At 45.6% G+C, this 97,303-nt stretch carries 94 protein-coding genes, 2 tRNA genes and 2 pseudogenes; 83 read left to right on the top strand and 15 right to left on the bottom strand.

What is annotated here, in order from left to right:
- The 9 genes and pseudogenes from FYJ59_RS13940 to FYJ59_RS09310 all read left to right on the top strand — a co-directional run.
- The coding region (locus tag FYJ59_RS13940; protein WP_205839512.1) for a hypothetical protein at positions 1–211 on the top strand (211 nt) is incomplete at its 5' end.
- A gap of 171 nt (positions 212–382) precedes the next feature.
- Positions 383–541: an SHOCT domain-containing protein gene (locus tag FYJ59_RS14125; RefSeq protein ID WP_456300784.1), complete on the top strand. Its 159-nt coding sequence runs from the start codon at positions 383–385 to the stop codon at positions 539–541.
- Positions 542–605: 64 nt separating this feature from the next.
- On the top strand, positions 606–2,402 hold the full coding sequence (locus FYJ59_RS09345; protein ID WP_154496596.1) for a recombinase family protein: 1,797 nt from the start codon (positions 606–608) through the stop codon (positions 2,400–2,402).
- A 116-nt stretch (positions 2,403–2,518) separates the two neighbouring features.
- Entirely contained in the window at positions 2,519–2,710 is a 192-nt protein-coding gene (locus FYJ59_RS14120) for an RNA methyltransferase (RefSeq protein ID WP_328597223.1), read from the top strand.
- Positions 2,711–2,930: 220 nt separating this feature from the next.
- A pseudogene (locus FYJ59_RS09335) lies at positions 2,931–3,236 on the top strand (helix-turn-helix transcriptional regulator); the annotation flags it as partial.
- A 5-nt stretch (positions 3,237–3,241) separates the two neighbouring features.
- On the top strand, positions 3,242–3,607 hold the full coding sequence (locus FYJ59_RS09330) for a helix-turn-helix domain-containing protein (protein ID WP_117658848.1): 366 nt from the start codon (positions 3,242–3,244) through the stop codon (positions 3,605–3,607).
- Between the two features lie 9 nt (positions 3,608–3,616).
- Complete coding sequence (locus tag FYJ59_RS09325; RefSeq protein ID WP_328597225.1) at positions 3,617–4,468, top strand: KilA-N domain-containing protein; 852 nt, start codon at positions 3,617–3,619, stop codon at positions 4,466–4,468.
- Position 4,469: 1 nt separating this feature from the next.
- A pseudogene (locus tag FYJ59_RS14445) lies at positions 4,470–4,613 on the top strand (recombinase family protein); the annotation flags it as partial.
- 193 nt (positions 4,614–4,806) lie between these two features.
- Positions 4,807–5,007, top strand: a complete 201-nt coding sequence (locus tag FYJ59_RS09310) for a hypothetical protein (RefSeq protein WP_154496595.1) — start codon at positions 4,807–4,809, stop codon at positions 5,005–5,007.
- Between the two features lie 257 nt (positions 5,008–5,264).
- Here FYJ59_RS09310 and FYJ59_RS09300 read toward each other — a convergent pair whose 3' ends face one another.
- The 3 genes from FYJ59_RS09300 to FYJ59_RS09290 form a co-directional block, all read right to left on the bottom strand.
- Complete coding sequence (locus tag FYJ59_RS09300; RefSeq protein WP_154496594.1) at positions 5,265–5,786, bottom strand: hypothetical protein; 522 nt, start codon at positions 5,784–5,786, stop codon at positions 5,265–5,267.
- A 79-nt stretch (positions 5,787–5,865) separates the two neighbouring features.
- Entirely contained in the window at positions 5,866–7,245 is a 1,380-nt protein-coding gene (locus FYJ59_RS09295; RefSeq protein ID WP_154496593.1) for a bifunctional folylpolyglutamate synthase/dihydrofolate synthase, read from the bottom strand.
- A gap of 97 nt (positions 7,246–7,342) precedes the next feature.
- A complete protein-coding gene (locus FYJ59_RS09290) occupies positions 7,343–8,194 on the bottom strand; it encodes an ATP-grasp domain-containing protein (RefSeq protein WP_154496592.1) in 852 nt (283 codons plus the stop codon).
- 176 nt (positions 8,195–8,370) lie between these two features.
- Between FYJ59_RS09290 and FYJ59_RS09285 the strand changes: the two genes are divergently transcribed.
- The 11 genes from FYJ59_RS09285 (at position 8,371) to FYJ59_RS09235 (ending at position 23,128) form a co-directional block, all read left to right on the top strand.
- Complete coding sequence (locus tag FYJ59_RS09285) at positions 8,371–8,949, top strand: xanthine phosphoribosyltransferase (protein ID WP_022153634.1); 579 nt, start codon at positions 8,371–8,373, stop codon at positions 8,947–8,949.
- A 171-nt stretch (positions 8,950–9,120) separates the two neighbouring features.
- Positions 9,121–10,392, top strand: coding sequence for a BMP family ABC transporter substrate-binding protein (locus FYJ59_RS09280; RefSeq protein WP_154496591.1), 1,272 nt, complete (start codon positions 9,121–9,123; stop codon positions 10,390–10,392).
- Between the two features lie 181 nt (positions 10,393–10,573).
- Positions 10,574–12,118 carry an ABC transporter ATP-binding protein gene (locus FYJ59_RS09275; RefSeq protein WP_154496590.1) on the top strand — a complete coding sequence of 515 codons (1,545 nt, stop codon included), beginning with the start codon at positions 10,574–10,576 and terminating at the stop codon, positions 12,116–12,118.
- Positions 12,102–13,205, top strand: coding sequence for an ABC transporter permease (locus tag FYJ59_RS09270; RefSeq protein ID WP_154496589.1), 1,104 nt, complete (start codon positions 12,102–12,104; stop codon positions 13,203–13,205). Before FYJ59_RS09275 ends, FYJ59_RS09270 begins: the two co-directional genes overlap by 17 nt.
- Before the next feature lie 2 nt (positions 13,206–13,207).
- Positions 13,208–14,209, top strand: a complete 1,002-nt coding sequence (locus FYJ59_RS09265) for an ABC transporter permease (RefSeq protein WP_154496588.1) — start codon at positions 13,208–13,210, stop codon at positions 14,207–14,209.
- Positions 14,210–14,288: 79 nt separating this feature from the next.
- Positions 14,289–14,774, top strand: coding sequence for a cytidylate kinase-like family protein (locus FYJ59_RS09260; protein WP_154496587.1), 486 nt, complete (start codon positions 14,289–14,291; stop codon positions 14,772–14,774).
- 450 nt (positions 14,775–15,224) lie between these two features.
- Positions 15,225–17,231, top strand: coding sequence for a 2-isopropylmalate synthase (locus FYJ59_RS09255; RefSeq protein WP_154496586.1), 2,007 nt, complete (start codon positions 15,225–15,227; stop codon positions 17,229–17,231).
- Positions 17,232–17,664: 433 nt separating this feature from the next.
- Positions 17,665–18,828 (top strand): galactokinase, encoded by a 1,164-nt coding sequence (locus FYJ59_RS09250; protein ID WP_118550730.1) that lies wholly within the window; start codon positions 17,665–17,667, stop codon positions 18,826–18,828.
- An 80-nt stretch (positions 18,829–18,908) separates the two neighbouring features.
- Complete coding sequence (gene galT, locus FYJ59_RS09245) at positions 18,909–20,411, top strand: UDP-glucose--hexose-1-phosphate uridylyltransferase (protein WP_154496585.1); 1,503 nt, start codon at positions 18,909–18,911, stop codon at positions 20,409–20,411.
- 88 nt (positions 20,412–20,499) lie between these two features.
- Positions 20,500–22,299: a B12-binding domain-containing radical SAM protein gene (locus FYJ59_RS09240; RefSeq protein WP_154496584.1), complete on the top strand. Its 1,800-nt coding sequence runs from the start codon at positions 20,500–20,502 to the stop codon at positions 22,297–22,299.
- Between the two features lie 82 nt (positions 22,300–22,381).
- Complete coding sequence (locus FYJ59_RS09235; protein WP_154496583.1) at positions 22,382–23,128, top strand: 3'-5' exonuclease; 747 nt, start codon at positions 22,382–22,384, stop codon at positions 23,126–23,128.
- Here FYJ59_RS09235 and FYJ59_RS09230 read toward each other — a convergent pair.
- On the bottom strand, positions 23,070–23,702 hold the full coding sequence (locus FYJ59_RS09230) for a tetratricopeptide repeat protein (protein WP_154496582.1): 633 nt from the start codon (positions 23,700–23,702) through the stop codon (positions 23,070–23,072). The genes FYJ59_RS09235 and FYJ59_RS09230 overlap by 59 nt on opposite strands.
- 217 nt (positions 23,703–23,919) lie before the next feature.
- Here FYJ59_RS09230 and FYJ59_RS09225 point away from each other — a divergent pair, with 217 nt between their 5' ends.
- The 6 genes from FYJ59_RS09225 (at position 23,920) to FYJ59_RS09200 (ending at position 29,302) form a co-directional block, all read left to right on the top strand.
- Positions 23,920–25,395, top strand: coding sequence for a VanW family protein (locus tag FYJ59_RS09225; RefSeq protein WP_154496581.1), 1,476 nt, complete (start codon positions 23,920–23,922; stop codon positions 25,393–25,395).
- 10 nt (positions 25,396–25,405) lie between these two features.
- Positions 25,406–26,440: an AIR synthase-related protein gene (locus tag FYJ59_RS09220; protein ID WP_154496580.1), complete on the top strand. Its 1,035-nt coding sequence runs from the start codon at positions 25,406–25,408 to the stop codon at positions 26,438–26,440.
- A gap of 64 nt (positions 26,441–26,504) precedes the next feature.
- The gene (locus FYJ59_RS09215) at positions 26,505–26,987 is read left to right on the top strand and encodes an Lrp/AsnC family transcriptional regulator (RefSeq protein ID WP_022153616.1); all 483 of its coding nucleotides are present in this window, start codon (positions 26,505–26,507) and stop codon (positions 26,985–26,987) included.
- The gene (locus FYJ59_RS09210) at positions 26,984–28,162 is read left to right on the top strand and encodes an aminotransferase class I/II-fold pyridoxal phosphate-dependent enzyme (protein WP_154496579.1); all 1,179 of its coding nucleotides are present in this window, start codon (positions 26,984–26,986) and stop codon (positions 28,160–28,162) included. Before FYJ59_RS09215 ends, FYJ59_RS09210 begins: the two co-directional genes overlap by 4 nt.
- A 75-nt stretch (positions 28,163–28,237) precedes the next feature.
- Positions 28,238–28,735, top strand: coding sequence for a tRNA (cytidine(34)-2'-O)-methyltransferase (locus FYJ59_RS09205; protein ID WP_154496578.1), 498 nt, complete (start codon positions 28,238–28,240; stop codon positions 28,733–28,735).
- Between the two features lie 81 nt (positions 28,736–28,816).
- Positions 28,817–29,302 (top strand): gamma carbonic anhydrase family protein, encoded by a 486-nt coding sequence (locus tag FYJ59_RS09200; RefSeq protein WP_154496577.1) that lies wholly within the window; start codon positions 28,817–28,819, stop codon positions 29,300–29,302.
- Here the strand turns inward: FYJ59_RS09200 and FYJ59_RS09195 are convergent.
- Positions 29,299–30,498 carry a DUF438 domain-containing protein gene (locus tag FYJ59_RS09195; RefSeq protein ID WP_154496576.1) on the bottom strand — a complete coding sequence of 400 codons (1,200 nt, stop codon included), beginning with the start codon at positions 30,496–30,498 and terminating at the stop codon, positions 29,299–29,301. The two genes, FYJ59_RS09200 and FYJ59_RS09195, sit on opposite strands and share 4 nt — an antisense overlap.
- A gap of 76 nt (positions 30,499–30,574) precedes the next feature.
- Positions 30,575–31,099: a helix-turn-helix domain-containing protein gene (locus FYJ59_RS14545; RefSeq protein ID WP_331464303.1), complete on the bottom strand. Its 525-nt coding sequence runs from the start codon at positions 31,097–31,099 to the stop codon at positions 30,575–30,577.
- Between the two features lie 279 nt (positions 31,100–31,378).
- Between FYJ59_RS14545 and FYJ59_RS09180 the strand changes: the two genes are divergently transcribed.
- Both FYJ59_RS09180 and FYJ59_RS09175 read left to right on the top strand, forming a co-directional pair.
- A complete protein-coding gene (locus tag FYJ59_RS09180) occupies positions 31,379–32,668 on the top strand; it encodes an ATP-binding protein (protein WP_154496575.1) in 1,290 nt (429 codons plus the stop codon).
- 31 nt (positions 32,669–32,699) lie between these two features.
- Positions 32,700–33,188, top strand: coding sequence for a gamma carbonic anhydrase family protein (locus FYJ59_RS09175; RefSeq protein WP_154496574.1), 489 nt, complete (start codon positions 32,700–32,702; stop codon positions 33,186–33,188).
- 12 nt (positions 33,189–33,200) lie between these two features.
- Here the strand turns inward: FYJ59_RS09175 and FYJ59_RS09170 are convergent, their stop codons facing one another.
- From FYJ59_RS09170 to FYJ59_RS09160, 3 genes are all read right to left on the bottom strand, one after another.
- The gene (locus FYJ59_RS09170) at positions 33,201–33,425 is read right to left on the bottom strand and encodes a PAS domain-containing protein (protein WP_205839510.1); all 225 of its coding nucleotides are present in this window, start codon (positions 33,423–33,425) and stop codon (positions 33,201–33,203) included.
- 12 nt (positions 33,426–33,437) lie between these two features.
- Positions 33,438–34,244, bottom strand: a complete 807-nt coding sequence (locus FYJ59_RS09165; protein WP_154496572.1) for a GGDEF domain-containing protein — start codon at positions 34,242–34,244, stop codon at positions 33,438–33,440.
- A gap of 134 nt (positions 34,245–34,378) precedes the next feature.
- Entirely contained in the window at positions 34,379–34,984 is a 606-nt protein-coding gene (locus FYJ59_RS09160) for a hypothetical protein (RefSeq protein ID WP_154496571.1), read from the bottom strand.
- A gap of 389 nt (positions 34,985–35,373) precedes the next feature.
- On the opposite strand from FYJ59_RS09160, the gene FYJ59_RS09155 reads away from it, so the two are divergent.
- The 9 genes from FYJ59_RS09155 to FYJ59_RS09115 all read left to right on the top strand — a co-directional run bounded on the left by FYJ59_RS09155 (position 35,374) and on the right by FYJ59_RS09115 (position 43,287).
- Positions 35,374–36,129: a class II aldolase/adducin family protein gene (locus tag FYJ59_RS09155; protein WP_235897976.1), complete on the top strand. Its 756-nt coding sequence runs from the start codon at positions 35,374–35,376 to the stop codon at positions 36,127–36,129.
- Between the two features lie 239 nt (positions 36,130–36,368).
- Complete coding sequence (locus tag FYJ59_RS09150; protein ID WP_154496570.1) at positions 36,369–36,593, top strand: hypothetical protein; 225 nt, start codon at positions 36,369–36,371, stop codon at positions 36,591–36,593.
- Between the two features lie 16 nt (positions 36,594–36,609).
- On the top strand, positions 36,610–36,888 hold the full coding sequence (locus FYJ59_RS09145) for an ATP-binding cassette domain-containing protein (protein WP_331464302.1): 279 nt from the start codon (positions 36,610–36,612) through the stop codon (positions 36,886–36,888).
- A gap of 76 nt (positions 36,889–36,964) precedes the next feature.
- Positions 36,965–37,192, top strand: a complete 228-nt coding sequence (locus FYJ59_RS09140) for a purine biosynthesis protein PurH (RefSeq protein ID WP_154496569.1) — start codon at positions 36,965–36,967, stop codon at positions 37,190–37,192.
- 92 nt (positions 37,193–37,284) lie between these two features.
- Entirely contained in the window at positions 37,285–38,307 is a 1,023-nt protein-coding gene (locus FYJ59_RS09135; RefSeq protein WP_154496568.1) for a glycoside hydrolase family 2 protein, read from the top strand.
- Between the two features lie 287 nt (positions 38,308–38,594).
- On the top strand, positions 38,595–39,617 hold the full coding sequence (locus FYJ59_RS09130; RefSeq protein ID WP_154496567.1) for an ABC transporter ATP-binding protein: 1,023 nt from the start codon (positions 38,595–38,597) through the stop codon (positions 39,615–39,617).
- Position 39,618: 1 nt separating this feature from the next.
- Positions 39,619–41,757: a Gldg family protein gene (locus FYJ59_RS09125; RefSeq protein ID WP_154496566.1), complete on the top strand. Its 2,139-nt coding sequence runs from the start codon at positions 39,619–39,621 to the stop codon at positions 41,755–41,757.
- 24 nt (positions 41,758–41,781) lie between these two features.
- Positions 41,782–42,360, top strand: a complete 579-nt coding sequence (locus FYJ59_RS09120; RefSeq protein WP_154496565.1) for a DUF4340 domain-containing protein — start codon at positions 41,782–41,784, stop codon at positions 42,358–42,360.
- 75 nt (positions 42,361–42,435) lie between these two features.
- Complete coding sequence (locus FYJ59_RS09115; protein WP_154496564.1) at positions 42,436–43,287, top strand: DUF11 domain-containing protein; 852 nt, start codon at positions 42,436–42,438, stop codon at positions 43,285–43,287.
- Positions 43,288–43,450: 163 nt separating this feature from the next.
- Here the strand turns inward: FYJ59_RS09115 and FYJ59_RS09110 are convergent, their stop codons facing one another.
- The gene (locus tag FYJ59_RS09110) at positions 43,451–43,993 is read right to left on the bottom strand and encodes an NADH peroxidase (protein WP_022154063.1); all 543 of its coding nucleotides are present in this window, start codon (positions 43,991–43,993) and stop codon (positions 43,451–43,453) included.
- Between the two features lie 111 nt (positions 43,994–44,104).
- Positions 44,105–44,500, bottom strand: coding sequence for a Fur family transcriptional regulator (locus FYJ59_RS09105; RefSeq protein ID WP_154496563.1), 396 nt, complete (start codon positions 44,498–44,500; stop codon positions 44,105–44,107).
- A gap of 257 nt (positions 44,501–44,757) precedes the next feature.
- Between FYJ59_RS09105 and FYJ59_RS09100 the strand changes: the two genes are divergently transcribed.
- The 4 genes from FYJ59_RS09100 to FYJ59_RS09085 all read left to right on the top strand — a co-directional run bounded on the left by FYJ59_RS09100 (position 44,758) and on the right by FYJ59_RS09085 (position 49,240).
- On the top strand, positions 44,758–46,245 hold the full coding sequence (locus FYJ59_RS09100) for a sensor histidine kinase (RefSeq protein WP_154496562.1): 1,488 nt from the start codon (positions 44,758–44,760) through the stop codon (positions 46,243–46,245).
- An 83-nt stretch (positions 46,246–46,328) separates the two neighbouring features.
- Entirely contained in the window at positions 46,329–47,021 is a 693-nt protein-coding gene (locus FYJ59_RS09095; protein ID WP_022154060.1) for a response regulator transcription factor, read from the top strand.
- A 175-nt stretch (positions 47,022–47,196) separates the two neighbouring features.
- Complete coding sequence (locus FYJ59_RS09090) at positions 47,197–48,558, top strand: TrkH family potassium uptake protein (RefSeq protein WP_154496561.1); 1,362 nt, start codon at positions 47,197–47,199, stop codon at positions 48,556–48,558.
- A 31-nt stretch (positions 48,559–48,589) separates the two neighbouring features.
- A complete protein-coding gene (locus FYJ59_RS09085) occupies positions 48,590–49,240 on the top strand; it encodes a potassium channel family protein (protein ID WP_154496560.1) in 651 nt (216 codons plus the stop codon).
- A 116-nt stretch (positions 49,241–49,356) separates the two neighbouring features.
- On the opposite strand, the gene FYJ59_RS09080 is transcribed toward FYJ59_RS09085, so the two are convergent.
- Positions 49,357–50,634 carry a dicarboxylate/amino acid:cation symporter gene (locus FYJ59_RS09080; RefSeq protein WP_328597222.1) on the bottom strand — a complete coding sequence of 426 codons (1,278 nt, stop codon included), beginning with the start codon at positions 50,632–50,634 and terminating at the stop codon, positions 49,357–49,359.
- Positions 50,634–51,482 carry an SDR family oxidoreductase gene (locus FYJ59_RS09075; protein ID WP_154496558.1) on the bottom strand — a complete coding sequence of 283 codons (849 nt, stop codon included), beginning with the start codon at positions 51,480–51,482 and terminating at the stop codon, positions 50,634–50,636. The genes FYJ59_RS09080 and FYJ59_RS09075 overlap by 1 nt, the downstream gene beginning before the upstream one ends.
- Before the next feature lie 225 nt (positions 51,483–51,707).
- On the opposite strand from FYJ59_RS09075, the gene FYJ59_RS09070 reads away from it, so the two are divergent.
- Positions 51,708–52,595, top strand: a complete 888-nt coding sequence (locus tag FYJ59_RS09070; RefSeq protein WP_022154055.1) for an ROK family protein — start codon at positions 51,708–51,710, stop codon at positions 52,593–52,595.
- On the opposite strand, the gene FYJ59_RS09065 is transcribed toward FYJ59_RS09070, so the two are convergent.
- Positions 52,589–53,452: an AraC family transcriptional regulator gene (locus FYJ59_RS09065; RefSeq protein WP_154496557.1), complete on the bottom strand. Its 864-nt coding sequence runs from the start codon at positions 53,450–53,452 to the stop codon at positions 52,589–52,591. The genes FYJ59_RS09070 and FYJ59_RS09065 overlap by 7 nt on opposite strands.
- 215 nt (positions 53,453–53,667) lie before the next feature.
- Between FYJ59_RS09065 and FYJ59_RS09060 the strand changes: the two genes are divergently transcribed.
- The 23 genes from FYJ59_RS09060 (at position 53,668) to FYJ59_RS08950 (ending at position 81,867) form a co-directional block, all read left to right on the top strand.
- Entirely contained in the window at positions 53,668–54,990 is a 1,323-nt protein-coding gene (locus FYJ59_RS09060; protein WP_154496556.1) for an MATE family efflux transporter, read from the top strand.
- Positions 54,991–55,212: 222 nt separating this feature from the next.
- Complete coding sequence (locus FYJ59_RS09055) at positions 55,213–56,094, top strand: putative manganese transporter (protein ID WP_154496555.1); 882 nt, start codon at positions 55,213–55,215, stop codon at positions 56,092–56,094.
- Between the two features lie 163 nt (positions 56,095–56,257).
- Entirely contained in the window at positions 56,258–56,704 is a 447-nt protein-coding gene (locus FYJ59_RS09050) for a Fur family transcriptional regulator (RefSeq protein WP_118545905.1), read from the top strand.
- 128 nt (positions 56,705–56,832) lie between these two features.
- A tRNA-Lys gene (locus FYJ59_RS09045) sits at positions 56,833–56,905 on the top strand.
- A gap of 602 nt (positions 56,906–57,507) precedes the next feature.
- Complete coding sequence (locus tag FYJ59_RS09040; RefSeq protein WP_154496554.1) at positions 57,508–57,759, top strand: hypothetical protein; 252 nt, start codon at positions 57,508–57,510, stop codon at positions 57,757–57,759.
- A gap of 115 nt (positions 57,760–57,874) precedes the next feature.
- Positions 57,875–58,651 carry a TatD family hydrolase gene (locus tag FYJ59_RS09035; RefSeq protein WP_154496553.1) on the top strand — a complete coding sequence of 259 codons (777 nt, stop codon included), beginning with the start codon at positions 57,875–57,877 and terminating at the stop codon, positions 58,649–58,651.
- A 14-nt stretch (positions 58,652–58,665) separates the two neighbouring features.
- On the top strand, positions 58,666–60,021 hold the full coding sequence (locus FYJ59_RS09030) for an MATE family efflux transporter (protein WP_154496552.1): 1,356 nt from the start codon (positions 58,666–58,668) through the stop codon (positions 60,019–60,021).
- A 203-nt stretch (positions 60,022–60,224) separates the two neighbouring features.
- On the top strand, positions 60,225–61,106 hold the full coding sequence (locus FYJ59_RS09025; RefSeq protein ID WP_154496551.1) for an aldose 1-epimerase family protein: 882 nt from the start codon (positions 60,225–60,227) through the stop codon (positions 61,104–61,106).
- A gap of 186 nt (positions 61,107–61,292) precedes the next feature.
- The gene (locus FYJ59_RS09020) at positions 61,293–61,778 is read left to right on the top strand and encodes a DUF2975 domain-containing protein (RefSeq protein WP_154496550.1); all 486 of its coding nucleotides are present in this window, start codon (positions 61,293–61,295) and stop codon (positions 61,776–61,778) included.
- Between the two features lie 91 nt (positions 61,779–61,869).
- The gene (locus tag FYJ59_RS09015) at positions 61,870–62,097 is read left to right on the top strand and encodes a helix-turn-helix domain-containing protein (RefSeq protein ID WP_022154045.1); all 228 of its coding nucleotides are present in this window, start codon (positions 61,870–61,872) and stop codon (positions 62,095–62,097) included.
- A 22-nt stretch (positions 62,098–62,119) separates the two neighbouring features.
- Positions 62,120–63,715: a DUF4153 domain-containing protein gene (locus FYJ59_RS09010; protein WP_154496549.1), complete on the top strand. Its 1,596-nt coding sequence runs from the start codon at positions 62,120–62,122 to the stop codon at positions 63,713–63,715.
- Positions 63,705–65,033 carry a DUF6688 domain-containing protein gene (locus tag FYJ59_RS09005; RefSeq protein ID WP_235897974.1) on the top strand — a complete coding sequence of 443 codons (1,329 nt, stop codon included), beginning with the start codon at positions 63,705–63,707 and terminating at the stop codon, positions 65,031–65,033. Before FYJ59_RS09010 ends, FYJ59_RS09005 begins: the two co-directional genes overlap by 11 nt.
- A 25-nt stretch (positions 65,034–65,058) precedes the next feature.
- Positions 65,059–65,568 carry a hypothetical protein gene (locus FYJ59_RS09000; protein WP_235897973.1) on the top strand — a complete coding sequence of 170 codons (510 nt, stop codon included), beginning with the start codon at positions 65,059–65,061 and terminating at the stop codon, positions 65,566–65,568.
- A 127-nt stretch (positions 65,569–65,695) separates the two neighbouring features.
- On the top strand, positions 65,696–66,289 hold the full coding sequence (locus FYJ59_RS08995; protein ID WP_154496547.1) for a rod shape-determining protein: 594 nt from the start codon (positions 65,696–65,698) through the stop codon (positions 66,287–66,289).
- Entirely contained in the window at positions 66,289–67,491 is a 1,203-nt protein-coding gene (locus tag FYJ59_RS08990; RefSeq protein WP_154496546.1) for an HD-GYP domain-containing protein, read from the top strand. The genes FYJ59_RS08995 and FYJ59_RS08990 overlap by 1 nt, the downstream gene beginning before the upstream one ends.
- 24 nt (positions 67,492–67,515) lie before the next feature.
- On the top strand, positions 67,516–68,553 hold the full coding sequence (locus tag FYJ59_RS08985) for a YeiH family protein (protein WP_154496545.1): 1,038 nt from the start codon (positions 67,516–67,518) through the stop codon (positions 68,551–68,553).
- A gap of 120 nt (positions 68,554–68,673) precedes the next feature.
- A complete protein-coding gene (locus FYJ59_RS08980) occupies positions 68,674–69,573 on the top strand; it encodes a hypothetical protein (protein ID WP_154496544.1) in 900 nt (299 codons plus the stop codon).
- 31 nt (positions 69,574–69,604) lie between these two features.
- Positions 69,605–72,100, top strand: coding sequence for an excinuclease ABC subunit UvrA (locus tag FYJ59_RS08975; protein ID WP_154496543.1), 2,496 nt, complete (start codon positions 69,605–69,607; stop codon positions 72,098–72,100).
- Positions 72,101–72,313: 213 nt separating this feature from the next.
- Positions 72,314–75,154, top strand: a complete 2,841-nt coding sequence (locus FYJ59_RS08970; RefSeq protein ID WP_154496542.1) for a tetratricopeptide repeat protein — start codon at positions 72,314–72,316, stop codon at positions 75,152–75,154.
- Positions 75,155–75,327: 173 nt separating this feature from the next.
- Positions 75,328–77,232: a 1,4-alpha-glucan branching protein GlgB gene (gene glgB, locus FYJ59_RS08965; protein ID WP_154496541.1), complete on the top strand. Its 1,905-nt coding sequence runs from the start codon at positions 75,328–75,330 to the stop codon at positions 77,230–77,232.
- 128 nt (positions 77,233–77,360) lie between these two features.
- Positions 77,361–80,249: a DUF6240 domain-containing protein gene (locus FYJ59_RS08960; protein WP_154496540.1), complete on the top strand. Its 2,889-nt coding sequence runs from the start codon at positions 77,361–77,363 to the stop codon at positions 80,247–80,249.
- A gap of 10 nt (positions 80,250–80,259) precedes the next feature.
- Complete coding sequence (locus tag FYJ59_RS08955; protein WP_154496539.1) at positions 80,260–81,372, top strand: flagellin N-terminal helical domain-containing protein; 1,113 nt, start codon at positions 80,260–80,262, stop codon at positions 81,370–81,372.
- 27 nt (positions 81,373–81,399) lie between these two features.
- Entirely contained in the window at positions 81,400–81,867 is a 468-nt protein-coding gene (locus FYJ59_RS08950) for a flagellar export chaperone FliS (RefSeq protein WP_154496538.1), read from the top strand.
- Here the strand turns inward: FYJ59_RS08950 and FYJ59_RS08945 are convergent.
- Positions 81,817–82,113 (bottom strand): DUF2508 family protein, encoded by a 297-nt coding sequence (locus FYJ59_RS08945; protein WP_154496537.1) that lies wholly within the window; start codon positions 82,111–82,113, stop codon positions 81,817–81,819. The two genes, FYJ59_RS08950 and FYJ59_RS08945, sit on opposite strands and share 51 nt — an antisense overlap.
- A 136-nt stretch (positions 82,114–82,249) precedes the next feature.
- Between FYJ59_RS08945 and FYJ59_RS08940 the strand changes: the two genes are divergently transcribed.
- The 18 genes from FYJ59_RS08940 to FYJ59_RS08855 all read left to right on the top strand — a co-directional run bounded on the left by FYJ59_RS08940 (position 82,250) and on the right by FYJ59_RS08855 (position 96,831).
- Positions 82,250–82,522 carry a pro-sigmaK processing inhibitor BofA family protein gene (locus tag FYJ59_RS08940; RefSeq protein ID WP_205839509.1) on the top strand — a complete coding sequence of 91 codons (273 nt, stop codon included), beginning with the start codon at positions 82,250–82,252 and terminating at the stop codon, positions 82,520–82,522.
- 231 nt (positions 82,523–82,753) lie between these two features.
- Entirely contained in the window at positions 82,754–83,299 is a 546-nt protein-coding gene (locus FYJ59_RS08935; protein WP_328597224.1) for an A24 family peptidase, read from the top strand.
- Positions 83,299–84,303 carry a P-loop NTPase family protein gene (locus FYJ59_RS08930; protein ID WP_154496534.1) on the top strand — a complete coding sequence of 335 codons (1,005 nt, stop codon included), beginning with the start codon at positions 83,299–83,301 and terminating at the stop codon, positions 84,301–84,303. Before FYJ59_RS08935 ends, FYJ59_RS08930 begins: the two co-directional genes overlap by 1 nt.
- Positions 84,304–84,328: 25 nt before the next feature.
- On the top strand, positions 84,329–85,537 hold the full coding sequence (locus tag FYJ59_RS08925; RefSeq protein WP_408646198.1) for a CpaF family protein: 1,209 nt from the start codon (positions 84,329–84,331) through the stop codon (positions 85,535–85,537).
- Positions 85,503–86,249: a type II secretion system F family protein gene (locus FYJ59_RS08920; RefSeq protein WP_154496533.1), complete on the top strand. Its 747-nt coding sequence runs from the start codon at positions 85,503–85,505 to the stop codon at positions 86,247–86,249. The genes FYJ59_RS08925 and FYJ59_RS08920 overlap by 35 nt, the downstream gene beginning before the upstream one ends.
- 12 nt (positions 86,250–86,261) lie before the next feature.
- On the top strand, positions 86,262–87,632 hold the full coding sequence (locus FYJ59_RS08915) for an immunoglobulin-like domain-containing protein (protein WP_154496532.1): 1,371 nt from the start codon (positions 86,262–86,264) through the stop codon (positions 87,630–87,632).
- A 14-nt stretch (positions 87,633–87,646) separates the two neighbouring features.
- Positions 87,647–87,823: a Flp1 family type IVb pilin gene (locus FYJ59_RS08910; RefSeq protein WP_154496531.1), complete on the top strand. Its 177-nt coding sequence runs from the start codon at positions 87,647–87,649 to the stop codon at positions 87,821–87,823.
- A 12-nt stretch (positions 87,824–87,835) separates the two neighbouring features.
- Positions 87,836–89,317 carry a DUF5702 domain-containing protein gene (locus FYJ59_RS08905; protein WP_154496530.1) on the top strand — a complete coding sequence of 494 codons (1,482 nt, stop codon included), beginning with the start codon at positions 87,836–87,838 and terminating at the stop codon, positions 89,315–89,317.
- A 200-nt stretch (positions 89,318–89,517) separates the two neighbouring features.
- Positions 89,518–90,279, top strand: a complete 762-nt coding sequence (locus FYJ59_RS08900) for a hypothetical protein (protein WP_148445816.1) — start codon at positions 89,518–89,520, stop codon at positions 90,277–90,279.
- A gap of 439 nt (positions 90,280–90,718) precedes the next feature.
- On the top strand, positions 90,719–91,174 hold the full coding sequence (locus FYJ59_RS08895) for a hypothetical protein (RefSeq protein WP_154496529.1): 456 nt from the start codon (positions 90,719–90,721) through the stop codon (positions 91,172–91,174).
- A 17-nt stretch (positions 91,175–91,191) separates the two neighbouring features.
- Entirely contained in the window at positions 91,192–92,328 is a 1,137-nt protein-coding gene (locus FYJ59_RS08890; RefSeq protein WP_154496528.1) for a DUF6382 domain-containing protein, read from the top strand.
- 98 nt (positions 92,329–92,426) lie between these two features.
- Positions 92,427–93,020 (top strand): rhomboid family intramembrane serine protease, encoded by a 594-nt coding sequence (locus FYJ59_RS08885; protein ID WP_022154967.1) that lies wholly within the window; start codon positions 92,427–92,429, stop codon positions 93,018–93,020.
- Positions 93,021–93,022: 2 nt separating this feature from the next.
- Positions 93,023–94,030, top strand: coding sequence for an SCP2 sterol-binding domain-containing protein (locus FYJ59_RS08880; RefSeq protein WP_154496527.1), 1,008 nt, complete (start codon positions 93,023–93,025; stop codon positions 94,028–94,030).
- Positions 94,031–94,049: 19 nt separating this feature from the next.
- Positions 94,050–94,460, top strand: a complete 411-nt coding sequence (locus FYJ59_RS08875; RefSeq protein WP_154496526.1) for an HIT family protein — start codon at positions 94,050–94,052, stop codon at positions 94,458–94,460.
- Positions 94,461–94,472: 12 nt separating this feature from the next.
- Positions 94,473–95,315, top strand: coding sequence for a fumarate hydratase (locus FYJ59_RS08870; protein WP_022154970.1), 843 nt, complete (start codon positions 94,473–94,475; stop codon positions 95,313–95,315).
- 33 nt (positions 95,316–95,348) lie between these two features.
- A complete protein-coding gene (locus tag FYJ59_RS08865) occupies positions 95,349–95,900 on the top strand; it encodes a Fe-S-containing hydro-lyase (protein ID WP_154496525.1) in 552 nt (183 codons plus the stop codon).
- An 18-nt stretch (positions 95,901–95,918) separates the two neighbouring features.
- A complete protein-coding gene (locus tag FYJ59_RS08860) occupies positions 95,919–96,626 on the top strand; it encodes a lysophospholipid acyltransferase family protein (RefSeq protein WP_154496524.1) in 708 nt (235 codons plus the stop codon).
- 117 nt (positions 96,627–96,743) lie between these two features.
- A tRNA-Ser gene (locus tag FYJ59_RS08855) sits at positions 96,744–96,831 on the top strand.
- The last annotated feature ends 472 nt before the right edge of the window (positions 96,832–97,303 follow it).

Here is a 97,303-nt window from a genome sequence, read left to right as displayed (position 1 = left end):
ATGTACCTTGACAATTTCATATACAAATGCGTACAGGACGTGTGGAATATGTGGAGCCACTATGCGGACACGCCAAGAGATACCTGCTTTCTTTTATAGAGAAGGTTCATACGAAGGAATACTGAAACTTGGTATTGAAGTTAAGGTAAGTAGCGAGAGATGTCTGGCAAAATGTGCAGCAGTTGCACGGGGCAAAGATACATATTTTTGATAATGATACTTCCGGAGAAATCCGGTCAATTTGGATGACGGTGCGATACCGATGTGGGCAGAGTAATGACCTGCCACCTGTATGGATTTTTTTGTTATCTGTTGATGAGAGATAGGAGCATGGGTTCCTGTTTGTCATGGGCAGATAAAGTGCTGCCTATAGAATTTGGAGGTGGATATTATAGAAAAGAAAAAGTTGCTGAGATACAGTATGCAATTGTCTATGTTAAGACAACTGTTGAGTATGAAGCTAATCAATGATTTTGAATATGAAAAAATAAAGAAACGATTGATGAGAGATTATGGAGTAGTATCCAATATTACAACTTGACGTACTGTGTGTATTGGAATATAATAATTATGCACACTATGGTGGGAACACAAAAGGAGAAAATATGGAAGTAGAAGTTATTAAAGCCAATAATCCATTTGACGAATCTTCCAAAGTAAGGAAGGTTGACCGCCTGAGAGTAGCTGCATATTGTCGTGTAAGCACAGATGATGAGGATCAGATAAAAAGTTATAATTCAATGGTTAAATACTACACTGATTTTATTCAAAATAATAAGCAATGGGTATTTGCAGGCGTGTATGCCGATAAAGCTATTACAGGAACAAAGGTGGATAAAAGAGAAGATTTTCAACGGTTGATACAAGACTGTATGGATGGTAAGATTGATATGGTCATTGCAAAAAGTCTTCCACGTTTCGCCAGAAATACATTGGACACATTAAAATATGTCAGAATGTTAAAGGAAAGAGGCATAGCAGTTTATTTTGAGGTGGAAAAGATAAACACCATGAAAGATGGCGAATTCCTTATGACTATATTAAGCTCTGTTGCACAGCAGGAAGTTGAGAATACTTCGGCTTATGTGAAAAAGGGCTTGAAGATGAAAATGAAACGTGGGGAGTTAGTCGGATTTCAAGGTTGTCTCGGTTATGATTATGATGTTGAAACAAAATCTCTTTCAATCAATGAAGAGGGTGCTGAAGTAGTAAGATATATCTTTGATAGGTATGTTGCTGGTGCAGGAAGTACCATGATTGCGAGAGAATTGAACGAGCAGGGAATAACAACCATAAAGGGAAATGATTGGACATCATCGAGTGTAATGGGAATTATCAACAATGAGAAATACAAAGGCGATATTTTGCTGGGAAAGACATTTACGGTCGATCCTATTTCAAAGAGAAGATTAGAAAATCTCGGAGAAGAAGATAGATTTTATATTAAAGATCACCATGAGCCGATTGTTTCAGAAGAAACATTTGCAAGAGCTCAGGAGATTAGAGAGCGTAGAAATGGTGGCAGAAAATCAGCAACACCGGGGAAAAGAGAAAAGTTTAGTAGACAATATGCCTTTAGCTGTATGTTGGAATGCGGATTCTGTGGTGCGAGCTTATCACGACGAAGCTGGCATAGTAGCTCAAAATATCAGAAAACGATATGGCAATGTGTAAAGTCTACAAAGCATGGCAAACGATATTGTCCGGATAGTAAGGGAATACCGGAACAGGTAATTGAGGAAGCCTTTATAGAGTCTTACAAAATGTTATGTGCTGATAATAAGGATGTATTAGAAGAGTTTATTACCAGAGTAGAGAAGACTTTGAGTGAAGATTCTGTTAGAGATAAATTGTCGAAGTTTCAAAAAAGTGCAGATAATCTTCAATCAAAGAGGAAAAGGCTTCTGGAGAAATATTTAGAAGGAATCGTTTCCCAAGATATTTATGAGGAAACAGATGTAGGCTATGAAAGAAAGCTATCTGACATCAAAGCAAATATAGCGATGTTAGAACAGCAAATGGAAGATGAGGTATCTCTAAAAAGACGAGTAGCAGATTTTAAGAAAGCACTATCACAAAAAGAAGTGCTGCAGGAGTTTGATAGAGGTATTTTTGAAAGTATTATAGAAAAAGTCATAGTCGGTGGCTATGATGAAGATGGAAACAAAGATCCCTATAAAATAACTTTCATATATAAAACAGGATTTAAGAATGAAATTGGAAACGCAAAGGAACGTTTCGACAAGTCTAAGAGCGTAGGGGACAAAGCTAAAGAATTGTGTTCCCATATCGTAGACGAGGTAAAAGATGTGTGTTCCTATGTTAGTGACAACACATGTGGAGACAGTATGTTTATTGTCCAAACTCCACGAAGCGAAGCATCATGTGAATGTGAGACTTGACATGGACGAGATGGATTTAACGGCGGCTGAGAGGCGCTAAAGGTCCAGGGGACCTTTGCCCAGCGCGGACCGAAGCGGAGCGTAGACAGGCTACTTATGAGGAGATAAAGAAGTATGTGGCAGAGCATAATGATGGGATGAAGGTATCTAATCTGTATATTGCACAGATAAAGCAGAAGCATGGAATTATAGAAAGAGAGAACTATAATAAGCCAAAATCTGAGAAGGGCGGACAGCCGGAATGCCCAAAAGAAATAGCGATTGAAGAGGCGTTGAAGTATTTTCAGATGATTCCAAGTGAATCATAGGCTAACTTGGCTTATCGGATGGAGAAAATTCAACTAATGTTATTGAGCCTTCGGACATTGGGAATAAAATCTGATGTTCGTAGGCTTTTTGTTCATGACAATAGAATGTTTGCGGAGCGTGCATTCTATTGTATACAGAAAAATTTTTCGCAGATATAATAAACATGACATATAGCTGTCGTGTTGAATCAGGTATAATATGTATGGAGTGTAAGAAACGATGAAAATAGATAGACTTATCGGTATATTGTCAATCTTACTGCAGGAAGAAAAGACAACGGCTCCTGAACTGGCAGAAAGATTTGAGGTATCTCGAAGGACAATAAATCGGGATATTGAAGACCTTTGTAAAGCAGGTATTCCTATAAAAACTGCACAGGGCACCGGTGGTGGTATCAGTATTATGGATGGATATCGTATGGACAGGACGATTTTGAGTTCCAAAGATATGCAGATGATTCTTGCGGGTTTGCGGAGTCTTGACAGTGTGAGCGGAAGCAGGTACTACAGTCAGCTGATGGAGGAAAAATCATGATTATCAGTGAAAGAATTTTTTGTGTGATGGAGCAGAAGAACATAACGCAGTTGGAACTTTCAAGAAGGACTGGGATTGCAACAAGTAACATCAGTGACTGGAAGAAGAAAAAGACGAATCCCAAAGCGGACTGTCTGTTGTCTATATGTGATGCATTGGAGATTACTCCCGAACAGCTTTTGACTGGAAAAGGAATTGATCCGGAATATAAAGATGCAGATATGGATTATGAAGTTACCAGGTCGGATATTAAGATTTTAAAGCAGATTCACAGCCTTGGAGATGCGCAGTATAAAAGATTGATGGCATATATGAAAGCCTTGCAGAAGTTGGAACAGATGGAGAACATGGTGGAGGAATAGAGATGGCAAATAAATATAGTTAGGGAAATTATTCACGCAAAAGGAATTGATATTGGGATTTACACGAAAGATTTTGAAAATGAATATATTTCGTTGACAGATATTGCAAAATATAGAAATGATAATGATCCCAGATTTGTCATTCAGAACTGGATGCGAAACAGAAATACAGTTGAGTTTTTGGCTGTTTGGGAAGAACTTCATAATCCAGATTTTAACCGTGTGCAATTCGAGGCGGTTAGAAGTGAGGCAGGATTAAACAGGTTTGTTATGACGTCAACCAAATGGATTGAACAGACCAATGCTATTGGAATAGTGTCAAAAGCAGGCAGATATGGTGGAGGAACTTATGCACATAGCGATATTGCAATGGCATTTGCTACATGGATTTCTCCGGAATTTCAACTGTATATTATGAAAGATTACCGCAGGTTAAAACAAGATGAAAATAGTCGATTTTCATTGGACTGGAACTTGAACAGGGCTTTATCAAAGGTGAACTACCGTATTCACACGGATGCGGTGAAGGAAAATTTGATTCCACCAGAGCTAACACCAGAACAGATTGCTTATACATATGCCAGTGAAGCAGATCTTTTAAATGTTGCGTTATTTGGTCAGACTGCAAAGCAATGGAAAAATAATAATCCGGGTAAAAAGGGGAATGTGCGTGATGATGCAAATTTTAATCAGTTGTTGGTGTTGGCAAATATGGAAAGTTATAATGCTATTTTAATTGAGCAGGGGAAACCTCAATCAGAAAGACTTATATTGCTTAGAAATTTGGCAATCAGGCAGATGGATACATTAGCCAGTATCAATCTGTCGGCAGTTTCGGCACTTCCTGGAGGTGATATGTAAATTGAAGAAAGAGAAAATTAAAGTATATTTATACACCCGTGTCTCGACAACCATGCAGATAGATGGCTATTCTCTGGATGCACAGAAGACAAAAATGAAAGCGTTCTGCGACTATAATGAATATGAAATTGCCGGTGAGTATGAGAGAGAAAAGATTCATCTATTATCAGGAATTTTGAAATGTCTTTTCTGCGGTGCGGGAATGTATGGCAACAAGTCTATTAAGAAACGCAAGGATGGAAGTATGCAGAACTAGAGAAAGAATGTGCAGATATGCAGGCTGGTCATACTAGATCAGCAAAATCTGTTTTTGCTGATATCCGCAAGGATTACAATTTATGATTTATGATATCGTGATTTCAGATCAGGCCGAGATAGACGGAGATACCGCCAAACTACAAACAGCCATTAAAAGTGTAAACGGTCAGATTAAAAGCACACAGCAGCAGTTGAAGGACGTGGACAAGTTATTAAAACTTGATCCAGAAAATACAGAGTTGCTTGAAAAGCAGATTTCAGATGTTGCAGAAAGTATGTAGTTTCTCTTGATGAACTTGATATGAGCCGAAATGGTATTAAGTACCGAAATATCTGCGATTTTCTCTTAGCCGAGGAATGGAACTAAACATTTTTATCTATCAAATTCATCTATAGTTTGATAAACTATATACGGAGCTTTTTCAGTTTTTTATTAGGCATTTTGGTGATTGTAATACGGCATCCCAGAAATAACCTGATCCCTTCGAGGATGGTCATATTCCCTGGATGACATTATGCGTAGTCCGGGTAATGAGGTCTATGCACTCAGATCCAGATTCCGTCCAATCACTGCGGCAGCATCGGCGGATTTTTTGTTCTGCTGATAAGGATTGCTCTCGTCATTGTAGCTGATCTTAGTCGTGGTGGTACCGCCGGCGGTGTAGACAGTGCCGCATTCGGGACATACCGCGGTCCGCAGGGATACTGTGGCGGAGAGAACTTTACCGTTGTTCTGTGCAGCTTTGTTGTAGGCATTGGTTACATGCTCCTGCTCATGGGCGCGCACCCTGGAAGCGGAAGCCTGCGGAGATATATGGGATGCAGATTTGAAAGAGACCATCTCATCGGAACCGTCCTGATATTTGCGGTTCTTGCAGGTCTCACATTCCGCGGGAGAAGATTTCCTGCCGGGCTTTTCCACATCGGATTTCCCGGGATTTACTACCATACCTTTCTCTTCGGGCCGTGCGGAAGATACCGCACCGGTAGAATAACCGTATCCGTAATTGCCGGTCAGACTATAATTAGTATAATTACCGATTCCGTAAATACCTGTCATGGGACTTCTCCTTTCTGCGTAATGTTTTGCTACTCTTCTATTTGCCCTCATTGTAGCACCTGTATCCGGTGAGGGCAAGTTAAGATCGCCGAAAAATCCGCTCAACTTCGGAAATTACCGAAGTCGTTCCCAAGATTACGATGGGATCCGGACAAGAATCAGCCAGAGTCAGTGCCTGTTGCACGGAATCTGTCCATATCGTGCCAATACCCTCTTCTGCCAATGACTCCTGCTGTTTTTGGGAAAAATGATAATGCGGATTCCCGGATTTGGTGAGAATGATTCGGTTCGCAACTTCCCTCATGGACCGGATCACCCCTGCGTAATCTTTATCCTCCGGAATTCCCACAATTACCGTACAATTCGAAATCCCCAGATGACGCAGAACTTCTTTTACATTTTCACAGCTGGCGGAATGGATGCACGCATCCAGCAGGATAAAAGGGTACGAACTTAGAATCTCCATCCGCCCCGGATGATGGATCGCAGACAGTTGGCGGCGAATTTGATTGCACATTGTATCTGAAAATATATCCGGAGCATTGGATTCCCGGCAAAGATCTGCCATGACATCCACGCACAAAGCCAGAGCCAGTGCGCAGTTTTTCGCCTGATGTTCTCCCAATAACGGAATCTGTAAATCAGGATAAATGTTATCTCCGATCACCACATCAAATAGCATACCGGAACAGGTATAGCGGATATTTTCTGCCTGAAAATCCCGACCGTATATTTTATAGGGAACCTGCATAGCCTCGGCACGGCGAACCAGAACCTCCAGTACTTCCGGCTCCTGCTCCGCAAAATAAACACACTTCTGCTCACCGGTGATAACGTGGGATTTATCTTCTGCAATGGCAGTCAGCGTATCTCCCAGCTCTCTTGTATGCTCTAAGAAAATCCGATTGATCACGGCATAATCGTGACGAATGTTGTTCACATCATCATATTTTGCCCCTTTGCCGCATTCAAATACATTGAAATCTGTATGTTTTTCCGAAAAATAAGTCAGTGCCAGGTCCGCCTGAATGCCCATGGGGCTGATACATACCGAATCCGGCAGATCGGAGGCAATGTCCAGAATCTCCGGCTGGATCTCTGCCATCAGACGGCAAAAGTCGGTTTCACTGATCATGGTATCATTGACGCGGAAGCGCTCTCTGAAATCCGTAATATGAGGACTGGTCATCAGTCCTACGGTAAAATTTGTCTGCAGGATCCGGGAGATCATATTGGCAACGGAGCCCTTTCCTTTGCTTCCGGTGACGACGACACAGGGAGCAATCGATTTCTGCCGGAGCAGAGATCTCGTCAGCTCAGGATGTCTTTTTCCGGCATCCTGAGCGGCATAGTCCTGATGTGTGGCAGCCCGCAGATAGGAAGCATAGACGAATTCTTCCGCCTCTTTCTGCGTAGTGAATTTATGAAATTCCAGTGGTGTTCCGGAAACATTATTCATAAAAATAAGCATACCTTTCCGTAACCTGCAATTTTATTGATACGATAGTATCGTATATTTTCGTACACTGTGCAGGTACAAATATGAGATGAGTTCCTTATGCAAAGTCTGATCGTATTGTTTCCATAACTTTTGCTGCAACATTAATACCGGAGGCTTTTTCAATGCCTTCCAGTCCCGGCATAACATTGATTTCGCAAAAATAGGGTTTTTCTCTGCCAAAAAGCAGATCAATTCCCAGAAAATCCAGTCCGGTCTGCTCGTAAATATCTGCGGCTATGGCACGGATGCCAGACGTGACAGGGTAAGGCTCTACCGAAGCGCCCAGAGCTACATTTGCACGGAAATCCCCCTGGGATCTGCGCTGCATACAGGCAACGGCTTCTCCGCGGATGCTGTAAAATCGCAGATCTCTGCCGTAGCTTTCCGAGATAAATTCTTCGAAGAGCCATTCCTTGGATGAAGGGTAGTTAAGAGAGAGTTCCTCATAAGAAGCTTTATCCCGGATGCAGACGATTTCCTCGCCCATGGAGCTTTCCAGTCCTTTACCGACAAAAGGAAGCCCCAGTTGTTCTACAATAGAAGAAAAAGGCAACAGTGAAGTTCCCAGAAGATATTTCGGGATCAGAAAGGCTTCGGAATGAAGCCTTCGTACCTGTTCAAATTTATTAATATAGATATTATAAGCAGTTAAAGGATTATAGCTTCGGGTGGCAAGTGCATTTATAGCATCCTTTTCCCGCCCCCATTTATAGCGGTTGATGACAAAATCCACGGGTTCCAGTATTTTACCATGATTTATAACACCATGCGGAGAGACCATAGTATCGTGGATCCCTACAATCCGCAGATCCATATCCAGGGCAGAAGCTTCCTGTACCAGACGATTGCAGGTATAAGCGTTGGTCATAGCATTATATTTTTCTATGATATATCCTCTGATAGGCATAAGGCACCTCGTAATTTCAGTATTCTCATGGTTAACATAGCAAAATGTAATCAAAATAGCAAGAAATATAGTTCTTCTATTGAAAAAGGAGCAATATCCTGCGTATAATAAGAGATATAAAAGCCTAAAGTACTACCACAGAATATATTAAGTAGAAACAAAAGAGGAGACATACAATGAAATTACTCGAAGAGCGCATTCGCAAAGACGGTACAGTAAAAGCAGGGAATGTATTAAAAGTAGATTCTTTTCTGAATCATCAGATGGACATTGATCTGTTCAATGAAATGGGAAAAGAGTGGGCGCGTCTGTTCGCAGACCGTAAGATTACGAAGATCCTGACTGTGGAGGCTTCCGGTATCGGCATCGCCTGTGTGGCAGCCCAGCATTTTCATGTGCCGGTGGTATTTGCAAAAAAGTCCCAGTCCGTAAATATTGACGGTGAAGTATATTCCACCAAGATCGAATCCTTTACGCATAAGAGAGTATATGACGTGATCGTCTCCAAAAAATTCCTGCATCCGGAAGATCATATTCTGATCATTGATGATTTCCTGGCCAACGGATGCGCACTGGAGGGTTTGATCGACATTGTCAATAAAGCGGGAGCTTCTGTAGAGGGTGTCGGCATTGCCGTTGAGAAGGGATTCCAGAAGGGCGGCGACCTGATCCGTTCCAAGGGTATCCGTGTAGAGTCGCTCGCTATTGTGGAAAGCATGGATGACAAGACCGGAGAGATCACATTTCGGTCTTGACAAAAAGTCAGACAAATGCTTATACTGACTAATGTTGAGAGAGTACAATAAAGGGGTCGTATGAAGGTGTCATACCCCCTTTTTGTGTTGACTCACCGGTTTATCTGCAGATCTGTGCCCGCGCTGCTACATGGATCTGTAACTAAGCAGCAGCGCAGAAAGAGGAGAATTATGAAAAAGAAAGTCGTAAGTTTACTCGCAGCTATGGCTCTCGCAGTTACTGCTCTGGCAGGATGCGGATCCAATAACGCAGCTACCACCGGCACAGATGCTGCAACTGTTGCAGCTACTACTGAGGCAGCAGCTACTACTGAAGCAGCTGGCGAAGCTGTCAGTGGTGTAAAGGCAGGTTTTATTTTCCTGCATGATGAGAACTCTACTTATGATCTGAACTTCCTGAACGGAGCAAAGGCAGCTTGTGAGAAGCTTGGCATTGAGTACATGACCAAGACCAACATTCCTGAAGGACAGGAAGCTTATGAAGCAGCTTGTGAGCTTGCTGATGCAGGCTGTAATTTCATTTTTGCAGACAGCTTTGGACATGAGGACTACATCATCGAGGCTGCTAAGGAGTATCCCGATGTTCAGTTCAGCCATGCAACAGGAACCAAGGCTCATACCGAGGGTCTGGACAACTTCCACAATGCATTTGCTTCCATCTATGATGGTCGTTACCTTGCAGGTATCGTTGCAGGCATGAAGCTGAATGAGATGATCGCTAATGGTGATATTACCGAGGATCAGGCTAAGATGGGTTATGTAGGTGCTTATACTTATGCAGAAGTTATGTCCGGTTATACATCCTTCTTCCTGGGCGCTCGTTCCGTATGCCCCAGCGTTACCATGGATGTAACCTTTACCGGTTCCTGGTACGATGAGACCGCTGAGAAGGAAGCAGCTAACAAGCTGATCGAGGGCGGATGTGTACTGATCAGCCAGCATGCAGACTCCATGGGTGCGCCTACCGCATGTGAGACCGCAGGTGTTCCCAATGTATCTTACAACGGAAGCACTGAGGCAGCCTGCCCCAATACCTTCCTGGTATCTTCCAGAGTTAACTGGGAGCCTTACTTTGAGTATGCTATTAAATGTGTAGCAGATGGAACTCCTATCAATACCGATTGGTGTGGTACTCTGGAGACCGGCTCTGTAGAGCTGAGCGATCTTGGTGCTGCTGTAGCAGAAGGTACCGCAGAAGCAGTAGAAGCTGCAAAGGCTGATCTGATCGCAGGCAAGACTCATGTATATGATATCACCACCTTTACTGTAGACGGCAAGACCCTGGACAGCTATGAAGCTGATATCGATACCGATCCTGATTATACTCCCGACCATGAGGTAGTAAGTGACGGATACTTCCATGAGTCCGATGTTGCATTCCGTTCCGCTCCTTACTTTAATGTAAGAATTGATGGAATCAACCTGTTGGATGAGCAGTATTAATTGACTTATTGAAATAGCCCGGACGGCGCAGCGTTTATCGCCGCGCCGCCCTTTTTCTACCTTATGGATCTTTTGTTTGTTGTGGATGGATGAGGTAGAAAAGGGGCGGCCAGTGTGCTTATGCCAGGTATTAGAAGACCTGAAAATTGCAGGTCGTGGATAAATTGGAAAGGTGACTAGGATGGAAAAAGAGACAAAAGTAGCTGCGGTTTCGATGAAAAACATTACCAAGACTTTTGGATCCGTGATTGCCAATGATAAGGTAAATCTGGATATCTATAAGGGTGAGATATTATCACTGCTTGGGGAAAACGGCAGCGGTAAGACGACACTGATGAATATGCTCTCCGGTATTTATTTTCCGGATGAGGGACAGATCTTTATTAACGGTAAGGAAGAGGTCATCAAATCCCCCAAGGATGCGTTACGGCTGGGAATCGGTATGGTGCATCAGCATTTTAAGCTGATCGATGTACTTTCCGCTACCGAGAATATCATCCTGGGTCTGGAAGGCAGGCTTAATATCAAGGAGGCTTCCCGTAAAATAGAGGAGATCTGTGACAAATACGGTTTTGAAGTAGATCCGAAGCAGAAAATCTATGATATGACGGTATCCCAGAAGCAGACCGTAGAGATTGTAAAGGTGCTGTATCGTGGTGCGGATATACTGATCCTGGATGAGCCTACCGCTGTACTGACACCGCAGGAGACAGAGAAGCTCTTTAACGTTCTCCGGAAAATGAGAGATGACGGCAAGGCTATTGTCATTATTACCCATAAAATGCATGAAGTGGAATCTCTGTCCGACAGGGTGGCTGTGCTTCGTAACGGTCAGTATTTTGGAAGCATGCTGACAAAGGATACCACCGTTACGGAAATGACCAATATGATGGTGGGACATGCGGTTACTTTGAATATTGTCAGACCGGAACCTGTGAATCCGAAGCCCCGTATCGAAGTACAGGGACTGACTGTACGTAACGAAGAAGGTATCGTTAAGCTCAAGGACGTCTCCTTTACCGCCAACAGTGGTGAGATCCTGGGAATCGCCGGTATCTCCGGCTGTGGACAGAAGGAGCTTTTGGAAGCCATTGCAGGTCTGCAGGTAACAGAAGCCGGCACGATCAGTTATGTGGAAGATGATGGAAGTAAGGAAATGCTGATCGGCAAGGATCCGTTGAAGATCGCAGAGATGGGTGTATCACTTTCTTTTGTACCGGAGGATCGTCTTGGCATGGGCCTGGTAGGCAATATGGATCTAACCGATAATATGATGTTACGTTCCTTCCGACAGGGACATACACCGTTTACGAACCGAAAGCCTTCCAAACAGCTTGCAACTGATGTGGTAGAAAATCTGGAGGTTGTAACCCCGGGTATCACCACTCCGGTACGCAGATTGTCCGGTGGTAATGTACAGAAGGTTCTCGTTGGAAGAGAGATTGCGTCTGCACCTACCGTACTGTTGACGGCTTATGCGGTACGTGGACTGGATATTAATTCTTCGTATACTATATATGACCTGATCAATGAACAGAAGAAAAAGGGCGTTGCCGTGATTTTCGTAGGTGAGGATCTGGATGTGCTGATGGAGCTGTCCGACCGTATCATGGTATTGTGCGGCGGAGAAGTGAGCGGTATTCTGGATGCGAGAAAGACAGACAAAAATGAGGTCGGTATGCTGATGACCAGAGTAGGAGGCAAAGAACATGAAGGAAAAGAATAAAGAGCCTTTGTTTCATATCGTAAAAAGAGATGCGCTTCCCTGGTATAAATCTCTGGGTATTCGATTTTTGGCAATCCTGCTGGCACTGATCCTGTGCGGTATCATTACGACGATCACCACGGGAATCAATCCTTTACAGGTATATCAGTCCATCGTTCTGGGTGCTTTCGGATCCGTCCGCAAGACCTGGGTCACTTTTCAGAATATAGCGATCCTGCTTTTGATCGCATTGGCATTGACTCCGGCATTTAAGATGAAATTCTGGAATATCGGCGGTGAGGGACAGGTGCTGATCGGTGGGCTGGTAGCAGCAGCCAGTATGATCTGTCTGGGAGATAAGCTTCCGAACGCAGTTGTGATCCTGTGCATGATCGTGGCAAGTCTGGCAGCAGGAGCCATCTGGGGCTTCATTCCCGCATTTTTCAAGGCGAAATGGAATACCAATGAGACGCTGTCTACGCTGATGATGAACTACATAGCTACTCAGTTGGTGGCATTTTATACGATAGTATGGGAGGTTCCCAAGGGATCCGGTAAGATCGGTATCATCAACCAGAACACCAATGTGGGCTGGCTACCGCAGATCTTCGGTTCCAAATATCTGTTAAGTATTGTAGTGGCAGTAGTGATCACGATATTTATGTATGTATATTTGAACTACAGTAAGCAGGGATATGAGATCTCTGTTGTGGGTGAGAGCGAAAATACTGCAAAATATGTGGGTATCAAGGTAGAAAAAGTCATTATCCGTACCATGCTGTTGTCCGGTGCTCTCTGCGGACTGGTAGGCCTGCTTCTGGTAGGAGGCATCAATCATACTGTGACTACCACGATTGCAGGTGGACAGGGATTTACCGCTGTACTGGTATCCTGGATGTCCAAGTTCAATCCTCTGACCATGGTATTCTCCAGCTTCCTGATCATATTCATGAATCGCGGAGCCAGTGAGATCTCTACCAATTTCGGATTGAATCATTCTTATTCCGATATTCTGACAGGTATTATCCTGTTCTTTATCATCGGCTGTGAGTTCTTCATTACTTACAGACTGCAGTTCCGTAAAAAAGCAGAAAAGGAGGAACAGTAAGCATGTGGTCATTTTTACTTGCATTTATTCCGAGAGCAATCGTACAGGGAATTCCTCTGTTATACGGGAGTACCGGTGAGATCATCACGGAGAAGTCCGGTAATCTGAATCTGGGAATCCCCGGCGTCATGTATGTGGGAGGTATCTGTGGTGTCATCGGATCTTTCTTCTATGAGAGATCAGCAGGAGACGCGGCGAACATGAATGGGTTTCTTGCCATTGCGATTCCGATGCTCTGCTGCTTGTTAGGATCCCTGTTGATGGGATTGCTGTACTGCTTCCTGACTGTCACCCTGCGGGCGAACCAGAACGTGACCGGTCTGGCAATGACCACCTTCGGTGTTGGCTTCGGTAACTTCTTCGGCGGATCCCTGATCAAGCTGGTAAACAGTGATGTACCTTCCATTGCACTGTCTGCTACCAGCAGTTATTTCAGTAAGTCGCTTCCTTTTGCGGGAAAATTTGGCTGGTTTGGTAAGCTGTTTTTATCCTATGGATTCCTGGCTTATTTGGCAGTGATCATTGCGTTTGCGGCATCGTATGTTCTGAGTCATACCAGAACCGGACTGCACTTAAGAGCAGTCGGTGAGGGTCCCAATACCGCAGATGCAGCCGGTATCAACGTATCCCGGTACAAATACATCGCTACCTGCGTGGGATGTATGATCGCAGGTCTGGGCGGACTGTACTATGTAATGGATTATGCCTGCGGTGTCTGGTCCAACGATGCGTTCGGTGACAGAGGCTGGCTTGCCATTGCACTGGTCATCTTCACTATCTGGAGACCGAATATCAGCGTATTTGCTTCTTTCCTGTTCGGTGGTCTGTATATTCTGTATCTGTATCTGCCCACCGGTATCGAGCATATGGAGTACCAGGAGCTGTATAAGATGATCCCTTATGTCGTGACCTTACTGGTACTGGTCATTACCAGTATGCGGAGCAAGAGAGAGAATCAGCCCCCCGCAAGTCTGGGACTGGCGTACTTCAGAGAAGAGAGATAATAACTGCAGAAAACATCCCTCTTGCAAATTCAGAGTCTTTATCATAAAATGAGTGTACCTTACAAAGGAGGTGCTTACGATGAACCTTGTAATTACTATCAGCCGAAGATTCGGAACAGGAGCCAGTCTGATCGCACAGGAGCTGTCTGAGAAGCTGGGAGTGCCGGTATATGATAAGGCGTACATAGAGCATGAACTGGATGGTGACAGTTATGCTACGGAAGCGGAGGTCATTAAGGGTCTGGCAGAACATCCCTGTATTATTCTGGGACGCTGTGCATCTGAGATCCTGAAGGATCAGCCGAATGTATTTAACGTGTATGTGTGCGCGGATAAGGAAGATCGTATTGAACGTATCATGAAGAAGGAAAGCCTTCCCCACGATGAGGCAAAAGAAATGCTTGAGAAAAATGATGCGGAGCGCGCCGACTATTATTATGAAAATACCGGTAAAGTGTGGGGTGATGTGAATAATTATCATATGATCCTCGATACCACCAAACTGGGAATCGAAAATTGTGCGGATATCCTGATCCGGTATTTTGAAAGAGTGGAAATTATTTGACAGCCCGGAATGCGAATGGGCGTTACGATTTCGAGAGTATACAGTACGAAGAAATCGTTTAGGATATAAATGGAGAATAGACTATAAACAGATGCCCGACACGGACATCTGTTTTTTTGTGAAAAACATTTTAAACACAGTAATAAAATTAATCAATTATACAACATTATAAAATTAAAAGTATGGTTTTAAATATAACAAAAAATGATATATACAATTGAAAATTTTAATCAAATAATAAAAAGGAATAATCACTGAATAAAATAGCCTTTTTCTTGAATTTATAGGTATATGACAAAAATGTCACATTAAAATACATCAATTAATAAGATAAGAATATATCTTGCTTACAGAAATTATGAGTGTTAAGATAATGCAATCAGATAAGTGAAAATAGTAAAAACAGCAGGTTTTGAAAATAAAAAGTAATCATACGGCAGGAGGATTTCCATGAACAGCGCAGACATTGCAGCAAAATATCAGAAAACTTATTTTATGCCCCCCGAGGTGACCTACGACTGGGTAAAAAAGGACAGTATTACCAAGCCCCCTATCTGGTGCAGCGTTGACTTAAGAGACGGCAACCAGGCATTGATCGATCCCATGAGTCTGGAAGATAAGCTGGAATTCTTCAAGATGTTGGTAAAGATCGGTTTCAAGGAGATCGAGGTTGGTTTTCCCGCTTCCTCCGATACGGAGTACAATTTTATCCGTGCATTAATTGAGCGCGACATGATCCCGGAGGATGTGACTATTCAGGTATTGACGCAGGCGAGAGAGCATATCATCCGCAAGACCTTCGAAGCAGTCAAGGGTGCGCCCCACGCAGTGATCCATCTGTATAATTCTACTTCCGTAGAGCAGAGAGAACAGGTATTTAAGAAGGACAAGGAAGCTATTAAGAAGCTGGCGGTAGACGGTGCCCGGATGTTAAAGAATCTGGCAGATGAGACCGAAGGTAACTTCACCTTTGAGTACAGTCCGGAGAGCTTTTCCCAGACAGAGGTGGATTATGCGCTGGAAGTCTGCAATGCGGTACTGGAGGTATGGAAACCCACCGCTGATCGCAAGGCTATCATCAATCTGCCTACCACCGTACAGGTGGCAATGCCCCATGTATTTGCCTGTCAGGTAGAATATATGCACAAGCATTTGAAATATCGTGATAATGTAGTACTCAGCGTACATCCCCATAACGACAGAGGCTGCGGTATCAGCGATGCGGAGTTCGGCGTACTGGCCGGAGCAGATCGTGTGGAAGGTACTTTGTTCGGCAATGGCGAACGTACCGGTAATGTGGATCTGGTAACCGTTGCACTGAACATGATGTGCCACGGTGTGGACAGCGGACTGGATTTCTCTCATATTATGGAGATCCGTGAAGCTTATGAGAATTTCACCGGTATGAAGGTGCATGAGAGAGTTCCTTATGCGGGAGATCTGGTATTTACCGCATTTTCAGGTTCCCATCAGGATGCCATCAGTAAAGGTATGGCATGGCAGAAGGAAGGCAGGACCGGCAAGCGCTGGGACATTCCCTATCTGCCTATCGATCCTGCGGATGTGGGAAGAGAGTACGAATCCGATGTTATCCGTATCAACAGTGTATCCGGTAAGGGCGGCGTAGCATTCGTATTGAAACAGCAGTTTGGTTTCTCACTGCCTGCAGCCATGAAGGAAGAAGTCGGCTACCTGGTAAAGGGTATCTCCGACAGACGTCATCAGGAATTACTTCCCAAGGAGATCTACGCGATCTTCGAGGAAAATTATATTTATCCCCGCAGCATCTTCAATGTTCCGGAGTGCCACTTCAAGCAGGAGAACGGCATTCAGGCAGAGGTGACCATCGAGCAGGGCGGCGCTTCCAGAACCATTACCACCATGGGTAACGGACGTCTTGACGCAGTCAGCAATGCTATTAAGACATACTTCGGTATTACCTATGAACTGTCTGTTTACGAAGAGCATGCGATTTCCAGAGGTTCCAACTCTAAGGCAGCTACCTATGTAGGCATCGTCCATGACGGTAAGGTCTACTGGGGTGTCGGTGTGGATGAAGATATCATCAAGAGTTCCATCGCAGCATTGGTATCCGCTGTGAACAAGCTGGCAGCAGAGCAGCATATTACCTCCGGCAGAGAGGAGCGGATCGTGGAGATCATCAGTTTCATCCAGAAGAACTACGTTGATGTAACACTGGATATGCTGGTAGATACCTTCCATCTCTCCAAGCCGTATTTGTCCAAATACATTAAGGAAAAGGCAGGCATGACCTTCCAGGAGGTTGTAAGGGAAGAACGCATGAAGAAGGCAAGAATGCTCTTGAAGGAGACCAATCAGACGGTGGAGACCATAGCAGCCAATGTCGGTTACGAGAATGTGGAGCACTTTAACCGCCTGTTCAAAAAGGCTTATGATATGACTCCGGTACAGTATCGGAAACAGAGTGCGGAATAAAGTACGCCCGGGAACTGCGCCATGCACATTCGTAGACGCGCTGCGTCTACTTCATGTACGGTTGTCGCCGTATAAAGACAAAAAGAAAGATACACCTTTGTGAGCTAGCTGCAAGAAGCTACGCCATGCGCATTCGCAGGCGCTAAAGCACCTGCTTCATGTACGGCTGTCGCCGTATAAAAATAAAAAAGAATCAACACCTTCACGAGCAAGCTCTCACGGTGTTGGTTCTTTTTATTTTTGCATGGCTTGTAGCTTTTAACATAATGACAGGTCTGAAAAACAAAAATAGGTAGAAATATTTGTTTTTTTCGATTATGATGAAAACATAGAGCAAGAGAATTCGTATCGCGGCATCAGCCGGAGCGACAAGAGTAAGAACATATAAATGGATGGGGCTTACACTGTAAGCAGATAGGAGCAGAAAATGAAAATGAAAGAGACGATTCTGAAGACTTTCGCAGAAGTATTTGGAGATGCAGAAGGTGCCAAGGCTTATTTTGCACCGGGACGTGTGAATCTGATCGGTGAACATACCGACTATAACGGCGGACATGTATTTCCCTGTGCACTGACCATTGGTACTTACGGTGTGGCAAGAAAAAGAAACGATAATAAGTTGCGCTTCTATTCCATGAATTTCGAACATCTGGGTGTGATCGAGTCTTCTCTGGATGACCTGGTACCCAGCAAGGAAGCGAATTGGACCAATTATCCCAAGGGAGTGATCTGGGCTTTCGGCGAGAAGGGCATGAAAGTGACTTCCGGTATGGATCTGCTGTTGAACGGTAATATCCCTAACGGTTCCGGACTTTCTTCTTCCGCTTCCGTAGAAGTGCTGACCGGCTACATCCTGAGGGATTTCTTCGGCTTTGACGTGACCAACCAGGATCTTGCGCTGATCGGACAGTTCTCCGAGAACAAATACAACAAGGTAAACTGTGGTATCATGGATCAGTTTGCCATTGCCATGGGTAAAAAAGAGAACGCAATTTTCCTGGATACTGCAACTTTGGAGTATGAGTATGCACCGATCCATCTGGAGAATGCGAAGATCGTGATCGCATGCAGTAATAAAAAGAGAGGCCTGGGAGATTCCAAGTACAATGAGCGCCGCAGCGAGTGTGAGACTGCACTGGCAGAGCTTCAGCAGGTAGTGAAGATCAAGACGCTGGGCGACCTGGATGAGGAGACCTTCGAGAAGTTCAAAGCTATTATCAAGAGTGATGTCCGCAGAAAGCGTGCAAAGCATGCAGTATATGAGAACCAGAGAACGATCCGTGCGGTAGAAGCGCTGAAGAACAATGATGTGAAGCTGTTTGGCGAGCTGATGAACGCATCCCACGTATCCCTGCGGGATGATTATGAAGTAACCGGTATCGAGCTGGATACTCTGGTAGAGGAAGCATGGAAGGTAGACGGTGTCATTGGATCCCGTATGACCGGTGCCGGCTTCGGCGGATGTACCGTAAGCATTGTAAAGGATGAAGCTATTGATACCTTTATTGAGCAGGTAGGCAAAGCATACAAGGAAAAGATCGGCTATGCGGCTGATTTCTATGTAGTAGAGATCGGTGACGGCCCTCAGACCCTGTAAGAAAAGTAAGGTTCCTACGCAAACAGAAAGTGAGTGCCGCGGAAGCTGTCCGAATGGTCCTGCGGCAGAATGGAGAAAAAATGGATATTCAGGTATTAATTCGTAAATTAGTATCCTACGGAGTACAGACAGGACTGGTTCCGGAGGAAGATGTGATCTATACCACCAACCGTCTGTTGGAGCTGTTTGAACTGGATGAGCTGGAAGACCGTGACAATGTGACCATGCGCGAGGATGAACTGGAAGAGGTTCTGAAGGGCATGCTGGATTACGCTTATGAAAAAGGCATTCTCAAGGAGAACAGCGTGGTATACCGCGATCTTTTCGATACGAAGATCATGAGCATGCTGATGCCCAGACCCAGTGAAGTGATCCGTCATTTCCATGAACTATACGAGCAGGTATCTCCTGAGGCAGCTACCGACTATTATTATAAATTAAGCAGAGATTCCGACTATATCCGCCGCTATCGTATCTGCAAGGATATGAAATGGGTGGCTCCCACCAAATATGGCGATCTGGATATTACTATCAACCTGTCCAAGCCCGAGAAGGATCCTAAAGCTATCGCCGCAGCAAAGCTGGCAAAGCAGTCCGGTTATCCGAAATGCCTGTTGTGCCGTGAAAATGAGGGTTATGCAGGCCGTGTGAACCATCCTGCCCGTCAGAACCACCGTATCATTCCGGTGACCATTAACGGCAGTCAGTGGGGATTCCAGTATTCTCCGTATGTATATTATAATGAGCACTGCATCGTATTTAACTCTCAGCATGTGCCTATGAAGATTGAGCATGCGACCTTCTGTAAGCTGTTTGATTTCGTAAAGCAGTTCCCTCATTATTTTGTGGGTTCCAATGCGGATCTGCCCATCGTAGGCGGCTCCATCTTAAGCCACGATCATTTCCAGGGTGGCCATTACGAGTTTGCCATGGCGAAAGCTCCGGTAGAGAGAACGTTCTCCGTAGCCGGTTTCGAGGATGTGGATGCCGGTATCGTGGCATGGCCCATGTCTGTCATCCGTCTCAGCGGTACGGATACTGACCGTATCATTGCACTGGCAGATGTAATCCTGAACAAGTGGAGAGAATATACGGATGAAGAGGCATTTATCTATGCCTACACCGATAACGAGCCTCATAACACCATCACTCCCATTGCAAGAAAGAGAGGAGACAAGTTCGAACTGGATCTGGTGCTGCGTAACAATATCACCACAGAGGAGCATCCGCTGGGAGTCTATCATCCCCATGCAAAGCTGCATCATATCAAAAAAGAGAATATCGGCCTGATCGAGGTTATGGGTCTGGCAGTACTGCCTGCCCGCCTGAAGGGCGAGATGGCGCATCTGAAGGAAGCAATCCTCGCCGGTAAAGACTTAAGAGCTGATGAGGAACTGGCAAAGCATGCAGACTGGGTAGACGAGTTCCGTCCGAAATACGATGCCATCACTGCTAAGAACATCGACGGTATCGTAGAGAAGGAGATCGGTCTGGTATTCATGCAGGTATTGGAAGATGCCGGTGTCTACAAGAGAACTGAGGAAGGCCAAAAGGCGTTCGACCGTTTTGTTAAAAGCTTATGATCAAATTTTGTTGAATGTTTGTTGTACATTTGTTGAGAGGAAAAGGAATTGTGGTGACACAATTCTTTTTTCTTAGTATAATAATCTCATGAAATTCTTATTAACAGCTATTAATGCAAAATTCATACATTCCAATCCCGCTATTTACAGCCTGCGGGCCGGTGTGGGAGAAAAGTTACAGCCTTATGTGGAACTGGCGGAATTCACCATCAATGAATCCCTGGAAAGTATTCTGGAGGGGATCTGGAAGCGTCAGCCCAAGGTAATAGGATTTTCCTGTTATATCTGGAACTGGAAGCTGATCCGGGAACTTCTGACAGAACTGCCGAAGATCCTGCCGGATACGGAGATCTGGCTGGGAGGACCGGAGGTGACTTATGATGGACCGGGGCTTTTAAGAGAGTTTCCTCAGGTTACCGGAATTATGGTGGGAGAAGGAGAAGTCACCTTCCGGGAAGTACTGGACCACTATGTGCGGGAAGCAGAAAGCACCGGACAGTCCGAACAGCAACCCGAACCTGACAGCATAGAACAGCAGGCAGCAGATCGAACGGGAACGGTTGCAGGAAAGTCTGTGGCAGAGCGCTTTGGACAGATCCCCGGCCTGTGTCTTGCCTCTGGTTATACGGCACCACGAGAACTGACGGATCTGACTATGCTTCCTTTTCTCTATGAGGATATGGAGCCTTTTACGAATCGTATCATCTATTATGAGACCAGCAGAGGATGCCCTTACCGGTGCAGCTATTGCCTGTCCTCCATAGATAAGAAAGTGAGACTACGTGACATAGATGTCGTAAAAAGAGAACTGCAGTTTTTTCTGGATCAAAACGTAAAACAGGTGAAGTTCATTGACCGGACGTTCAATTGTGATCACAAACATGCCATGGAGATATGGGAGTATATTTACAAACATGACAATGGCGTCACCAACTTCCATTTCGAGATTTCCGCGGACATTTTGCGCGAAGAAGAGATTGCATTGTTGAACCGCTTCCGTCCGGGACTGGCACAGCTGGAGATCGGGGTACAGTCTACGAATCCGGAGACAATAAGAGCCATTCACCGCGTCATGAATGTGGACAGGCTGGAGAAAATTGTAGCGGCCATTCACAGAGGACAGAATATTCATCAACATCTGGATCTGATCGCGGGTCTTCCTTATGAAGATTATGAGAGCTTCGGCAGATCCTTTGACAGGGTGTATGCAATGCAGCCGGAGCAGTTACAGTTAGGATTCCTGAAGGTATTAAAGGGATCCGATATGCATGAGCACGCACAGGAGTATGGAATTCGCTATCTGGAACAGCCTCCCTATGAAGTGTTGTATACGAACTGGATCAGCTATGGAGAGATCCGGAGACTGAAACGGATCGAAGAGATGGTAGAGCTGTATTATAACAGTGGCCAGTTCACTCATACCCTGCCTGTATTGGAAAAAGCATTTTCCGGTCCGTTTGCCATGTATGAGGCACTGGCGGATTATTATCAGGAACAGGGATATTTTACGAACAGTCCGGCCAGAGCTTACCGGTATCAGATCTTATTGGAGTTCGCAGCGATGAAAGATCCGGCCAACCGTGAGATTTACAGAGAACTTCTGACGTATGATATGTACCTTCGGGAGAACCTGAAGAGCAGGCCTGCGTTTGCGGCAGAGATCACGGAAGAGGAAAAACAGGATATCCGCCGTTTTTACCAGACAGAAGAGCAGGAGAGACATTATCTTTCTGCCTATGATCAGTATGACTGGAAACAGCTAAGCCGAATGACACACTTGGAACCGTTCCGATATCCGCAACCTCATTATGTTCTGTTTGACTATCAGGAACGGAATCCGCTCAATTATGAAGCTAAGGTACAAGTGATCGCGAATCCAATATTATAAGTACAGGAGAAGACCGGTTCATAAAAATTGAGGTATGCAGTCAGAATATATCAGAAGTACTGCGGAAGGATAAGAGAATAGTATGTATGACACTTATGTCAGTATAGATTTGGAGACCACGGGACTGAATCCCAAGAGAGATCGGATCATAGAGATCGGAGCAATCCGTGTGGAGCAGGGACAGATTGTGGAAGAATTTTCTACGTTTGTGGATCCGGGGCGGAAATTGGAAGAACGGATCACAGAACTTACGGGAATCCGGAACAAAGACCTTGAGGATGCACCTCAGCTGGATGAGGTTTTCCCAAAATTATTGGAATTTATGGGAGAATTACCGTTGCTGGGACACAGCATTTTGTTTGATTATTCTTTTTTGAAAAAAGCAGCAGTGGACCGGAAGATTACTTTTGAGAGATCGGCGGTGGACACTTTGCAGATTGCCCGGAAATATCTGCAGGAACTGCCTCATCGTAATCTGGGGTATCTGTGTCAGTATTATGAGATCCCGCATCATGCACACCGGGCTCTGGAGGATGCGAAAGCAACGGACCGGTTGTTCCGAAAGCTGATAGAACTGTTTTACAGGGAGGAAACCGGTGGACAGGCATCAACAGAAGCAGTCGGAAAATCGGCAAAGAATAATTTATTTGAGCCGCAGCCATTACATTTTCAGGTAAAAAGAGATACGCCCGCGACGAAACCGCAAAAAGAGCGGTTATATCGTCTGGCAGAGCAGCATAAGATAACTTTGGAGGTCGATGTGGAAAAGCTTACCCGCAGTGAGGCGAGCAGGCTTGCGGATAAGATTCTTGCAAAGTACGGACGATAGAATTACGCAAAGCGGAACGCAGCCCTTCCGCACGGTGGATCAGATCGGCAATTTTGTCATATTCCTTCCGGCCGGCATAGATTTTAGCCAGCGCATAGTAAGTATGGCTGACGTCGGTGCCGATGGAGACGGCATACGCGAGAACCGTTTCCGCATCATCTGTCAGACCGGAATCCAGAAGCAGATCGGCCCATTGCTGCAGAGTACGTACTAATACAGTGTAATTCTGATCGTATTGGGACAGCGGTGTAATGTTCGCAGCGCCGTATTCCAGTTTCAGATCTGTGTTGGTGAAGCCTGTGAGATTTACGATCGGCTGTGTAGACAGAGAAGTAAGGAGACTACGGTATTCTTCGGCGCTTTCGTTGTCCGGAAGAGCATCCATGGGAAGCTTATCCAGGGGGATTTTTACATAGTCCAGATCATCCAGAGGCTTTTTGCGGACGGAGTTGGCTTTCCGCTCTCTGGCCCAGAACTCTTTTTCCCTGTTTTCCGCGATGCGCTGTTGGCGTTTGGTAGCATGTGCCACTACGGCAATCAGTATGATTAAACTTGCCAAAATCTTTAAACTCATATATAATATCCTTTCAGAGTAAAAGTGATTTTTGAAGCATTTATGGAGGTTTTACCATGTTTAATATGAATAATAAAAAAGTAAAACAGCGAATCTCCGCAGCTATCATTGTGCTGCTTGTGATTGCTATGATCGTACCTACTATAACATCTATTTTTTACTAATTCAACTGCGGATGGAACAGTAGACGTGCCCGAAGGAAGGGTAGAGGAGTATTATGAAAAAATATCGTAAGGGATTTTACGGCATTCTGTTATTGACTTTGACGATGCTGTTCGGAATGACAGCGCAGGCCAAGACAGATGATACAATTAAGACAGGAATTTATGCCGGGGATGTGGAACTGTCCGGAATGACGGCACAGGAAGCAACAGCGGTTATCGAAGAACATATCGAAAGTCTGAAGGATGTGGAGATCACACTGCTTGCGGCAAATGATCATGATGTGACCACCACAGCCGGAGATCTGGGTGTGACCTGGAAGAATCCGGAACTGGTGCAGGAAGCGTTGGAACTGGGGACACATGGAAATGTTATTGAGCGTTACAAGACCCTGATGGATCTGCAGCATGAAAATTACGTATATCCCATTGAACTGGATTTTGACTTACAGGCGATCAACGATCTGCTGACCAGATGCACCAAGTATGATCAGGAAGCCATCAACGTCTCTCTGAAGAGGGACGGCGGTAAATTTACCGTGGTGGAAGGTCAGACCGGATATGTGCTGGATGTAGAGAAATCTATCGATGCGGTATATGACTATCTGACAGAAGAGTGGAATCATGAGGCCTGCAGTATTCCTTTGGAAATCGTAGTGGATGAGCCGAAGGGAAGTGCTGAGGAACTGGCACAGGTAACGGATGTACTGGGAAGCTTTACCACATCTTATAAGACATCCGGATCCTCCAGAAGTGCAAATGTGGCGAATGGCTGCAGTCTGATCAACGGAACGACCCTGTATCCGGGAGAAGAATTCTCTACATATAAGACGGTATCTCCTTTTTCCGTGGCGAACGGCTATTACATGGCGGGCTCTTATGTCAGCGGAAAAGTGGTAGACAGTCTGGGCGGCGGTATCTGCCAGGTATCCACGACCCTGTACAATGCAGTATTACGTGCGGAGCTGGAAGTAACGGAACGTTATAATCATTCCATGATCGTAGGCTATGTAGATCCTTCCGCAGATGCAGCGATCGCAGAGAGCTCCGGCAAAGACTTTAAGTTTGTAAACAATACAGATGCACCCATCTACATAGAAGGCTATACGCATGACAAGCAGATCACATTCAACATCTATGGCAAGGAGAGCAGAGCTGCCGGACATTCGGTGCGTTATGAAAGTGAAGTGCTGGAGACGATCACACCCCCTGCGGATCAGATCTATGCTGATGCCGGTCAGCCCATCGGTTATATCGTAACCGAGAGTGCGCATATCGGATATAAGGCAAGACTGTGGAAGATCACGATGGAAAACGGTGTAGAGGTCAGCAGAGAGCAGGTCAACAGCAGTACTTATAAGATGGTGCCCCGAAGTGCTACTGTGGGAACCGCTACCTCGGATCCCCAGGCATATGAAGAGATCATGGCAGCTATCAGTACAGCGAACATTGATCATGTGAAAAATGTGGCAGCAGCGTTAAACGCAAGAGCAGCAGCGGCTGCTGGGCAGACAGAAATCGTAGACGACTAAAGGTGAGACAATGAACAGCGGCAAGGTACCCGTGAACGTCCTGAAACGTTCCGTTCTCAGACAATTGAAAAATAAAAGGACAGAAATAGCAGATAGCGCAGGTCTGGGGGCAGACTGCGCTGTTTTTGCGCCTTTTTCCAAGGGACAGATGGTAACCTGCGTTCAGGAAGGTGTCGTAGAACTTCAGTGTGAGAACGACCTGGCAGAGGCGGAGAGAGAGGATCTGTCCGTGATGCCGATGCGTCGTATTTTCCAAAAGTGTGCAAACAATCTGGCAGCGGCGGGCGCAGAGCCTGTGGCGGCAGAGCTGGTGATCTTCCTGCCGGAGACGGTGGAGGAGCCGGAGCTGAAGGCATTGATGGAAGAGGCGGAGAAAGCAGCCACAGATCTGAATATCCAGATCATCGGCGGGCAGACCAGAGTAAGCTCTGCGGTAAGACAGCCGATTGCCACGGCAACGGGATACGGTATCCTGAGCGAAGCCGCAGTGACGCAGGCATCCGCAGGGAAAAAGCTGGCGGGTCAGGATATCATTATTACCAAGTGGATCGGCCTGGAGGGTACCGCGGATCTGGCGACCCGGAACCGGGAAAAGCTTCTTGAGAGATACCCGGCGTATCTGGTGGAAGAAGCAGCGGCGTTTGACCGGTATTATTCTATTTTACCGGAGGCCGCTACCGCCGTGAAGTCCGGCGGTTGTACCATGCATGATGTCTCCGAGGGCGGTGTATTTGCAGCGCTGTGGGAGATGGCAGAGGGTGCAGGTGTTGGACTGACAATAGATATGAAGAAGCTTCCTCTCAGACAGGAGACAGTGGAGGTATGTGAATTCTGTAATGTGAATCCGTATGAACTAAGATCCGGCGGCAGCCTGATCATTGCAAATCCGGAGGGAACTGCAGTGGTGGAAGCACTGGCGGCAGAGGGAATTCCGGCAGTGATCGTAGGGAGATTTACAGACAGTAATGAACGACTGATCCTGAACGAGGACGAAGTCCGTTATATGGATCGTCCTCAGAGAGATGAGATTTATAAAGGCGTGTAAAATTCTGAATCCACCCCGTATGTAAGGGAAAATGCAATATAAAAGTTATAAAGGAGATAGTGGCATGAGAGAAGAATTATTAGCGATCATAGAGAAGAACAGCAGGATCGATCTGAAGGAACTGGCAGTGATCCTGGGAGTGGAAGAGATCGATGTGGTAAATGAACTGGCAGCACTGGAAGCAGAGGGGATCATCTGTGGTTATCATACTCTGATCAACTGGGAGAAGACGGATATTGAAAAAGTAAGTGCGCTGATCGAGGTACGTGTAACTCCCCAGAGAGGCCAGGGCTTTGACAGTATTGCAGAGCGTATCTACAAATATCCCGAGGTCCGGAGCGTATATCTGATGTCCGGAGCGTATGATCTGATGGTCATTCTGGAGGGTAAGACCCTGCGGGAGGTATCTAATTTTGTATCTGATAAGCTGTCCACACTGGATTCTGTGCTGAGTACAGCAACGCATTTTATCCTGAAGAAATACAAGGATCACGGAACCGCATTTGCTACGAAAAAAGAAGATGAAAGAGAGATGATCACTCCATGAGAAATCCATTAGCAGATAAAGTAGTGGATATCAAGCCATCGGGTATCCGCAAATTTTTTGACATTGTAAGTGAGATGCAGGATGCCATCTCTCTGGGTGTGGGAGAACCGGATTTTGATACTCCCTGGCACATCCGGGACGAGGGTATCTATTCCCTGGAAAAGGGAAGAACCTTTTATACCTCCAATGCAGGTCTGAAGGATCTGCGTCAGGAGATCTGCAACACGATCCGGAGAAAGCAGGGCGTATCCTATGACTGGCAGCATGAAGTGCTGGTGACAGTCGGTGGCTCTGAGGCAATCGATATCGGGCTGCGTGCCATGTGCAATCCGGGAGATGAAGTCCTGATCCCCCAGCCCAGCTACGTATCCTATGAACCCTGTGCGGTCCTGGCAGGAGCGACTCCGGTGACCATTGACCTGAAGGCAGAGAATGAATTCCGCCTGACAGCAGAGGAGCTGGAGGCAGCCATTACGGACAAGACGAAGGTACTGATCCTTCCGTTTCCCAACAATCCTACGGGAGCCATTATGGAAAAGTCTGATCTCGAGGCTATTGCGAAGATCATTGAGGAGCATGACATTTTTGTCATGTCCGATGAGATCTATTCAGAGCTTACCTATAAAGAGAAGCATGTTTCCATCATCAGCCTGCCCGGCATGAAGGAGAGAACCGTTTATATCAACGGTTTCTCCAAGGCGTATGCCATGACCGGATGGAGGCTGGGATATTGTTGTGGGCCCGCAGCCATTATTCAGCAGATGACGAAGATCCATCAGTTTGCCATCATGTGTGCTCCCACCACCAGCCAGTATGCGGCAGTGGAAGCTTTGAAAAACGGAGATCCCGACATCGAGGAGATGCGTACGGCGTATAATCAGAGAAGACGCTTTTTGATGAATGCGTTCCGTGAGATGGGGCTGGAGTGCTTTGAACCTTACGGTGCATTCTATGTATTCCCCTGCATCAAGGAATTCGGCATGACCAGTGAAGAGTTCGCCACCAGATTCCTGGAGGAAGAAAAAGTAGCTGCCGTGCCCGGAACCGCATTCGGTGACAGTGGCGAGGGGTATCTTAGAATCTCCTATGCGTACTCCCTGGAGAAGCTGAAGACCGCCATCGGAAGACTGGGACATTTTATAGAGAAATTAAGAGCAGAACAAAATAATAAATAAAGCATTCTAAGTAACTATTCGGAACCACAGGTTGTAAGTGGCGCTGAATAGTTACTATGCTGTAGAGGAAAAAATATGCATATTATATTACATCAGCCGGAGATCCCGGCAAACACCGGAAATATCGGAAGAACCTGTGTGGCTACCGGCACCAGCCTGCATCTGATCGAGCCGTTAGGCTTCCGCTTAAATGAAAAAGAGATCAAGAGAGCTGGTATGGACTACTGGCAGCATCTGGATGTCACCAGGTATATGAATTTTCAGGAATTCCGGGAAATGCATCCCGGAGCGAAGATTTGGATGGCAACCACGAAAGCACACCAGACCTACACCGATGTGAAATTCGGACCGGACGACTATATCATGTTTGGCAAGGAGAGCGCCGGAATCCCGGAAGAGATTCTGGTAGAGCATGAAGAGACCTGCATCCGTATCCCTATGCTTCCCGAGATCCGTTCCCTGAATCTGTCCAATTCCGTAGCCATCGTGCTCTACGAGGCACTTAGACAGCAGGGATTTGAAAGCATGCAGAGGGATGGAGAATTGCACAGACTGCACTGGAAGGAATCATAAGACTGTAAAAGGAAAAAATGTGATAAACTGTATGTTATAGGGAAGAAATTGTAACAAAACAGGAACAGGAGCAGAGAATATATGCAGATCCATGATACAGCATTTATAGCTCCCGGTGCGGTGGTGCTGGGAGATGTGACGATCGGAGAAAACAGCGGAATCTGGTACAATGCGGTGGTCCGGGGCGACCGGGACTCCATTGTCATCGGCAGAGAGAGCAATATTCAGGACAATGCAGTAGTGCATCTGGGCAGCGGATATCCGGTGGAGATCGGAGACCATGTGACCATAGGACACGGTGCGATCATCCACGGCTGTAAGATTGGCGATAATACCATGGTCGGTATGGGAGCCATTCTAATGAATGGCTGTAAGATCGGGAAAAACTGCATCATCGGTGCCGGAGCACTGGTGACACAGAACGTGGAAATTCCGGATAATTCACTGGTCATCGGCAACCCCGGGAAAGTAAAACGTGCTGTTACCGAAGAAGAGATCCGGTGGAATCTGAAAAACGCACGTATTTATGTAGAGGAAGCACAAGAAGAGAAAAGAGCACTGTCCTAGCGGAAGTGCTCTTTTGCAAACTCCATGTCCTGTACCAGTTCCAGCGTTCCCAGATATTGCTCCTGCTTATCCCGGACGGCATAATAAGTCACTAAGAAAGTCCGGCCGTCCTTGTCTATCCAGACCGGTACCTGGTCCAGATTCCCTGCGCGGAATTCTCCGATAATGCGGCGAACCCGTTCTTCGATCTTAGGCGGGTGACAGGTGAAGACCTCCCGGCCCAATGCCATACCGGGACGCTTGAATACCTTGGGACCTTCGTTGAAGTAGCGATTGATATTATCGATATCTATGAAAGAGATCTCCAAAGGAATCGTATTCAACATGGCGGTCAGCTGCGATAGGGTCAGACTGCCGCCGGGGAGGTGGATTCTGGTCTCGCTATCTGTAAAAGCATGTTCCGCAGACATGGTGTCAGCCGTAGAGGCAGTGTCGGCCAGATGTGCTTCCGCAGCCTCCCAACTGTCACCCCGGATACCGAAGCATTCCGCATAATCTTTGGCATCCCGGTAGATGTGATACCATTCCTCCTCCGAGAAATTCAGTGCGCAGTTGGGGAAGAGGATATTGGATTCCTTGTAGATCATTTCTTCCATGCGGGTCAATACGGCGTTCAAACGTTGTTTCCATGCATCGGTTTCTTTTTGGTCTCTTTGTTTTGCAAGGGCATTCAGTTCATCTCGGATCTCATCATCCACTGTCCACATGACCGCAGAGGGACCGCTGATCCCATATTGCACCTTCAAATGTGGATAAAGTAAGTCTCCTTTTCTGGCATAGTGGATAGCGATCTGACGCAGCTCATTTAACAATCCGTCATTCATTGTTCCATTTTCCAGAGCCTGCTTCGCGCGGGCAATCAGCTTTTCCAGTGCTGCATTTTCCAGCGTAAAAGTCTGTATGGGATGTCCGGAGATCTGGATCAGGGCGGCAGCAGCAGAGAGACGCTGATCTTTCATGTTTTCGACATTGGCGATTTTTTCCTCTGTGGTGGAGCCATGGAACAAGGCGGAATGCACATCACAGAGCCGCTGCAATTCTTCGATGGAAGTACCCTCCCGCAGCAGCTCCTGCTCGGCATGCATGATTTCGGCAGGATCTGCATCCTTACATTCCCGGACGAAATCTGCCTGGACGCTTTCCAAAGTTTCTCCATTATTTAAACGTTGTAAGTAAGACTTGATCTGATCTTTCATATAAAAATTCCTCCGGAACCAGTATGCCCCGGAGGAATTTTTGCTATTCGTTAATTATCTTTTGCTATATTTGTTTTTATACTTTTTTCGCGGAGTCGGGAATAAATTCAAGTCTTAATTGCATCCCCAGTCCCTGAGCCAGCTTTTTCAGCGTACTCAAACTGGGATTCCGGGTACCGTTTTCTATTCTGCTTATGTCAGCCTGTGGAATTCCTGTTTTAAGAGATAACTCTTTTTGTGTAATATTTTGATTTGCTCTTGCATCAATTAATGATTGGATGATGTCGTATTCTGCCTGGAGAGCATCATACTCGGTTTTTACCTCAGGATTTTGTAAAGCTTTTTCCTTATAAGCCCTATAATTGCTCATTGCCATACCTCCGCTCATAATCCTGGTAATATCAGATCTTTGTTTTGTTCGTAATTCAAAGAGTCCATTTTGAATGTGTTTGGAGTATGGTTCACGTAAGAGTGGACCATTTGTCTCCAACAGATCAATAGTCCTTAAGGTTTTCGCTAATATTTTAGGTTCGAGAGAATCCAAAAAATCCTGAACGGGACATTTTCCGTCAATGGTGTCGTAAAAAAGAACTTCGTACATTAGTTTTCCTCGTTCTGTTAATATTATAATATGTTGAATACAACATATTGTCAAGATGTTCCTATGAAATATTACTTATTTACCTGAATCGGAGGTGGTATCTAGGCTATGTAATTGTTCTACCTTAATTTTATATATCATTAAGCGGAGGAATGTTCCTTTTTGATAGGAAAAAATGTAGTAAACTACAAAATATTGGTCAGAAAAAATGTTGTATATATAATTGATTTGATCGAAAAAAATGTGGTAAACTATATTATGTAAGAAAGGAGGCCGCCAATGAAAAGATTTGCCATGGAACAATTACAAAGCTGGAAAGAAAAGGAAAAAAGAAAACCCATGATTATCATGGGCGCAAGACAGGTGGGAAAAACATGGTTAATGAAGGAATTCGGAAGACAATTTTTCCCCAAAGTGGCATATGTATCCTTTTATAATAATAAGAGAATGAGCGACGTCTTTGAAATGGATTTTGACATTCAGAGAATTCTTATGAATCTTAATATCGAAACAGGGGTCACAATTACTCCCGGAGATACGTTGATCATTCTGGATGAAATTCAGGATGCACCGAGAGTCCTGGAATCTCTGAAGTATTTCTGCGAAGATGCACCGGAGTATCATGTTCTTGCAGCGGGATCCCTGTTGGGAGTAGCGATTCATCAGGGAGTATCTTATCCGGTAGGCAAGGTGGAACTGCTGGACCTCTATCCTTTGAATTTTAGGGAATTTCTATGCGCCATGGGGGAAGAAGCTTTGTCTGGGGCATTGGACAGCAAGGACTTTTCCATTATAGACAACTTTTCGGATAAATATCTATTTTGGCTAAAAAACTATTATTATACCGGTGGAATGCCTGCAGTAGTTGATCTTTTCAGAGAGCAGAAGGACTATACCGGTGTTCGGGAGTTACAAAAAGACATAGTACGTCAGTACCGGGGAGACTTTGGTAAACATATAGATGCCAAAGATCTTCCCAGAATTCGTATGGTATGGGAATCCATTCCGATACAGCTGGCAAAGGAAAACAAGAAGTTTTTCTTCGGACAGATAAAAAAAGGTGCCAGAAGTGCAGATTTTGAAATTGCGATACAGTGGCTCTTGGATTGCGGACTGATTTACAAGGTAAATCGTGTCAATGAGCCACATGTACCGTTGGCTGCATACAAAGAGATGAATGTATATAAACTGTTTGTACTGGATGTAGGACTGCTAGGGGCAATGAGTGATTTAGATGCCATGAGTATTCTGGAGGGCAATGATATTTTTGTTGAATTTAAAGGTGCATTGACTGAACAATACGTATTACAACAGATTATTTCGGATACAAAATATACACCTTATTATTACGGAACGGAAAAAGCAACCTTTGAGCAGGATTTTATGATACAAGTGGGAAAAGATGTTGTTCCTATCGAAGTAAAAGCGGAGACAAACCTGAAATCGCAGAGTCTGAAATGTTATTGTGAAAAATATCATCCGCAGACAGCTATCCGCTTTTCGGCAAAGAAATATATTGATCAGGGTTGGATGAAAAATGTACCGTTATATGCGGTGTGCACTTTGTAATGAAGGTTTAAAATATAAGGAGAAAAAATATATGCAGATCCATGATACAGCATTTATAGCGCCCGGAGCAGTGGTGCTGGGAGATGTGGCGATCGGAGAAAACAGCGGAATCTGGTACAATGCGGTGGTCCGGGGCGACCGGGAATCCATTGTCATCGGCAAAGAGAGCAATATTCAGGACAATGCGGTAGTGCATCTGGGTAGCGGATATCCGGTGGAGATCGGAGACTATGTAACCATAGGACACGGTGCGATCATCCACGGCTGTAAGATTGGCGATAATACCATGATCGGTATGGGAGCCATTCTGATGAACGGCTGTAAGATCGGGAAAAACTGCATCATCGGTGCCGGAGCACTGGTGACGCAGAATGTGGAGATCCCGGATAATTCCCTGGTCGTCGGTAATCCCGGGAAAGTAAAACGTGCTGTTACCGAAGAAGAGATCCGGTGGAATCTGGAAAACGCACGCATTTACGTAGAGGAAGCACAGGAAGAGAGAAGGCATCTCCGGAAGTAACCGGGGATGCCTTTAATGATGATAATGGGATTCTATAAAATCGTAATCCACTATTAACACATAGAAAACCGAGCCATAATGTTCACTCTCCACGATACGCCCATAATCCAGAACCGTCTTATAAGTTCCATCTTTGACAGCAAGTCGGTATTTGACATAATCATTGTATCCGTTCATGCCGGATTCTATCTGCTGCCAGATGCTTTCTTCTACCTGTGTCAGATCTTCAGGATGCACCAGATTACGGAATTAATGTTTCGTAAAATGCATAAAATCATCCAGATCCGTACACCCTGTCAGCTGAAGCATTTCCTGATTAGCGTACAGGATGCGTTCATCCTCCTTTTCGGATCGGTAGATGAAAAAGGCACCCGGCAGGTTGTCAGAAATATCCGATAATGAAAAACCAAGCTGTGTCCGTTTCGAATTGTGGAAATCCGGCCGGTAGGCCAGAGCACCATGTTTTCCCTGTAATTTTACCTCATAGAGTGCAATGTCGGCATAACGGAGAATGTCAGAGACTTTTTCTGCGTTGGCGGGGTATTCCGCATAGCCCAGGGAAATGCTGTAATTGTGTTCGACGCCTTTGGCTGAAAAAGAGCGGGAAGCCTTGCTGAAAGCGTCTATCATTGGGGCAGCCTCTTCTGCACTGCAATCCTTCAGGATAATACAGAACTCATCACCTCCATTTCTGGCAATAATGGAATTATCCGGAAAAGCCTGCACTAAGGATTGTGAAAGCTGCAATAGAACCTGATCACCGATAGTATGACCATAGACATCATTGATAAATTTAAAATTATCCACGTCAAGTAATATACCGACACAGTTTTTCTGCTTGTTTCCCTCCAGATACTCCTCCATCTGCAAATTAAATCCGTTACGATTTAAGAGACCGGTCATAGAATCCGTCAGGGAGAGTCTGCGGAACTTTTTGCGTTGCTCGTCAACGAGTAGTATAGATATCGTTAGAACCACCAGTAGTAGGATCACTGCAATGCCACATAATACTACCAGAAGTAAAAGTTTGTCATTCTTCCAGCCATCGGTGGGCATGACTTCCAGCTACAGCCTCCCAGAGTAAAATCAAGAGTAAAATCATAAGAGACGGGATCCGCCAGCGTCTCCGTCGACTGGTCTACCACGGTATATTCATCGGTCAGAGGTGAGATGGTCTTCGATAGCCGGTATTAATAACCGAAATTGGTTAAGGCATCAGCGGAATGCTGAAAAATATCAGGAACCTTGATGATAACCATAGTCATGCCCCAAAAATAGGGAGTTCCATTCTCATCCTGTAAAAAAACAGGATTCCGGATCGAAAGAACGTGTCCTCTCTGCTCCAGCTCGAAAGGACCATGTATGATAAGCGCATCATTGGCAATGCTGTATTTTACGGTCTCTCCGCGGTATTTGTCATGGATCAGATCTATTTTACCTGCTTCATTTCCTTCAGTGGAGTAGATATCTGTTACGACACCTCCGGGAGCCAGTTGGATACTTTGGACGTAATCTGCCATCATTCTGTCCGCAATGGTATCAAATTTGTCGATTCTGCCGTCCGTACTGATCAGAAGCTGCTCCAGTGTATCCGTGATACTGATACCGGCATACAGATCTGCGATCATGTTATCACCGTAGGTTACAGCATTCAATTCTGCAAGAGTGCGAAGATGTCTGGAGTTGGCCTGCTGTACCGCATGAGCGATCATATATAAGACAATGCTGCCGATAAGAAGTACCCATAACGGCAGCAGCCATTTGGTATGAGAAAATTTAATTTTATTCCGTGTCATAGTGCTATGCTTCCTTCGTATGTGTTGGCAAAATAATTCAAATTTAATTATAGCATTTTGACGTTTTTTTATATAGACATGAGAAGATATTTCATTCCGCTTCGGTCCGTGCTAAACATGTGCCACTGGCACATGGCACCCTACCCTCTACTCGCATATCGAGGGATTATCATCCCACTTTTATGCTCATATCGGGGCGGGTCATAAGTATTTTAGTATCATAAAAAAGAATAGAAATGTGGTACAATACCTAGGGAAAGATAATTAGTTACGAAAGAATATGTTAGGAAGCATGCATAAAAAATTATTGGGAATATCAGCTGGACAAGGAGAAGGGCAATAAGGTAATATATTATTGTATGCCGGAACGGAAAAGGAGGATTCCTCCGATGGAAGGAATCGCCTGCGGAATGGAGATTAGTATGGAATATATATCAGATGCACAGGCAAAACAGATGATCTTAGAGGTAGGCCGCAGAATGTATCAGGGCGGCTTCGTGGCAGCGAACGACGGAAATATTTCCTGTAAAGTCGGAGATAATGAGATCTGGGCAACACCTACGGGAGTTTCTAAGGGATTTATGACAGAGGACATGCTGGTAAAACTGGATCTGGACGGGAATGTGTTGGAGGGAACGCACAAGCCTTCCAGCGAGATTAAGATGCACCTCAGAGTATTCAAGGAGAACCCGAAGGTACAGGGCGTGGTACATGCACATCCTCTGACAGCAACGGCGTTTGCCTGTGCGGGCATCAGTCTGGAAGAACCGGTGCTGATGGAAGGGGTACTGTCCTTAGGCTGTGTGCCGTTAGTACATTTTGCCCTGCCCGGCACAGAGGAAGTACCTGAAGCGGTGGCACCCTACTGCTGGGAATACAATGCTGTACTGTTAGCAAACCATGGCGCGCTGACCTGGGGAGATAACCTCATGCAGGCATATTACCGCATGGAGACCACGGAATATTATGCGAAGATCCTGATGATGAACAACTTTATCTTAGGGAAGAAGACGTTGTTGTCTCAGGGACAGATCGACGATATTATCAAGATCCGTGCAGGATGGGGCATCACCACGGGTGGCAGACCCATCGGACCGGAGGGCGCGCAGAATCTGGAAGATATCTGCATTTCCCAGAGAAAATAAATAAGCTATAGAGAAAACAAAAGACTGTGAAACAAAATATGTTTTTCCGGGATCATTAATGCGAATTACCAGCACTGCCTTTTTTAATGCTTTATTTGCGTAATTGTATAGACGTGAGTAGGAAGAAAAGCGCCTACAGGACACAGATTTTTCACAAAGTGACCACTTTTTCAATACAAAATTTTCCTATACTTGAGAAAACAACGGATATTGGACGAAATTGCAACTGGAGGTTCGCCGTGAAAATCAATGAAATCAAACAACTGATATTTTCTCATAAAAAGGACAGTGTCAAGCCCCAAAATAAAAAATCCCGGAAAAAATGGATCATTACAGCACTGGTATTGGTACTTGCACTGGGCGGCGGCTCCGTGGCAACGGTGATGATATTACATAAGAACAGCAACAGGTCAGAATTCACCCTGCCGAATAACCTGTCGGGAGGAAGCAGAAGAAAAGTGTAAAAATACTATCAAACTGTTGGGGCTGGATCACCGTATCGGACATAAGCCCAACGAATTGTCCGGCGGACAGAAGCAGAGAGTATCCATTGCCAGAGCACTGGTGGGACAGCCGGCGATCCTTCTGGCGGATGAGCCTACCGGTGCTCTGGATCAGACCAGCGGCAGAGAAGTACTGAAACTGTTCCGGAAACTGAACGATATGGGCAACACCATCGTCATGATCACCCACGACCTGGGCGTAGCACAGTCCGCCAAACGTATCGTGCGTATTGTGGACGGACAGCTACAGGAATAAAGGAAGGGAAAAGCTTGCACCCTACAGATGGCTATGATACAGTGGCTGTAAAAGAAAGACAAGCGAGGAAGAGAAAATGGCAGGATATCTGATCAAGGATACTACAAGAGAAGAAAGGGAGCAGATCGTGGCGGAGTCACTGGGATATATGGAAGCAAACTGTGATGGCTGTAGTTCGGGACTGGCGGAAATGTATCAGGCATACATCGACGGGGAGAAGGAGCTTCGGGACATCAACATGGAATTTCATGCAGGTTATGTATCCGGAGAGGAAGTGCCCGGCTGCAGGTCTTGTCCCATGTAATAATAGTGTGCGGGAAAGAGGGATTTCCGGCATAAATAAAATGTTATCTGCAAAAACTCTTAGTAACAGAATGCGAAAGGCAGGAAAGAGAAATGCAGATGAGAGACGATCTTGGAATTACAACAAAACTGGAAAATGGCAAGGCTTATCTGGAATTTGCCCTGCCGGAAAAGATAGGGCGTTTGCTGTCCACATTACAGATTGAGATCTGGGAAGGTGCGGAGGGCGAACGCCTTGTTTTTCATGGGGAATACTCATCAGAAGAAGCGGATTCCATGACAGCGTTGCTGCTGCGGCCGCATCTCTGGGACGGCGTGCGGGATCCCTATGTCTATCTGGTGAAAGCGCAGGGAAGGTTCGGAACCGTGGAGTATGGAGAAAAGACAGGTTGCACGGAGAATGAGGAAGAATCAGATCCTGCTGAGGATATAACCGGTGCAGTGGAAGTGTACTGGCAGCAGGAACTGGCAATTTATGATGTGCGTGTCGTAGATAAAAAGGGAATTTTCCTCAATGAAAAAGAGTTCCTTCCGCATGAAGTATGCTACCGAATGCTTCTGCAGACCGGTGATGCCGGGATATGGGAGGAGCAGATGAAAGAGGATCTGGAACGATTGGCCCGGATGGGAGTCAATGCGATCCGGCTGGAAGGAACCGGATCCGGGGCAGAGAGACAAAACTGCTACGAAGTGCGGGCGTTTTACCGTCTGTGCAGAAGATGTGGATTCCTCACGGGTGACCTGTGGATAAGACCGGAAAATCTTCCGGTGTATCGTGGATTACCAGGAGAAGTGGCGGAAGCACTCCTTTCGGCGGACGGCAGGACACTGACAGAACGATATTACTATTATCAGGCAAAATGGAGCAGCGAACCGGTGCTCTATCCGGCACTTTCCATCCTGCATCGTCAGGAGAATGGATTACTTTCCCTGACAATTTACAGCAATCAGAAAAAAGTGGTGCTCTATGTGGACGGAGTACTTTTTTTATTCCAGTCGGCCGCATCCGGTGATCCGGAGTTTATTTTTGAAGATATTCCTGTGGAGAAGCTGCCGCTGCATCTGGCGGCGGAGGCAGGAAATTTAAGCATTTCTCTGACCGTGACAAAGCTTTAAGGGTTGTGGTTTCACACAATTTTCACAAAGGTTTCACCTTTTCATGACATTTGAAACATATACTGATACAAGGGGGTAAAGGTTAACCGCTGTTCATGCTTGCATGATAAAGCGGTTGAATTTTACACCCGTAAAACATGAGGAAGTAGCGATTTGCGAAGCAAATCAGCGGATTCCGAATGTTTTTCGGATTGCGGGAGCAGCTTGCTGCGAAGCAATTCGGGGTATCAGTTCTGGGTACCCGTAGATATCAGGTGGGGGTATCACACCATATCCGGGAGGTAAATATGATAGAAGTAAGCAATCTTACAAAAAAATATGGTGACCATACTGCCGTAGATCATCTCTCTTTCCGTGTGGAAAAGGGTCAGATCTACGGTTTTCTTGGTCCAAACGGCGCAGGTAAATCCACGACCATGAACATCATCACGGGTTACCTGGCAGCCACGGAGGGTACTGTGACGATTGATGGCAAAGATATCCAAAAAGATCCGGAGGAGGCAAAGCGTGCCATCGGTTATCTGCCGGAGCTTCCGCCGCTGTATGTTGACATGTCTGTCAGAGAATACCTGGAATTCGTGGCAGAACTGAAAAAAGTGCCGAAAAAAGAGCGGAAGCAGCAGATTGACGAGGTCATGGAAATGACACAGATCACCGATATGCAGCAGCGTCTGATCAGGAACCTGTCAAAAGGTTACAGGCAGAGAGTCGGACTGGCGCAGGCGATCCTTGGCTACCCGGAGGTCATTATTCTGGATGAACCCACGGTAGGTCTGGATCCGAAACAGATCATCGAGATCCGTGATCTGATCCGCAGGCTGGGGGAGAATCACACGGTGATCCTCAGCTCCCATATTCTGTCGGAGGTCAGTGCAGTCTGCGACCATATTATGATCATAGCCCATGGTAAGCTGGTAGCCAGCGATTCTCCGGAGAATCTGCAGAAGCTCATGAGCGGTTCCATGGAACTGGAGCTGGAAGTAAAGGGAAGCGCCGCTGCGGTGAAGGCTGCATTGCAGAAGATCTCACAGATCGACCGGATCGAAGAGAACACGGAGGCATCCAAAAATATTGCAAAACTGAAAGTAATCTCCAAAGAAAATGCCGACATCAGAGAGCAGGTATTCTATGCACTGGCAGAAGCAAAGCTGCCCATTTTAGAGATGACTCATGCGGAGAAGTCTCTGGAAGACATCTTCCTGGAACTGACCGAGGATGTAGCACCTACACAGTCGGAGAAGCACAAACTATTCTCAAAAAGAAAAAAGCCGGAAGCCGAAGAAACTGTAACTACAAAGGAGGCGGAATAATATGCTAGCCATTTATAAGAGAGAATTGAAATCCTATTTCCGTTCCTTTATCGGATTTTTATTTATTGCGGTCACCCTGTTTTTCCTGGGACTGTATTTTAGCGTTTATAACCTGATGAACGGATATCCTTATTTTGCGTATGTGGTATCCAGCGTTACCTTTTTATTCATGCTGACCGTGCCGATCCTGACCATGCGTATTCTGGCGGAGGAAAAGCGGAGCAAGACGGATCAGCTGATCCTGACGGCACCGGTGTCCGTAGGCGGCATCGTTATGGGAAAATTCCTGGCGCTGTTAACTATATTTGCCATTCCCGTAGCGATCATCTGCTTTTACCCGCTGATCATGGCGCAGTACGGCAGTGTTCCCATGGGAGAGGCTTACCTGTCGATCCTGGCATATTTCCTCTTCGGGATGACCGCCATTGCCATCGGTCTGTTCCTGTCTTCCGTGACAGAGAGCCAGGTCATCGCAGCAGTACTTACTTTTTTAGTATTGTTCCTGGGATATATGATGGATTCCATTTGCTCCATTATTTCCAGCACCGGCAATCTGTTGACAAAGCTGCTGCGCTGCTTTGACCTTTATACACCGTTTTCCAACCTGTTAAACGGCACACTGGATGTATCTTCTATCGTATATTATGTATCCGTTACGGCTCTGGTTCTGTTCCTGACGGTACAGTCCATTCAGAAACGCCGTTACAGCATGTCCGTGAAGAACTTAAGCTTTAGTGCCTACAGTACCGGTATGATCGCCGTAGCGGTAGCATTGGTAGTAGTCGTTAATATTATCATGGGCGAGATGCCTTCTAGCTGGACAGCAATCGACATGACCAGCCAGAAGCTCTATTCCCTGACAGATCAGACCGTTGACTATGTGAAAAATATGCAGGATGATGTGACAATCTATGTGTTGGTAAATCAGGACAATCAGGATACCACATTGGGGCAGACTTTACAGAGATATGATGATCTGTCGGATCATATCACCGTGGAATATGTGGATCCCACCGTTAACCCGATGTTCTATACCCAGTACACCACCGGCAACATCAGCACGAACAGCCTGATCGTGGTCAGCGACAAGCGCAGCAAGGTCATTGATTACAACGATGTCTATGAGTCTTCCTATGATTTTGACTATTCGACGTACAGTTATAACACCACGACCACCGGTTATGATGGCGAAGGACAGATCACCAGTGCGTTGGATTATGTGTTAAATGACAATATGCCCAAGGTATATATGACAACAGGACATAACGAACTGAGTTTAAGTAACACTTTTACATCCGCACTGAACAAGGAAAATGTGGATTATGAGACCGTGAATCTGATGGATCTAGATGCTATCCCCGACGATGCGGCCTGTCTGTTCATCAACGGCGCCACCAGTGATTTCTCTTCCGATGACAAGGATAAGGTGATCGATTATCTGGATAATGGCGGTAAGGTCATCCTGGTGACCGGTTATACCGATGAGGAGACACCCAATATAGATGCTATCTTAAGCTACATGAATCTGAGCATTGCCAAAGGACTGGTAGTGGAGAATGATTCCAACGGCTATTACAGAAGTCCGTATTATATCCTGCCGACACAGAGCTCTGACAGCTATACCTCAGGCACCTACGGAAAATATCTGTTCCTGCCGTATTCTCAGGGCATCATCGTCCCGGAGGAAGTAAGTACCGGCGAGACAGCCACCGGTGATATTACCTATGATGTATTCCTGAGCACCTCCGACAGCTCTTTTGCAAAACAGGATGTCAACAATACACAGGATTTTTCACAGAGTGAAAATGATATGAATGGTCCCTTCGCATTAGGTGTTGAGGCAGTAAAGACTTTGGATGATGGGGATGCGACACTGGTCGTGTACGGTTGCGAGCAGCTGTTCACGGATGATGCAAATTCTGTCGTCAGCGGTGCGAACCTGACCCTGTTCACCAATACATTCAGTGGAATGACAGATCATGAGACATCGGTATCCATTCCGGTAAAAAGCTATGAGGTCTCTAATCTGGTAGTGAATTCCGCACAGATTCTGTTGTTGGGCTTGTTGGTTACCATGATCCTTCCCGTCGGTTGTATGATCGCCGGATTTGTGATCTGGTTCCGCAGACGGAAGAAATAATTGGGAAAGGCGTGAGTTATAGATATGAAAAAGAAACAAAGACAGATGATCGGAATGCTGCTGGCACTGGTGGTGCTGGCGGCAGTATTCCTGGGCATCCGACAGTATAATAAAAATACAGTATCCGCGACTTCCACTACCGAGGATACACAGGAGACGGTGCTGGATGTGAACTCCGATGATATTACCAGCTTCTGCTATGTATATGAGGGAGAGACCTATGCCTTTGAAAAAGAGGATGAAACATGGTACTATGCGGACGATCATTCCCTGAATCTGAACCAGGATCGGATCAAGACGATGATCCTGAAGGTGGCACCGTTAAAGGCAGATCAGGTGATTGAAAATGTGACGGATATGTCACAGTACGGATTGGCGGATCCGGAGCGTACCATTCAGTACGAGACTGCAGATCGCAGCGTGATCATTAACATTGGTAATCTGAATTCCATGACCAGCCAGTACTACATTGCATTTCCCTCTGAAATGAAAGTATATGTCGTGACTACCAACGTGGTGACCGGCTTCAATTATACGCTGGAGGATCTGGTGGAAGAGGAGGACAGTACGGATGTGGCAGAGGAAAGTCAAGAAATGCAGTGACAGAATCCGTCAACTTTCTTAAAAACAGTCATATATTATAGTAAATCCAAATACAATGAAAGGATACAAAAATATATGGCTAGATTTACAAATCAGGCACAGCTTCGCTATGGAAATGAGATTACAAACTCCAATATAGCAGTGGGTGAGATCACGGAGGTATTGTCTGCAACCAAGACAGCAGTGCGGGATACCTACGGACAGAATGAAAATGTGACGTATGTGATCAGCATTGTGAACTCAGGCACTACAGCATTTAACGGAATTACAGTAACGGACAATCTGGGAGAGTATTTGTTTAATGCCAGAGAACTGACACCTCTGACGTATATTCCGGGGACCGTAAAATACTATGCAAACGGAATTTTACAGGCAACACCGGCTGTAACGGCAGGCCCTCCTCTGACAATTACGGGAATTACCGTGCCTGCGGGAGGTAATGTGACACTTACCTATGAGGCTGAGGTGAACTCTTATGCACCGCTGGCAGCAGAGGCTTCCATTACGAATACGGCGACGATTGCCGGGGCAGGGGTCACTCCTGTTACTGTGAACGAGACAGTAAATGCGGTAAGCGGACCGCTTCTTACGATCACAAAGTCCGTCAGTCCCGTACCCGTGACAGAGAATGGAACATTGACGTATACGTTCCTGATACAGAATCTGGGGAATACGGCAGCAGATGCAGCTACCGGTGTCGTGATCACAGATACCTTTAATCCTGTATTGGAGAATCTGTCTGTGAATTTTAATGGAACTGCATGGGCAGAGGGAACAAACTATACGTATGATACGACTACCGGATTATTTACCGGAACTGCAGGAGGTATTACTGTACCCGCAGCGACTTACACCCAGGATCCCGTTACGGGAGCGTGGGGGATCAACCCCGGTGTCAGCACGCTGGTGATCTCCGGAACCGTATAAGGGCTGGCGTGCTCCTAAGGCTGGCGCCATGCAACCCATTCGCAGTCACTGCGTGACTTGCTCATGGACGGCTGTCGCCGTATAAATCTAAAATAAAAAGTCACTGGAAGTACATAAATGTCCTCCCAGTGACTTTTTATTTTATCCTTGCATGGCTTGTAGTTTAGCCAAAGTATCTCTTTAACAGACCCTCAAATGCCTTGCCATGTCTTGCCTCATCACGAGCCATCTCATGAACGGTGTCATGAATAGCATCCAGGTTCAGAGCCTTGGCTCTCTTAGCCAGATCAAACTTACCTGCGGTAGCACCGTTCTCGGCATCTACTCTCATCTCCAGATTCTTCTTGGTGGAATCGGTTACGACTTCACCTAACAGCTCAGCGAATTTTGCAGCGTGCTCAGCTTCTTCGTAAGCAGCCTTCTCCCAGTACAGACCGATCTCGGGATAACCTTCTCTGTGAGCTACTCTTGCCATTGCCAGATACATACCAACCTCAGAGCATTCGCCCTGGAAGTTCGCACGCAGATCTGCAATGATATCCTCGGGAGCACCCTTCGCTACACCTACTACATGCTCAGCAGCCCAGGTCTTACCTTCTTCCTGCTTGGTGAACTTGGAAGCGGGAGCGTGACAGATGGGGCACTCTGCGGGAGCCGCATCACCTTCATAAACATAACCACATACCTGACATACATACTTTGCCATAATTTTTTCTCCTTTTCTCAAATGAAATGTTTTGTTTTTAGTTTTCTCTTTTTGCGTGTGCTTTATCAGCACAAATATATTATGGAACGAAGCCAGTTTTCATTCAGAAAACTAGGACTCCGTAGCAACCCTGGTGCAGGCGGGACAAGTGCCATAGAAATAAGTGACATGTCCCCGGATCCGGCCGTCAAATCTCTCTCCGGCTGTCTCCATGATGGAATCAATACTATCCATGTCCAGATCAATGAAGCTTCCGCATTCCGTACACACGAAATGATAATGTTCGGAAGTATCGGCATCAAAATGGTCAACACCGTCACCGACCCGGAGTCGTAAGATCTCTCCCATGTCAGACAACAGAGTCAGATTACGGTAGACGGTACCGAGACTTAATTTCGGATCCTGCTGTTTCAGATTAGAATAGATCACATCAGCGGTAGGGTGATCCTTGCGTCCCATGAGAAAGGATTTGATCATTTCTCGTTGTCTGCTTCGTTTCAGTGCCATGATAAGCTCCCTTCTCAATAATAGTAATGATTACTGTTTCTTATAAGCTTATTATACATGATGCGAGAATAATGTCAACAGAAAAATGAAAAAATTTTGTTTATATTTTTTTTATGATATTCCTGCTTCCTTTATACACAGAAGGTAGGAATCATGCTATAATGAGCGAAAGTAAAGTATAAAACACGCGCAAACTTGTGCTACACAGTGTACTAAAGTCACGGAAAGTTTGCAGGTCGCTGAAAGGCAAGAGTAATATGAAATTTAAAACCAGACTTCGTGTAACATTTATAAGTATTATATTACTTCCGCTGTTGCTGACGATCATGGCGTTTGTGATGATTGCCATTTACCTGATGAATTACTCTCAGGGTCTCAGCCTGACGGATATTGATTATTCCATGATGTCGGAGAATTTCAGGGAATTCACCAACACCACGGATCAGGCGTATTATGTGCTGCTGGACCAGGTGAAGGAAGACAGCAGCAAGTTAGAGGATAAGGAATATCTGGATCATGTGAATGCAGAGGTATCCCGGAAGTCTACTTATATTATAGTGAGAAAGGGTGACGGACTATACTATGCGGGCAATGAAGATGCCGCACAGAAGATTTTTGAAAAACTGCCTGCCTACGGTGAAGAGAATCTGTCGGATGACAGCGGATATTTCTACAATGAACTGGAGAAGTATGTAAAACAGATTGATTTCACTTTCCGGGATGGAACACCGGGCAGCGTATTTATCGTCACGAAGGTCAATTCGCTGATCTCGAGACATCTGCTGATCGATATGTTCGTGGCTATCATAGTGATCCTGATCTTCACCAGCCTGATGCTGACCCAGTGGATCCACAAGGGCGTATTTGAGCCCATCAATGAGCTGAATGTGGCAATGCGCAAGATCAAGGAAGGCAACTTTGATTATGTTCTGGAGACAGATGCCAAGGGTGAGATCGGTGATCTCTACCGCAATTATGAAGACATGCGTTTACGGCTGAAGGAATCCACGGAAGAGAACACCCAGCATGAGAAGCAGAACAAAGAGCTGGTCAGCAATATTTCCCATGATCTGAAGACCCCTATCACAGCCATTAAGGGTTATGTGGAAGGAATCATGGACGGTGTGGCAGATACGCCGGAGAAGATGGATAAATACATCAAGACCATCTACAATAAAGCCATTGATATGGATCGTCTGATCAACGAGCTGACCACTTATTCCGGAATTGATAATAACCGGATCCCGTACAATTTCCACCGGATCAACGTGGCGGATTATTTCGGCGACTGTGTGGAAGAAGTCGGACTGGATCTGGAGCAGCGGGGTATCAAGCTGAACTATTCGAATCTGGTATCTCCTGACACAGTTGTCATCGCGGATCCGGAGCAGATGAAGAAGGTCATCAATAATATTATCAGTAACAGCGTAAAATATATGGATAAGCCCAATGGGCACATTGATATCCGTATTCTCGACGAAGTGGATGCTATCCGGGTAGAGATCGAGGACAACGGCAAGGGAATCGCGCAGAAAGATCTGCAGAAGATCTTTGAGCGGTTCTACCGCACGGATGCTTCCCGCAATTCCGCCCAGGGCGGCAGTGGCATCGGACTTTCTATTGTGAAGAAGATCATCGAGGATCACGGCGGCTATGTATGGGCAACAGCCAAAGAGGGTGAAGGCACCTGTATGCATTTTGTCCTGAGAAAATACATTGAACTGCAGCCGGGTGGAACCAAGTAATGAATAAGGAATCAATAAGGAATGAAACAGAAATAGCATGATAACCGATGATGCAAGGACATTCTGTAAATGGAGGGTAAATTATGAGTAAGATTTTAATTATTGAAGATGAAGTAGCAATTGCAGATCTTGAGAAGGATTATTTGGAGCTCAGTGATTTCAAGGTGGATATCTGCAATACCGGCGATGAGGGACTAAAGACTGCACTGGCAGGGGATTATGATCTGATCATTCTGGACCTGATGCTGCCCGGCATGGACGGCTTCGAAGTATGTAAGAAGATCCGCGAGGAGAAAAATATTCCTATTCTCATGGTATCTGCGAAGAAGGACGACATTGATAAGATCCGCGGCCTAGGGTTGGGGGCGGACGACTATATGACCAAACCTTTCAGCCCCAGTGAGCTGGTAGCCCGCGTGAAGGCGCACATGGCCCGTTATGAGAGACTGGTGGGAACCAACCAGAAGCAGCAGAATGATATCGTGGAGATCCGCGGTATCCGTATTGATAAGACTGCAAGACGTGTCTATGTGGACGGTGTGGAGAAGACGTTTACGACCAAAGAGTTTGATCTGCTGACGTTCCTGGCGGAGCATCCGAACCATGTATTTACCAAAGAAGAATTGTTCCGTGAGATCTGGGATATGGATTCTATCGGTGATATTGCCACCGTTACCGTGCACATCAAGAAGATCCGTGAGAAGATTGAAAAAGATACTGCAAAACCTCAGTATATCGAGACCATCTGGGGTGTGGGCTACCGATTTAAAGTATAAAAGAAGAAAAATAAGATCAGAAGAGAACTCCTATGATGGATTCGGCAACAAACTGTCTCCAATAGGAGTTTTTTATCTAAAAGTGTGTTATAATCATAACATTGCGGATTGCACCCGTGAAATTTGATTAGCGATTCCACTGATGAGATAAAGCATCGGCGGAATGGAGTGTGTTATGAACAGTAAAAAAATAATACAGTTGTCTACGACACAGAAGATCATGCTTAGCTTTCTGTGTGCCATATTAGTGGGTAGCTTCCTGCTGGCATTACCCATCAGTTCAGCTACCGGAGAAGCGGTTCCTTATATAGATGCTTTATTTACGGCTACCACATCCATATGTGTGACCGGTCTGGTGACGGTTCCCACATATTCCACCTGGAGCGTCTGGGGACAGATCGTGATCCTGTTTCTGATCCAGTTGGGAGGTCTGGGAGTCATTACGGTCATGTACGGTGTGATGATGGGACTGCACAGACGACTGGGACTGGGTAACCGGTGGATGCTGCAGGATGTATTTAATCTGAATAATATCTCCGGAATCGTGGAATTCCTCCGCAAGGTTCTCATAGGTACTCTGGTGGTGGAGGGATGCGGAGCTCTTTTGTACATGACAGTATTTGTGCCGGGATACGGACTCAGAGGCATATGGATTTCGATTTTTAATGCTGTATCTGCCTTCTGCAACGCAGGAATGGATATTATGGCGGAAGACAGTCTGTGCGGCTATGTATTTCAGCCCATGGTCAATCTGGTCACGATGCTGTTGATCATATTGGGAGGTTTGGGCTATATCGTCTGGTGGGATGTACTGCGGGTTTTGAAAAATATCCGGAGCCAGAAGCTCAAATGTTTCAGACTGCTGACGCTTCACAGTAAAATAGCACTCACGGTGACAGGAATACTTATTGTAGTGGGAGCGGCGGCATTTTATATTTTTGAATACAATAATCCTCTGACGATGCAGGATTACACGGTGCCGCAACGGATCTGGGCATCCCTGTTCCAGGCAGTAACTACGCGAACCGCAGGTTTTGCCACGATTCCACAAGAGGATCTGACCAATACCTCTGCGATCATTTCGGTGCTTTTGATGCTGATCGGCGGCTCTCCGGTGGGAACCGCAGGAGGAATGAAGACAGTTACGATCGCAGTGCTGCTGGTATCTATGTTTGCCACCATAGGTAATAAGGAGGATGCAGAGCTTTTTGGGAGAAATATTCCGAAGCAGGCGGTGAATAAATCGGTAGCAGTTGTAGGTATGTTTTTTATCATTGCGTCGTTGTCTGCGATTCTTTTATCTGCAGTGACAGAGGCGGATGTGATAGATATTGTGTATGAAACAGTCAGTGCCACAGCTACTGTGGGATTAAGCAGGAACCTGACTTCCATGCTGAATCTTTGGGGAAAACTGATTATTATCATGACCATGTATCTGGGAAGAGTCGGCCCCATATCTCTGGTAGTGGCATTCAGCACGCAGAAAAAGAACAAAAATATTGTGAAGAACCCGACAGAAGAGATCAGCGTCGGATAAAGCAGATCGAAGCAACAGGAAGGAAGAGACTATGGGAATCAATCAGACCTATGCAGTATTTGGACTTGGAAGATATGGAAGAAGTGTGGCGAAGGAGTTGGCAGAGAACGGCGCAGAGGTGGTGGCGGTAGACAATAGAGAGGCAGTTGTCAATGCGGCAATCTCAGAGATTCCATACTGTAAATGTGCAGATGTTACAGATCCGGAAGCGTTGAGACAGATCGGTATTGCGAATATTGATGTGGTCATTGTGACCATGGCAAATCATCTGGAAGCCAGTGTTATGGCAACCATGCTGTGTAAAGAACTGGGCGTAAAGACCGTTATCGCCAAATGCGCCACTGAGATAAACTGCAAGATCCTTACGAAAGTAGGAGCAGACCGTGTAGTATTCCCCGAGAGTGAGTCAGGGATCCACCTGGCCAAAAATCTGTTAAGCTCCGGTTTCATGGACATTATCGAATTGTCCCAGGATGTGTCTATGGTGGAAATGGAAGTCAAACAGCAGTGGATCGGGAAGAACCTGATCGAGCTGAATCTGCGGAAAAAATATTCCATTAACGTGGTGGCGATCATCGAAGGAAAAAATGTAAATACCAATATCGATCCGGAAGTACCTCTGACACAGGATATGCGGCTGATCGTTATTGCCAACCGGGCAAAACTTAATAAACTGAAATAGAATAGCTTCGAGCTATAAAAAAGTGAAACATCTGACGGTGCACTTGAGCACAAGACAGAATGTTTCACTCTTTTTTTTATACAGTGACAGCCGTCTGAAAAGTTGTAAACAGGTGATCAGTTATCTGCCCGGAAAGTATTCTCGTTAAAGGCACCCTGCTGCTTAGCCACGATAGTGGTACATACGGCATCACCGGTGATATTGACAGCGGTACGCAGCATATCCAGGATACGGTCGATACCCATGATCAGTGCAATGCCTTCGGTAGGCAGTCCCACGGAGGTCAGTACCATGGACAAGGTGACCAGACCGACACTGGGGACACCGGCAGTACCGATGGAGGCGATCGTCGCGGTGGCAATGACAGTAGCAATGGCAGCCGGGGTCAGAGGAATACCGTAAGCCTGTGCTATGAAAACAACTGCTACGCCCTGCATAATGGAAGTACCGTCCATGTTAATGGTGGCACCCAGAGGAATCGTAAAGGACGAAATCTGTTTGGAGACACCGATTTTTTTATACAGAGTGTCGATAGACAGAGGGATCGTCGCATTACTGGTGGAAGTGGAGAAGGCAAAGGTCATAACCGGGAAGAACTTTTTAATGAACTTAAAAGGATTCAAGCGGGTGAACACAAACAGCATGACCTGATATACCACGAAACACTGTACTGCCAGTGCCAGAATGACACTTCCCATATATTTCAGCATAGGCACAAAAGCGTCGAAGCCGATACCTGCGAAGGTCTTGGCGATCAGGCAGAAGACACCGACAGGGGCTGCTTTCATGACTGCAATCGTCATTTCCATCATAATGTCATTGAACTGACTGAAAAAGTTCGCCACAGTGGAGACCCGGTTGCCCATGGCAGCCAGAAGAATGCCGACAAATAAAGCAAAGAAGATGATCGGCAGCATATCTCCGGTGGACAGAGAGGTAAAAATATTTTTCGGAATAATATTCAACAACGTCTCCGCAAAATCTACCTGGGTGGTCGCGACTTCGGTGGCATCCTCCGGCAATGCAATATTTAAACCGATGCCGGGATTGATCAGACTGGCAATGCCCAGTGCCACGCAGATCGCCAAAGCAGTGGTGCACAGATAGAACAGGATCGTTTTCACACCCACAGTTCCCAACGTTTTCGTATCACCGATGGCCATGGCGCCGCAGACCAGGGAGCAGAATACCAGAGGAACCACCAGCATCTGCATCAGACGGATAAAACCGTTGCCCAGTACATAGAGAATACCGTTGATCAGAATCGTATCTCTAAAGTACCCTTCCGGCATATAATAATGGATCAGCACACCACATACCGCACCGGTTAAAAGGGCAATAAAGATTTTGGTGGACAGACCGAGTTTTTTCTTTTCTTTTTCGTGTTTTTCCACTATTCCAGTCCTCCGGTTTCTTTCATGTAGGAAGCCAGTGTCTCTCTCCAGCCACTGGGTTCTTCGATGCCGGTGAGACGCAGCATCATATTATCCAGTACGGAATATTTCTCCGGGGTGCCGTCTTTTACTGTGACGGTAAGCCGCTCCTCTTTTCCGGCAAGACGCAGGATCTCTTTCGCGAATTCCAGGCGTGTGCAGGAACCGCCGCTGCATACGGCGTGATAGATACCGTAATGGTCGTTGTCGATGAAAAATTTTACCACGCGTGCAAGCTCAGCAGCGGAGGTAGGTACCGCACGGTCGTTGTTTAGCAATTCCATTGTGGATACCTGAGGGTCCGCGGCAGCTTCGAGTACTTCATTCAAAAAGTCTTTGCCGATGCCATAGATCCAGGAACTGCGGATAATGACATAGCGGGTCATCAGCTGGATGACGAATTTCTCTCCGGCGTATTTGGATTTTGCAAACAGTCCTACGGGATTTACATCATCGAACTCATTATAGGGTGTGTCGGATGCGCTGGAAAATACATCATCCGTAGAGATCTGTATGAGTTTTGCCTGAATGCTCTCCGCAGACTGCGCCAGATTTCTCGCACCTACGGCGTTTACCTTGTAAGCCATATCTGTCTCCGACTGCGCTGCACCGGCGGAAGGATGATATCCTGCACAGTTGATGACGACATCGGGACGATTGCGGTGCATGAACAGGGAAACTGCATGTTCATCCGTGATATCCAGCTCGTCCTTATCGGTTTCGTATAATTCATATTCCATCATGTCTAACAACCTGATCAACGCCTGCCCCATGTGACCGAGGGAACCGACGATCCATATTTTTTTCATTGTGATATAACCTCCTGCAATTTGTGTGTAACTGAGAACAGTATAACAAGTATATCATAGGAAAGATCCCCCGGAAAAGAGAAAATTAAAAAGAGAGAGAAACTCCATAAAAATTGATATTAACAGGGAGAAAAGGATTTGCTATACTAACCACAGAGAGCGGAATCCGAAGGAAAAGCTCAGGATATATTTGACAGACAGAATCTGGAAAGGCAGGGAGTTTATATGGCAAAATTACGTCTGGGTGCATTGGAAGCCGGCGGTACAAAAATGGTCTGCGCTATTGGGGATGAGAACGGTACAATTTATGAACAGGTATCGATTCCTACAACTACGCCTAAGGAGACGATTCCTAAGATGATCGCTTATTTTAGGGACAAGGGGATCGATGCATTGGGAATTGCCTGTTTTGGACCCATTGAGCTGGACAGAGATTCAGAAAAATACGGTTATATCACAACCACGCCAAAGCTGGCCTGGAGGGACTGCGATATTGTTGGGCAGATGCAGGAGGCACTTCATTGCCCCGTGGGATTCGATACAGATGTGAATGGTTCTGTCCTCGGCGAAGTGACCTTCGGACAGGCACAAGGGAAAAAGTGTGTCATGTATCTGACCATCGGTACCGGTGTCGGCGGTGGTATTTATAGTAACGGAGAGCTGCATCACGGAATGCTCCATCCGGAGACCGGACATGTGCTGATCACGAAGCGGACCGCAGATACTTATGCCGGAAGATGTCCTTATCATAAGAATTGTCTGGAAGGTCTGGCAGCAGGCCCTGCCATCGAAGAACGCTGGGGCAGGAAAGCAGTGGACCTGGCAGATTGCCCGGAAGTATGGGAGCTGGAGGCAGATTACATTGCTCAGGCACTGACCGGCTATGTCATGACGGTATCACCGGAAATGATCATTTTAGGCGGCGGTGTCATGCACCAGGAGCAGTTGTTCCCGCTTATCCGCAAGAAGCTTAAGGAATACATCAATGGCTATATCGTAACGGATGAACTTGCAGACATGGAGCATTATGTGGTGCCGGCATCTCTTCACGATGATCAGGGCATTATGGGATGTCTGGAGCTGGCAAGAAGAGCTCTTGAAAACGATCATTGATAGGGCAGCTGTTTACGATATTGCAGCGGAGACATCTGATATGTCCTATGAAAGCAGCGGATAAAATGACTCACGTTGGGGAAGCCGGACTGCAGGGCAACCTCTGTAACCGGCAGAGAGGTGCTCTCTAACAGATGGCAGGCATGGGTCAGCCTCAGATGCATCAGGTATTGCGTCAGAGTCAGATGAAAATGCTGCTTAAAATAGCGGGACAAATATTTTTCGGATAAATGAAATTGCTCTGCCAGGGTTTCCAATCGAAGGGGTTCCGTGTAGTTATACTGCAGATAAGTCAGTATCTCACGCTGCATCGGATCGTTCCTTTTGGAGCCCATTGGGTTAATGGTTCCGCAGGAAGCAATTTTTTGGATAAGTGACAACAATAAAATACGTAATCGGAAATGCCCGCTCAATGTATTTGGAAGCTGTCTGACAGACAGGATCTCACGGATGAGAGAAATGATGTCAGGACAGCTTTTTTCGTGGGAAAGATTATGATGCAAAAGCAATTCATGGTTACGCAAGGGAAGGAGAAACTCCGTTTCCAACAGATCATCCGTCTGAAAGGAAATAAATTCCAGTGGGAACAGCAGGGTATGATAGTCTACGCCCGGAATTGAGGAACCCATAAAATGAAGCTCACCGGGATTTACAAAATAGACGGAGCCGCCGGTCGCTTCGTATTCTTCTCCTTCAATGATGATCTTAAGAGAGCCGGAGCGGACATATATGATCTCGACCTCCGGATGCCAGTGGACAGGAATCTGAAAAAAAGCAGGCATATCATGCAGGTGATAACAGCTAAAAGGAAATTCTTTTGTTCCGTGAATGCGTTCTTCTCTTAATTCAGGGTACATAGGCAGGCCTTTCTGTGAAGTGGAGTAGAGGATATTATGGTCAGATTACTATAAAAGTAGAAATAAGTCAATTTTCTGTGGTAAAAATGCAAGTTCTAGGAAAGATAAAGTAGTAATATGTAAAAATTGAAGAGACTATTCGGAATAGTATTCTGAATAGTTGTAAAATGAAAATGCAAATTTTTAGGAACCGCAGAAAGGATATAAAACCTACGATGGAAGGACAGAATAAGTCATTATTTCAATTATTTGTACCACTGTGTCTGGAGACGATCTTTTACATGTTGTCCGGAATGGTGGATACCTTAATGCTTTCTTCTGTGGGAGATCAGGCAGTCGGAGCAGTCGGAACAGCAAATACTTATATTGGTGTGTTCATTATTATGTATTCGGTAGTTTCTATGGGAATGCTGGCTGTGATGACACAGAATATCGGTGCGGGCAGACCGGGGATCGCCTGTCAGGCAAAGAGCCTGGGATTATGGTTTAATGGAATCCTGGGTGTTGTGATGTCTGTTTTTTTGTTTTTCTGTTCCGATGGGATTCTGTATGTGGTAGGTATTGCACCGGCATTGAAGGAGCCTGCCGTACAATACCTGCGGATCGTAGGAGGCGGAAGCATATTGAACGCAATGATTCCCATACTGGCAGGATATCTGCGTGCGTTCGGATATACGAAACAGCCCCTTATCGCAACTGTGACAGGTAATATTTTGAACTTTATATTAAATGCCGTGTTTCTGTTTCGTTTCCACCTCGGTGTGCAGGGGGTCGCATCCGCAACAGTGATCTCTAAAGTAGTGAATCTGATATTGATAGTGATCTTTGTACGGCGGCTGATCCCTGCAAAAAAATATTCGGAGAGGGTAAATTCCGGAGAGATTTTGCGGAAGATCATCCGGATCGGATTACCTTCCGCTTTGGAGAATACTATTTATAATATAGCGATGACACTGGTGATCCGTTTTCTGAACCAGATGGATACGGAGGGAATCAATGTGGCTGCCCGCTCCTATACGGCACAGATCACAAATTTATCCTTCTGTGTGGGAAGTGCGCTTGCACAGGCGAATGCCATTATGACCGGATGGTATATGGGTGCGGGAAAATATGAAATATGTGATAAGCAGACTAAAAAATCTGCGGCGATCGGAGCGGTACTGGCGATGGGAACAGAATTTCTGTTTGCAGTCAGTGCCCCGGTCCTGATCTCTTTTTTCACGCAGGATAAGAGTATGGTAGAACTAGTGCAGAAGCTGATGTTTATTGATATTGCCCTGGAAGCCGGACGAGTAACAAATCTGGTATACGGAAATGCACTGAAAACCAGTGGAGATGCTGTATTTCCGGTGATCCTCGGAGCTGTTTTCATGTTTTTGTGTGCAGCGGGAGGAACGTATCTGTTGGGGATACAGCTGCATCTGGCAGTAGTGGGTGCTTATATCGGTCTGACAGCAGATGAATGCAGCCGTGCGGTCGGCATGATGTTGCGCTGGCGGAGCGGAGCATGGAAGAAAAAAGGATTGATCGAAGATTGATCGAATTGCAATAATAAGACGGTATACCGGCTGGCTTTTGCCCGGGTGGGCATTCTCTTGCTTTTCGTAGCTTATCATAGCATAGCGCATTTTTTATAATTAAAATATTGACAATATGAAAAAATGTGTTATAGTTCTAAATGCAAATGCAACTCATTTGCATTTAGAACAAATATATGATTAAGTATTCATTTGATAAAAAAGTATGGAAAGGTAAGAGTCATGTCGGAAGTTATTTTAGATACTTTAATAGATAGTATAAAGCTGGTGCCATTTTTGTTCCTGACCTATCTGGCTATGGAATATCTGGAGCATAAGGCTGGCGAGAAGACCACACATATGGTGCGTAAAGCAGGTAAAATGGGACCGTTGATCGGTGGCGTGGCAGGTGTGCTGCCTCAGTGTGGGTTCTCGGCAGCAGCATCCAACTTATATGCAGGCAGGGTGATCACTCTGGGAACACTGATAGCCATTTATCTGTCCACTTCTGATGAGATGCTGCCGATCCTGATTTCGGAGAAAATGGATATCTGCTTTGTACTGGGCGTGCTGGGAGCGAAAGCAGCCATTGGTGCCATAGCCGGGTTTGTGATCGATCTGTTGGTCCGTGAGAGGAAGATACATCCTCATGATCATGTTCACGGACATGGGGAAAATGACCATGAAGAGGAAGAACACATTCATGAAATCTGTGAGCATGAGAACTGCCATTGTGAAAAGGATGGCATTTTTCTATCTGCGGTAAAGCATACGCTTCACATTACCTTTTTCATTATAGTCATTGGATTTGTTCTGAACACAGCACTGCATTTTGTGGGAGAAGATGTTCTGGCCGGTCTGATCCTGAACCGTCCCGTACTGGGACCTGTGCTGGCAGGATTGGTGGGACTGATCCCCAACTGTGCAGCATCTGTGACCATAACGCAATTGTATATCAGTGGTGTGATCAGCCTTGGAGCCATGATGTCCGGATTGCTGGTAGGAGCGGGAGTAGGACTGCTGGTGTTGTTTCGCGTGAACCCGGATAAAAAGGAAAATCTGAAAATCGTGGGAATTTTATATGTGATTGGTGTTTTGACAGGAATTGTGATAAACTGGCTGTAGGCACAAGCAGTGCCAAAATTGAGAGCTGACTCTTTGACTGCTTGCAGGCATAAGAGGCAGATCCAATTTTGATAGGGCGACGCCCGTCCAGCGAGGAACACGAAGTGTTTCGAGGTGGAAAGCACTGCGCCCTCGAGATCGCGATATAAAAGGACAGATATCTATGGAAGAACATAAATGTGAACACAATGATATTTCTTATCCCAAGGGATTAAAATGGACCAAACAGAGAAAATGCGTGTATCAGGTGCTGGAGGAAGCGACCGAGCCCCTCAGCGCCGTACAGATTTACAATCGTATTGAGAGAGATCACGAAGGCAGCGATTATGCTGTATCCACAATCTACCGGATTCTGGCAACATTTGAAGAACATGGAATGGTAGAGAAGACAACGTTCATGGGAGACGGTACCGTAGTATACGAATTGAACCGCGGGGAACATACCCATTATGCGGTCTGCCTGGAATGTCATAAGAGGATTCCGCTGCCCAGCTGCCCCTTTGCACATGTGCATTTAGAGCAGGATACCGGAGATTTCACTGTCACCGGACACAAATTAGAGCTGTACGGCTACTGCAAAAAGTGCCAGGAAGCCCGTAAAAAACAGTAATTTCACCTATTGTACAAATAAATCGAAAAAAATATTTAAATTTTTTTCAAAAAGTACTTGCATTCTTGAAAACCATGTGATAATATATGTCTTGTCGTTGCGGGAGACGCAACAACGACACAGAAAATGCACCGCTAGCTCAGTTGGTAGAGCACCTGACTCTTAATCAGGGTGTCCAGGGTTCGAGCCCCTGGCGGTGCACTCGAGAGAATCGTTTTTGGAGACTTAGGAGCTCCGGGGACGGTTCTTTTTTTGCTTTCATTTTGTCGGACAAACTACTTTACAAAGCCGGTATCCCGTGTTATATTGAAATTAGCCAAAGTTAAAGAGTTCGTAAGAACAAAATGTCACACAAAAACCCCGGGGTGCAAGCCCGGGGTTCTTTGTTACTTGGCTGATCGTGTTATTCATCCTCTCCATCCAACCATTTGCTTATGTAGTTGCCGACTACACTTGCCACAACAGAGAGTATAAAGTTAAAGAGTTCTACCAAAATGTCACCCCCTTCCTGTCGGGGTAACACGACATGCCAATTATAGCATACGGTTCTTGCAGCGTAAACCGCCAAAAAACGACTTAAAATACCTATTAGGAGTCTTTTCTCTTAATCAGGTTGTCCGGAGTTCAAGTCTTTGGCGGATCCATATTCTCTTAAGGGGAGAACAGAAACCGAAATGGCAACCTTTCCACAGTCTGGTTAGAAACGGGAAACGACATAGATGAGGAACACTACAGAAAAACTGTTAATAGTTCTGTACATGAAGTATTCGCGATATTTGAAATTGATGAGTGAGGGGAATACTATGAATGATGCAATAGCAATGATGTTTTCAATTTTAATTGTCATGTTCGGGTATCTGGTATTTAAGATCTTGACGGATCAGAGCCAACCAACGACTACCAGCACCGGGAAACGGAGCAAGAAGAAGGGGACAGGAAAGCCGGTTATCAAAAATAACTGGAATATGCGACCACTGGACACAAAAGATCCTGCAGACAAAGATCTGCGGTATGAAGATTTTGTAGAATCATCTTGGAAAGAAATAGAAAAATAATTGTCTGACAAACGCACACGCAGCACAGCCGGATCCACGCTTTCGGAAATTATTTTGTAGGACAAATATCACACGGTTCTTTTTTGTATAATTATTCAAGTTGAGGAGATTTTATATGATTGCGATATTTGATACGCATGCGCATTATGACGATGACGCATATAACGACGACAGAGAACAGCTTCTGGCGGCGCTGCCGGGGCAGGGCATTGCACGGGTGGTGGATGTGGGTGCGAGCCTGGCATCCTGCCGGAAAGTGTTAGAGATGATGGAGCAGTACGATTACATATATGGAGCTATCGGCGTACATCCCAGCGAGACCGCGGAACTGACGGAGGAATCTTATTCCTGGCTGAAGGAACAGTGCCAAAAGGAGAAATGCCTGGCGGTGGGAGAGATCGGACTGGATTATTACTGGCCGGAGCCGGACCACGAGACACAGAAAAAGTGGTTCCTGCGGCAGCTGGAACTGGCGCGTGAGATCAAAAAGCCTGTTATCATTCACTCCCGGGATGCAGCGAAGGATACCGTGGATCTCATGACGGAGGCGCACGCAGAAGAGATCGGCGGTGTAATTCACTGCTATTCCTATACGAAGGAGACGGCGAAGATTTTCCTGGATATGGGATTCTACTTTGGAATCGGCGGCGTGCTGACTTTTAAAAATGCAAAGAAGCTGAAGGAAGCGGTAGAATATATCCCTATGGACCGCATCGTGTTGGAGACGGACTGCCCATATCTGGCGCCGGAACCGAACCGCGGTAAACGCAATAGCTCCCTGAACATTCCCTATGTGATCGCTGCCATGGCGCAGATCAAGGGGATCACAGAGGAAGAAGTGCGCAAGGCGGCATGGGACAATTCCCTGAAATTGTATCGAATGGATAAATAACCGGGTAAAAAGAAATGGAAGCAAGCAAAACAAAACTATTTTCAAAAGATGATCTGAAAAAACTGATCATTCCTTTATTGTTTGAACAGGCACTGGCAATCACTGTGGGCATGGCGGATACCGTCATGATCTCTTCGGCGGGCGAGGCGGCGGTCTCCGGCGTATCCCTGATCGACATGTTCAATAATCTGATCATCAGTGTGCTGGCGGCACTGGCTACCGGCGGCGCCGTGGTGACCTCCCAGTTTCTCGGAGCCGGGAAAAAAGAGGACGCCTGCAAATCTGCAAAACAGTTGATCGTGTCATCGGTATGCATTACGATCGGCATATCGATTTTGGTTATGGTGTTCTGTAATGGCATCATTTCCCTGTTTTTCGGTAAAATTGAAGCGGACGTATTTCATAATGCTGTGATCTATATGATGATCTCTGCACTGTCCTTCCCGTTCCTTGCCCTGTACAATTCCTGTGCGGCGCTGTTCCGCTCCATGGGAAATTCCCAGATCACGCTGAAGGTCTCCGTGGTGGAAAATATCATTAACATCGGCGGTAATGCTTTGGGTGTTTATGTACTGGGACTGGGCGTGGCAGGTGTGGCGATTCCTTCCCTGATCTCCCGTGCAGTGGCAGGATTCATCCTATATCGTTTGCTGAAAAACCCGTCCAACGAAGTGCATTTATTAAAAGAAAGATTCCACATCGACTGGCCGGTGATCCATAAGATTTTTTACATAGGTATCCCCAGCGGGATTGAAAATGGTATTTTCCAGCTGGGACGTGTCATTGTGGTAAGCATTATCGCGGGTTTCGGAACTGTGCAGATTGCTGCCAACGGGGTGGCGAACAGCTTGGACAGCATGGGTTGTATTGTGGGACAGGCTATGAATCTGGCAATGATCACGGTAATTGGCCGTTGTGTCGGCGCCGGAGATTCCGGTCAGGTGCGGTATTATACGAAAAAATTATTGAAGATTACCTACTTGTGTACCTTTATGGTAAACAGCGTCATCCTGCTGTGTCTGTCGTGGATCCTGAAATGCTATGGATTAAGCCCGGAGACCACGCAGTTATCCTATATTCTGGTCATGATCCACAACGGTATGGCGATGTTTTTGTGGCCGGCGTCTTTTGTTCTGCCGAATATGCTTCGTGCCTGCAATGACGTACGGTTTACCATGGTGCTGTCTATTTTTTCCATGTTCGTGTTCCGTATCGGATTCAGCTATATCATCGGTGTGAACATGGGTTACGGAGCCATCGGTGTCTGGATCGCTATGGTACTGGACTGGATCTTCCGTGTGATCTGTTTTGTGAGCAGATATTTGTCCGGACATTGGCTGAAGACAGCCGGACTGCAGGATAACAGATAGCAACAGTTCATCTCGCGCCATTCGCAAAGTCGCGTTACCACGCTTTCCGTCACTTCGTGACTATCTTTGCTCATAAGCTGGCGCTCATCTCGTGAACATATGCGGCCACAAAATCATGCGAGCATGATTTTGTGTGCCCGGATATATTCACGGATGAACTGTTATGAGGTATAATGTGGGAAAAAGAGAGAGAGGTATGCAATATGCAGGTAGTATTGGAAAATGAAGCTTTAAAAGTAACCATCAACAGCTTTGGTGCAGAGCTTGCAAGCATTCGGGGGAAAGCAACAGATACCGAGTATCTGTGGAATGCGGATGCAAAATTCTGGAAGAGAACTGCCCCGGTACTGTTCCCCTTTGTAGGAAGTCTGAAAAATAAGGAATATCATTATGAAGGAAAGACCTATTCCATGGGTCAGCACGGCTTTGCCAGAGATATGGAGTTTGTCGTGGATGTACAGACGGCGACAGAAGCATGGTTTTCCCTGCGATCCAATGAAGAAACAAAAGCAAAATTTCCGCTGGAGTTTATCCTGAAGATTGGTTATGAATTGGAAGGAAAAGAACTGAAGGTCATCTGGCAGGTGGAAAATCCGGATACGAAAACACTGTACTTTTCCATCGGAGGACACCCCGCATTTATGTGCCCTGTGGATGAAAAAGGAAAGCAGTCGGAATATTATTTCAAGTTTGATACGGACAAAGATCTGACTTACGGATTGGTGGCAGATGACGGACAAGGACTCATGGGACAGCAAAAGGATGTATTACCGGTGAAAAACGGTTATGCGAAGATCACGGAGCACTTATTTGACCGGGATGCCCTGATCGTGGAGGATCGTCAGGCTTCTGCAGTGAGCCTGTGTACTCCGGACAAAAAGCCGTATGTTACCTTAAACTTTGATGCTCCGTTATTCGGTCTGTGGTCTCCCGCAGGCAAGGGAGCACCGTTTATCTGCATCGAGCCATGGTATGGCAGATGCGACAAGACGACCTTTGACGGCAGTTTAGAGCAAAGGGAGTACAGTAATACCCTGCAGGCAGGCGAGGTATTCCGCAGGGAGTACACTATCACAATAGAATAATTACGAGAAAGCGAAAAAGCTTCTGAAAAAAGCTGAAAAAAGCTTCGGGCACAGAAAAAGATTGTGCCCGGAGCTTTTCTTACGCTGATATTCAATATAATTTTATCGAATATCAATAAAATTATATTGACATTCGTATAATAGAGTGATATGTTAAGGCTACCAAGAAGGAAAGAGGTATTCATTATGGAGAAGAGAGAGTTGTCGGAAAAGGAACTGCGGGAGAAAAAGTTATCTTTGGCGAAGGGGACAAAGTACCTGTTGGATTTCATGTTCTATTCGGGAATTCTGGTGACGATAAGTCTGCCGCTTAGTCTCAAATACATAGGAAAGTATCTGGAGGCGGTGGAGGAGAATTACCTTCCGGCGGTGCTCATATTCGCCATTCTGGGTGTGTTGGCGTTATTGCTGATCAATGAACTGCGCAAGATGTTTGGCACGGTGCTTGCGGAGAACTGCTTTGTACCGGAAAATGTGGCGAGCCTTAGGAGAATGGGAGACTTAAGCTTTTTCATCGCGGCCATGAGCGCTGTGAGATGTGTGGTGTACCTGACCATTGCAATGCTGGTGATCATTCTGGTATTTATCATTGCAGGCATGTTCAGCAAAGTGCTGGCGATGGTATTTGAAGAAGCCGTGCGCTACAAGGAAGAAAACGACTTAACAATCTAAAAATTCAGTCACGAAGTGATAGAGCGTGTGATACGCGACTATGTAAATGACGCCGGCTGAACGGAAAGTCAAAATTAGAAAGGCATCTATTATGGGAATCATTGTAAATCTGGATGTAATGATGGCAAAGCGGAAGATCAGCCTGACAGAACTGGCGAATCAGGTGGATCTGACACAGGCAAATTTATCCATCTTGAAAAATAATAAAGCAAAAGCCATCCGTTTCTCTACACTGGAATCCATCTGCGAGGTGCTGCATTGCCAGCCCGGAGACATTCTGGAGTATGTAGAAGACACAAAAGAAGAGGAAACCAAATAAAACCTGAGAGGGGGAGATCACAATGCAGGAAAATACAGCAGTACAGGAAACAAATTCAGTGAATCAGGAACAGATTTCCGGGCAGAACGTAGTCCGGGTGGTGGAAAAGACAGAGACTGTGGAGACAAAGCGCTTGCAGGAGCACTATAATTTCTTCGGACCGGTGACTTTTCTCTATGCCGTATTCTATGCATTTTGTATGTTCCGGAACGGCTCGGGGATCACCTTCCCTTTTTTCCTCGCAGGCACTTTACTGTATTTTGTCTTCTCGCTGTCAAAACTAGAGATTACCTTGAAAAAAGGGAGCGCCTTTTATATGGTCAGCATTCTGCTGCTGGGGGTATCCACCTTCTGCACCGACGGATGGGCGATCATAAGTCTGAACAAGCTGGCGGTGTTTCTGTTAGTGATGTGTCTGCTGCTGAATCAATATTTTGATACGAAAAAGTGGAAGCTTGGGAAATATGTGGGGAGTATCTGCCAATTGGTGGTTATGAGCTTCGGGGAACTGGGGAAGCCTTTTTCCGATGGCAAAGCCTATTTTCGTGAAAAAGGAAAAGTAAATAAGAAGGTATGGTATGGACTGCTGGGAGTAGTGATCGCACTGCCCATTCTGCTCATTGCCGCTGGACTGTTAAGCTCTGCCGATGCGGTGTTCCGCAAGATGACAGTGGATTTCATGAACCGGATCCGTCCGGGAAATGTATTTAACGTAGTCATCCGGGTAACGTTTCTGTTCTTTACTTCCTATGCACTGACTTCCTACCTATGCAAGCGAAGCATCCCGGAGGAAGTGAAGGATCGCAGAAAGGGTGAGCCGGTACTGGCAATTACGATTATGTCACTGCTGTCACTATTGTATCTGCTGTTTTCCGGTATTCAGATCTTCGGATTGTTCTTAGGAAAAATGCAGCTGCCGGAGGGCTATACTTACGCACAGTATGCAAGAGAAGGCTTTTTCCAGCTGCTGGCTGTCAGCATTCTGAACCTGATCCTGGTATTGGTGTGCCTCAGCTTTTTTAGGGAGAGTAGGGTACTGAAAGTGATTATGACGATTATGTCATTATGTACTTTTATCATGATCGCGTCTAGCGTAATGCGAATGATCATTTACATCCGGTATTATTATCTGACTTTCCTGCGGATCTTCGTATTGTGGATGCTGGCGGTATTATTCGTCATGTTTATCGGAGTGCTGATCAATATTTACAGGGAAAGCTTCCCACTGTTCCGCTATGGTGTCGTGATGGTGACCGTGCTGTATCTTGCATTGTCCTTCAGCCATCCCGACTATATTATAGCCAGAGTGAATATTGCCAATGCACCCGGCGGAGACTTCTCTTATCTGAGTGATCTCAGTGCGGATGCAGCACCGGCCATTATTCCTTATATGGAGAGTCTTGGGTATGATTTTGGCGCCTATGAACTGGAGAACCCTACGGATATTATGAGTGAAGATACGCAGGCTCAGTGGTGGGGGAGTTATCAGCCGAAGGGATTCGGATATTATTACCTGAACCATAATAAGAAGCGTCTGGATCAGACATCTCTGCGGACATTTAATATTTCCAGATATATGGCGCGGAAACAGATAGAGGCAAGAATTGATGGAAAATAAAGAAATGAATACGGAAAAAATAAAGTTTTATAAAAAGCATCCGGTGTTGCTTGCATGGCTGATTTCTATATTTATCGGACTGGGCTATGCGCTTTTTACGATCATAGCCTCTGTTATTCATTATGAGCAAAGAGATTATGTATGGGAGATCATTAAGGCTTTTACAGAAATGTTTACCTGGGCAATTTTAATGGGAGCGGTACTGGTATTTCCTGTGGTGCTGACGATCAGTGAAGTAATCTGCCTGATCTGTGAGGAACGAGGGCACCCGGTGAAGGGAGACTGGCTGTTTGACCAGCATGTATTTTGGCTGGGCGGATTCTATGAAATTTGTTATTTGGGGTTGATTAGGGATGTGACATCCGCTGACTGGCAGACGCAGTTAAGCAATTCCAATCAACATACACCGATTTACAGTGGTTCCATGGTTACTTTTATAGTACTCCTGCTGCTGGCATTTATAGGGTATGAGATTCTGCAGAGCATTCCGCTTCGGAAGCTGCCGCCCCTTGTGACAGTCCTGTCGATTTCCGCAATGTACCTGGGACTGCTGGAGCTGATCCTGTTCACAGTACAGATATTCAAGCCGACGATTTTGCTTGATGGATATTTGCTATTATTTCCACTGTGCTGTGTGCTGCTAGTGGTGCGACTGCTTCTGAAGAAAATACGGGAGTGGAATGCACTGATGCAGAATGCGGAGGCGGAACACTTTGGGACGGGGAAGATTTATCAGAATCCCATGCTGCGTTGGTGTGACAGCATATTGCGGAAGGCTGCATGGTGGCCGGTGCTGGGACTGGTATTGATGTTCCCGCTGTTGGGGATCCTGATCGCAATCCTCATGCTGTTTGGGCAGGCACCGGATTCTGTGATTAAAGCATTCACGGAGACCAGCGACTGGAATCTGTCTCTCAGGCAGGCACCGCAGAATGTCATGTATGATGAACATTATCTCTGCACGATAGCTGCCGGCGGTCATAAAAAGATCGTAAAGCCCATCCGTCTGGGGAGGCGGCATGGGCATGAAGTCATTGTGAACCGTCAGTTGTGCATCGCCAATGCTTTTGAACAGGTGTTGGAAGAACGGACTCCCGGCTTTCACCGGGCACTGCGTCATTTTTATGATACTTACGGGTTCCCTGTGGCGAGACTGATCCACAGTAAATACACGGCGGATCTGGTGTATTTTATCATGAAACCTTTAGAATGGATCTTCCTGTGTGTGTTGTACCTGACGGACGCCCATCCCGAGAACCGCATTGCTGTGCAGTATATCGGGAAAACGGCAGCGCAGGTGGAAGAGTTGTATAAATAACTCGGAATTTGAGGGAGGAAACAGTATGAAAAAGATTATTGCAATGGTTCTTTGTCTTGTGTTGGTTTTTTCATTGGCTGGTTGTGGAAATAATGATCAAAGTTCAGATACGCATGATGCGAACTACGAAGAAGGTTATACGGCTGGCTACGAGGTTGGATATAATGATGGGAAGCAGCAAATGGCCGAAAACAAAAAGTACTTTGCACAGTTTTCGGGATCTTTTACAGCTTCCGTTGAACAACTCTTGCCGGATTACTTTGCGCTTCCGGGAAAAACGATTGCCGTAGTTCACTTCTTTCAGGATAAACCATTTTTACTTCGCTTTCAGGAAGATATGACTGGAAAGCTTGTTGAAGGAACGGTTTATGTGTTCGAGTTCAAGACATTTGAAGTTGAACTTCCGGCTGATGAGGAAAATCCAGATATTTCGGATTATATGTACTCAATAGATGTTACTAATTATAGAGTTGCGGAAGATAGCGAACTCGGGTTGGACAGCATAATGCCGACTGTTGAAATAATATCGAAGTAAGTAACCGGATTATTTAATAAGAAATCACCGTGGTAAATTCTATTTAGATTTCCCGGTAAAAGAACCGGATTGAACTGGCAGGGCAGAAGAGGTATACTTATTTCCGGAAACGAACGGAGGTACCGGGATGGAAAAGTTTACCCCTTCAGAGCTTTGCGCAGACATTAAGATCTATGATTATAAGAAAAAAGTAAAATATGATGAGAAATCCCTGGTGATTTTTGAGAAAACAGGGAAAATGATAAAAGCCGGAAAAGAGTGTGAAGGCATGCTTTACACTCTTCCGGCTAATTCTATTGGCTTTTCTCCGATCGTGTTGGGAAGAGTCAGCGACTATACCTGTGCGGAAAAGATGCTAAAGCAGATGCTGTGTCGGTATCTTGGCAAGGCATCATTTGCGGGATACGGAGAGGGGCTTATTTTTGTTCACGAGAAGCTGAACGAAGTGGAAATGAAAGCCTATTTTGATCTCCTGTATCAGGCGGGAGCCAAAAATGTGGTCTATGCGGATGAAAGTGTGAAAGGAATCCCGGAGGGAACTCCCTGGGAGGATGTGATCTGGGGAATGAAGAACACTTATAAAAATCTTCGTTTTGCAGTAGAGATCACGAAGGAACAGCCCATGGATTACCTCAGATATTCACTGGCGCAGTTGGCAGAGAACTGTAAGCGGTGGGGACTGGAAGAGGAATATAACCAAAGAGTACTGGAGAGAAAATAATGTTACTGGATGTTTTAGGATTACTGTCAGCCTGTTCGTATGCTTTGGACTGTGTGGAGGCAGAACTGGTACATGTGTCTGACAAACATGCGAAGCGTGTGGCATACATGAGTGTCTGCATGGCAGAGCAGCTGGGGATCAGCGATGAGAGCCTGCAGGATCTGGCAGCATGTGCCCTGCTTCATGATAATGCGCTGACACAGTATATTCAGGAAGAATTACATAAGGATGTTGCAAATGTTCCGCAAGTTTCTCAGGTAGGAATTCACTGTACTCTGGGTGAAAAAAATATACAGAGACTTCCTTTCCAGACGGATGTGAAGAATGTAATTCTGTATCACCATGAAAATGCTAATGGGAGTGGACCGTTTGGAAAAACATGGGAAGAGATTCCGCTTTTTTCCCGCATCATTCATATAAGCGATCTGTTGGACCGGGCATACGGTGCAAAGGGCTTTACGGAGGATATTTTCAATAAAGCTTGTGGATATCTTCACAAAAATGAAGGAACCGTTGTGGACAAAGAATGTGTGGATGCTTTCCTGCAGGCGTTTCCCCTGCCGCATTTTCTGACACTGGGAGAGGATAGCTTTGAGAAAAATCTGTGGGAGAAAATCTCCCGCATCAAACAGGAGCTAAGTTTCGCACAGATCAAGGAGCTGGCGAACTTTTTTGCACAGATCGTCGATTACAAATCTCCATTCACCAGCACCCATTCCATCGGTGTAGCAGAGGATGCAGAACGGTTGAGCCGTTATATGGGATTTGATGAAGAAACCGTGGAGAAAATGTACCTTGCGGGCGCTTTGCACGACATCGGAAAAGTAGCGGTAGGAAATGAGATACTGGAGAAACCGGGAAGACTCACGGAAGATGAATTTGCCGTGATGAAGCATCACGCAGCATATACCTATTATATTCTGTCTGACATTGACGATTTTGACGAGATCCGTGACTGGGCGGCATTTCACCACGAACGGCTGGACGGAACCGGTTATCCTTTCGGTAAGACCGCCGCAGAACTGAACACGCAGGAGCGCATGATGGCATGCATAGACATCTATCAGGCACTGACGGAAGGCCGTCCCTATAAACAGGGCATGTCCCACGAAAAAGCCTGTGAGATCCTGTGGGATATGGCGAAGAAGGGCTGGCTGGATGAAACGATCGTGAAGCAGGTCGAGGATTGCTTCCGGGGATAAGAACGAAAGAGAGGAAATGAGCAAATGAATTTTATGAAAAAGAATGGGATCGGTATTCTGCTTTGTCTGGTAATAGCTATTCCGGCATGGTTTCTTGGAAAACTGTTTCCGGTGATAGGGGGAGCGGTACCGGCAATCATTGCAGGAATGATCATTACAATGATCTGGAATGATAAGGGAAAAGCGGAAGCGGGAATTAAATGGACATCAAAGGTGATTCTTCAGAGTGCGGTGGTTTTGCTTGGATTTGGAATGAATCTGGGAGTAATCTTTCAGACAGGAAAGCAATCTTTGCCGATTATTGTCTGTACGATCACAACATCTCTTATTATTGCATGGATACTGCAGAAGATTCTGAAAGTACCTGCAAACACATCAATCCTTGTAGGCGTCGGCTCATCCATCTGCGGAGGATCTGCGATTGCGGCAACCGCACCGGTTATTGATGCCGATGATGATGAAATTGCACAGTCCATAGCGGTGATTTTCTTTTTCAATGTGCTTGCAGCCATTTTTTTCCCAATTCTTGGAAAAGCAATAGGATTTGACACTGTGCATGGGGATGCATTTGGTATTTTTGCGGGAACGGCAATCAATGATACGTCATCGGTAACGGCTGCTGCATCAACATGGGACAGTATGTGGAACCTTGGAAGTGAGACATTAAATAAAGCAGTGACGGTAAAACTTACAAGAACACTTGCGATCATACCAATTACACTCGGATTATCCCTGATACGGGCCAGACAGAGTGCAAAAGAAGGAAGACAGGCTGCAAAATTCAGCTTTAAGAGAGCATTTCCGATGTTTATACTGTATTTTGTGCTTGCAGCGATCATTACGACAGTCTGCGTACATATGGGAGTCAATGCCGAGGTATTTCATCCGCTGAAAGAGCTGTCAAAATTTATGATCATTATGGCGATGGCAGCAATTGGATTAAACAGCAATGTGATACAACTCATTAAAACCGGTGGAAAGCCTATTATTGTCGGGGCATCCTGTTGGTGTGGAATTACAGCTGTAAGTCTTATCATGCAGCATATAATGAAAATTTGGTAATGTCTGTTGCAGTAGATAAAACCAATAAAAAAGAGATCAAAAAAAGGAAACGCTGGGAAAGGGAAATATGACACTTCAACAATTAAAGCATGTAATAACAGTAGCGGAGAAGACAGAAGCATGAATAAAAAAACAGCTTATTACCATCTTCCCGGTCTGTTTGAATTCTATGAACTATACCGGATATTTCTGCCATTGTTCCGGGAGCATCGGGAATATTTTTACGACTGGTGCGACATTGGTTCCATCTACGGAGCACCGCCGGACTGTATCTGGGGAGGCGGCCGGGTCTCACTGGAGGATCACGACGCAGGAGAAGTGCTGGCACTGTTACAGGAATACGGGATCTCAGCCCGTCTGACCTTCAGTAATTCCCTTCTTCGCAAGGAACATCTTTCGGACAGAAAATGCAATGAACTCTGTGCTCTGTTCGCGGAAAATGCAACCCCGGAAAACGGCGTGATCGTCCATTCGGAACTGCTGTTACAGTATCTGAAAAGTCATTATCCGCAACTTTATCTGATATCCTCCACCACAAAAGTACTGACGGATTTTGAAGCGTTAAAAAAGGAGACCGACAGAGACGATTTTCGCTATGTTGTACCGGATTTCCGCCTGAACAAGGTTTATGAAAAATTAAATACGCTGACAGAATCACAGAAAGACAAAGTGGAATTTTTGTGCAATGAGTGTTGTTATTTCGGCTGTAAGGACAGGAAGGAATGCTACGAAGCCGTCAGCCGCAGGAATCTGGGAGAGGAGCCGGATTTTAGTTGTACTTCACCGGGGGCGGAGGAGGGCTATCGTTTCTCCAAAGCCATGAAAAATCCCGGGTTTATCAGCGTGGGAGATATTCAGAAGATCTATCTGCCTATGGGATTTTCCAATTATAAGATCGAGGGCCGGGGACTGGGCAGTGCACCGGTTCTGGAATTTTTACTGTACTATATGACGAAACCGGAGTACCAACTGCAGGTCAGAGAAGAAATCTATCTGGATAATATGCTGGATCTGTTTTAATAAATGAAATCAAAAGATGAGGAATGCTGTCATGGAATACGAAACCAATGAACCAAAGCATATCAAGGTAAGAGGTGCAAAGGTTCATAACCTGAAAAATATAGATGTGGATGTTCCCCTGCACAAAATTGTGGGGATCGCCGGTGTATCCGGTTCGGGAAAATCTTCGCTGGCACTGGGTGTCCTCTATGCAGAGGGCTCCAGACGTTATCTGGAATCCCTGTCCACATATACGAGAAGACGTATGACCGGTGCGGCGAAAGCGCAGGTGGATGAAGTCCTCTATGTTCCAGCTGCTCTGGCACTGCATCAGCGCCCCGGCATTCCCGGGATCCGCAGTACCTTTGGAACCGGAACGGAGCTTTTGAACAGTCTGCGTCTGATGTATTCCAGACTGTCATCCCACCGCTGCCCTAACGGACATTATGTGCCTCCGACCCTGAAAGTAGCGTCGGAGCAGGAGATCCTGTGCCCGGAATGCGGAGCGAAGGTACATGCTCCCAGCGCAGAGGAACTGGCATTCAATTCTCAGGGAGCCTGCCCGAAATGCGGCGGTACGGGAAGTGTGCGGACTGTGGACCTGGATTCTCTTGTGCCGGATGATTCCCTGAGTATTGACGAGGGAGCGGTGGCACCCTGGAACAGTCTCATGTGGTCTTTAATGACAGATGTCTGTCGGGAAATGGGAGTGCGGACGGATGTGCCTTTCCGGGAACTTACAGATCGGGAAAAAGAGATCGTCTATCACGGTCCCGCGGAGAAGAAACATATTTTTTATAAGGCGAAAAAGACCAATCAGGCGGGAGAACTGGATTTTACATATTTCAATGCAGTATACACGGTAGAAAATGCCCTGGCAAAAGTGAAAGACGAAAAGGGCATGAAACGTGTGGAAAAATTCTTAAAGGAGGACATCTGTCCGGAATGCGGCGGCAGCAGACTTTCGGATGCGGCCAGAGCACCAAGACTTAGGGGCATAGGGATTGCGCAGGCCTGCCAGATGCCCCTGAAAGAACTGGTGGACTGGGTAGCGGGAGTGCCGGATTCTTTGCCCGAAGAGATGCGGCCCATGGCGGAATCCATCTGTGAATCTTTTCAGACCGTGGCGAAGCGGTTAATGGATCTGGGACTTTCCTATCTATCGTTAGACCGTGCGGCAGCCTCTCTGTCCACCGGGGAGAGACAGCGGATGCAGCTGGCCCGTGCAGTGCGGAACCGTACCACAGGAGTGCTCTATGTGCTGGATGAGCCTTCCATCGGTCTGCATCCTTCGAATATTGTGGGGTTGAATGCGGTGATGCATGACCTGATCGCTGACGGCAACTCCATTATTTTGGTAGACCATGATACCCAGATTCTGTCCGAAGCGGACTGGCTGATCGAGATGGGACCGGAAGCCGGTGCCGGAGGCGGCTATGTGATCACACAGGGTACGATTCCAGAGGTAATCGCCAAAAAGGAGTCCATGATCGGTCCTTTTCTGGCGCAGACTGCGGATATGCGTATCCGTAAACCCATCGCCTGGGAGGAAATGTTTGCACCGGGAAAGCTCCATCTGTCCACAGATGCCATCCATACGGTAAAACCTCTGGAAATAGACATTCCCAAAGGAAGACTTACGGTCGTTACCGGTGTCTCCGGCTCCGGGAAGACCACCATGGTGCTGGAAAGCCTGATTCCCGGACTGGAAGCAAAGTTAAACGGCGAACATTTGCCCGGCCATGTAAAAAGTATCACCGCAGAGGGCATCGCCCATGTAAAACTGATCGATGCATCCCCCATCGGCATCAATGTGCGGTCCACGGTAGCCACTTATGCCAATGTGCATGACGAACTGCGGAAAATTTATGCAAAAACCGCGGATGCGAAGAATAAGAAATATAAGGCGGGAGATTTTTCCTACAATACCGGAAAATTAAGATGCCCGGTCTGCGACGGTACCGGACAGATCAGTCTGGACGTACAGTTCCTGCCGGATGTGGATGTGCCCTGCCCGGAGTGCGGCGGCTCCCGCTATGCCAGAGAAGCATGGGACATCTGCTATGAGAACAAACGGGGGAAACGTTATTCTCTGCCGCAGATGATGGAGATGGATGTAACGACGGCATTGCAGGCGACAGAGGATTGGAAAGTCGTGCATCAGCGGCTGGAAGTCCTGAAAAATCTGGGACTGGGATATTTAACATTAGGCGAAGAGACACCAAGCCTCTCCGGCGGAGAGGCCCAGCGGTTGAAGCTTGCCAGCGAAATGGGCAGAGGACAGTCGGATTCTGTATTCGTATTTGATGAGCCGACGATCGGACTGCATCCGTTAGATGTACAGACCCTGTTGCAGGTATTTCAGACGCTGGTAGACAATGGGGCAACGGTACTTGTCATTGAACATGATCTGGATGTGATCCGCAATGCCGATTACATCATTGATATGGGACCCGGTGGCGGAGAAGACGGCGGAAGAGTTGTCGCTGTGGGAACTCCGGAGCAGATCTCAGCCAATGCAGACAGCATTACGGGAAAATATCTGTGATTAAAGACAACGATGTGTGCGCGAGCGTCCATCGCTGTCTTTCCTTATGCCTATGCGCGGTTCATTGCTCATGTAATTTCCATTACAATTTCCCCAGTTTGATTTTGACATACGTATAGTGACTATGATACACTGAATAAGAAAAAAGTGGGACAGTCTGCTTTGATGAAATAAGGGACTTAGGACAAGAAAAGGTTAAGGGAGCGAAATACCTTGGATAAGAGTGAATATAAATTAAGAGCGGAAGAAATCAAAGACCTGATCAGCCGGGGAGAATATGCACAGGCGGCTGAAATTGCCGACACGATTGACTGGCGTCGTGTAAAAAGTGTCATGATGTTGTGTACGATCAGCGACCTCTATAAGATCAATCGCAGATATGAGGATGCCAGAGATATGTTGCTTTTAGCATACGAGCGACGTCCCGGCGGAAGGACCATCTGCTATTCTCTGTGCGAGCTTTCCATTAAAATGGAAGAATATGTGCAGGCAATAGAATATTATAAGGAATTTGTACAGGTGGCGCCCAAGGATCCGGGAAGGTACATTTTGCAGTATAAATTGTATGAGGCGCAGGATGTGAGTCTGGAAGAACGAATTGCTGTTCTGGAGGAACTCAAGAAGAGAGACTATAGGGAAAAATGGGCGTATGAACTGGCCTATTTGTATCATAGAGTCGGACTGGCAGCCAGATGCGTAGAGGAATGTGATGAACTGATCCTCTGGTTTGGCGAGGGAAAATACGTTATTAAGGCAATGGAACTGAAAATGCTCCATCAGCCGTTGACACCGGAGCAACAGGAAAAATACGATCATCGGTTCGACGCGCCCGGAAGCCATATCCCGTCGCAGAACTCTGTGCAGGATAACGAGTATAGCGGGAATGAAAGTTATGAGCAAGGTTACGCCAAGGACGGAAGCTATGATCAAGAGCAGGGTTATGCACAGGACGGCAGTTATGACCAGGGTCAGGGTTATGCGCAGGACGGCAGCTATGACCAGAGCCAGGGTTATGCACAGGACGGTAGCTATGATCAGGATCAGAGTTATGCACAGGATAGCAGCTATGATCAGAACCAGAGCTACGTACAGGATTCCGGTTATGATCAGGTGACCGGAGATACACAGATATATGATCCGGTGCAACCCGCACAGCAGGAGACACCGACACAGCCGGTACAGGATGATTTCGATATTCATGTGAAGACCATGGATGTGGGGCAGTATAATACCATCAATCTGCAGGCAGAACTTGCAGCGGGACTTCGTGAAGTCCTCGGTGAGGAGCCAAAAGGAGATACCGCAAAAGCGACATCGGACTCCATTACCCGTTCTATCGTAGCACCTATGATGGATTCCGATACAGAATCTCTGGATTATCCGGAGATTGCAGAGGTCAGTGAGGATGATCTGGAGCCGGAGACCGAGCAGATCGAAGGTTCCGAGGTATTCTTTGGTGAGACCGGAGAGATCGGTGACCTGTCTCAGGTTCCGGAGGTAGAGACCGAGGAAATCCTGCCGGAGGAACCCGCATCTCTTAAGAAACAGGATGTTGTGCCGGAATTATCGAAAGCAGAAGTGGAGCCGGAAGCGACTACACCGGTGGAACCTCCCAAGGAGCTGGCGAATGTACTGGCACAGGAATCCGACGGACAGATCAGCCTGGTAATGCCCGAGGCGGAAAGCATTGAGAAGCAGATTACCGGTCAGATCAATATTGAAGACATTCTGGCAGAGTGGGAGCGTAAAAAGAAAGAAAACCTCGAAAAGAGAGAAGAAGAAGTCCGCCAGCATGTACTACAGCAGACCGGTGCCATGTTCACGGAATTTGAACAGGCGGTAAGAGATGGCCTGTTAGAAAAACTGGAAAAAGAAAAAGCGGTGGATGCTGATACGGTTACGGATACAGATGAAGTTGAAGAGCTGGAAGAGATTGCGGATGTAAACGATGAAACAGAAAAAGCTCCTGTGGAAGTTTCTGAAGAAGAGCTAGAACCAGAACCTGCTGATACGGATATCGTTGACACTGAAGAAGTAGAAGAACTTGAAGAGGAACCTGCCGTAACGGAATATGAAGAAGAATCCGTAACAGAGGAACCGGACGCTGTCGTCGATATGGAAGTGACGCAGGAGTCGGTTGCAGAAATCCCAGAAGTGCCGGAGGAAACCACAGCAGAGACCGAGGAAGCATCGGAGGAATCCTTAGCGGAGGCTGAAGCGGAGCCGGAAGAAGCGGTAGAAGAAGTCCATGAGGATGAGCAGCCACAGACTCCGGAGCCTCCCGCAGTGGAGAGAGACAAGGCAAAAGTCCGTGCGCTTACCAGAGAAGAGCGCGAGCTGTATGCTCCCTTTATTCAGAGTAAGTCCGCAAGAGAACAGTTAGTCAAAGCCATTGATAATATCAGCCTGGCTGCCTATACCGGCAATGTGATCATCACCGGTGAAGAAGGCATGGATACCTTATCTCTTGCGAAAAATATGATCCGGGAGATTCAGGCTACCGACAGCAATTTCTCCGGAAAAGTTGCCAAAATCTCCGGCCATGCGCTGAACAAAAAAGATGCAGCCGAGACCCTGAACAGACTGCAGAACGGTGCACTTATCATCTGTAAGGCATCGGAAATGAATAGTAAAACTGTGGACACGATGTATAAAGCGCTGCAGCAGGAGAATCAGGGCATTGTCATTATATTGGAAGATACCAGGAAAGAGATAGATCGTTTTCTGGAAAAGTATGAGAAATTGCAGGAAAGCTTCACTTCCCGCATGGATGTCGAAGCACTCAGCAATGATACACTGGTAGCGTTCGGAAGGCAGTATGCACGGGAGAGGGAATATTCCATCGATGAACTGGGTGTTCTGGCACTGCATACCAGAATCGAGGATATGCAGACGATAGATCATGTAGTTACCGTGGTGGATGTAAAAGAAATCGTGGATGAAGCAATCGCTCATGCGAATAAAAAGACATTAAAGCATTTCTTTGATGTTCTGTTTGCCAAGAGATATGACGATGAGGATATGATCATCCTCACTGAGAAAGATTTTGTATAACTATTCAGAGCCATGTAAACATTGACGAATGGGCGTCGAATGCTTGCATTCGTAAGAACATTTATCAATGTTTATAGGGCGAAGTAACCACATGAGCAAAAGGAAAGCATTGAAAATGCGATTTTGCGAATGGGGTTCTGAATAGTTAAAAATATATAGCGGGAGGCGCAGCTATGACGAAGGAGAAGGTATTTATTTCCGAAACAGATCAGTATCTTTTTGCCCAGGGAACGCACTATGATATTTATAAAAAACTGGGCGCGCATCTGTCGACGGAAGATGGTGTGCAGGGAGTCTATTTTGGGGTATGGGCACCAAATGCAGCACAGGTGAATGTCATCGGTACATTCAATGAATGGAACAAGGAATCGCATCCCATGCAGAAGCTGGGAGAGGGCGGTATCTGGGGGCTGTTCGTTCCCGGCGTGGAAGAAGGAACAATGTATAAGTTCTTGATCTATGCGAGGGATGGCAGAAGGCTGTACAAAGCCGATCCCTTTGCCAATTATGCGGAATACCGACCGGGCACAGCGTCCATCGTTACCGATATCACGGGATTCGACTGGAAGGATTCCAAGTGGATGGAAGCCCGGGATAAAAAAGATATGAACAAGGAACCCATGGCAATCTATGAGTGCCATATCGGTTCTTTCATGAAGCATCCCAATAACGGCACTGCGGAAGGATTTTATAATTATCGTGAGTTCGCCGACCGGATCGTGGAATATCTGAAAGAGATGAAATACACCCATGTAGAGCTTATGGGAATCGCAGAACATCCGTATGATGGCTCCTGGGGATATCAGGTGACCGGATACTATGCGCCTACTTCCCGTTACGGAACGCCTAAGGATTTTATGTATCTGGTCAATGAACTGCATAAGGCAGGTGTCGGAGTCATTTTGGATTGGGTACCGGCACATTTTGCAACCGATGCACACGGACTTGCAGAATTTGATGGACAGTGCATCTTTGAACATCCCGATCCCCGTTTGGGAGAGCATCCTGAATGGGGAACAAAGATATTTAATTATGGCAAAAATGAAGTGAAGAACTTCCTGGTAGCCAATGCTCTGTTTTGGCTGAGAGAGTTCCATGTAGACGGTATCCGTGTAGATGCAGTAGCCTCCATGCTGTATCTGGATTACGGTAAAAAGGACGGACAATGGCTGCCGAATAAATTTGGCGGTAATAAGAATCTGGAAGCCATTGAGTTCTTCCATCATCTGAATTCAGTGATCCGCGGAACTTATCCGGGATTTTTGACAATTGCCGAGGAATCTACCGCATGGCCTAATGTCACCAGTGGTATCGGGGAGGAAGGCTTAGGATTTTCCTTCAAGTGGAATATGGGCTGGATGCATGATTTCTGCGAGTATATGAAGCTGGATCCTCTGTACCGGAAAGGCGATCATTATGCTATGACCTTTGCCATGAGTTATAATGACAGCGAGAATTATATTTTACCCTTATCCCATGATGAAGTGGTGCATCTGAAGTGCTCCATGGTGAATAAAATGCCAGGATATCCGACAGATAAATATGCCAACCTTCGTGTGGGGTATAGCTACATGTTTGGGCATTCCGGCAAGAAATTATTATTTATGGGACAGGATTTCGGACAGGAGCGAGAGTGGAGCGAAGAGCGTGAGCTTGACTGGTATCTGTTAGGTGAGAAGCTGAATCAGGGCGTACATACTTATGTAAAGGAGTTGTTAAAGCTGTATCGTAAATACCCTGCTCTGTACGAGATTGACAATAACTGGGACGGCTTTGAATGGATGAACGCGGATGATACGGAACACAGCACTTACTCCTTTGTCCGGAAATGTTCCAGTGGCAAAAATAATCTGCTGTTTGTACTTAACATGACCCCGATGAAATGGGAGAACTATACTGTTCCCGTGCCTAAGAAGAAAAAATATAAGCTTCTGCTGAACAGTGATGAGGAACGGTTCGGCGGCTGGGGAAACGAGATTCCCACAGAGATTACGGCGGAGAAAAAGCCTTATCATTATAAGGATTACTCCATCAGCTTTGATCTGCCGCCTTACGGTGCAGCGGTATTTCTGTTCTAGGTCAGGTTAAGAAATTACATAAAACTACCGAAATAAAAGATGAGTGTGATCCAAAGTACACTCATCTTTTTTCTTAACTATTCAGAACCAGCGGGCTCTGGGAACTGTACAGAAAAGGACGAGAAGACGTGAAGATAACATTTCAGAATCAGACGATCAATGAAACAGACAATAGAACAGAAAGTAACCGGCCAGAGAAAAGCAGCTGGGGCAAAGACAAGACATGGCGCAGTAAAAAAAGCGTAAATGTGAATTTCGGGGCGGTATACGAGAGTGGACAAGCCGCAGTACCCATGTCTTCTTTGGAAAAGGAAGAGAACAACAAAGGAAAATCTCTGATGGAGCTGCAGCAGGATGCCGGGAATGCTAATGTGGCGTTGCAGCAGGACTATATGACATTGCTGTCGCATACTATGTCGCAGGAGGACTATGCGAAGGCCTGTGAGGATGGATTTGATCCTAGAGAATTGGATCAGGATACAGCGGTCACCATCGTGGATAAGATCAAGGCAGAACTGGTGCGTTCCGGTCAGCAGATCGCAGGATATACGGATGATATCGATATGGATACCCTGGCGGCAGCGGTAGGAAGTGATACTTTAGCCCGAAGCATCGAAGAGCAGTTCCGTTCCGCGGATCTTCCTTTGACGCAGGAAAATATAAATGAACTGAAAAACGCCTGGGATATGGCAGCTTCCCTGAGGAAACCGGAAGAAGGTGCGGTCAGCTACCTGGTGGATAACGGACAGGAACCGGAGATCTGGAACCTCTATGTGGCAGAGAACAGCGGTGCCAGAGTGCAGAATAATGATGTCCCGCAGGAACTGCAGGAGCAGATGGACAAGGTAATTGCGGATGCGGGATTGACGGTAAACGATGAGAACAGACAGAAGGCACAGTGGCTGGTAAGTGCAGGACTTCCGCTGACTACGGATACGCTGCAGCAGCTTGTGGAACTGGACGGTATTTCCTATCCTGTCACGGAGGACACTTTTGCGCAGGCAGCAGCGGCGGCAATTGCGGAGGGAAAATCCCCGATGTATGCGAACCTGGGCAGACAGGATACGATTTATGAAAAAGCAGATAAAATGCTGCAGGACTGGTTCTCAGATGCAAAGTGGGATGCCACGGCAGAGAATCTGGCAGCAAGAAAACAGCTGGAAGAGATTCGCCTTCGCATGACGGCAGAAGTGAACGTAAAGCTTTTACAGAGTGATTTTTCTATTGATACAGCCCCCATGGAGCAGCTGATCGAAGCGCTGCGAAAGGCGGAGGCAGAGGTTGCCGGAAAATATTTTCCCGGTGAGTCTCAGGCAGTGATGAAATATGAGACTTATACCCAGGCAGTGCAGGTGGCTTCTGAATTGCCGGGATTGCCTGCCGGAGTACTGGGATCCTATAGCCTGGAACAGAATGCTGCCACAGAGACGGTTTCTGACTTCCATAAGGAAGGCGCTGCAATGCAGAAAGCCTATGAGGAAGCGGGCGAACGTTATGAGACTCTGATGACGGCGCCGAGAAGCGATCTGGGAGACAGCATCCGGAAAGCATTTTCTAATGTAGATGATATTCTGACAGATATGTCATTAGAAAAAACATCGGAAAATCAGCGGGCTGTCCGGATTCTGGCATATAACAGTATGGAAATTACACCGGAAAATATCGAGAAGGTCAAGGAAGCTGACAGACAGGTCAGCGCAGTAGTGGACAGACTGACACCGAAAAATGTGTTACAGATGATCCGGGATGGTGTAAATCCTCTGGAGAAGACCTTTGACGAACTGGAATCCTATTTTTCACAGAACCCCAAAAGCTATGAGGAAGAAGTGGAGGACTACAGCCGTTTCCTATATCAGTTGGAACGGAAAAAGGATGTTACAGAAGAGGAACGAAAAGCGTATATTGGAATTTATCGAATGGTGTATCAGGTCGAGAGAGAGGATGGCGCAGCGGTAGGCGCGGTAGTAAATACCGGTGCAGAGTTGCAATTTTCCACTCTGCTGACGGCAGCCAGGAGCAGAAGGGTTTCTCATATGGACTGGAAAGTGTCGGAGGATACCGGGCTGACACAGGAGATTCATTTGCCCGAGAATAATATATCTGAACAGATTCGGATGGGTATGGCAAAAGAGGTTCTGACAGAGGTGTCATATAATGGCGAAAGCAGAGCAGCGTATGACCGGGAAGGACTGCAGCAGATGCGTGAGGCGGGAAATACAACGTCGGAAGCCGCAGAACTACTGCAAAGGGGAGAAGTTCCCATCAGCGCATCAAATCTTTTGGCGGCCCAGGCACTTATGGATGATCCGGCGGAGATGTTTGGCAATCTGCGCAGATACAGAGAAAAGTATCGGCAGGAAAAAGAAGTCCCGCAGACGGTAACAGGCACAGGTGAAGTGCCTGTCGGGACAGAAACTTCCGAACTGTGGGAACAGCTGGATCAGCAGAATTTTGCAGAGGATTATCGGTCCATGCTTCAGAATACGGCAGAAGAAACGGAAATCATGAGCCTGGAACAGGCGGATGAACATCTGGATGTAAAACAGCTGCAGCTGGTACACAAGCAGCTGCGCCTTGCGGAGAGCCTTCAGGCGAAGCAGGAATATTTTCTTCCGATGTACCTGGGTGAGCAGCTGGCGGGAGTCCATCTTATCTTACAGCAGAGAGCCGGAACTGCCGGTGCTGTGGAGATCCGGGTGAATGGCGGAGATATGGAGCTGGAGGCACATTTACAGGTAAAGGGAGACACCATCGATGGCTATCTCGTAGGAAATACACCGGAAGAGGTTACGAAATTAGAGAAGACCTCCGATATATTCCTTGAACGGATTCAGACAGATACTTCTGCAGACTGGAAAGCGGAAAAGCTTCCTATCGTCAGCTCCCGGGATATGACAAGGATGGCAGCCGGAGAGACAAAAAATGCAGATACCATAGAGAGTCGGATTGATACGGAACAGTTGTACCGTCTGGCAAAAGGATTCCTGCAGGCTGTCGCAGACAGCAGCGGAAAGTAAGGAGTAACACATGAGAATCAATTACAACGTATCGGCAATGTTATCCAACAATGCCTTATCCACAAATGACGATCTGCTGTCCAAATCATTGGAGAGACTTTCTTCCGGACTGAAGATCAATCACGCCAAGGACAACCCTGCCGGACTGGCAATGTCCAAGCGTATGAATGCTCAGATCGAGGGATTGTCCGTGGCCAATCAGAATGCCAGTGACGGCGTATCTATTATAGAGATTGCGGATGGCGCAATGACAGAGATCAGTGAGATGCTGCAGCGTATCAATGAATTATCCGTGAAGGCAGCCACTGGAACCATGACGGACGATGATCGCGCAACCGTACAGAGTGAGGTTGCCCAGTTAAAGGAAGAGATCACCCGTATCTCGGATACCACGGAATTCAACGGTCAGAAGCTGTTGAACGGAGAATTTGATCTCAAGGGATATACCGATAAGCAGGAGATTAAAGTAAATTATTGTTCTCCGGATGTGCCGGTAAAAGAATATACCATACAGTCTATGAAATTTAAGAAAGATGCAGAGGGAAATTTTGAAGTAGACGGAGATATTAAATTCGGAGACGGATTTAAAGAGGTAGAACCCTTAAAGACGGATATGAAGGATAATCTTCTGACGATCACCGGCACGAACGACTTTGAAATGCGTCTGGATGTATCGGAAGCAAAAGAGGGAGATTCCTATGATGGCATGAAGATCGATGCTACCGGTATCGGAGCAATGCGTCTGCAGATCGGAGCCAACGAAGGACAGGTACTGGAGGTTAATATTCCCGCGGTTACTCTGCAGAACATGGGAATTGAAGATATTGATGTGAATACACAGGACGGGGCAAAGGATGCCATCTCAAGAGTAGACGGTGCCATCAAATATGTATCCTCCGTCCGCGGTAGGCTGGGAGCATTTCAGAATCGTCTGGAGTCTTCCATTAACAGCCTGGATGTTACCAGTGAGAACATGACCGCGGCATATTCCCGTATCATGGATGTGGATATGGCGGAGGAAATGACTTCCTATACCACTTATCAGATCCTGGCACAGGCAGGAACCTCCATGCTGGCCCAGGCAAACGAGAGACCGTCCCAGGTGTTACAGCTGTTGCAGTAATGGATTCCGATGAAGTGAGGATTCAAAATGACAAAAGAATGTAAACAACAATTTACCTTACGGATCACCCAGGCAAATGCCACACAGCTGGTAGTCATTCTCTACGAAATGACATTACAGTATCTTACAGACGGCGAACAGGCTGCGGATGACGCAGAACTTTTGGAAGCAGTTCGCAGAGCAAGAGGCTGTATCAATGAGCTTTTAAATTCTCTTCACAGACAGTACAGTCCGGCGAAAGAGCTTTCCAGGCTGTATCTGTATTGTATCCGCAGACTGGCGGCGTGCGAAGCAAAAGCCGACAGAATGGCGCTGCAGGACATCCGGAAGGTAATAGCACCGCTCTGTGATGCTTACAGACAGATTCAGGATCAGAATTCTTCCGGTCCTGTGATGAATAATTCGCAGACCGTGTATGCGGGACTGACTTACGGAAGAAATCAGTTAACCGAAAACATGGCTGACCAGGGCTCGAATCGGGGAATGCTGGTATAAAGTTTTTTCCTGCCGCACAGGCTGGGAAGCGGCGAGTTCGGTGAGGTGCTGATACCGTTTCTGCAAAGCATTAATTTCATAGATATAACTGTCGATCAGATCATTTTCGATTGCATTATCGAAACCCGCATAGGCGATATCCAGAGCCTGGCGGGTTTTTCTTATGGATTCTTTTAAATCCAACGGTGCGAGATCTTCTTCGATCATTTCTGAATTCGTATTTACCTGACTAAAAAAAATTTTCATGTAAAAATCCATCCTTTCTGCTAACAGTATAGGAAGCAGAAAGGGAAAATATACCTGCCTAACATAAAACTGGAAGACATTTTTGCGAAAAATGGGAATAGATTATAACAAACAGCGGGAAATTGGGAGGACAACAATGGAACATCCGGAGAATCTATTGTGGATTATTGGGGCAGCAGTCCTGCTCTTTGCCATAAGTTTTTTGGGAAATAAGGCGGAGTGGTTTTTAAACCTTGTATTGCGGAGTGTTTTTGGAGTGATCTTTATGTATTTTCTAAATTGGGGGATAGAGATTTTGGGATTTACGGTAGCAGTGGGAATCAATGCAGCTACGGCTCTGACAGTGGGTATTTTGGGCTTTCCGGGAATCCTGGTATTATACGGCCTGGCAGTTTATCATATGCTTTGACAGATGAAAATGCCGTAAAATCAAGGAGTTGCGGGATTTTGGAAGGCCGTATGAGAAAGGTGATTGTTAAAATGTGCCAAAGATTATTTTTTTACGGAAAAACACTTGTCAGACGGAAAAACAACGGCTATAATCCATCTTACAACCGATCGCGATGGTTGTATCAAATATCTTATAAGATCTGAAAGAATTCTTTTATGGGATAGAGTCATCCCACATTACCACTTGTAAATCGAAGGAAAGGAGAGTGAGAATGCAACGAACACAGTAATAAAGGGTGTATTATGTTTTCTATTAAGTATTGCCTGCGGATATGATTACAGAAGCCGCAGAATCCCCAATGGCCTGATCCTGAGCTGCCTGATCGCCGGAGCGGCATTCCGCTGGTGGGAACAGGGGATTTATGGAATTATGGAATATTTTTGCAATGTTTTACTGACGACAGTGGCATTCTATCTGTTTTTTTATATTGGTGCCATGGGAGCCGGTGACGTGAAGCTCATGGGTGTCTGCGCAGGATATTTTTCCGGTGAAAAAGTTCTCTTTTTTCTATTTTTCGCGCTGCTATTCGCAGCAGTTTTTGCACTTTGCAAAATGTACCTGGCACGTAATCTGTGGGACAGATTGTGTTATCTGGGTGAATATGTGTGGGATGTTGTCCGCTGTGGACGCTGGAAAGCGTATTTTGCAGAGGAGAGAGCACATCCGGGAAGCGGAATCTGTATGGCCGGTCCCGTGTTTTGCAGTGTGCTGTTATACATAGGAGGAGTTTATTGATGGAACAGAAGGAAGCGGTTATGGTTCTGTTCGACCGTGAAGAAGAGTATGCGAGACTTCTTTCGGAGTTTTTGAGGAGGCAGAAGGAACTGCCATGGGAGATCCATACATACACAAAGATGGAGGAACTGCTGGAACGAGAGAAAAATGGGAAGGTGACAATGCTGGTAGTGGCGGAATCTTCCTGCATGGATACACTGAGTACATTGGAACCGGCATGCCAGGCGATTCTTAATGAAAGCGGGACACTTCGTTTTCACCAGTTTCCGAATATCAATAAGTACCAGGAAGCTGACAAGGTGTGGAAGGAATTGCTGGAATTGTATGTGGAGACGGTGGGAACACAATTGCCGTTTTTGTGTGCAGAGTATAAGACAAAATTTATAGGTATCTATTCCCCGGTACATCGATGTCTGCAAAGTTCTTTTGCACTGACGCTGGGCCAATTGCTGTCAGAAAAACATCCCACTTTGTATCTCAATTTTGAACACTATATTGGGATCTCAGAACTCCTTCCGGAGAGACAGAGCAGAGACCTGGCAGATCTGTTGTACTTTCTGACAGGAGATGCGGGGAAATTTTCGTTACGGATGCAGATGGTCATCCAGCACAAAGGAGGTCTGGATTACATTCCCCCGATGCGCAACGGTCAGAACCTGTTGGAAATCCCGCCGGAAGAGTGGAGAAACCTCTTCCAACGGATCGAAGAACTCGGAAAATATGAATATGTCATACTGGATCTGAGCGAAAGTATACAGGGATTGTTTGAGGTACTGCAGATATGCACCAGAGTATTTACGCTGACCAAAGAAGATAAAATGTCACGAATGAAACTGGATCAATATGAGCAATTGCTTGCTTTGTGCGAAAAAGACACGGTAAAAGGCAAAACCCGTAAACTTGCTTTACCCTTTTTTCAAAAGCTTCCCACAGAAATGGAGCAATTTACCAGAGGAGAATTGGCGGAGTATGTGAGGAAAGAAATAGCAATGCTGGAAAATTAGAACAGGGAGAGAAAAAATGGATTACTTGGAACAGAGAAGAAAACTTCGACAAATGGTGCAGGAGAGACTGGATTACGGAAGAGACTACACGGATGAAGAGGTAGAGGATACGATTGATGAAGTTCTCATGGAACAGGAAAATCTGGAATTGTGTTCTGTGGAATTGCGGAGACGATTGCGTAAGGAATTGTTTGATTCCCTGAGACGGCTGGATATTCTGCAGATTTTTGTGGATGACAGCTCTGTTACGGAGATTATGATCAATGGACTGGATCATATTTTTGTAGAGAGGGACGGACAGCTGCAGGAATTGGATCGGGCTTTCGATTCCATGGAAAAGCTCCAGGATGTGATCCAACAGATCGTGGCCGGATGTAACAGAGTGGTAAATGAGGCATCACCGATTGTTGATGCGCGATTAAGCAATGGAGCCCGTGTGAACATTGTGATGAGTCCCATTGCATTGAATGGTCCCATTATTACCATAAGACGCTTTCCGGATAAACCGATCACCATGCAAAAACTGATCGCGATGGAAACTATATCTCCGGAAGCTGCGGATTTTTTGAAGACCCTGGTAAAGGCTGGATATAACATTTTCGTCAGTGGAGGAACCGGTAGCGGGAAGACGACCTTTTTGAATGTTTTATCCGGATTCATTCCGCCGGAACAGCGGATCATCACCATCGAAGACAGTGCGGAACTGCAACTTCAGGGAATTCCCAATCTAGTGCGCCTGGAGACACGTAATGGCAATGCGGAAGGATGCAGAGAGATCGGAATCCGGGAACTTATCCGCTCATCTCTGCGGATGCGGCCCGACAGGATCATTGTAGGCGAAGTGAGAGGCGCGGAAGCTATTGATATGCTGCAATGCATGAATACCGGGCATGACGGCAGTATGTCTACAGGACATGCAAACAGCGCGGCCGATATGCTGTCGAGACTGGAGAATATGGTACTCATGGGAATGGATCTGCCGCTTCCGGCAATCCGCAACCAGATAGCATCCGGCGTGGATATTATTGTGCATCTGGGGAGAATTCGGGATAAAAGCAGAAAAGTGTTGGAAATTACAGAAGTAGTGGGTTGTGAGAACGGCGAAATCCGTCTGAATCCATTGTACTGCTTTGAAGAACTGGGGGAGAGCAGCGAAGGTAATGTAGTTGGTAAATTACAGAAAAAGGGAGGCTTGCTTCATGAAGGGAAACTTAAAGCGGCCGGACTTTCGTGAATTGATGAATCCTTTGCTGCGCACAACAGCCGGAATTCTCTTTTTTTCCTGGTTCTTCTATCGTTCGGTGTTTGCTATCATTCTCTTTATTTTCCCGGGAATTCTTTATTTCCGGAAGTGTGTCAGAGAACAGAGGGAGAAAAAACGATGGGAACTGACCGTGCAGTTCAAGGAATGTCTTCTTGCGGTTGCCAATTCGCTCAGAACCGGATACGCCGTGGAAAATGCTTTCTTGGAGAGCAGAGAAGATATTCGTCTGCTTTTTGGCGAACGATCCGCAATGTATGGTGAACTGGAACTGATCCGCAGAGGTATGATCGTAAATATCACATTGGAGGAACTGATAGGAGATCTGGCAGAACGCAGTGGATGTGAAGAGATTCAACAGTTTTCGACGATACTCTCGGTGGCGAAAAGGGGAGGAGGCAATGTATCGCAGATCATACGAAATACTGCAGAACTGATCAGCGATAAAGTGGAGACGACACAGGAGATGATGACATTACTGCAGGGAAGACGCCTGGAACAGAGAGTGATGGAAGTGATGCCTTTTGCAATCTCATTCTATATAGGTGTCACATATCCGGGTTATTTTGCATCGCTGTATCATAACATAACCGGATATATCATAATGACAGCATGTCTTGCAATCTATTTGTGTGCCTATATCGTAGGAGAGAAAATCATGGAACGGATCGGTGAAAGTCTCTAAAGGGAGAATACTATGAAACGAAAAAAGGGTGTAGTGGAGATCTGCTATCAGGTAGTGCTCATAATATACAAGAAAATGCACCTGTGGAAAATACCGGTTCCGGGAAGAGACAGGGTAAAGACAGATCTGAGCCGTTTATATCCCGGAGAAAATCAGGAGGAGCGCATTACAGAGTATTATGTAAGGAAGTTAACAATGTCCCTCATGATATTTTTCGTGGGAATTCTTATGATATTGTTTGTTGTACTTGGAAAAATTGAAGGAAATTCTATAAAAAACGGTTGGATGAAGAGGGCAGATTCCGGAAGCGGAAGCAAGGACTATGTTATTATCGGAAAAGTAGAGGATGGTAGTCAATATTCCTTTGCGCTTACAGTACAACCCAGAAAATACCGTCAGGAGGAATTGCAGAAATTGTTTGATGCTTTCCGGGAGGAATTGCCGGGCCTGATCTGCGGAGGGAATGAATCATTGGACTGTGTCAGGGAGGATCTGCAATTGCAGGAGGAATATGATGATTACCCTTTTACAGTTACATGGAAGAGCGATCGCATGGATGTTATCAGTCCGGAGGGGAAAGTAAATCCTCAGGAGCAGGACAGCACGGTGCGCTTGAAAGCGGAACTTACTTATGAAGAATACCAAGGGGAGACAGAAACGTCGGTTACCGTAAAAAATCAGAATGATGTAATCGACAAAAGTGAAAAAGCTGTTCTGGAAAAAATGCTGGAAAATGCACAGACGTCAGATCCGGAGCAGGAAGCTTTTATGCTGCCTGAGTCAATTGACGGTAAAAAGATATCGTGGCGACAGAGAAATCTGACGGAGCTTCAATTATTGTTGGGAACGCTAGTGACGATTGTGGTAGTCTTCTTCTTTAAAGATCGGGATATTCATGAGCTTGTAGAGAAAAAGAAGCAGGAAGAAAAAAGGAAGTACCCGGAAATACTGCAAAAAATAACATTATATCTGGAAGCTGGACTGACGGTACGGGCTGCAGTGAATAAGATAGCGGAAGATTATGAACAGAAACGGAAAAAAGGAGCAAAGGAACAGGCAGCATACGAAGAATTATTGATTGCAGTCCGTGAGATCCGTATGGGTGTGTCGGAGGGCGCGGCATATGAAAAATTTGGAAAAAGGACAGGAGTTCGGGAATATATCCGATTAAGTACTTTCCTTACGCAAAATGTAAAAAAGGGAAGCACCATGCTTTTACAGCAATTGCACGAAGAGGCAAAAGAGGCAGAAGAAATGAGAATGCGTAATGCCAGAAAATTATGTGAGGAGGCATCTACAAAATTACTGTTACCAATGATAATGCTACTCTTGGTGGTTATGATTTTAATTATGTTTCCCGCGTTTTCTAATGTGGGAGTTTAGAAAAGGAGAAAAATATGAATCATTTAAAAACGTTTCGACAATTTATAAAAGAAGAGGATGGAATGGGAACTGTAGAGGTGATTCTGATCATCGTGGTACTGGTGGGCCTTGTAGTGATCTTTAAGGAAAAGATTACGGAGATCGTTAATTCTATTTTCGATAAAATTACCAGCCAGACGAAAAAAATATAAGAGCATGCCCTTATGAAAGAAAACGGATACATGACAATATATCTTGCGCTTACACTTGGAGTGATGATTTCACTGTGCCTTGCGTTGATAGAAGGTTGCCGGTACCGGGGGATCTGCCTGGAAACAGAATGTGTTATGGACATAGGAATGGATAGTATTCTGGCGGAATATCACAGGGAGTTATTCGCCCAGTATAATCTTTTCGCAGTAGATTGTTCCTATGGAACCGAGCATGGGACGACAAAATTGACAGAAGAACACCTCCTGGAATATATGAATCACAATTTTTCGCTGGAAGATATTTTCTTCGATAAATTTCTGTATCGTGATTTTTTTGCGCTGGAAGCAGAAAAAGCAGAAATGACAAAGGCTGCTTTTGTGACCGATGGGGATGGAGAAGTCTTTCGCAGAATGGCGGTGGACGCAATAGAAGATGATGTCGGCATCGGACTTTTGCAACAGATAAAAGAATGGGTGAAGACCATAAAATCCCGTGGACTGTTGGAACGCAGTGTAGAAGAAGAAAAACAGACCGTGGATGCGCAGATCCGGGAATACGACGGAAGAGAAACGGCTGACGGAAAAGTAATTCATATCGAAAATCCCACAGAGGCATTGGAGGAAAAAAAGAAAAGCGGAATACTTTCACTGGTGCTTCCCGAAGAAGAGATTTCAGATCGCAGAATAGAAACAGAACAATTCATAGAAGCGAGAGAGGAACGAGATCAGATCAATCGGGGAAATATTGCGCTACAATCCCAGACGGAATGGGAAAAAGAGAAGGAAAGAATATTATTTCATGAGTATCTGCTGAAATATATGGGAAGGTATAGTACTGAGAAAAAAACCAGTCCGCTGTGGTATCAGGTGGAATATATCATCGCAGGAGAAGAAAGTGACCGGGAAAATCTTCGTTATGTGATAAACAGGATATTTGCGATCAGGGAAGCCGTCAATGCCGCTTATTTGTTCGGAAGTGAAGAAAAATATGCGGTTGCGGAAGTTTTGGGTGAAGCGCTGGCAGCAGTTATGATGGTTCCGGAAATAGGAGAATTGTTTACAATCTCATTGATACTTGGGTGGGCATTTGCGGAGAGCGTGTATGATGTTAGAACAATGCTTGCCGGAGACAAAATACCTTTACTGAAAAGTGACAGCACCTGGCACTGCGGATTACAGATGATATTACAGGGAAACCTGACGGATGAGGGACGTTCCGGAGATGCGGATGCTGTGACGGATCTGGGTTATGAGGACTATCTGAGAATATTTTTGTTGCTTTGTGATGAAAGAACCGTCACCTACAGAGCAATGAATATTGTGGAGCAGGATATCAGAGTTACCCCCGGAAATCAGAACTTTTGTCTGGATGCATGTATTGCGGAACTTCAAATGAATGTAAAGGTGAAGAGCCGATATGGATATAGTGTTGAGATAGAACGCCAGAAATCCTATATAACGTCTTTTGAAGCGGCGACGGGTATGTCGGAGTAAAAGGGAGGTGGGCGGTGATGTCCTCTTTATGGGAACAATGCAAAACAACTATGAAACAAAAACACATGAGACCTTCTCCGAAAATAAGAAATATTCTTAACCCATGTAAAAAAATTCTCCCCGCAAAATTACCATTAGTCATTGAATACATAAAGAGGATATCACTGCCCATGCTCCAAAGGACCTGCGTCAGGGGAAGTATGACGGTAGAAGCAGCGCTGGTGCTGCCCCTGTTTTGCTTTTTTGTGATTTCTATGGGTAATGCCATAGAAATCATAAGGCTGCACGGAAATCTGGAAGTGGCATTGTGGAATGCCGGGCGGCAGATCGGTGTCTACGGTGCATTACCGGAGGGACAGCAGGGTTCTGCAGACCATAGACTGGAGGCAGTTGCCGTATCTTATACTTATGTCAAGGAACAGATCGAAGAACAGCTGGGAGAGGAATATCTGGAAATGTCACCTTTGGACGGAGGAAGTGATGGATTACAGTTCTTGGAGAGCGATATTGAAGGTGACATTTATACAATCAATATGACTTATAGGATTGCGGGAATATCTCAACTGTCAGGATTCAAAAAATTTCGAATGGCCAATCGTTATTATGGCCATATGTGGAACGGGTATGAAATTCCGGAGGCGGAAGACGAAGAGTATATATATGTTACGGAAAACGGCAGAGTATATCATACGAACAGAGAATGTACGCACATTCGGCTATCCGTCCGTGTGGTGGAAGCGACAGAGGCTCTGCGGGAGTACAGACCATGTGAAAAATGCACAGACAAAATACCGCATCCGACAGGAGGACTGCTATTTTTCGTTTCGGAAAACGGAGAATGTTATCACAGCCGGCGGGATTGTCCCGGATTAAAACGGACAGTACAAAAAATTCCCAAAGAGGAAGCTTTCAAATATGAAGTGTGTAGCAGATGCAGGGGAAACAATTCGAAAGATAGGTAAAACAAAATGGTATTTTGGGTGGAAAAAATCATATGGAGTGTTTATCTCGGAAAAATAAGCCTGTGTGATATTCGGAAAAGAACAATTCCGGTATGGCTGTTGTTTTTAGGAAGCTTACTTGTCATAACAGATATCTGCATAATGGGCTGGAAAACAGGGATTATTGTAGAAACGGTACCGGGGATAATATTGCTTCTACTGACAAAGATGACGGAAGCAATCGGCATGGCGGACGGCATTGTATTGATCCAGTTGGGAAGTATATGCAGAGATGGACAGGCATTGCTGATATTTTGTCTGAGCCTTATTTATATATTTCTGTATTCTATGATTCTTTATATGCTTAGACGGGATCGAAAAAGGCGTATTCCGTACATTCCTTTTTTATTTTTGGCTTATTTAACCACCTGGATGATATAAAACCGGAGGAAATGTAATTATGAAAAAAGAGTCTGATGCGTATTTTACAGTGGAAGCTGCAATTCTTTACCCGATAATTCTGTCAGTTATTTTATTAATGACCTATTTGTTACTTTTTCAATATGACAGATGCCTGTTGGAACAGGATATAGGAAAAGCGACCGTTCTCAGCGGAAGTAAGTGGACACTCACAAAAGAGCAGCTGAATGACTATATGCAGAAGAAAGCATTGCATTTTGACGAGGAGAAATATATTGCGTGGGAGAATGAGGACCCATTGTGGAATCTGGAAAAAAACGATGTCATTCTTGAAAAAACAGGACGACTCAGATATCCTTTTGCCGGTATGGGAACGCAAGAAAAATATTGGAGTGCCAAAGCTTCTTTTCAAGCAGATAGGATTTCGCCGGTATTTTGGCTGAGAAGAAGCAGAAATGTACAGAACAAAAGGGATAATACGGAAGAAAATAATTAAGAAGGGAAAGTTTAGCTATGATAAATACAGAATATATTCGAAGCCTGAATGCAAACTATGAAAGAATGGCTCTGGGAGAAAAGCCAGAGGAAAAAAGATATCAATATTGTATGATCAGCCGGGGAGGAATCAAGGGATTGCTCCCATGCAGCCTGCGATATATTGATGGAAATGCCTATTTGTATTATGACATTACATCTAGACAGAATATAGCACAGCTTTTTGATAAAAAGGTGATAAACAGACAGTGGCTGACTGATTTTTTGTGGAGCATGAGAAGAGTCCGACAGGAAATGTCCCGCTTTTTATTGGAGGAGAGCAATATTGTATGGTTTCCACAGCATATCTATCAGGATTTGGAAAAGAATGATTTCTATTTCATATATATTCCTTATTGCAGGCAGGAGACCGGTTTTCATGAATTACTGGAATACCTGATAGAACATATTGATTACCAGGATGAAGAAATGGTGGAATATTTGTATAAGGCATATGAACAGTATGAGACGGCCGGAGAAGTGTATCTGCAGCAAAAAATTTATGAAGATGCGGAATGCCTGCGGATCTCCGGAATCGATCCGACAGAACATACAAAAGAGGAAATGATACAACAGAAGACGGAGGATATTTTGCCGGCAGAAGAAAAAATAGAGAATAAACGGGAAGAAAATCGAACGACAGGTGAGAAAAAGAGTTTATTTGCATTATGGGAAAACCGCAAAAAGAAAGAGAAACAAGAAAGGGAAAATTATAGCAGAAATCTGCAACTGACCATGAACGGATATGCGGTAGCAGAGGAAACGGCATATGAAGAGGAAGATATGGGTCGGACTGTATATATGGGAGAACAGTCGGCAATGCGTGAAATAAAACATCGATTGCTGACGGAAGAAGGATCACTGATCGCAACATTGGACCAGGAAGCTTATACAATAGGCAAGAAAAGGGGAGAGGCGGATCTGGTACTGGAGGATCTGTCGATCAGCAGACTTCATGCCAGAATTGTAAAAGAAGAAGACGGATATTATCTGGAAGATATGAATTCCACGAATGGAACTTTCAAAAACGGGCTTCGCATGCAGCCTTATGAGAAAAGAAAATTGGAAGAGGGTGATGAGATAACCTTTGGAAAAAGGACATTGATATACCGTTGATATAAGTATGACATCCTTTTGGTTGACGCAATGCCGGAAACAGTGGTACATTTTAGATATTGATATTAAGGATGATCATTTCCGGAGGAACAGGATAGATGCAAAAAAGACAGAACCTTCCTATTGTGTGCGGAACACTTGTGGTAATCAATGTTATTGTGTATCTGATATGTACTTTTACGGGGGATCTGTTATATAATATAGGCGAACTGGACGCAGTAGCTGTGTTGCGGTATGGGGAGTATGGAAGAATTTTATCATCCACTTTTTTACATGCGGGCATAGAGCACCTTTTTAATAATATGGTAATCCTGTTTTTTCTGGGAGCAATGATAGAAAAAGTAACAGGGCATTTACAGTTTTTGATTCTGTATTTATTATCCGGGATCGGCGCCAATATTTGTTCTCTGATTTATAAGGTGATAGCAATGGAAAGAATTGCTTCGGTAGGGGCGAGCGGTGCGATTTTCGGCTTGGACGGAGTGTTGTTGGCATGGATTTTACTGGATCGGAGATCTATGCCGGATGTTACACCCAAACGAGTAATACTGATGATTGCGTTATCTCTTTATAATGGATTCACGGCGCAGAACGTGGACAATGCAGCGCATGTGGGCGGGCTTTTGACCGGTTTCCTGGCAGGGGCATTGCTCTGTATGATAAGAAAGCAAAAAAGAAATCGAGAGGTGTAGACTTGAATATCAATATCTATTACGGAGGACGGGGGATTATTGATGATCCTACCATTTATGTCATCAACAAAATGCAGGAAGTCCTGGAGGAGCTGCGTGTACACGTGGAGCGGTATAACCTCTATGATGGCAAGAGCAACATTACAACATTGCCGCAGACGCTAAAAGAAGCAGACGGTATTATCCTGGCAACTACAGTGGAATGGTACGGTATTGGCGGCTATATGCAGCAATTTCTGGATGCCTGCTGGCTATATGGTGATAAGGAAGCCATTGCCGGTATTTATATGTGTCCGGTAGTAATGTCTACTACATATGGAGAGAGGGAAGGTAAACTGAACCTGGCTACGGCATGGGAGATCCTGGGTGGACTGCCCTGCAGTGGAATCTGCGGATATATAGAGAATACTGTGTCTTTGGAAATGAATGAGCAGTATGGCCATATTATCGAGAAAAAAGCGGAGAACATGTATCGCACCATCAATCAGAAACTGGCCAGTTTTCCGGCCAGTAATAAGGTGATGAGACAGAAAATTACAATTCCGAAATCCATTAATCTTACGCCGCAGGAGACGGAGCAGCTGTCGGAGTATGTGTCGGATGACAGTTATGTGCAGAGGCAGAAAGAGGATATTCAGGAGCTTACCAGCATGTTCCGTGGAATGCTGGATAATAACGGAGCAGATGGTGAAGAAGAATATCTCAGTGAATTTAAGAAGGCATTTGTTCCACAACCGGGTTTTGAAGCAATTTATACTATTATAATAGAAGAAAAGAAAGCACCTATGTGGATTGCAGTGAATGGGACCTCTGTGGAATGCGGCTACGGAGAAACCGAAAAACACGATGTTGAGATGTCTATGAACCGAGCTGCAATGGAAGATATTATAAATGGAAGAATGACTTTTCAGAGAGCATTTATGTCCGGCGTTATGCAGCGCATGAAAGGGGATTTCCGTATTTTGAGAACCTTGGATCAGGCATTTCCGTTTGAGGAAAAGGATAGATAAACAGATAGGAGCGAGAAAGATGAAAAAAGAGGATTGTATTTTCTGTAAAATTGCGAATGGAGATATTCCTTCCAAAACATTGTACGAAGACGAAGATTTCAGAGTAATTCTGGACCTTGGACCGGCAACAAAGGGTCATGCTCTTATTTTACCCAAGGAGCATGCGGATAACTTATATGAATTGCCGGATGAGACAGCATCGAAAGTATTTGTCATTGCGAAGAAGCTTGCGATAAAAATGAAGGAAAAATTGAACTGCGACGGCTTGAATATTGTTCAGAACAATGGAGAAGCAGCTGGACAGACAGTACAGCATTTTCATATGCATCTGATTCCCCGCTATGTGAATGACGGACAGAAGATTTTATGGACACCAGGAGAGAGCACACCGGAAGAACTGGAAGAGGTTCGCAGAACAATTACAGAATAACATGGTGAGAGTATGAGAACAGTAGATGTGAGCGTTTTGACGCAAAATATCAGTGAAATGTGTATCGAGGCCAATCATTATCTGTCGGAAGATATGAAGACTGCTTTTACCGAGGCACAAAATCGGGAACAGGCTCCTTTAGGCAGACAGATTCTGAGTCAGCTACAGGAAAATATGGAAATTGCAGAGAAAGATATGATTCCTATCTGCCAGGACACCGGTATGGCCGTGGTGTTTTTGAAAGTAGGTCAGGACGTTCATTTTGTAGGCGGAAATGTGGAAGATGCTGTGAACGAGGGAGTTCGCCGCGGATACGTGGATGGATATCTGCGTAAATCGGTGGTAAGAGATCCGATTTATCGTGAAAATACCAGGGATAATACACCGGCAATCATTCATTACAGTATTATTCCCGGAGACCGCATTACTGTCACTGTTGCACCGAAAGGTTTTGGAAGTGAAAATATGAGCCGGGTGTTTATGCTGAAGCCGGCGGATGGAATAGAAGGTGTGAAAAACGCAATCCTTACTGCCGTAAAGGATGCCGGACCGAATGCTTGTCCGCCGATGGTGGTGGGAGTGGGTATCGGCGGCACTTTTGAAAAATGTGCTTTGCTGGCGAAGGAGGCTCTGACTAGACCGATTGATAAACACTCTGAGATCCCTTATGTAAAAGAACTGGAGGAAGAGATGCTGGAGAAGATCAACAGAACCGGCATAGGTCCCGGTGGCTTGGGAGGGACAACAACGGCACTTGCGGTAAATATTAACACATATGCAACCCATATTGCCGGATTACCGGTTGCGGTAAATATATGTTGCCATGTGAACAGACACGCAGTCAGAGAAATCTGATATCCCGGATGACAAAGCAATGGAGAAAACAGTATGGACAGATACGTAAATGTACCACTTAGTGAGAAAGACGCCCACTCATTAAAGGCGGGGGATTATGTATATTTAACAGGCACAATATATACGGCAAGAGATGCAGCGCACAAGAGAATGCAGGAGACTCTGGACAGAGGAGAAGAACTTCCGCTGAAAATGGAAAATAATGTGATCTATTATATGGGACCGTCTCCTGCCAGAGAGGGCAGACAAATAGGATCTGCAGGACCGACCACAGCCAGCAGAATGGATAAGTATGCACCGAGACTTCTTGATCTTGGACTGAAAGGAATGATCGGAAAGGGAAAAAGGTCAAAGGAAGTAGCGGATGCGATCGTTCGCAACGGAGCTGTTTATTTTGCTGCAGTAGGAGGCGCAGGCGCATTATTGTCAAAGTCAATTACCTCGTCGGAAGTGATTGCTTATGATGATCTGGGCACAGAAGCTATTCGTAGATTGACGGTCAACAATTTCCCGGTAATCGTAGTCATTGATGCACAGGGTAATAATCTATATGAGACGGCGACGAAGAAGTATTGCCGGGAGTGAGGCAACTGGAGATAACATATGTACAGAATTATATTAATGGTAGTAAGACTTTTTTATAAAGTACCGTATTATCTGATGCGTATCTGGTGGTTGGGAACCCGGAAGAACTTCAATCTGGAAGAAAACTATGCATTTATTAAAAAAGTAACTAAGGCAGCCAATCGGGCCGGAAGAGTAAAAATAGAAAGCTATGGGATGGAAAATATTCCCAAAGAAAATGGTTTTATTTTTTTCCCGAATCATCAGGGAATGTTTGATGCGCTTGTTTTTCTGGAATCCTGTCCGGTTCCTTTTTCTGTGGTATATAAAAAGGAAGTCAGTAACGTAATACTGTTAAAGCAGGTATTTAAGGCTTTGCATGCAATTGCAATAGACAGAGAAGACATTAAACAGTCTCTTCAGGTAATCAATCAGATGACCGAAGAAGTAAAGAAGGGAAGAAACTTTCTGATTTTCCCGGAAGGAACTAGAAGTCGCATGGGAAATCAGCTGCTTCCGTTTAAGGGAGGGACATTCAAAAGTGCGGTCAGGGCTAAATGCCCCATTGTTCCCTGTGCTCTGATTGATTCATACAAACCTTTTGATGAAAAGTCCATAGCCCCGGTAACTGTAAAATTGATTTATCTGAAACCAATCTGCTATGAAGAATATAAACAATTAAAGACACCGGAAATTGCAGATCTTGTAAAATCCAGGATTGAAGAAGCTATTAAAGAATATTTATAAACAATATCTACAATTAATAAAAAAAGCAATTGACAAACACATAGACCTTATGTATAATAATTTTTGCGTCACGAAATGACGCCAATAACATATTGGTAGAGACGATTTTCAGATTATGGAGAAATACTCAAGAGGCTGAAGAGGCGCCCCTGCTAAGGGTGTAGGTCGGGCAACCGGCGCGAGGGTTCAAATCCCTCTTTCTCCGTTTACTACCAATAGGAAGTAAGAGAAGAATCTTAAGAGATTGAGATTTCTTTTTTTACGCCTTTTATGCCATTGTAAATGCTTTGAAAAATAAATGTAAAAAGTTGTTGACAAAGCAGGAAACAATATGGTAGTATGAAAACCCACCGCGGAAACGAAGTTTTTCGGTTGGAAAAAAGATTTGAAAAAATCAAAAAAGTTGTTGACAAACGAAAGCGGTCATGATAAGATATCAGAGTTGCCGCTGAGAACAACAGCAACGAAGAATCACTGATCTTTGACAAATAAACAGTAATGCAACCCTGAAAATTCCAAGATTTTCAGAAAAATGAATTGCGAGATTCAAGAACAAGCAGATCGATCGAAAGATCGAGAAGCTACCCGAATTAACAGTAAACAATGCCAGATAAAACTGGCAGGACACAAACACCATTTTAACATGAGAGTTTGATCCTGGCTCAGGATGAACGCTG

Origin of the sequence: Waltera intestinalis (assembly GCF_009695995.1) — a bacterium.
Lineage (GTDB): Bacteria > Bacillota > Clostridia > Lachnospirales > Lachnospiraceae > Acetatifactor > Acetatifactor intestinalis.
The sequence above is the reverse complement of the archived record's forward strand: the minus strand, read 5'-3'. Positions and strand labels throughout refer to the sequence as shown.

Coding starts and splice junctions, on each gene's coding strand:
- FYJ59_RS09345 (WP_154496596.1), top strand. CDS start 606: ATGGAAGTAGAAGTTATTAAAGCCAATAATCCATTTGACGAATCTTCC.
- FYJ59_RS09330 (WP_117658848.1), top strand. CDS start 3,242: ATGATTATCAGTGAAAGAATTTTTTGTGTGATGGAGCAGAAGAACATA.
- FYJ59_RS09310 (WP_154496595.1), top strand. CDS start 4,807: ATGATTTATGATATCGTGATTTCAGATCAGGCCGAGATAGACGGAGAT.
- FYJ59_RS09300 (WP_154496594.1), bottom strand. CDS start 5,786: ATGACAGGTATTTACGGAATCGGTAATTATACTAATTATAGTCTGACC.
- FYJ59_RS09295 (WP_154496593.1), bottom strand. CDS start 7,245: ATGAATAATGTTTCCGGAACACCACTGGAATTTCATAAATTCACTACG.
- FYJ59_RS09290 (WP_154496592.1), bottom strand. CDS start 8,194: ATGCCTATCAGAGGATATATCATAGAAAAATATAATGCTATGACCAAC.
- FYJ59_RS09285 (WP_022153634.1), top strand. CDS start 8,371: ATGAAATTACTCGAAGAGCGCATTCGCAAAGACGGTACAGTAAAAGCA.
- FYJ59_RS09280 (WP_154496591.1), top strand. CDS start 9,121: ATGAAAAAGAAAGTCGTAAGTTTACTCGCAGCTATGGCTCTCGCAGTT.
- FYJ59_RS09275 (WP_154496590.1), top strand. CDS start 10,574: ATGGAAAAAGAGACAAAAGTAGCTGCGGTTTCGATGAAAAACATTACC.
- FYJ59_RS09270 (WP_154496589.1), top strand. CDS start 12,102: ATGAAGGAAAAGAATAAAGAGCCTTTGTTTCATATCGTAAAAAGAGAT.
- FYJ59_RS09265 (WP_154496588.1), top strand. CDS start 13,208: ATGTGGTCATTTTTACTTGCATTTATTCCGAGAGCAATCGTACAGGGA.
- FYJ59_RS09260 (WP_154496587.1), top strand. CDS start 14,289: ATGAACCTTGTAATTACTATCAGCCGAAGATTCGGAACAGGAGCCAGT.
- FYJ59_RS09255 (WP_154496586.1), top strand. CDS start 15,225: ATGAACAGCGCAGACATTGCAGCAAAATATCAGAAAACTTATTTTATG.
- FYJ59_RS09250 (WP_118550730.1), top strand. CDS start 17,665: ATGAAAGAGACGATTCTGAAGACTTTCGCAGAAGTATTTGGAGATGCA.
- galT (WP_154496585.1), top strand. CDS start 18,909: ATGGATATTCAGGTATTAATTCGTAAATTAGTATCCTACGGAGTACAG.
- FYJ59_RS09240 (WP_154496584.1), top strand. CDS start 20,500: ATGAAATTCTTATTAACAGCTATTAATGCAAAATTCATACATTCCAAT.
- FYJ59_RS09235 (WP_154496583.1), top strand. CDS start 22,382: ATGTATGACACTTATGTCAGTATAGATTTGGAGACCACGGGACTGAAT.
- FYJ59_RS09230 (WP_154496582.1), bottom strand. CDS start 23,702: ATGAGTTTAAAGATTTTGGCAAGTTTAATCATACTGATTGCCGTAGTG.
- FYJ59_RS09225 (WP_154496581.1), top strand. CDS start 23,920: ATGAAAAAATATCGTAAGGGATTTTACGGCATTCTGTTATTGACTTTG.
- FYJ59_RS09220 (WP_154496580.1), top strand. CDS start 25,406: ATGAACAGCGGCAAGGTACCCGTGAACGTCCTGAAACGTTCCGTTCTC.
- FYJ59_RS09215 (WP_022153616.1), top strand. CDS start 26,505: ATGAGAGAAGAATTATTAGCGATCATAGAGAAGAACAGCAGGATCGAT.
- FYJ59_RS09210 (WP_154496579.1), top strand. CDS start 26,984: ATGAGAAATCCATTAGCAGATAAAGTAGTGGATATCAAGCCATCGGGT.
- FYJ59_RS09205 (WP_154496578.1), top strand. CDS start 28,238: ATGCATATTATATTACATCAGCCGGAGATCCCGGCAAACACCGGAAAT.
- FYJ59_RS09200 (WP_154496577.1), top strand. CDS start 28,817: ATGCAGATCCATGATACAGCATTTATAGCTCCCGGTGCGGTGGTGCTG.
- FYJ59_RS09195 (WP_154496576.1), bottom strand. CDS start 30,498: ATGAAAGATCAGATCAAGTCTTACTTACAACGTTTAAATAATGGAGAA.
- FYJ59_RS14545 (WP_331464303.1), bottom strand. CDS start 31,099: ATGTACGAAGTTCTTTTTTACGACACCATTGACGGAAAATGTCCCGTT.
- FYJ59_RS09180 (WP_154496575.1), top strand. CDS start 31,379: ATGAAAAGATTTGCCATGGAACAATTACAAAGCTGGAAAGAAAAGGAA.
- FYJ59_RS09175 (WP_154496574.1), top strand. CDS start 32,700: ATGCAGATCCATGATACAGCATTTATAGCGCCCGGAGCAGTGGTGCTG.
- FYJ59_RS09165 (WP_154496572.1), bottom strand. CDS start 34,244: ATGCCCACCGATGGCTGGAAGAATGACAAACTTTTACTTCTGGTAGTA.
- FYJ59_RS09160 (WP_154496571.1), bottom strand. CDS start 34,984: ATGACACGGAATAAAATTAAATTTTCTCATACCAAATGGCTGCTGCCG.
- FYJ59_RS09155 (WP_235897976.1), top strand. CDS start 35,374: ATGGAAGGAATCGCCTGCGGAATGGAGATTAGTATGGAATATATATCA.
- FYJ59_RS09140 (WP_154496569.1), top strand. CDS start 36,965: ATGGCAGGATATCTGATCAAGGATACTACAAGAGAAGAAAGGGAGCAG.
- FYJ59_RS09135 (WP_154496568.1), top strand. CDS start 37,285: ATGCAGATGAGAGACGATCTTGGAATTACAACAAAACTGGAAAATGGC.
- FYJ59_RS09130 (WP_154496567.1), top strand. CDS start 38,595: ATGATAGAAGTAAGCAATCTTACAAAAAAATATGGTGACCATACTGCC.
- FYJ59_RS09125 (WP_154496566.1), top strand. CDS start 39,619: ATGCTAGCCATTTATAAGAGAGAATTGAAATCCTATTTCCGTTCCTTT.
- FYJ59_RS09120 (WP_154496565.1), top strand. CDS start 41,782: ATGAAAAAGAAACAAAGACAGATGATCGGAATGCTGCTGGCACTGGTG.
- FYJ59_RS09115 (WP_154496564.1), top strand. CDS start 42,436: ATGGCTAGATTTACAAATCAGGCACAGCTTCGCTATGGAAATGAGATT.
- FYJ59_RS09110 (WP_022154063.1), bottom strand. CDS start 43,993: ATGGCAAAGTATGTATGTCAGGTATGTGGTTATGTTTATGAAGGTGAT.
- FYJ59_RS09105 (WP_154496563.1), bottom strand. CDS start 44,500: ATGGCACTGAAACGAAGCAGACAACGAGAAATGATCAAATCCTTTCTC.
- FYJ59_RS09100 (WP_154496562.1), top strand. CDS start 44,758: ATGAAATTTAAAACCAGACTTCGTGTAACATTTATAAGTATTATATTA.
- FYJ59_RS09095 (WP_022154060.1), top strand. CDS start 46,329: ATGAGTAAGATTTTAATTATTGAAGATGAAGTAGCAATTGCAGATCTT.
- FYJ59_RS09090 (WP_154496561.1), top strand. CDS start 47,197: ATGAACAGTAAAAAAATAATACAGTTGTCTACGACACAGAAGATCATG.
- FYJ59_RS09085 (WP_154496560.1), top strand. CDS start 48,590: ATGGGAATCAATCAGACCTATGCAGTATTTGGACTTGGAAGATATGGA.
- FYJ59_RS09075 (WP_154496558.1), bottom strand. CDS start 51,482: ATGAAAAAAATATGGATCGTCGGTTCCCTCGGTCACATGGGGCAGGCG.
- FYJ59_RS09070 (WP_022154055.1), top strand. CDS start 51,708: ATGGCAAAATTACGTCTGGGTGCATTGGAAGCCGGCGGTACAAAAATG.
- FYJ59_RS09065 (WP_154496557.1), bottom strand. CDS start 53,452: ATGTACCCTGAATTAAGAGAAGAACGCATTCACGGAACAAAAGAATTT.
- FYJ59_RS09060 (WP_154496556.1), top strand. CDS start 53,668: ATGGAAGGACAGAATAAGTCATTATTTCAATTATTTGTACCACTGTGT.
- FYJ59_RS09055 (WP_154496555.1), top strand. CDS start 55,213: ATGTCGGAAGTTATTTTAGATACTTTAATAGATAGTATAAAGCTGGTG.
- FYJ59_RS09050 (WP_118545905.1), top strand. CDS start 56,258: ATGGAAGAACATAAATGTGAACACAATGATATTTCTTATCCCAAGGGA.
- FYJ59_RS09040 (WP_154496554.1), top strand. CDS start 57,508: ATGAATGATGCAATAGCAATGATGTTTTCAATTTTAATTGTCATGTTC.
- FYJ59_RS09035 (WP_154496553.1), top strand. CDS start 57,875: ATGATTGCGATATTTGATACGCATGCGCATTATGACGATGACGCATAT.
- FYJ59_RS09030 (WP_154496552.1), top strand. CDS start 58,666: ATGGAAGCAAGCAAAACAAAACTATTTTCAAAAGATGATCTGAAAAAA.
- FYJ59_RS09025 (WP_154496551.1), top strand. CDS start 60,225: ATGCAGGTAGTATTGGAAAATGAAGCTTTAAAAGTAACCATCAACAGC.
- FYJ59_RS09020 (WP_154496550.1), top strand. CDS start 61,293: ATGGAGAAGAGAGAGTTGTCGGAAAAGGAACTGCGGGAGAAAAAGTTA.
- FYJ59_RS09015 (WP_022154045.1), top strand. CDS start 61,870: ATGGGAATCATTGTAAATCTGGATGTAATGATGGCAAAGCGGAAGATC.
- FYJ59_RS09010 (WP_154496549.1), top strand. CDS start 62,120: ATGCAGGAAAATACAGCAGTACAGGAAACAAATTCAGTGAATCAGGAA.
- FYJ59_RS09005 (WP_235897974.1), top strand. CDS start 63,705: ATGGAAAATAAAGAAATGAATACGGAAAAAATAAAGTTTTATAAAAAG.
- FYJ59_RS09000 (WP_235897973.1), top strand. CDS start 65,059: ATGAAAAAGATTATTGCAATGGTTCTTTGTCTTGTGTTGGTTTTTTCA.
- FYJ59_RS08995 (WP_154496547.1), top strand. CDS start 65,696: ATGGAAAAGTTTACCCCTTCAGAGCTTTGCGCAGACATTAAGATCTAT.
- FYJ59_RS08990 (WP_154496546.1), top strand. CDS start 66,289: ATGTTACTGGATGTTTTAGGATTACTGTCAGCCTGTTCGTATGCTTTG.
- FYJ59_RS08985 (WP_154496545.1), top strand. CDS start 67,516: ATGAATTTTATGAAAAAGAATGGGATCGGTATTCTGCTTTGTCTGGTA.
- FYJ59_RS08980 (WP_154496544.1), top strand. CDS start 68,674: ATGAATAAAAAAACAGCTTATTACCATCTTCCCGGTCTGTTTGAATTC.
- FYJ59_RS08975 (WP_154496543.1), top strand. CDS start 69,605: ATGGAATACGAAACCAATGAACCAAAGCATATCAAGGTAAGAGGTGCA.
- glgB (WP_154496541.1), top strand. CDS start 75,328: ATGACGAAGGAGAAGGTATTTATTTCCGAAACAGATCAGTATCTTTTT.
- FYJ59_RS08955 (WP_154496539.1), top strand. CDS start 80,260: ATGAGAATCAATTACAACGTATCGGCAATGTTATCCAACAATGCCTTA.
- FYJ59_RS08950 (WP_154496538.1), top strand. CDS start 81,400: ATGACAAAAGAATGTAAACAACAATTTACCTTACGGATCACCCAGGCA.
- FYJ59_RS08945 (WP_154496537.1), bottom strand. CDS start 82,113: ATGAAAATTTTTTTTAGTCAGGTAAATACGAATTCAGAAATGATCGAA.
- FYJ59_RS08940 (WP_205839509.1), top strand. CDS start 82,250: ATGGAACATCCGGAGAATCTATTGTGGATTATTGGGGCAGCAGTCCTG.
- FYJ59_RS08930 (WP_154496534.1), top strand. CDS start 83,299: ATGGAACAGAAGGAAGCGGTTATGGTTCTGTTCGACCGTGAAGAAGAG.
- FYJ59_RS08920 (WP_154496533.1), top strand. CDS start 85,503: ATGAAGGGAAACTTAAAGCGGCCGGACTTTCGTGAATTGATGAATCCT.
- FYJ59_RS08915 (WP_154496532.1), top strand. CDS start 86,262: ATGAAACGAAAAAAGGGTGTAGTGGAGATCTGCTATCAGGTAGTGCTC.
- FYJ59_RS08910 (WP_154496531.1), top strand. CDS start 87,647: ATGAATCATTTAAAAACGTTTCGACAATTTATAAAAGAAGAGGATGGA.
- FYJ59_RS08905 (WP_154496530.1), top strand. CDS start 87,836: ATGAAAGAAAACGGATACATGACAATATATCTTGCGCTTACACTTGGA.
- FYJ59_RS08900 (WP_148445816.1), top strand. CDS start 89,518: ATGACGGTAGAAGCAGCGCTGGTGCTGCCCCTGTTTTGCTTTTTTGTG.
- FYJ59_RS08895 (WP_154496529.1), top strand. CDS start 90,719: ATGAAAAAAGAGTCTGATGCGTATTTTACAGTGGAAGCTGCAATTCTT.
- FYJ59_RS08890 (WP_154496528.1), top strand. CDS start 91,192: ATGATAAATACAGAATATATTCGAAGCCTGAATGCAAACTATGAAAGA.
- FYJ59_RS08885 (WP_022154967.1), top strand. CDS start 92,427: ATGCAAAAAAGACAGAACCTTCCTATTGTGTGCGGAACACTTGTGGTA.
- FYJ59_RS08875 (WP_154496526.1), top strand. CDS start 94,050: ATGAAAAAAGAGGATTGTATTTTCTGTAAAATTGCGAATGGAGATATT.
- FYJ59_RS08870 (WP_022154970.1), top strand. CDS start 94,473: ATGAGAACAGTAGATGTGAGCGTTTTGACGCAAAATATCAGTGAAATG.
- FYJ59_RS08865 (WP_154496525.1), top strand. CDS start 95,349: ATGGACAGATACGTAAATGTACCACTTAGTGAGAAAGACGCCCACTCA.
- FYJ59_RS08860 (WP_154496524.1), top strand. CDS start 95,919: ATGTACAGAATTATATTAATGGTAGTAAGACTTTTTTATAAAGTACCG.